Here is a 115,343-nt window from a genome sequence, read left to right as displayed (position 1 = left end):
ACCCGGCGGGGCGGGGGTTCGGCGATGGTGGTCCACCCGCACGGGAAGCCGTGAGGCGCGGCCCGGGGCTCAGAGGGCGGTGAGGATCCTCGGGCCGTCGGCGGTGATCGCGACCGTGTGCTCCACGTGCGCGGCGCGGCTGCCGTCGACGGTCCGCAGGGTCCAGCCGTCCGCATCGCACCGGTAGTCGTCCCCGCCGCCCGCGATCAGCATCGGCTCGATGGCGAGGACCATGCCGGGGCGCAGCTGCATGCCGCGCCCCGGCCGGCCCTCGTTGGGCACGCCCGGGTCCTCGTGCATGCTGCGGCCCACGCCGTGGCCGCCGAAGTCCTCCATGATCCCGTACCCGGCGGAGCGGCAGACCGTGCCGATGGCGTACGCGATGTCGCCGATCCGGTTGCCCGGCCGCGCGGCGGCGATGCCGGCCGCGAGGGCCGCCTCGGCGGTCTCGACCAGCCGCACGTCGGCCGGGCGGGGGCGGCCGACGGTGAAGCTCACCGCCGCGTCCCCGACCCAGCCGCCCAGCTTCGCCCCGCAGTCGATGCTGACCAGGTCCCCGTCGCGGAGCCGGTAGCCGTCGGGGATGCCGTGCACGATCGCGTCGTTGACCGAGGCGCAGATCACCCCGGGGAAGGGCACCGGCGCGAAGTGCGGCCGGTAGCCGAGGAACGGCGAGCTCGCGCCCGCCTCGGCCAGTACCGCCCGGGCCGCCCCGTCCAGGTCCAGCAGGGACACCCCGACCCGCGCCGCATCCCGTGCGGCGGCCAGGGCATGGGCGACGACCCGGCCGGGGGCGCGCATCGCGTTGATCGACTCTTCCGTCTTCAGTTCCACCATGCCAATAACTATACCGGTATAACTTTACCGGGATAGTTATTGGGGGAAGCGGTAGGGTGGGGGCATGGTCCGTACCCCTCTCACCCCCGAAGAGCGCGAGCGCGGCGAGCGCCTCGGTGCGTTGCTGCGCGAGGCCCGCGGCGTCCGCAGCATGGTCGAGGTCGCGGCGAGCGCCGGGCTGTCCGCCGAAACCCTCCGCAAGATCGAGACCGGCCGCGCGCCGACCCCGGCCTTCTTCACCGTGGCCGCCCTCGCCGAGGCGCTCGGGCTGTCCCTGGACGATGTGCTGCGCCGCTGCGCGTTCGTGCCGGCCTGAGGCTCGGCCGGCTGCTCGGCCGGTTGCTCGGCCGGTTGCCTGGCCGGCCGATTGGCCGGACGCTCCGCCCGGGCCGCCCGGAGTCCTGCCGGCGCCGCGGACCTGCGGTTCCTTTCGGGCGGGGCCGGCGGGCCGAACGGCCCAATCGGCGGTGGGGGCGGGCGGGAGCGGGGCAAGCGTGAAGGCGTGTCGGCCTCGAACGCTTCCCAACGACTCGGTTTCGCACTCCTCGGCGCCCTGCTGGCGGCCGGTCTGCTGCTTGCCGCGTGCCCGGCGCCGGAGGGCCGGGCGTCCGCCGGCGATCCGGGTGTGCGGACCGCCGCGCGCCGGGGGCCGTCGTAGGCTCCGGGGATGACACTCGACGAGCTGAACCAGGGCAAGTACGTCAGCCTCACCACGTTCCGCAAGGACGGAACGCCCGTCGCGACGCCGGTGTGGGCCGTGGCCGACGGGGGCGAGCTGTACGTGTGGACGCGCAGCGACTCCTGGAAGGTGAAGCGGATCCGCAACAACGGGCGGGTCACGGTCCGCGCCTGCGACGTGCGGGGACGGGTCGCGCAGGGGGCGGTCGAGCTGGAGGGCGAGGCGCGGCTGCTTGACGAGGCGGGGCTGGCGCGGGTGCGGAAGCTGATGTCACGGAAGTACACGTGGCAGTTCTGGGCCCTGGACGTGCCGGCCGCGTTGGTCCGGCGCGGGAAGCGCCCGCACACCGCGATCGCCGTCAAGCTTTGAGATTCCCGTAGCCCGCCCGTAACACCGGTGAGATCCAATGCGGGGCATGGAGACCGCGACTGCGCAGGCGATCGGTCAACTCTCGGGCTACTTACGCGGGTTGACGCAGAGACTTGATCTGGGGACGGGCTGGTACGGGGAGTTCCTGCGCCGGGATCCACAGGGCCTGCGGGACTGCCTGGACGGAGCCGCGATGCCGCCGTGGGACGTGGTGGAGTCGCTGCTCGGCGACCTCGAGGGGATCAGGGGCGCCGAGCTCGCGGCGCGGGAGCGGGAGTACGCGGCCCGGCTGCGGGCCGCTGCGGTCGGGGTGTGGGACAGGCTGCCGGGCGGCGCGGAGGAGCTCCGGACCCTGCTGGCGGCGGCCGCCGACCAGCGCTCCGTCTCGGAGGCGGCGACCCGCACCCTGACGGCCCGTCTGGGCGCGGCTCCGGACCCGGCGGAGGCGGAAACCCTGACCCGGGAACTGGCCTGGATCCAGGACGACACCGCCAGGGCCGCCTCCCGCCACGAAGACCTCATGTCCCGCCTCAGGGCCCTGGAGGCCCCGGCCGCCCTGCCGTCGTCCCACCCGGACCACTCCGCCCCGCCCGAGCCGGGGTGGTCCGCGGGCCCCGCCCCCGCCGAGGCCGGACCGCCGGCCGGGGCGTGGGCCGGGGTGGGGGAGGACGGGCCGGTGCCCGGGGTGCCGCGGCAGCGGCAGGCGGGGGAGGAGCGGACCGAGCCGCCCGTAGGACGGGCCGAGGGCCGGTGGCTGCGCGGGGCGCGGCGGGCCGGCGGGGCCCGGTACGCGGGCGCCCCGGCCGCGGCCCCGGCCCCCGCGCCCTTCACCCCGCCCCCCGGCCATCCGGCCGAGGCCGCCGCCGCACCCCGCGGAGCCCGCTTCGCCCACTCCGGGACCATCGGCCGCCCCCGCTTCGCCCCGCCCGAGCCGGAGCACTTCGCCCCGGCGGAGCCGGAGAGCCGGCCCGCCGCCCCCGGGTGGGATGCACGGGCCGGCGCCCCCGGGGCGGACGGGCCGGGACCCGGCGGGATCGCCGCGGTGATCGGGGAGTTGCTGGGGCTGCGGACCCAGGGGCGGGGCGGGGAGGCACACGCGCTGCTGTGCGAGGCCGCCGCATGGCCCGCCGCGCGGCTGCCCGGGTTCGCCGACGAGCTGGTCCGGGCCGGGCTCGGGGCGGACTGGGCCACGCTGCTCTGGGAAGCGGCCTCGCTCCCGCCCGAGCGGCTCGCCGCAGCGGCCGCCGCCCTCGGCGAAGCCGGCCGGCACGCCGACTGCGAGACCTTGCTGCGCCAGGGCGCGGCCCGCCCGGCCGCCGAGATCGCCGACGCCGCCCTGGCCCTGGCCGGGACCGGCCGGACCCGCGAGGCCGACGCCCTGCTCGGAGCCTTCGTCAAGGTCCGCACCGCCGAGGAGGCGGTCCGCCTCGCCCGCCGTGATCCGCAGTGGTTCACCCCCCGGCTGCTCCGGGCCGCCGAGGCCCTCTCCGACGCGCACCACCGTGACCTCGTACACGCCCTGCGGGTTGCGAAACCGCCCGTGCATTGAGCGGATTCGACCATCCGTTGTCATTACTTGATCGACTCACCCAACCGCGCACGGCGGTCTTGCCCCGCGGTGTGACGCGGCCTACGTTCTACTCCCTACGCACACCGTCTACGTGCGTAGAACTCGGCGTTCCCGTCGCGAGGAGCAGCTCATGGCCCAAGTCGTCCGCGCCGCACTCGTCCAGGCCACCTGGACCGGAGACACCGAGTCGATGATCGCCAAGCACGAGGAGCACGCCCGGCGGGCCGCCGCCGACGGCGCGCAGATCATCGGCTTCCAAGAGGTGTTCAACGCCCCCTACTTCTGCCAGGTCCAGGAACCCGAGCACTACCGCTGGGCCGAACCCGTCCCCGACGGCCCCACCGTCCAGCGGATGCAGGCGCTCGCCCGCGAGACCGGCATGGTCATCGTCGTACCGGTCTTCGAGCTCGAGTCCGAGGGCTTCTACTACAACACCGCCGCCGTCATCGACGCCGACGGCAGCTACCTGGGCAAGTACCGCAAGCACCACATCCCGCAGGTCAAGGGCTTCTGGGAGAAGTACTACTTCCGCCCGGGCAACCTCGGCTGGCCCGTCTTCGACACCGCCGTCGGCCGGATCGGCGTCTACATCTGCTACGACCGCCACTTCCCCGAGGGCTGGCGCGCGCTGGGCCTGGCCGGCGCCCAGCTCGTCTTCAACCCGTCCGCCACCTCCCGCAGCCTGTCGTCCTACCTGTGGCAGCTGGAGCAGCCCGCCGCGGCCGTCGCCAACGAGTACTTCATCGCCGCGATCAACCGCGTCGGCCAGGAGGAGTACGGCGACAACGACTTCTACGGCACCAGCTACTTCGTCGACCCCCGCGGCCAGCTCGTCGGCGAGGCCGCCAGCGGCAAGGAGGAGGAACTCCTCGTCCGCGACCTCGACTTCGACCTGATCAAGCAGGTCCGCGACCAGTGGGCCTTCTACCGCGACCGCCGCCCCGACGCCTACGGAGGGCTCGTTCAGCCGTGACCAACCCGATCCCCCTGCACAGCCGCCACCAGGCCGTACTGCCCGACTGGCTCGCGCTCTACTACGACCGCCCCATCGAGCTCACGCACGGCGAGGGCCGCCACGTCTGGGACGCCGACGGCAACCGCTACCTCGACTTCTTCGGCGGCATCCTCACCACGATGACCGCCCACGCCCTGCCCGAGGTCACGAAGGCCGTCTCCGAACAGGCCGGACGGCTCATCCACTCGTCCACCCTGTACCTCAACCGCCCGATGGTCGAGCTGGCCGAGCGGATCGCCGCCCTGTCCGGCATCCCCGAGGCGCGGGTCTTCTTCACCACCTCCGGCACCGAGGCCAACGACACCGCCCTGCTGCTGGCGACCGCGTACCGCCGCTCCAACCAGATCCTGGCGATGCGCAACAGCTACCACGGCCGGTCCTTCTCGACCGTCTCCATCACCGGCAACCGCGGCTGGTCCCCGACCAGCCTCTCGCCGCTCCAGACGTACTACGTCCACGGCGCCGTCCGCACCCGCGGCCCCTTCGCGCACCTCGACGACACCGCCTTCACCGCGGCCGCCGTCGCCGACCTCGAGGACGTGCTCGGCCAGGCCCGCGGCGGAGTCGCCGCCCTCATCGCCGAGCCGATCCAGGGCGTCGGCGGGTTCACCGCCCCGCCCGACGGGCTGTACGGGGCCTTCCGCGAGGTCCTCGACCGGCACGGCATCCTCTGGATCAGCGACGAGGTGCAGACCGGCTGGGGCCGCACCGGCGACAACTTCTGGGGCTGGCAGGCCCACGGCCGCAGCGGCCCGCCGGACATCCTCACCTTCGCCAAGGGCATCGGCAACGGCATGTCCATCGGCGGGGTCGTGGCCCGCGCCGAGATCATGAACTGCATCGACACCAACTCCATCTCCACCTTCGGCGGCTCCCCGGTGACCATGGCGGCCGGCGTCGCCAACCTCGCGTACCTGCTGGAGCACGACCTCCAGGGCAACGCCCGCCGCGTCGGCGGCCTGCTCCTGGAGCGGCTGCGCGCCATCGCCGCCACCGTGCCCGCCGTACGGGAGGTCCGCGGCCGGGGCCTGATGGCCGGCCTGGAGCTGACGAAGCCCGGCACCGACGAGGCCGACCCGGGCGCGGCCGCCGCCGTACTGGAGGCCGCCCGCGAAGGCGGCCTGCTGATCGGCAAGGGCGGCGGGCACGACACCAGCGTGCTGCGCATCGCGCCGCCGCTCTCCCTCACCGTCGCCGAGGCGGAAGAGGGCGCCGAGATCCTCGAACGGGCCCTGCACAGCATCGTGTGACCGGAAGGCGCCGCACATGTCCATCCGCACCCTCATCAGCGGCGGCCTCGTCATCACGGCCGCCGACGAGCTCCACGCCGACGTCCTGATCGAGGACGGCCGCGTCGCCGCCCTCGCGGCCCACGGCTCGGCCGCCGCCGAAGCCTGGACGGCCGACCGTACGATCGACGCGAGCGGGAAGTACGTCATCCCCGGCGGGGTCGACGCCCACACCCACATGGAGCTGCCCTTCGGCGGGACCGCCGCCTCGGACACCTTCGAGACCGGGACCCGGGCCGCCGCCTGGGGCGGCACCACCACCATCGTCGACTTCGCCGTGCAGAGCATGGGCCAGGCCCTGCGCCAGGGGCTCGACACCTGGTACGACAAGGCCGACGGCAAGTGCTCCGTCGACTACGCCTTCCACATGATCCTCTCGGACGTCAACGAGGGGACCCTGAAGGAGATGGACCACCTGATCGGGGAGGGCGTCACCTCCTTCAAGCTGTTCATGGCCTACCCCGGGGTCTTCTACAGCGACGACGGGCAGATCCTGCGCGCCATGCAGCGGGCCTCCGGCAACGGCGGGCTGATCATGATGCACGCCGAGAACGGCATCGCGATCGACGTGCTCGTCGAGCAGGCCCTGGCCCGGGGCGAGACCGACCCGCGCCACCACGGCGAGGTCCGCAAGGTCCTCCTCGAAGCGGAGGCCACCCACCGGGCGATCCAGCTCGCGCGCGTCGCCGGATCCCCGCTGTACGTGGTCCACGTGTCGGCCGAGGAGGCGCTGGCCGAGCTGGCCGCCGCCCGCGACAAGGGCCTGCCGGTGTTCGGCGAGACCTGCCCGCAGTACCTGTTCCTGTCCACCGACAACCTCGAAGAGCCCGATTTCCAGGGCGCCAAGTACGTCTGCTCCACCCCGCTGCGGCCGAAGGAGCACCAGGCCGCCCTCTGGCGGGGGCTGCGGACCAACGACCTCCAGGTGGTCTCCACCGACCACTGCCCGTTCTGCTTCCGCGGCCAGAAGGAGCTCGGCCGCGGCGACTTCTCCAAGATCCCGAACGGGCTGCCGGGGGTGGAGAACCGGATGGACCTCCTCCACCAGGCCGTCCTGGACGGTCACATCAGCCGCCGCCGCTGGATCGAGATCGCCTGCGCGACCCCGGCCCGGATGTTCGGCCTCTACCCGCAGAAGGGCACCATCGCGCCGGGCGCCGACGCCGACATCGTCCTCTACGATCCGCACGCCGAGCAGGTCATCTCCGCCGAGACGCACCACATGAACGTGGACTACTCGGCGTACGAGGGCAAGCGGATCACCGGACGCGTCGACACCGTGCTCTCCCGCGGCGAACTCGTCATCGACCGGCGCGAGTACACGGGCCGGGCCGGCCACGGGGTCTTCATCCCCCGCTCCACCTGCCAGTACCTCTAAGGAGCCGTGATGGACTTCGGCCTCGTCCTCCAGACCGACCCGCCCGCCTCCCGGGTCGTCAGCCTCATGAAGCGCGCCGAGCGCAACGGCTTCCGCTACGGCTGGACCTTCGACTCGGCGGTCCTGTGGCAGGAACCCTTCGTCATCTACAGCCAGATCCTCGCGAACACCCAGAAGCTGCACATCGGGCCGATGGTCACCAACCCCGGCACCCGCACCTGGGAGGTCACCGCCTCCACCTTCGCCACCCTCAACGACATGTACGGCAACCGCACGGTGTGCGGGATCGGCCGCGGAGACTCGGCGATGCGGGTCGCCGGGCGCAAACCGAACACCCTGGCCCGGCTCGGGGAGGCCATCGACGTCATCCGGGACCTCGCCGAGGGCAGGGAGGCCGAGGTCGACGGCAATCCGCTGCGGCTCCCGTGGGTCCAGGACGGGAAGCTCCCCGTCTGGATGGCCGCGTACGGGCCGAAGGCGCTGGCCCTGGCCGGCGAGAAGGCGGACGGGTTCATCCTCCAGCTCGCCGACCCCTACCTCACCGAGTGGATGGTCGGCTCCGTCCGGCAGGCCGCCGAACGGGCCGGGCGCGACCCGGACGCGCTCACCATCTGCGTCGCGGCGCCGGCGTACGTGGGCGAGGACCTGGCCCACGCCCGCGACCAGTGCCGCTGGTTCGGCGGGATGGTCGGCAACCACGTCGCCGACCTCGTCGGCCGCTACGGCGAACACTCCGGGATGGTGCCGGACGCCCTCACCGAGTACATCAAGGCCCGCGAGGGCTACGACTACAGCCACCACGGCCGCGCCGGGAACCCGTCCGCCGACTTCGTGCCCGACGAGATCGTGGACCGCTTCTGCCTGCTCGGCCCGCCCGAGGCCCACATCGAGAAGCTGCGGGTCCTGCGCGACCTGGGCGTGGACCAGTTCGCCGTGTACGACATGCACGACGCCCAGGAGGCCACCATCGACGCGTACGGGGAGCACGTCATCCCGGCGCTCCGGACCTGACCCCACAACCCCAGACCCCCGACCGCCTCCCGACCCGAAGGGGCGTGCGCACATGCCGGACCACCCGATGGGCGCCACCGGGGACCGCGTCGAGCTAGCCCCCGGCGCGGTCCCCTCCGACGGCCGCTTCGCCAACCCCGACCTGCTCCCCGTACCGGTCGCGGACCGGCGCTGGACCACGTACAACTTCATGGCCCTGTGGGTCGGCATGGCGCACAACATCCCCTCCTGGCTGCTCGCCTCCGGGCTGGTGGCCCTGGGGATGGACTGGAAACAGGCCGTCTTCACCATCGCGCTGGCCAACATCATCGTGCTGGGGCCGATGCTGCTCACCGGGCACGCCGGCCCCAAGTACGGGATCCCGTTCCCCGTGCTGGCCCGGGCCTCCTTCGGGATGCGCGGGGCCAATCTGGCCGCGATGATCCGGGCGGCCGTGGCCTGCGCCTGGTTCGGGATCCAGACCTGGATCGGCGGGTCCGGGATCTACGTCCTGCTCGGCAAGGTCTTCGGCGGCTGGGAGGGAGCCGCGGAGATCGGCGGCGAGCCGTGGCCGCTGTGGCTGTGCTTCGCCCTCTTCTGGGTCCTCGAACTCGCCATCATCTACCGGGGGATGGAGGCCCTGCGGCGGTTCGAGAACTGGGCCGCGCCGTTCGTCATCGTCGGCGCGCTGGCCCTGCTCGTGTGGATCGGGGTGAAGGCGGGCGGCTTCGGTGAACTGCTCGACCAGCCCTCCCGGCTCGGCTGGGGCGCGGAGTTCTGGACGGTGTTCTTCCCCGCCCTCATGGGGATGATCGCCTTCTGGTCCACGCTCTCGCTCAACATCCCGGACTTCACGCGCTTCGGCGCCGGGCAGCGCTCCCAGATCCTCGGACAGACGCTCGGGCTGCCGACGACGATGACCCTCTTCGCGCTGCTGTCGGTGTTCGTCACCTCCGGCTCGGAGGCGGTGTACGGGGTGCCGATCTGGGATCCGGTCGAGCTCGTAGCGAAGACCGACAGCGTGTTCGGGCTGCTCTACGCCCTGGTCACCGTACTGATCGCGACGATCTCGGTGAACATCGCGGCCAACGTCGTCTCCCCGGCGTACGACCTGTCCAACCTGGCGCCCCGCCTGATCGACTTCCGCAGGGGCGCCCTGGTCACGGGGGTCGTCGGCGTACTGATGATGCCGTGGAAGCTGACCTCCACCCCCGAGCTGTACATCTTCACCTGGCTCGGCCTGGTCGGCGGGCTGCTCGGCACGGTCGCCGGCATCCTCATCGCGGACTACTGGATCGTGCGGCGCACCCGGCTGTCGCTGCCCGACCTCTACCGGGCGGGCGGGCCGTACTGGTACACGGGCGGCTGGAACGTCCGGGCGCTGGCGGCCTTCGCGGTCGGCGGGGTGCTGGCCATCGGCGGCTCGCACTCGGCCCCCGGCAAGGGCCCCTTCCCCGAGGAGGGCCTGATCCCCCTCCTGAAGCCGCTCGCGGACTACGGCTGGGCGGTGGGCCTGGCCGCGTCCATGCTGCTCTACACGGCGCTCATGAACAGGGTGCCCCCGGGTTCACCGGGGGGCCATCCCGAGTACGACGGACCGACATGACGACCGGTGGGGTTTGTCAGCCGGGCGTGGTGTGATGGGGGCATGATCGAAGAGTTCCTGGCCCAAGACCTGTCCGCAGTGGAAGAAGCGATCCGCAAGGCGGCGGCGGTCGAGATCATGCCGAGATTCCGGCAGCTCGCCGACCACGAGGTGGACCAGAAGAGCGGTCCGCACGATCTGGTGACCGTCGCCGACCGCAAGGCCGAAGAGCACCTCACGGCCTCCCTGACGCACCTGCTGCCCGGCTCCGCCGTCGTCGGCGAGGAGGCGGTCCACGCCGACCCGACCGTGTACGGGGCGCTGCGCGCCGACGCGCCGGTCTGGATCGTCGACCCGGTGGACGGCACCCGGCAGTTCGTCGCCGGAGACCCGGCGTTCTGCACCCTGGTGGCCCTGGCCCACCGCGGCGAGATCCTCGCCTCCTGGACCTTCGCCCCGGCGCTGGAGGAGCTGGCGACCGCCGTGCGCGGGCAGGGCGCGTACGTCAACGGCGAGCGGATCCACAGCGGTTCGCCCGAGCCGGGCGCCGACCTGCGGGTCGCGATGGCCCACCCGCTGTACACCTCCGACGAGGACAAGGCGACCCTGTCCCGGCTCGACGTGCCCGGGGTCGCGGCCCGGCCCTGCGGCTCCGCGGGTCTGGAGTACCTGAAGGTGGCCCGCGGCGAGATGGACGGCCTCGCCTTCACCTGGCCCTCGGCGTGGGACCACGCGGCCGGACTGCTGCTGGTCGCCGAGGCGGGCGGCGCGCAGAGCACCGTCGCCGGGGTCCCGTTCCGGGTGGACCGGGACAACGAGCTGCCGTTCGCCGTGGGCCGCGACGAGGCCACGGCCCTGCGGATCCGCGAACTCCTGCGCGGGGCGTGAGCCGCTTCGTCCGGCCCGCGGCCGCCCGGCCGGGCGCGGACGGGCCGGACGGGGGCCCGTATGGACGGGGCGAATATCCTGGGAGCGCAGCCGCCGCCGGACGAAGGAGTCTCAAGGTGCCGTCGATTCTCGATGCGGTCGTGGTGGGGGCGGGGCCCAACGGGCTCACGGCCGCCGTCGAGCTGGCCCGGCGCGGCTTCTCGGTGGCCGTGTTCGAGGCCGCCGAGACGGTCGGCGGCGGGGCCCGCACCGAGGAGCTCACGCTCCCGGGCTTCCGGCACGACCCCTGCTCGGCCGTCCACCCGCTCGGCATCGGCTCGCCGGTGTTCTCCACCATGCCGCTGAAGCGGTACGGGCTGGAGTGGCTGCACGCCCCGCTGCCCATGGCGCATCCCTTCGACGACGGCACGGCCGCCGTGCTCTCCCGCTCCGTCTCCGAGACGGCCGCCTCCCTCGGGCCGCGCGACGCGGGCACGTACCGGCGGCTGGTGCAGCCGTTCCTCGGCAAGTGGGACACCCTGGCCCGGGACTTCATGTCCCTGCCGTCGACCGCCCTGCCCCGGGACCCGCTCACCCTGGCCCGCTTCGGGCTCGCCGGACTGCCGCCCTCCACCTGGCTGCTGAACCGCTTCCAGGACGAGCGGGCGCGGGCGCTGTTCGCCGGGCTCGTCGCGCACGTCATCGCCCCGCTGGGCGGGATCGCCACGAGCGCCGTCGGCCTGGTCTTCGCCCTGGCCGCACACGCCAACGGCTGGCCGATGCCGCGCGGCGGCTCGCAGTCGATCTCGGACGCCCTCGCCGGGTACCTGCGCGACCTCGGCGGCGCGGTCCACACCGGCTTCGAGGTCAAGCGCCTCGACGACCTGCCGCCGGCCCGGGCCTACGTCTTCGACACCTCGCCGACCGCGCTGGCCCGGATCGCCCGGCTGGGGCGCGCGTACGACGGGTACAAGTACGGCGCCGCCGCGTTCAAGCTCGACTACGCGCTCTCCGGCCCCGTGCCCTGGACCGCCGAGGCCCCGCACCGGGCCGGCACCGTCCAGATCGGCCCGCGCGCCCGGGACATCGACGCCGCACTCCAGCTGGCCACCGGCGGGCGGGCCCCCCGCAACCCCTTCCTGATCACCGCCCAGCCCAGCCTGGTGGACCCCGGCCGGGCGCCCGAGGGCAAGCACGTGTTCTGGGCGTACGGGCACGTCCCCGCGGGCTGGGGCGGCAACCTCACCGACGCCGTCGAGCGGCAGATCGAGCGCTTCGCCCCCGGCTTCCGCGACCTGGTGCTGGCCCGCGCCACCGCCGGCCCGCCGGAACTGGCCGCCCGCAACCCCAACTACGTCGGCGGCGACATCGCCTGCGGGGCGGCCTCCGGGCTCCAGCTGCTGCTGCGGCCCAAGCTGTCCGCGTTCCCGTACTCGACGGCCCACCCGGCCGTGTTCCTCTGCTCCTCCGCCACCCCGCCCGGCCCCGGAGTGCACGGCATGTCCGGGCACAACGCGGCCAAGGCGGTCTGGCGCCACCTGCGAAAGGCCTCCTGATGGTGCGCATCACCCTCGTCCGGGGCGACATCACGGCCGAGCACGCGGACGCGATCGTCAACGCCGCGAACTCCTCGCTGCTCGGCGGCGGGGGCGTGGACGGCGCCATCCACCGGCGCGGCGGCCCCGAGATCCTGGACGCCTGCCGCGCGCTGCGCGCCTCCCGGTACGGCAAGGGCCTGCCGACGGGCCGGGCCGTGGCCACGACGGCGGGCCGGCTCCCGGCCGACTGGGTGATCCACACGGTGGGCCCGGTCTGGTCCCGGGACGAGGACCGCTCGGCGCTGCTGGCCTCCTGCTACCGCGAGTCCCTGCGGGTCGCGGCCGAGCTGGGGGCCCGTACGGTCGCCTTCCCGGCGATCTCCACCGGCATCTTCGGCTGGCCGATGGACGACGGCGCCCGCATCGCCGTGGAAACGGCCCGGGCGGCCGCCGCGGCGCCCGTGGAGGAGGTCCGTTTCGTCCTCTTCGACGAGAAGGCGTACGCGGTCTTCGAGGCGGCGCTGGGGTAGCCCCCCCGGGTCGGGGGATCCGGCGGATGTGGGCGGGGGTGTCGGTGGGGGTCGATAGGCTTCTGGGATGAGCCTTGTCGACGCCCCCACCGAGACCCCCGATGCCCTTGAGGTGCTGCACCGCGTCTTCGGATACGACTCCTTCCGCGGCGAGCAGCAGCAGATCATCGAGCACGTGGCCGGCGGTGGCGATGCGCTGGTCCTGATGCCCACGGGCGGCGGCAAATCCCTCTGCTACCAGATCCCCGCGCTGGTCAGAGCCGGTACGGGCGTGGTGATCTCGCCGCTGATCGCGCTCATGCAGGACCAGGTGGACGCCCTGACCGCCCTCGGGGTGCGGGCCGGGTTCCTCAACTCGACCCAGGACCCGTACGAGCGGCAGGCCGTCGAGCAGGCCTTCCTCGCCGGTGAGCTGGACCTGCTGTACCTGGCGCCGGAGCGGCTGCGCACCGAGGGCACCCAGCGGCTGCTCGACCGGGGCACGGTGTCGCTCTTCGCGATCGACGAGGCGCACTGCGTCGCCCAGTGGGGCCACGACTTCCGGCCCGACTACCTGGCGCTGTCGATGCTGCACGAGCGCTGGCCCAAGGTGCCGCGGATCGCGCTGACGGCGACGGCCACCGAGGCCACGCACGCCGAGATCGCGGCCCGGCTGGGCCTGGCGGAGGGGGAGGCCCGGCACTTCGTCGCCAGCTTCGACCGGCCCAACATCCAGTACCGGATCGCCCCGAAGAACAACCCGACCCGGCAGCTGCTGGAGCTGATCCGCACCGAGCACGACGGGGACGCCGGAGTCGTCTACTGCCTGTCGCGGGCCTCCGTGGAGAAGACCGCCGCCTTCCTGGTGGAGCACGGCATCGACGCGGTCGCGTACCACGCGGGCATGGACTCCCGTACGCGCGCGGCGAACCAGGCGCGCTTCCTGCGGGAGGACGGGGTCGTGGTGGTGGCCACGATCGCCTTCGGCATGGGCATCGACAAGCCGGACGTGCGCTTCGTGGCCCACCTGGACCTGCCGAAGTCGGTCGAGGGCTACTACCAGGAGACCGGTCGCGCCGGGCGCGACGGGGAGCCGGCCACGGCCTGGCTCGCGTACGGGCTCCAGGACGTGGTGCAGCAGCGCAAGATGATCGAGGGCTCCGAGGGCGACGAGGCGCACCGCCGCTCCCTGGCCGCGCACCTCGACGCGATGCTCGCGCTGTGCGAGACGGTCGAGTGCCGCCGGGTGCGGCTGCTCGCGTACTTCGGGCAGGCGGCCGCCGGGCCGTGCGGCAACTGCGACACCTGCCTGACCCCGGCCGAGTCCTGGGACGGCACGGTCGCCGCGCAGAAGCTGATGTCCACGGTGTGGCGGCTGGCGAAGGAGCGGCGGCAGAAGTTCGGTGCCGGCCAGATCATCGACATCCTCCAGGGCAAGAAGACGGCCAAGGTCATCCAGTTCGACCACGACGCGCTGTCGGTGTTCGGGATCGGCACGGACCTGAGCACCGCGGAGTGGCGCGGGGTCGTACGGCAGCTGCTGGCCTCGGGGCTGCTGGCGGTCGAGGGGGACTACGGGACGCTGGTGCTCACGGACGCCAGCGGCGAGGTGCTGGGCGGGCGCCGCAGCGTGCCGATGCGCAAGGAGGCAGCGCCGGCCCCCGCGGCCCGCAAGTCCTCCGGCTCGGGCTCCGGCTCCGGGAAGGCCGGGCGGGTCCCGGTCGACCTGCCGGCGGCGGCCGTGCCGGTGTTCGAGGCCCTGCGCGCCTGGCGGGCCGCGACGGCGAAGGAGCAGGGCGTCCCCGCGTACGTGGTCTTCCACGACGCGACGCTGCGGGAGGTCGCGACCCGGCTGCCCGGCACGGTGGAGGAGCTGGGCACGATCAGCGGCGTCGGTGAGGCCAAGCTGGCCAAGTACGCCGAGGGGATCCTGGCCGCGCTGGCCGGGACGGGCGCCGCCGCGGCCGCGTCGCTCCCGGTCCCGTCGCCCCAGGCCCCGCCGCAGGCCGCGGCGCCGGAGCCCCCGGCCCCGCACGCCGACGAGGAACCGCCCTTCGACTTCGACGACACGGACCCGCCCTGGGACGACTGGGAGTAGGCCGGGCCGCGGGCCGGGAGGAGGTACGGGAGGAGGTACGGGGAGGGTCAGGCCGCGTCGGCGGCGCCGTCCTCGTCCGGATCCTCCTCCTCGGCCCCGTCGGGGTGCGCGGTGCACGGCGGGCACAGGCGGGCGTACTCCGCCATGACCTCCTCGACCGTCTCCTTCTGCTTGCGCTCGCACGCCGCCTTCCGCGTCTCCTCCTTGCACAGCAGCTCGGCGCGGGCGCCCTCCAGTACGGCGATCGCCTGCCAGCCCTTGAGCACGCACAGCAGGGCCTTGCACAGGCAGTCGACGAACTCGGAGACGCCCGCGAACCCCCGCCAGGCCTCCGCGATGCGGCGGAGCAGCACCAGCAGCCGCGCGTAGAGGCGTACGACGTCCTTGCCCAGGACCGCGTCGCACACGTCCGCCAGCAGCTGGGCCGCGTCCGTCTTGATCTTCGCCGCGCGCTCCGGCAGCGCCGTCAGCTCCCCGTCCAGGTCGGTGAAGCAGGCCGCGGCCTTCAGGGTGTCCGCCGTGTACCGGGCGATGCGCGCCGAGAGCGTGGCGACCGTGTCCTCCCTGCCGACCGTGTCGTCGAAATCGCACCCGCAGTCGTCCACGCAGCAGCCCCAGCCGCCCGCGCAGCGGCGGATCTCGTCGAAGACCTTGTCGACGGCCTGGTGCAGACAGTGGCGCTGCTCGTGGGTGACCCGGCAGCGGATCTGTTCGCGCACCTTGGCGAGCGTCGCCGCCGCCTCGTCCAGATCGGTCTTCGCGGCCAGCCGGGCCTTCGTGTACTCGGTCCGGGCGCTGTTGAACTTCGCCTGAAATTCCCGTAGTTGGGGCAGGTGCTGCTGGGTGACCTCGGCCCGGCGCTGGATGCCCGCGGCGACGCAGGCGAGTTCGTCGATCGCGCCGGGATCGCAGCCGCCCGTAGGGGTGCCGGCCGGGGGGTGGTGCGCGGTGCTGCTCATGTGGGCTCTCCTGGGTGAGGGGGCAGGCGCACCCGAGTGTGGGCCCCGCGGTGTCACCGGTTCGTCGCCCGGCCATCGCCGCCGCCGGGCCGCGCAACGCGCCCGTGACGGGAGGGGCCGCAGCATCGGCCCATGGCTGGATACCGGGCACTCGCCGCCGTGGGGCGCAGCGTCGTCGCGCTGCTCAACCGGCGCTTCGCCGAGGAGATCCCGGCGGGGCGCCGCCCGGAGGCCGTCCTCGCCGGGCCCGTCGACTTCGACAAGGTGGACACCCCGGGCTCCGTCATCCGCAATCCGGCGGTGTCCGTCTACTGCTACCGCCTGAGCATCGACCGCGAGACCCGGCCCGCGCTGGCGGCGATGGCCGCGCAGGACGGGCTGCCCCGGCTGCCGCTGCGGATGCACCTGATGATCGCCGCCTGGGACCAGTTCGTGGAGGCGGAGCTCGAATGGCTGGGGCTGGTCGCCCGGATCCTGGAGACCGAGGGCCTGCTGACCGGGCCGCTGCTGCACCCGAGCGGGGACTGGCTCGCGGGGGACTCGGTGCAGATCGTCCCCGACGAGCTGGCGATGGACTCGATGAGCGAGGCCTTCCAGGCGATGACCACCGACTACCGGCTCTGCCTGCCGTACGTGGCCCGGGTCATCCGGATCGACGGTCCAGCCGGGCCCGCCGCGGGCGAGGTCACCGTGGTCGCCGCCGGGACGTCGGCCGGGTCGTCGGCGGGGTCGTCGGCGGGGCCGCTCCGATGACGCCGGGGACCGGCGGCTCTGGCGGCCCGGACCGGCGGATCACCGTGGAGGCCGGTCCGGTCGACGTACTGCACCGGCTCGCGCTGGCCGTCCGGCCCCTCGACGCCAGGAGCCGCGCCGCCGCCGGGCCGGGGCTGCGCGTGGGCTGCGAGAGCGACCCCGTACCGGGCCGCCGCCGGCGCCGCCCCGACGGCCCGGTCCGCTCGCTCGAAGGGCACGGCGCCACCGGGTTCGTCCTGCGCCACGCCACCGCGGGCGGCCTCCCCGCCGCCGTCACCGTACGGGTCGACGACCCCGCCCGGCGCTGGATACCCCGCCGCTTCTCCGTACCGCTGTGGACCCGCGCCGAACTCTCCGGCGCCGATGAGCGGCCGCCCACCGCCCCCCATGTCCCCGCCGCCGCCCGCCTGTTGATCCCCTGGCTGCTGCCCGGCCCCGCCTACCCCGTACCGCGGGGCACGACCGGCCTGCGGCTGCGCGTCGTACGCCCGGACGCCGCCGCCACCCCCGTGCGCTGGCCGCGGGTGGACGCCTTCGGGCCGGGCGGCGTCCCGCTCGGCTGGGCCCACGGCGACGAGCACGGCCAGGTGCTGCTGCTGATCGACGGGGTCGGAGTGCTCCCGTACCCGGCCCCCTCCCGGTTCGCCGTCGCCCTGCGCACCCACGCCCCCGACCCCCGCGCGGACGCTCCCGCCGATCCGCTGGCCGACCTCGTCGCCGAGCCGATCGTCCGCAGCGCCAACCCGCCCCGCCCCCAGGACCTCGACAACGCGGTGCTGCGCGGCACCGCCCTCCCGGCCGGATACCGCACCTGCGCCGCCGACACCGTCCGCGCCCTCACCGTCGGTCAGGTGGTCCACGCCGCCGACCTGCCGCACGCCCCCGCCTGACCCGTGACCGAGGAGACCCGTACATGCCCGAGTACCTGACCCCCGGCGTCTACGTCGAGGAGACCAGCTTCCGCTCACGGTCCATCGAGGGCGTGCCGACGAGCACGTTCGCCATGGCGGGGCGCACCGAGTACGGACCGGTGCCGTACCTCCTTCCGGGCGGTCCCACCGTGCTGCCCGGACCGGCACTGGTCACCAGCTTCACCGAGTACGAACGGGCCTTCGGCGGACTGAAGATCGGTGACGAGGACTGCCAGCTCGCCCTCGCCGCCCGGGCCTTCTTCGCCAACGGCGGACGCCGGCTGTACGTCTCCCGGGTCTTCCCGTTCGTCCGCGCGAGCGCCGCCGAGGACGCGCCCCCCGCCGTCGACGCCAACTTCGCCTCCCTGGCCGTCCCGGCGACGGGCACCCCGCTGCTGTACTGGCGGGCCCGCTGGCCGGGCTCCGCGGGCGCCCGGATCGCCGTCACGGTGACCTTCCGGCGCGGCAAGAACATCCTGATCGCCGGCAGCGACGGAGCGCCCCGGCTCACAGGCGTCCAGCCGGGCGCCGCCGTGGAGCTCGTCCAGCTGACCGGCGGGAACGTGCCCTCCCTCTCCGACGACACCCCGCCGGTGCCCGCCAACGTCAGGACCGTCGTCCGCCGCGCGGACGGGGTCCTCGGCTATCTGAAGGGCCAGGACGACTTCGAGCCCGTCGCGGCCGGCACCGCCGTCTTCCACCTGACGCTGGCCGTCACCGTACGCCTGGGCGAGCGCGTCGACGTGTACAACGAACTGGAGCTCGACGACCGGCACCCGCGCTCGGTGGGCAACGTACTCCAGGCCGCCGATCCGGCCGACGAGTTCTCCCTCGTCTGGCTCGACACCGCAAGGCCCGCGGCCGGAACGCCCCCGCCCACCCCCGGCGCCCGGCTCGCCGCCCTGCTCACCCTCGGGCAGCCCGGCGCCCACCTGACCCGCGGCGGCGACGGGCTGGAACTGTCCGCGCAGGACCTGGGCGGCAAGGAGGCCAATCCCGACAGCCTCACCGACCCCGCCCGCGGGCTCGGCGCGCTGGCCGAGATCGACGACATCGCCATCGTCGCCCTCCCCGACACCGTGACCCTGGCCGCCGGAGAGCAGAAGACCGCCGTCGACCTCCTCATCGGCCACTGCGAGCGGCTGCGCTACCGGATGGCGATCGTCGACCCGCCCCGCGACAGCTCGATCTCCGAAGTGCGCCGGTTCCGCGCCCAGTTCGACACCAAGTACGCCGCGCTCTACTACCCCTGGGTCCGGATCACCGACCCGAGCCGGCGCCCCGACCCGGGCGCACCACCGCCGGTGATCGACGTGCCGCCGTCCGGGTACGTCGCCGGCGTGTACGCCCGCAGCGACGTCGAGCGCGGGGTGCACAAGGCCCCCGCCAACGAAGTCCTCCTCGGCATCAACGACTTCACCGCCAACGTCACCTACGACCGGCAGTCCGTCCTCAACCCGGAGGGCGTCAACGCCCTGCGCTTCTTCGAGGGCCGGGCCCGGCGGGTGTGGGGCGCCCGGACGATGAGCTCGGACCCGGAGTGGAAGTACGTCAACGTGCGCCGGCTCTTCATCTACCTGGAGCACTCCATCGAGAAGTCCACCCAGTGGGCGGTGTTCGAGCCGAACAACGAGCGGCTGTGGGCCTCCGTACGGCAGACCGTCGAGGACTTCCTGATCACCGTCTGGCGGACCGGGGCCCTGCTCGGCACCAAGCCGGAGGAGGCCTTCTTCGTCCGCTGCGACCGCACCACCATGACCCAGAACGACCTCGACAACGGGCGGCTGATCTGCCTGATCGGCGTGGCACCCACCTACCCCGCCGAGTTCGTCGTGTTCCGCATCGGACAGTTCACGGCCGACGCGCAGCGCAGCTGACACCCCGCAGAACGGGAGGTACCCCCATGGCCACGCGCAACAATCCCTACGGAGCCTTCAACTTCCTCGTCAAACTCGGCGACACCGGCGGCGAGGACCAGATCGCCGGCGGCTTCTCCGACTTCAGCGGAGCCGGCAACGAGGTGAAGTTCTCCGAGTACCGCAACGGCAACGACCCCGAGAACCACGTCCGCAAGATCGCCAACACCAATACGACCAACGACGTCACCCTCAAACGCGGCATCATCGGCGACCTGCGGCTCTTCAACTGGATCAAGGCCACCCGCGAGGGCGCCTACGACGCCCGCACCGTCACCGTCACCCTGCACGACGAGGGACGACAGCCGGTGTGCGCCTGGGTGCTTCGCGCCGCCCAGCCCAAGAAGTGGGTCGGCCCCACCCTCACGGGCAAGGGCGGCGGGGAGGTCGCGATGGAGGAGCTCCACCTCGTCGCCGAACGCATCGACTTCCAGTCCCTGTGAGCCCGCCCGGACTGCGGCTCGGGGCGCCCGGGGTCTACCGGGACGCCCGCCCGGCGGCGCCCTCCTTCCGGCCGGTGCGCCTGGACGTCGCGGGCTTCGTCGGCGTGGCATCCCGCGGGCCCGTCGACGAGCCGGTCGCCGTCGACCGCTGGAGCGACTACCAGCGGTACTTCGGCGGATTCGAGGGGCCCGGGCTGCTGCCGTACGCGGTACGGGCCTTCTTCGCCCAGGGCGGGGTACGGGCCCACGTACTGCGGGTGGCTCCGCTGCCGCGCGCCCCGCACCCCGCCGCCGAGGAGGCCTGCGCCCTGCACCGCACCGTGCTGGCCCGCTCGGACGCGCCCGGCGCCGACCCCGGCCGCGGCGCACCCTGCGCGATCGGGCTGCGCGCCCGGAACGAGGGGAGCTGGGGCGGGCGGCTCTCGGTGCGCTGGGAGTTCACCGCCTCCGGGCAGTTCGAGGCCGCCGCGACCGGCCCGGAGCTGGCCCTGCCCGAGGGGCGCACCCCGCCGGCCGGTTCCGTGCTGCGGGTACGAGGGCCGGGGCTGCCGGCCGCCGGGAGCTTCTTCCGCGTCCTCGCACTGGCCGAACGGCAGGAGGCGTCCGGGCTGCGCAGCCGGGTCGCGGTCCTGGACCGGCCGCCCGGCGGTGGAGGCGCGGCCGGCCGCGGCCCCCGCCCGCTGACCGTCGAGGCCGAGCTCGTCACCGCCACCGTCACCGTGGCCGACGGCGACCCGGCGTACCCCCGCGGGGAGCGGTTCGCGGAGCTCGGCCTGGGCCCCGCGCACCCCCGGTACGCCGCCTCCGTACTGGCCGCCGAATCCCTGCTGGTCGCCCCCGACGGGCCGTGGCCCGGGGCGCTGCTCCCGCCGGACGGATACCTCGGCTCCGCCCTCTCCCGCCCCGTCCGCCCCGGCGCCGACCGCTACGGGGCCATCGGCGCCGACAGCTTCCAGGGGCCGGTCCCCGCCGGACTGCTGCCCGTCGGCGGCGCCGAGAGCGCCGAGGAGTCCGGGGCCGGGCAGGTCGTCGGGATGGACCGGATGGCGCTGGTCCCCGAGGTCGCGCTGCTCTGCGTCCCCGATCTGCTCTGGCAGTACGGCGAATCGCCACCCGCCACCGAGACCCCGCCGCGGGAGGTCGGAAGCCGCTTCGCGCCCTGCCCGCCGCCGCCCGTGCCCGTGACCCTGCACCCGGCCCGGCCGCGCGCCCTGCTCCTGGACGGCGCCGCCCAACTGCCCGAGATCCTGCGGCGCCAGCAGCGGCTCGTCGCCCTCGCGGAGCGCCAGCGGCGGTTCGTGGCCCTCCTCGACGTGCCGCCGGGGCTGCCGGTGCGCGCCGTCGCCCGCTGGAGGGCCGCCTTCGACAGCACGTACGCCGCCGCGTACCACCCCTGGCTCGGGGTCGTCGCGCCCGAGGACCCGGACCGGGTGGCCGTGCACGTCCCGCCCTGCGGGTTCGCCGCCGGGATCATCGCCGAGCGCGAGCGGAGCCTCGGACTGCCCTGGGGCCCGGCCAACGCCCTGGCCGCCGGAGCCGTGACCGCCGCGCAGCGGCTCGGCGACGCCGACTGCGACGAGCTGCACCTGCTCGGCATCGACGTGTTCCGCGCCGAGCGCGACGGCTACCGGCTCGCCTCGGCCCGCACCCTCTCCCGGGACCCCGACCACCGCCAGCTCAGCGTGCGCCGGCTGATGACCATGCTCCGGCTCGTGCTCGACCGGCAGGCGCAGGGGCTGGCCTTCGAGCCGCACACCCCGCAGCTGCGGGACGCCCTGCGCACAGCCGTCGTCCAGCTGCTGCGCGGGCTGTACCGCAGCGGCGCGTTCGCGGGCGACTCCGAGGACGAGGCCTTCTTCGTACGGTGCGACGAGCGCCTCAACCCGGGCTGGTCGCAAGGGCTCGGACGGCTCGTCGCCGAGATCGGCGTGGCCCCCGCCCAGCCCCTGGAGTACCTCGTCCTGCGGATCGCGCAGGACGCCGACGGCGCCGTGGCGGTGACATGAGGTGAGCGTGCCCGAGCTCGTACAGACCTTCAGGTTCCGGGTGCGGCTCACCCGCAGCGCCGCGCCCGGACGGACCGCCGCGCCCCCGCCCGACATCCCCCGCCCGCCGTCCGAGGCCGCCGCGCCGGGACCCGCCGCGGTCGGCCCCGGTCCGGCGGGTCCCGGCGCCCCGGACGGGGCCCCCGACCGGCTCGGCGACGGGGGGTTCCAGGAGTGCGCCGGGCTGGCCCTGGAGGCCGACGTACGCGAGTACCTGCAAGGCGGCGCCAACGACGAAGTGGTGCGCCGGGCGGGGCGGGTCAGGCTCCAGCCGATCGTCCTCAAACGCGGCATGCTCATCGCCGCCGACGGCGGGAGCGCCGACACGGGACTGTGGGACTGGCTGCACGGGATGGTCGCCGGCGGCGGCCCCGTACCCCGCTACGACGGCGACGTGGAGGTGCTCGACCCGGCCGGCCGACGGGTGGTCGCGCACTGGACGTTCGTCCGCGGACTGCCGCTGAAGATCACCGGACCGACGCTCAACGCCAGGACGGGGGAGATCGCCGTGGAGGAACTGCACATCGCCCACGAGGGCCTGCGGCTGGAGCGGACCCCGTGACGGCCCTGGTCCACGCCACCCTCCAGCGGCTCACGGTGACCGCCCAGCCGGGGAAGGACCGGCCGCCGCTGGTCAAGGAGGCCGAGGGCAGCAGGCCGCTGGCCGTGCAGTTCAACCCGGCCACGCTGCGGATCAGCCGCAACAACAACGTGGACCGGGGCGGGGCGACCACGAAGAACCAGAAGGTCCAGCATCCCGCCCAGGAGGGCTCGACCCTCACCTTCGACCTGGAGTTCGACACTGCCGAACAGCGCGGCGGCGGACAGTACGTCGACGTACGCCGCTGGACCGCCCTGGTACGGCAGTTCGTCGAACCCCCCGCGAAGACCTCCGACCCGCCGCCCGCCGTCCGCTTCGTCTGGGGCACCCTGCGCTACAACGGCATCGTCACGCAGGTCACCGAGGAGCTCGACCACTTCGCCCCCGACGGGACCCCGCTGCGGGCCAAGGTCGGGGTGACCGTCGTCGAGCAGAACTTCGCCTACCAGGCGCACGACGAGGGCCCCGGCACCCGCGACGCCCGCACCGCCACCGAGGCCGGCGACCAGCGCACCGGAGCCGCGCCCGGTACGGCCGGCACCAGCCGGCCCCGGCAGGTCGTCCAGGCCCGGGACGGGGAGTCCGCCCAGCAGCTGCTGTCCCGGCTCGGGCTGGACCCGGCGGCCTGGCGCGGCGCGATGAGCGGGCTCGACAGTCCGCTGACCCTGGCGGCGGGCGCCGCCGTCCAACTGGGCGCGGAGGTCTCGGCGGGGTTCGCGGCCGCGGCCGGGATCAGCCTCTCGGCGGGCTTCGCGGGGGACGCCGCCCCGACCTCCGTCGGGGGCCTGGCCGCCGCGCTCGGCACCGGCGGCGGCACGGGGGCGGATCCCGCACTCGCCGGATTCGTCCTCGGCGCGGCGGGCGGGATCGCCGCCTCGGCGGACATCGTGGCCGCCGCCGCCGTGGACCGGGCCACCGCACGGGCCCGGCAGGGCTTCGAGGTGCCGACCGCGCCGGCCGGCCCTCCCGTACGGGAGCCGGCCCACCCCGCTGGACCGGCCGGGTACGGCCCGCCGCCGGTGCTCGACCGGCGCTCCCTCGGCTACGGCCGGGGCGTGCCGCTGCGGGCCCGCGCCGACCCGACGACCCTCGCCGAGGTCCGGGCCGGCGGCGCCCGCAGCCTCGCCGACCGGGCCCGGCGCGAGGAGATCCCGCCGCCCGACCCCGCCGCCGCCCCCTGGGAGCGGCTGCCGCCCGCCGCGCCCGGCCGGGCCGCCGCCGACTGCGAGCAACGCGGCCGTGACGCGGGCCGGACCACCCTGAGGTGGACACCGCGAGGAGGCCCGCCATGAGCGTGTACATCGGAGAGCTGCACACCGACGTCGTGCCGGCCGCGGGCGGCGCCGCACCGCCCGCCGCCGGAGCGGACCGGGCCGGCGGGCCGTGGGCGGCCGCCGAACACCACCGCGAAGCCTGCGAACGGGCCGCCTGGCTCGCCGCCCGCGTCGCGGCGGAGGGCTTCGATGACTGAGGCGGCCGTCGCGACCGTATCGCCGGTCTTCGAAGTCGCGGGCTCCCTGGTCAAGGACCTCGCACGGGACTGCGTACGCCTGGAGGTCGCCGAAGGCGTCGAAGGACTGCGCACCCTGCGCGGCCACTTCCTCGCCGTCGGCGCCGGGGCCAAGGGCCCCCAGGACCGGCTGCGGCACCTCGACGGGTCCACGGTCGGCCTCGGCAGCGCCCTCAAGGTGGCCCTCGGCCCGCCCTCCCGCCAGCGGTACGTCTTCGAAGGAGTCGTCTCCGGCCTCGAACTCGTCCTCGGCGACGGCGAACCCCCGCTCGTCCTCGTCCACGCCGAGGACGCGCTGATGCGGCTGCGCATGACCCGCCGGATGCGCACGTACCACGACACCACCGACGCGGGAGTCGCCGAGGAGCTGGCGCGCGAGCACGGGCTCGCCGCCGACGCGGACGTCCCCGGGCCCCGCTACGACGTCCTGCAACAGCTCAACCAGAGCGACCTGGCCTTCCTGCGGGAACGGGCCCGGCTGGTCCAGGCCGAACTGTGGGCGACCGGCCGCACCCTGCACTTCCGCCCCCGGGGCAGCCGCGGCACGACCCCGCAGACCCTCGTCTACGGCGGCGAGCTCATGGCGGTGCGGCTCTGCGCCGACCTCGCCCACCAGCGCGGCGAGGTCGTCGTCACCGGGTACGACGCCGACCGGCGCGAGATCGTCGACGAACGGGCCGGCCCCGAGGTCGTCGAGGCGGAGACGGCCGGCGGCCGCACCGGGGCCGCGGTCCTGGCCCGGACCCTGGGACCCGGCACCAGCCTGCGCGTGCGGGAGGCCGCCCTGACCGCCGAGGAGGCCGGGACCTGGGCGCGCGCCGAAATGCTGCGCCGCGGGCGCCGGTTCGTGACGGTCGCGGGCACCACCAACGGCAGCCCCGACCTCGTCGTCGGCGGACGCCTCGTCCTGCGCTCGGTCGGCGCCCCCTTCGAGGGGGAGGGGTACACCGTCACCCGGATCCGGCACACCTTCGACGCGGACCACGGCTTCCGCACCCGCTTCGACGCCGAACGCCCCAGCCTGAACGAGGTGGTGTGATGTCCCTGCCCGCGCCCGCGGACGGCTCCGCCCCCGGATACTTCGGCGTCTACCCGGCGTTCGTCACCGACATCGTCGACGAGAAGCGGCTCGGCCGGGTCGAGGTCCGCTTCCCCTGGCTCGGCACGGACGGGGACCGCGACGTCCGCGCCTGGGCCACGCTCTGCTCCCCGTACGCCGACGACGAGCAGGGCCTGCTGGTGCTGCCCGAGGTGGGCAGCCAGGTCGTCGTCGCCTTCGAGGCGGGCAACCCGCGGCGTCCGTACGTCCTCGGCGCGGCCTGGAACGGCCGCACCGCCCTGCCGCACGAGCCGGAGGACGCCAACAACCTGCGTGCCCTGCGGTCGAGGGCGGACAGCCGGCTGGAGTTCGACGACACCCGGGGCGCGGCCAAGGTGCGGATCACGATGGCCTCCGGCCACGAGGTGACCCTGGACGACGCCACCCAGCAGGTGACGATCCGGCACAGCGGCGGCTGCGTGGTGCGGCTGACGCCGACCGCCGTCGAGGTCCAGGCGAACGTGTCCGTCGACGTCAAGGCGCCCATGGTGGCGGTGAACGCCCCGCTGTCCACCTTCAGCGGCCTGGTGAAGTGCGGGACGCTGGTCACCGAGCAAGTGGTGATCTCCCCGGCCTACACCCCCGGCGCCGGGAACATCTGGTGACCGCGGCCGCCGCCGCGGGCGGGCACGGCTTCAAGGTGCTGGCCCCCTGGTACGCCTGCGAGCGCGGGCACTTCGACCGCTTCGACCCCTCGGCGCACGCCCCGGCGCTCCAGAAGTACGCCTCCGCCGAGTTCGTACGGGCCCTCGTGGCCGATCCGCGCGACTCGCTGCAATTCGACGCCGAGGAGGACGTGTGGTCCTACCCGGTGCCCGTCGCCCTCGCCGACCGGGGCCCCGGCCGGGCCCGGTTCGCCACCCACCAGCTGGTCCGCACCCGGCTGCGCAAGCTCTACCAGCCCAGCCACGAACGGTTCTACGCGGTCGTCGTCGAGCTCTTCTGCGACCGGCCCGGGCTGCCGCGCCCACAGTCCGCCGAAGGCCTCGAGGTCGGGTTCGTGATGCGCCGGCGCCACGTGGAGATGGACGCCCCGCCCAAGGTGCTGCGCACGCTCTCCCGCAGGCTGACGTCGGAGCTGCTCGCGGCCGGCGGGCGGGCGGGGCCGGACACGGGCCCGTACCTGTCGCAGGCCCGGGACGTGCTGTGGGCCGACCTCGCCCACCGCACGGCCTTCGAGGACGCGCACCGCGGACTCCTCGACCAGGTCGACCTGAAGAAGCAGACCCAGGCCTGGATGGCCGGGGCCGCGGGCGGCCGGTGGCGGGCGCTCGGCGAGCCCCCCGCGCCCGGCCGCCCCGAGGACCGGGAACAGGAGCTGCCGATGTGGCGGCTGCCCGCCCGCTCGGGTGACTGCGCGCACGCGGCGCCCCCGCCGGAGCGGTCGCTGTGGTTCGGGGTGGTGCCGACCGCCTCCGCCGACCACGACGAACAGGGCGCCCCCAAGCTGGACGACCGCTCCGTGTACGAACTGCGCTGCTTCGTACGCCGCGCCCCGCGGCCGGGGCACGAGCACTGCCCCGTACAGACCTCCTGGAGCAAGCCCACCGAGCCCTTCCGGCTCGCGCCGTTCTACGACCCCGAGGGCACCAAGAACCGGAAGATCTCCATCACCATGCCCGACTTCCGGGCGGTGGCCGCCCGGGCCGCCGCGCCGCCCGGCCCCGGCGGGGTCGCGATCACCAGCCCGCCCGGCTCGCAGCTGTCCTTCGACCCGGGCGGCGGCACGCCCGGCGGCGGTTCGGTGGGCGGCACCGTCCCGCGGACCTGCACCTTCGCCCTCGAACTCGTCATGATCGTGGCGTTCTTCGTGTTCAGCATGTTCCTGCCGATCGTGGTCTTCGTCTTCCAGCTGTGGTGGCTGCTCGCCCTGCGCTTCTGCCTGCCGCCCTCGCTGGACGCGGCCGCCGCGCTGAAGGCCTTCTTCGACGGGACCAAGACCCTCGCCGACATGGGGCAGGCCGAGACCGACGCCTTCGACGAGCTCCTCGGGGCCAAGGGCGCGGGCGCCCGCCTCCGGGACGCGAGCGACGCCTTCGCCCAGGAAGACCTCGACGACCTGGTGGACCTGGTCACCCCGCCCGCCACCGCCCCGGCTCCGCCGCCGCCCCGGCCGGAACCCCCTGTGAACGACCCGCTCTGCGAGGGGGGATGAGATGGCGGCTCCGGCCCCCGCGGCCCGGGAACCGGCCCGCGCGCCCGTCCCGGCCCCGGCCGTACGGGCACCAGCGCAGGCCCCCGTACCCGCGCCCCTACGGCCCGCCGCCGGAAAGCTCGCCGACGAGCTGTCCCGTACGGTCCTCGCGCCCGACGTCCCCCGGGAGGAACTCGCGCTCCAGGGCGGAACGGCCCTCGCCGTGCCCGCGCCGGTCGAGGAGTACCTGGACCGCAAGGGGGCCGCGGGCGGGCCCGTACGCGTCCGCCTCGGCCGGCTCGCGGCCGGCACCCTCCACCTCCGCAAGACCGACCAGGGGATCACCACCGGACCCGGAAGCGGCTTCCAGGCGATCCCGCTGCTGCACCCGCTCCTGCTGCCGCTGCGCACCGAGGGCATCGAGCCGGTGCTCGCCCTGCGCGTCCACGGGGGTGTACCGGAGGGGCACGCCTCGGCGCGGGTGAAGGGCGTCCTGCTCGACGAGGGCCGGGGCCTGTTCGACACCTTGCAGGGCTCCGCCCGGGCCCTGGGCTGGCACGGCGTGAGCGGCCTGCGGCTGGCCGGCGTGGAGAACGAACTGCGCGGCCCGACGCTCTTCGTGAGGGCGGCCGGGATGTCCTTCACGCTCGGCGGTTTCCTCAGCGCCTCCGGCAGCCTCGGCCTCGCCGGTGAACTGGTCACCTTCGACGCCGTCGCGAAGGGCACGGTGGCCGGTCTCGGCTCGGTGGAGGTGCCGGTGGTCCGGGGTCCGGACGGGGCGCTGTCCGGCAAGGCGGTCGTGGACGTGGCGCTGCGCGGGTTCACCGGGCAGGTGACGGCAGCGTTCGCGGCCGGGCTCGTCGACGTACGGGGAACCGTGCGCTACGCCAACGACAGGTTCGACGGCCAGGTGACGCTGCTGGCCACCGATGCCGGGACGGCGAAGGCGCTGACGGACAGCCGGCTCTCCGAGCAGGTCACGTCCGCGAAGGCGGTGACGGGTGAGGCGGTGACCGGTGAGGCGGCGGGCCCGGACGCCGCGGAGCCCGGGCCGGGCCCGCGGCCCGGGCCCCGCGTGGTGGCCGGGTGGGGCACGGTCCACGTCCGGCTGGCGGACTGGCTGAGCGGCGAGGCGCTGGTGGTCGTCGACCACCACGGCGAGGTGACGGTGGTCGGCAAGATCCTGCCGAAGATGGACAAGCCGCTCTTCGAGCCGCAGGACCACGTCAAACAGCTCGCGAAGTTCGAGGTCCGCGCGGCCTACGGGGTCCCGCTGGTCGGCAACGTCTTCCTGTTCGCCAACATCGGACTGGAGGCGGTCGCGAAGATCGGTCCGGCGACGCTCGACCGGATGGAGCTGACCGGCACCTGGTCGACCAGGCCCGAGGTGCTCAAGACCTTCGGCCTGACCGGCACCCTCAACATCTCGGCGTACGCCGGCCTGCGGCTCAAGGCCGAGGGCGGCGCGGGCGTCCAGCTCGTGGGCCACGACATCAAGGCGGGCATCGCGCTCATCGCGCTCGCCGGAGTACGCGGGTACGTCGAGGCCACGCCGGTGATCGGCTACCGGGAGGTCGCCGATCCGAAGGCGGGCAAGCACGGGGAGTTCTTCCTGGCCGGGCACATGGAGATCGCGGCCCAGCCGTTCCTCGGGCTCGGCGGGGAGCTCTTCGTCGAACTGGACAGCCCGTGGTGGTCCCCGGCGCCGGACAAGCGCTGGAACTGGCCGCTGGGGCAGCTGGAATACCCGCTGCCGGGGGAGTTCGGCATCGGCGCGGACGTGGAGCACGTGCTGGGCTCGGGGAAGGTCCCCGAGGTCAGGTTCGGCGAAGTGGCGTTCAGCCCGGACAAGTTCCTGACGGACCTGGTGAACGACCGCGTCCCGGCCAAGTCGGCCAAGGACGAACAGAAGAAGGGCGCGTGGCAGGAGCCGGGCGCGGGCGCCGCGGCGCCCCCCGCCGCGAAGTCCCCGGCGCGGGCCGCCCGCCCCCCGGCTGCCGCCCCCGCCTCCTCCCGTGCGCCGGCCCCGTCCCCGGGCAAGCCGGTCGCGCCCGAGGCCGCGCCCCCGTCCCCGGCCGTCCAGCACCGCTGGCTCGCCGGACTGCACGCCCTCGGCACGCTCGCCGAGAAATCCCACCGCGACCCGCAGGACGCGGCCGAACTGCGCGCCGCACTGGCCGGGATCAGGAAGACGTACGGCTTCACGGCGCTGGACGCCGAACTGGTCTCGGGGAAGTGGCAGGTCACGGCCGCCATGAACCCCACGACGAAGAAGATCCCCGCGATCGACGCCGATACCTCGGCCCCTGGGGACACCGGCGGCGTGGTGGGCGTCGACCGCCGCGATCCCAAGGAGCTGCCCGCGTACCACGGCGGCCGGTACAGCGATCTGAAGAACCCGAAGACCGGCCTCAACTACGCCGGTACCGAGATCAACCACATTCCGCCGCAAGGCGTCACCAAGAAGATCAAGAACCTCTCGGTCGGCCGCGGCCCCGCGATCCAGATGGACAAGCAGGACCACCGCGGACGCAAGGACTCCGAGGGCAACTGGACCGACCATCCACGGGTGTTGAGCACCGGCAAGTGGAAGGAGTCCGACGAGCACCGGGCCGGCCAGCTCGGTCTGATGCAGGCCGAGAAGTTCAAGGCCGCCGTCCAGATGGACATCAAGGACATCCGGTCCAAGTTCAACACCAAGTACGACGCCGCCATCAACGAGATGAAGCCGGCCCTGCGGGAGGAGGGCTGGTGGTAGCCGCACGAACTCCCGCGTACCCGGAGGGGAGACGGTGCGGTGACGGTCCCGGCGGAGCATGGACGCCATGGCAGCATCTGACGTCCTGACATCCGCCCCCGGCGGCCGCGGCCCGGCCGCCCCGTCCGCCGGCGAGGCCCGGCTCGGGACCGGGCTGCGGTTCCCGTTCCGGCCCGGAAACGGAACCGGGAGCGGAGACGGAGGCGGCGGTGGGCTCGGGTGGGTCGCCGGGGCCGCCGCGATCCGGCAGTCCATCGAGACCATCCTCGACACCGAGCCCGGCGAGCGGATCATGCGCCCCACCTTCGGCTGCGGACTGCGCCGCCACCTCATGGCCCCCAACACCCCCGCCACCCGCACCGCGATCGCCGCCGAGATCGGCGAGGCGCTCACCGCGTGGGAGCCCCGCATCCGGGTCACCGAGGTCGCCGTGACCCCGGGGGAGGAGCCCACCCTCGTATGGATCGACATCGCCTACGTGCACCTGCTCGACCTGCGCCCGGACAACCTCGTCTACCCCTTCTACCTGCGGTAGGGGCCGGGTGACGACGGTATGCCGCTGATCGGCCCCATCCTCGACGACCGCACCTTCGAACAGCTCCGGGACGAGCTGGTCAAGCGGATCCCGGTCTACGCCCCCGAGTGGACCGACCACAACGCCGCGGACCCCGGCATCGCCCTGCTCGAACTCTTCGCGCACCTCGGCGAGTCCCTGCTCTTCCGCTTCAACCAGATCCCCGACGCCACCAAGGTCGCCTTCCTGCGGCTGCTCGGCGTCCGCCCGCGCCCCGCGCTCACCGCCCGCGCCCTCCTCGTCCTGCAGACCGAACGCCCCGAGGGGGTCCAGGTGCTGCGCGGCGCCGAGGCCAGGGCCGGCGCGGTCTCCTTCGAGACCGACAACGAGGTCGTCGCCTGGCCCCTGGAGACCCTCGCCGTCGGCAAGACGCCCGCCCCCGAGGCCCCCGGCCGCGCCGAGAGCCGGCGCCGCCAGAACGCCGTCGAGGCCCTGCCCAAGGGCGAGCGGGGGCGGGTGGCCTCCGGGGCGCCCGTCGCCTTCTACGTCACCACCGCCGTCCCCGCCGACCCGCTGGACCCCGACCAGCCGCCCCTCGACGTCAGCACCTCCCTCGACCGCTCCCTGTGGATCGCCCTGCTCGCCAAGAACACCACCGACCCCCGCCTGCTGGCCGGCCGGACCCTCTTCGTCGGTGTCGTCCCCGACGAGCAACTCCCGCGCCCCTACGACCTGCGCGCCCGCGACACCCAGGACCCGACCCGGCTGCGGGCGGGCGACCTCGTGAGCGCCCCGCCCGGCTTCCTCTGGGAGCTGTGGAACGGCCCCGCAGCCCCCACCGCCTTCACCTCCCTCGCCGTGCTCGGCGACACCACCCGCGGACTGACCACCGCGGGCGTCGTCTCCGTCGAGCTGCCCGCCGCCTTCCCCGCCCACCCCCGGGGCGCCGCCGGCCCCGGCGGCCTGCACAGCCCGCCCCCGCTCGACGACGAGAAGGCGGCCGCCCGCGTCCTGGGCTGGCTGCGCGTCCGCCGGCCCGCCGACGAGAACGACGCCATCCACCGCATCCGCTGGGTCGGCGTCAACGCCGTCGGCGCCGTCCAGGCCCGCACCGCCGCACCCGAACTCCTCGGCACCGGCACCGCCGACGCCGGCCAGGTCCTGCGCCTCACCCGGCATCCCGTCCTCGCGGGCAGCGTCCGGCTGGAGGTCGAGGAGGCCGACGGCTGGCGGCCCTGGACCGAGGTCGAGGACTTCGCCGCCAGCGGCCCCTTCGACCGGCACTACACCCTCGACGCCGAAGCCGGACTCGTCCGCTTCGGCACCCGCTGCCGGCTGCCCCAGATCGGCGAGCGCATCCGCGTCCTCGCGTACCGGTACGGCGGCGGCTCCGCCGGGAACGTCCCCGCGGGCGCGATCGGCGCGCTCACCGGCGTCGCCGGAGTCAAGGTCGCCAACCCCCTCCCGGCGGCCGGCGGCGCCGACCCCGCCTCCCTCGCCGACGCCCTGGAGGCCCTGCCCGCCGAGGTGCACCGCCGCGACCGGGCCGTCACCTCCGACGACTTCCGCTCCCTCGCCCTCGAAGTCCCCGGCGTGCGCCGCGCCGAGACCCTGCCCCTGCTGCACCCCGACACGCCCACCCAGCCCGCCGCCGGCGTCGTCAGCGTGCTCGTCTTCCCCACCGAGGACCTGCGCGACCCCGGCGCCCCGCTGCCCGACCTCGCCCTGCTGCGCCAGGTGGCCGCGTACCTCGCCCCCCGGCGCCTGGTCACCACCGAGCTGTACGTCATCCCGCCCACCTACGTGGACATCGCCGTCTCCGCGGGCATCCGGACCCGGGACGGCTACCAGCCCGACGCGGTGCGCCGCTGGGTCGAGCTGATCCTGCGCCAGTACCTCGCCCCGCTGCCGCCGTACGGACCCGAGGGCGCGGGCTGGCCGCTGGGCCGGGCCGTGCGCCGCGCCGAACTGGAGGCCGTCGCCGTACAGGTGGAGGGGCTGGAGTACCTGGAGGACGAACTGCTGCTGGCCCGGCGCTCCGGCACGGGATGGACCCCGCTCCCGCTCGTCCCGCTGAACCCGTGGGAGGTGCCCCGGGTCGCCGCGATCACCGTCGTCACCGGCAGCCCGCTGCCCGTCGGCGCGGGATACGGCTCCCCGTCGCCGCCCCCCGGCGACCCCGTCGTCGTACCGCTCCCCCCGGAGGTGTGCTGATGCACGGCGACCGCGCCGTCGGCGTCCTGGCCGACCCGGACCAGTGGGTGCGCTGCCGCCACGAGTCCACCGCCCTCCTCGACGAGGGCGGGGTCTGCCTCGCCTGGGAACCCGAGCCGGAGACGGGGCCCGACCCCGGAACGGCCGTCCACGGACCGGCCGGACTGGCCTTCGACCGCTGGGGCCGCGCCTACCGCTCCCACCCGCGCGCCGGACGCGTGGAGGTCTTCGCGCCCGGCGCCGGCGGCGAGGGCGCGCCCCGCCACCGGCCGGGCACCCTGTGCGTTCCGCGCGGCCTCGCCGTGGACGCCGCCCAGCGGCTGTTCATCGCCGAATCCGGGGCCGGCGCCGTCCACGTCGTCGACCTGTGGGGCGAGCGGCTGCTGCGCCGGGTCCCCGTCCGCAGCGCGGCCCGGCCGCACCGCCGGCCCCTCGACGTCACCGCCCACTGCGGGGCGGTGGCCGTCCTCGTCACCCGGCCCGCCGGGATAGTGCTCCTCCAGGGCCGCCGCGGACCGCTGCGCGGGCCCGTACTGCGCCACCCGGCGGGCAGTGACGGCCTGCGCCCCACCCGGATCGCCGACCACGCCGGGCACCTCCACGTGCTGTGGACCGGCTCGGCCGGCGGGCACGCCGTCGTCGCCCGGGCCGACGGCACCCGGCCCCTCGCCGTACCCGACGCCACCGACCTCGACCTGACCGCCGACGGGGCGCTGGTGGTGGCCCGGGGCCCCGGACAGCCGTTCCGGCGGTTCCGTACGGACGGCACGGCCTGGGCGGAGATCGAGCCCCTGCGCGCCCCCGGCTACGACGGGGGCGCCATGACCGCCGACCCCGACGGCCGCATCGCGTTCACCACCGCCGACGGCCTCGCCCGCACCGCCGGGCCCGCCGCCCGCTACACGCCCGCCGGGAGCGTCATCGGCTACCGCCTCGATGCGGGCGAGTACCGCACCCGCTGGGGCCGGCTGTTCCTCGACGCCTGCGTCCCGCCCGGCACCGAGGTCCGCGTCAGCTTCCTGACCACCGACGAGGACACGGTCCCCGACCCGCTGCCCTGGTCGCCGCCCGTGCGCGGACCGCGCTCCGTGCGCCACCCCGACCAGACCCCGCCGCTGCCCTCCCGCGCCCTCTACGCCGACCGGCTGCCGCCCTCCGCGCCCCTGTTCCGGCGCCCGACCGGCCGCGAGCTGCCCTGGGCGCAGATCGACCCCGAGGACGGGTTCGAGACGTACGAGGCCCCCGTCACGGCCCCTCCCGGCCGCTACCTGTGGATCGTGCTCCGGCTCGCCGGCACCCCGCGCCTGACCCCCCGGGTCCGGGGCCTGCGGGTGGAGCGGCCCGGACACCGGCTGCCCGCCGCGCTCCCCGGGGCCTGGAGCCGGGACGAGGCCGACGCCGCCTTCCTCCAGCGCTTCCTCGCCCCCGCCGAAGGACTGCTGCACGAACTGGACTCCCGCGCCGCCCTGCGCACCCTCCTGCTCGACCCCCGGGCCACCCCGCAGGAGGCCCTCGGCTGGCTGGCCGGGCTGCTCGGCCTGGCCCTGGACCGGCGCTGGCCGCCGGCCGCCCGGCGCGAGCTGATCGCCCAGGCGTACGACCTGTTCCGCATCCGCGGCACCGTCTCCTGCCTCGAACGCATCCTGCGGCTCTACCTCCCGCTGCCCATCAGCGTCGTGGAGCACTGGCGGCTGCGCGGCCTCGGCGGAGCGGTGCTCGGCGCCGGACCCGGCGGGGCCCCCGCACCGGCCGTCGGCGGTGCGGCGGCCACGGCCGGTGCGCTGGGCCGGTTCACCGTGGGCGGCACCCGGCCCGGGGAGGACGGCTACACGGCCGCCGCGCACCGGTTCAGCGTGCTCATTCCCGCCGATCCGAGCCCGGGCCAACTCGACGTGGTCCGCGCCATCGTGGAGGCCCACAAACCGGCCCACACCCTCGTCGACATCTGCCCGCTCGGCGCCGGCATGCGGATCGGCCGCACCCTGCACCTCGGGCTCACCTCCGTCGTCGGTCCGGGCGCGGCCTGGGGCCCCGCCGTCGTCGGCCGGGTCCGGGTCGGCGAGGACGGCATCGTGGGCGTGCCCGCCGCCGGCTCCCGCGTCGGCGAGAGCACCATCACCGGGGCGGTGCGCGTCGGATGAGCGGCCCCACCGTGGTCATCGAGAGGCTGTCGGCGACCCTGCGCCACGATCCCGGCGCGCCGCCGCCCGCGGCGGACCGGCTGCGCGAACCGCTGCGCCGCGCGGTCGCCGGCCCCCTCGAAACGGCCCTGCGCGCCCTGGACCTGCCGCCCGGGCACTGGTGCCTGGCCCGGCTCGACCTGAGCCTCGGCCTCGACCTGGACCGCCCCGATCCCGCGCTCGCCCGCGACTGGTCCGAGGCGGTCGCCGCCGCGATCGAACGGACCGTACGGGAGGGCCGCGCGGGCGCACCGGACGCTCTCGTGCACTACCGGCACGACGTGGAACTGCTCGCCGACGCGGTGGCAGGGCTGGCCGCCGGGCGGAGTGAACGGCTGTGGGCCTGGCGGCAGACCGGGATCCTGCGCCCCGGCGACCCGGCCCCGCAGGCATCGCCCGGCCCGGCGCTGCTGGCCGCCCTGGAACGCCACCCCGAGCAGGCCGCGGCCGCCGTGCTCCGCGGCGCCGAGCAGTGCGGGCTCGCCGCGCTGGACCGGGCCTGGGGGCGGGACGGCTGGCGGCGCCTGGCCGCCCTCCTGGCCGGTACGGACCGCCCCGCGCCGGAGCAGCTCCCCGCCGCGGCGCCGCCCGGCCCCGAAACGCGGGCGCTCGCCCGGACCCTGCTCGCCGGATCGAGGCTGGCCCGGCTGGCCCGCGCCTCCCGGCTGCGCCCCGCCGAACCGGTGCTGGCCGCCTGGGCCGTGCTCGTCCTCGCGGAAACCGATCCGGCCGCGCTGGAGCGGCCCGCCGCCCGGCCCGGGCTGCGCGGGCTGCTGGCGCAGGGGCTGCGGGCCCTGAGCGGGGGTCCCGAGCGTCCGGAGCCCGGACCGGCACCGAAGTTGCGGGAGTTGCCGGACCGCGGAGACGGCGGAGACGGCTGGGACGCCGGGGATGCCGGGTACGCCGCGCCCGCCGGGCCGGCACCGGCCGCCGACGGCGCCGAAGCCCCGCCCGGTCGGGACGCGCCGCCACAGGGGCCTCCCGCCGCCGACCCGCCCCGCGGCGGTGCGGGCGGCTCCGGACCGGGCCCGGGCGGCCCCGCGGTCGGCGACACCGCCGCGCCGGACCCCGTACGGCCCGTACCTCCGGAGCCCACTCCCGACCAGGCGGACGGCGCCGCCACCGGCTGGGCCGGGCTGCTGTTCCTGCTCGCCACGGCTCCCGAAGCCGGGCTCCCGGAACGTGCCTTCGACGAACCCGCCCTGGCCGCCCGGCCGTTGCCCTGGGTGCTGCACGCCGCCGCCCGCGCCCTCGCCCCCGGCATCGCGCCCGGGGACCCGGCCGCCCTCGCCCTCGCCGGCCTCGCCCCCGACCGCGCCGCCGCTCTCCTGCGCGCCCCGGCCGCGGCCCCGCGCGAGCAGGACGCCGTGGACGCGCTCGCCGCCGACTGGGCGCGGGCCACCGCAGCCCGCCTCGGCGACGAGCGGTACGCGCAGGACCCGTTCGGCGCCGTCCGCGCGGTCGCCCACCGTCCCGGGCGCATCACGGCCGAGAGCGGCTGGATCGAGGCCGTCCTCGCCGTCGCCGACACCGACCTCGCGGTCCGCCGCGCCGGACTGGACCTCGACCCGGGCTGGCTGGGCTGGCTCGGCGCGGTCGTGAGGTACCGCTATGTCTGAGCGCATCAGCCGGGACCTCTCCGGCCGGGCCGCCGAAGTCGCCCTGCGGGTGGCCGAGTTGCTGGAGACCCTGTGCAGCGAGGAGGCGGGCGGCGAGTCCGTGGCGTTCCTGCGCGACTGGGCCGCGAGCGCCGCGCACCGGGCCGCCGCCGCGCCCGGCGCGCGCCCCGCGGCCGACACCCCGCTCGACCGGCTCGTGCACCGGTTCGGGCTCCGCCCCCTGGAGACCGAGCTCGTCCTGTTCGCCGGGCTCCCCGAGGAACACGAGGGCCTGGCCCGGACGTTCCGCACCATGAACCCCGGCGGGGCCCCGCACCCCAGCGTGGGCCTGGCCGGCCTCCTGACCGACTGCGCGGCCCGTACGGCGGCCCCGGGCGGCGTACGGGGGCGGGCGGCCGACCGCGTCGCCCTGCGCCGGCTGCTCCACGAGGGCCCGGCCGTACGGGCGGGCGTACTCGCCCTCACCGGCGAAGGCCCCTTCCACGAACGGTCCCTGACCCTCGCCGACGGGCTGTGGGAGGCCCTCCACGGCCACCCCGCCCGGCCCGCCGTCCTGGAGGAGGCCGACCCCGGGCCGCCGGTCGCCGGACTCGACGGCTGGCTCGAACTCCCCGAGAGCGTCCGGGCCGTCGCCGCCCTGCGCTCCCGCGAACCCCGCATCCTGCTGGTCGGCGCCCGGGACGAGACCGTGGGCCTCAGCCGCTGCGCCGCCCTCGCCCACGCCGCCGGACTCGGCCTGTTCGCCGCCCGGACCCGCCCCGAAGACCCCCGCGCCATGGGACTGCTGGGGCTGCACGCCGCCGTACGGGACGCCGTGCCGCTGCTGGTGGTGCCGGCTTCGGCGGGCGGGGCGGCGGGCCCCGTCACCCCCGCCGTCGCCCGGATCCCCGGCCCGCTGCTGGTCTGCGCGGCGCCGGGCACCGTACGCCCCGGGCCGCAGCGGCCCGTACTCACCGTGCCGGTCGGGCCGATCGGCACGGCGGACCGGCGCGCCGCCTGGCGGGCGGCGCTGCCCGAAGCGCCCGAGCACGCCCCCGAACTGGCCGCGCGCCACCCGCTCGACCCCGCGCTCACCGCCCAGGTGGCCCTCGACGTGCACAGCCGCGCCGCACTGGCCCCGGGCGCCGGGGAGGACGGCGGCGGCCCGGACGTCTCCGGCGCCATCCGCGCCCGCGCCGGAGCGCTGCTGCCCCCGGGCGTCGACCTGGTCAGCCCGCAGGCCCGCTGGCCGCGGCTGGTCCTCGGCGGGGAGGCGGACGGCCAGCTGCGGGACGCCGTGGCCCGGCTGCGCCACCAGGCGCTGGTCCTGGACGACTGGCGGCTGCGCGAGGCCGCCCGGGCCGCACGCGGTGTACGGCTGCTGCTCACCGGACCGCCCGGCACCGGGAAATCCCTGGCCGCCGAGGTACTGGCGACCGAGGCGGGCCGGGACCTGCTGGTCGTCGACGGCTCCGAGCTGGTGTCGAAGTACATCGGCGAGACGGAGAAGAACCTCGCCGCCTGCTTCGAAGTGGCCGAGCGCACACAGGCGGTGTTCCTCCTCGACGAGGCCGACGCCCTGTTCGCCACCCGTACGGAGGTCTCCGAGGCCAACGACCGGTTCGCGAACATGGAGACGGCCTATCTGCTCCAGCGCCTCGACCGGTTCGACGGGCTCGCCGTGCTGACGACCAACCTGCGGCAGAACATCGACGCCGCCTTCATCCGCCGCATGGACTTCGTCGTGGAGTTCCCGCTCCCCGACGAGGCCGGCCGGTACCGCATGTGGGAACTGCACCTGCCGCGCGCCCTGCTGCACGCCGACGTGGACCTGGCCGGGCTCGCGCAGCACTACCCGGTGCCGGGCGGCTGGATCCGCAACGCGGCGATCGGCGCGGCCTTCCGGGCCGCGGACGACGGGGGAGCGGTCCGCCAGGGCCACCTCGTCGACGCGATGCGGCGCGAATACGGCAAGGCGGGCCGCCCGTTCCCCGGGGAGCCGGCCGGGCCGGGCGGCGCGGGTGCGGACCGGCGGGCGGCGCGGGCCCTGGACTCGGCGTACGACTCCTCGGCGTACGACTTCCCCGCCCCGGTCATCGACCGGCGTACCCAGAAGGAGAGCTCATGACCGCGCTCGGCTCCGGCGGCACCCCGTGCGGCTGCGGCTGCGGGTCCGCCCCGGACCTGCCCACCGACCCCTCCTACGGAGGCGGGCCGTGCGGGCCCGGCCCCTGCGGCGGGGACGAGCTGCCCGTGAACCCCTTCCTCGCGCTGCGCGTGGCCTTCGGGATGCTGCTCGGCGAGGACGACTTCCGTGTCCTGATGGGCAATCCGCGCGGCAAGCTCATGCTGCACAACGCCTGGCTGCACGGCTCCGGGGTGCTCTGGGGGCTCGGGGTCGCCCGGGACGGCGACGAGCTCAGGGTGGATCCGGGGCTGGCCGTCGACGGGCTCGGCCGCGAGCTCACCCTCGAAGCGGCCTGGTGCGTCTCCCTGACCGCGTGGGCGAGGGAGTGGATCGAGGCGCACCCGCCGCAGGACGGGCCTGCGCCGCAGGACGGGTCTGCGCCCCAGGAGGGAGGGGCGGACGCCGAGCCCGGGGCACCCCGGCGGCGCACCGCCGAGGCCTGGGTCCTCGCGGAGTTCGCGTCCTGCCCCGACCGGCCCGTGCCCGCCCTGGCCGACCCGTGCGACGTGACGCGCCGGCACGACGACTTCTCCCGGATCGTCGAGACCGCGCGGATCACCCTCCGCTCCACCGCCCCCGCGCCCTGGCGCCCGTACCACCGCGTACGGGTCCTCCTCGGGCTCGACGAGGCCGCCCCGGGGGACACAGCCGGGCAGGAGGCGTTGCGGGAGGCCGCCGAAGTGGCCCGGGTCCCCGCGCACCGGCGGGCGCCGGCGCTGCTCGCCGCGTTCCGCCGGCTGGCCGCCGCGGACGCCACCGCGCTCGCGCCCGAGCGCGCGGAGGGCGACATGTGCCCGCCGTGGGCGCCGGTCACGGAGGACCACGCCCCCGTCGTGCTGGCCCGGCTCACGGTCGAAATCAGCGAGTACGACGGGTGCGTACGGATCGAAGAGGTGCGCGCCGACCCGTCCGTCCGGACGGCGGTGCTGCCCACCACCACCGTCCAGGAGCTGGTGTGCGGGCTGGCGCCCGGGATCATCGGCGCCGCCGCCGAGGCGGACGCCGGAGGCCCGCGCCTGATCCGCGGCTCCCTCGCCTGGAGCCGCGAACACACCGTCCTGAGCTTCGAGGTCACCGCCCCGCTCGCGCCGGGCTCCGCCGAACCGGAGGGCATCGAGATCACCTCGCTCTCCGACTCCGGCCGGGGCTGGGCCACCGACGAGGTCGCCGGGATCCGGGTGTCGGCCGACGGGCTGCGGGTGAAGGTGGACCTGGACCAGCGGCCCGCGTACGAGACGGTCCGCGTCCGCGTCCGGGGCACGGGGCCCAAGCCCCTGTACGGCGAGCACCCGCGCGCGCCCTTCGCTGGGCCCGAGGGCGGCCCGCCGGGCACCGCCGACGAGGGGAACGACGCCGTCGTCACCGTCCATCTGCCGCGCCAGGCGGCCCCCGGGAGGACCGAGGAATGACGATCAGCGAAGCCGCCCCCGGAGCCGCGAGCCCGGCCCCGCCCCCCACCCCGCCCGCCACCCCCTCCGCGACCGCCGACGGCGGGATCGACCGGCTGAACGCCTTCGACGGGCTGTTCCTGCGCGCCGAACACCTGGCCCGCATCCAGGACTACGCCCGCGAACTCGCCCTGGCCGTGGGCGCGGCGGGCGGCCCCGGCGTGGTCGAGGGCTACGAGGTCAGCGTGAAGGACGGCACCCTCCGGGTCGGCGGCGGGCTCGCCGTCTCCCCGGAGGGCCGCCCGCTGCGCTCGCAGCGCCTCGTCACGCTCCCGCTCACCGGCCTCACGCCCGGGCTCGACGGGTTCTGGTGGGTCGAAGTGGCCCCCGACTCCCGGCCGTACGGCGAAGCCCCGGTGCAGGGCAGCTACTGCGACGACCCCTGCGCCGGTACGGGCACCACCCGGCACCCGTACCTCGCCGAAGGGGTGCGGATCCAGCTGGCCGAGGGCACCGAGCGGGGGCTCGACAACCAACTCCCGGCCTCCCGGCGCAACTTCCTCACCTCGAAGATCTTCGGCGCCGAGCGCACCGAGCACTCCCCGTGGCCGTACGGGAGCGGCCGCGCGCACCTGCCGCAGTCCTGGACCCCGCCGGCCGCGAGCCCGGGCCGGGCCGGGACCGTCCGGATCGCGGTGCTCCTGCGCGACCCGGGCAGGCCCGACGGGTGGGAGGTCGACACGTGGGCGGCCCGCCGCGACCGGGCCGCGGCCCCGCCGCAGCGGTACTGGCAGTCACGGCTCGGCATGCGGCCCTGGGACGCGTACACGGCCCAGATCCTCCAGTTCCAGGACCAGTTGGCGCAGGTGCTGGGCGCCGCACCGCCGCCCGCCGCCGATCTGGGGCCGCTGCTGGAGCAGTTGGCCCTCATCGGCGAGGAGCAGTTCCTCAAGAGCCACACCAAGGACCAGCTGGGCCGGGAGGTGGCCCGGCTCATCACGGGCATCGGCGAGGGCGCCCTGATCCGGCCGGTGCAGGCCGGACCGGGCCCGTACGGCCTGCAAGAGCTGGGCATCTCGGAACTCCCGCCCGCCGGGTACCTGCCGTTCACCCCCGAGCCGGAGCCGGAGCCCGAGCCGGGGCCCGAGCCCGGGCAGAGCGCCGCCCCCGCCGGGATCCGGGAGCTCCTGGGCCGGCAGGTGGACCTGAGGTACTGCTCCTGCGCGCTCGCCGATGTGGCCCGGGCGGTGCAGGAGGCGCAGCACCGGGACCGCATCCGGCTCGACGAGCCCGTCGAGGTGGACATCCTGCTGCCCGTCGACGACCGGGGGGCGCCGGTCGGGGACTGGGTCGCGTTCGTGAGGAGGGAGCAGCGCCACTGCTACAACCCCGGATGACTGCTGCGACCCCAACCCCGGATGACTGTCACGATCCCGCATGAAATCATAGCACTCGGTGACTGATCGGTGACGGTGCGCGCATAGCATATGCGGTCGGACTTCTATGCAGGAGGACCGCCTATGAACCAGCAGTTCCTCACGTCACCGGTCCGCGTCCCCGGGCAGGGGGAGCCACCGGCCCTCCACCTCTTGGGCGGCCCGCGCGTCATCCATCAGGGGAGATGGCTCGACGTGCCCGAAGGGGGCAAGCGGCTCCTGGCGTTCGTCGCGCTCAACGGCGGCCGGGTCGAGCGCCGGCACGCCGCGGGGACGCTGTGGCCGTCCGGCGACGACCTGCGGGCGGCGGGGAACCTGCGGTCCGCGCTCTGGCGGCTCAAGGCCGCCGGCATCGACCTGCTCGACTCCGACAAGTGCTCGCTCGCGATGCGCGAGCACACGGTGGTGGACCTGTACGTCCTGTACGGCTGGGCCGGGCGGCTCATCGGCGGCACCGCCACCGCCCAGGACCTGTCGGCGCTGAAATGGCGCACCGACGCGCTCGACCTGCTGCCCGGCTGGTACGACGACTGGGTGCTGCTGGAGCGCGAACGGGTCCGCCAGCGGCTGCTGCACGCGCTGGAGGCGCTGAGCCGCGAACTGGCCCGGGTCGGCCGGCACGCCGAGGCGGTGGAGTCCGCCCTGCTCGCGGTCAGCGCCGAACCGCTGCGCGAGAGCGCCCAGCGGGCCCTGATCGAGGCCCACTTGGCGGAGGGCAACCTGATCGAGGCCATGCGCGCGTACGACACGTACCGCGACCTCGTCAAACGCGAACTCGGGGTGGAACCGGGATGCGAACTCTCCGGGCTGATACGGAACTTCTGCCGCTCCGCGACCCGCTCCCGGGAGGTGGTGGCCGCCCGGGTGCGCCGCGCCTGATCCGGGGTCAAGCTGGTGGCATGAGCGACGACCGGCCGGGTCGGCGCAGTACCGAACTGCGCCTGGCCCTCGCGATGCGCGGCGGGGTCAGCCTCGCCGTATGGATGGGCGGGGCCTGTTGCGAGACGGCGGCGCTCCGCGTGGCGGCCCAGGAGCCCGTCCAGGATGCCCGGGAGCCCGCCCCGGACGCCGGCCTCTACCCGGGGCTGCTGAACGTGTGCGGATACGAGGACGTCGACATCGACGTCCTCGTCGGGACCAGCGCCGGGGGGCTCAACGGCGTACTGCTGGCCTGCCACCTCGTCTACGGGATGCCCTTCGGGCCGGGCGTAAGGGACGTGTGGCTGCGCCTGGGCGACCTCGAAGGACTGCTGCGCCGCTCGACCCCCTTCCACGTACCCGCCTCGCTGATGCGCGGGGACGAGGTCTTCTACACGGAGCTGCGCGGCGCGCTGGGCCGGCTCATCAACGAGGCCCCGCCCAAGTGGAAGCGCCCCGCCTCGCTTCGGCTGATCCTGACGGCCACCCGGCTGCGCCCGCGCCGGGACCGGGTGCGGCCCAACCTCGGCCGGCCGCTGCCGGTCGGCCGCTCGAACGCGTACTTCCGCTTCCGCCACCGCACCTCGCTGACGGACTTCCCCGTCGACGTCACCGGCGTGGCCCGGGAGGGGGCGCTGAACCGGCTGGCCTACGCGGCCCGTACCTCGTCCTCGTTCCCGGGAGCCTTCGAACCGGCCCGGGTGTACGTCGGGAACGGCGCGCAGCCGGTCGCGGACCCGCCCCGGGTGGACATGCGCGGGGTCAGCAGCGAGAGCGGCTACCCCGACGAGAACCTGAACGGCTGCGCCGAACTCATGGACGGCGGACTGCTGGACAACATCCCCGTCGCCTGGGCCGTACGGGCCGTCGCCGGGGCCCCGGTGGCCGGCAAGGCGGACCGGTGGCTGCTGTTCCTCCAGCCCGTGCCGCCGTTCCCGCCGCCTTCCGAGCCGGGGACCAGCCGGCGCGTCACGCGGCTGGTGCGGATGGCCGCGAAGTCCCTCGCGGTGAAGACCGGCTCCGAGTCCCTGCGCGACGACGCCCTCGAACTGCGCGCCGCCGAGGCCGCGGCCCAGCAGAAGCGGGCCGCCACCGGGGTGCTGCCCCCGACCCTCGGGGAGCTCCGGGACGCGGCGACCGTCCGGCAGGACGCGTACGCCGACCGGGTCGGCGCTGCGGAGGCGCTGCGGCTCATCCGGCTGCTGGAGGACCCGGCGGACGTGACCGGCCCGGACGCGCTGCCGCTGCCCGCGGGCCCGGGGCCGCTGGAGGTGCTGGACGAGAACGCGGGGGACGGTTCGACCGCGCTCTTCGCCCGCCTGCGCACAGCGTCGTGCGACCTGGCGGTGGGGCCCGGCATGCTGCCCGGGCCGGGGTACTCGCCGCTGGCCCTGGCACGCACCCTGCGGCTGCTCATGGACTGGCTGGACGCGTACGAGTCCCGCCCCGGGCCGGTGGACGCGGAGGCGGAGCCGGCGGAGGCGCGGCTGGTGGAGGGGTACCGGAGGCGGCTGTTCGCATGCCGTTCCGCCATCGCCACGCTGACCGCCGCCCGGGACCGGCTGCTGCTCGACCGCTACCGGGCCGCCCTCTCCTCGGGGCTGCTCCCCACCGATGCCACGGCCCCGTTCCACGAGGCGACCCGGCTGCTGGGCGCCCTCATGCCGCCGGAGCTGCCGTCCGAGGCCGCCCCCGAGCGGTGGGAGACCTGGGCGGCGAACCTCGCGACGGCGGTCACCGGCGGATCCCTGCCACCGGCCCCCGCGCCCGCCCCCGCCCCCGGTCCGGACCCCGGTCCGCCGGCCGTACCGGAGGGCTTCGGGCAGCTGTGGTCGCGGGTGGCGGACCTGGGCCGGGAGATCGGCGTGGACCTGGTCCCCGACGTCACCGGCTACGAGGCGCTCCACGCGGCCGCGCGCGGCGCCGGTCCGATGACCTCTGCGCTCGCGTACGCCGAGGTACTGCTCGGCCCGCTGCGCCCGGACCCGCTGGCCGAGGCCCCCGACATCGACTTCCACACCGTCTCGGCGGCGAACACCAGCTGGGCGACCCGCAGGACGCTGCCGGAAGCGGTCCAGAACTCCCCGAAGGACATGGTCAGGGCCAAGCTCAGCGGCAACCAGCTCAACAACTTCGCCGCGTTCCTCAGCGCCCGCTGGCGGATGAGCGACTGGACCTGGGGCCGCCTCGACGGGGCCGCCTCACTCGTATCGGTCGTCGCCACCGACGAGCGCCTCGAGGACGCGTTCGGCACCACCAGCGACCTCACGGCGCTCGGCGAGGACGTCGCCGCGGCGACGGGACTCGGCCCGGCCTTCATGGAGCTCTGGGCTCGGGACGTCGCCGCCAACTCGGGCATGGGCCGCTGGGACCGGGTACGGGACGTGCTCACGGCCGTACGCCAGCACGAGATCCTCCGCGAGGAGCTGCCGTTCCTCGCCGAACTGAACCGCAAGGGCTTCCGGGGCGGCAACAAGCCCCCGGACCCCCCGCTGAATCCGCCCGCCCTGGCCTCACCGGCCGAGTTCGACGCCGCGCTGGACTCCTTCGGCAGGATCGGCAAGGAGGAGGTCGGAGAGCTCGTCCGGGCCCGGGATCCGCGCCGCGCGGTCCTGCGGACCGGGCTCCTCGCCTGGCCGGCGCTCCAGCCCTCCGGCAAGCTCGGAGCCCGCCTGGTGCAGGGCCTGCTCGGCGCGCTGAAGCCCCTGGTCTACGTCCCACCCCTGGTCGGGGTGGTGGCCCCGGTGTGGGCCCTGCTCGCGGCCGTGCTGATGTGGACGGGCATCGCCTTCTCCACCGGCCACTGGTCCTCGCTGCTCGCCGGCATCCCGGTCTGCCTGTACGCCATGGTCGCCCTGGCGGCGCTGGTCCGGCAGTGGATCCGGCCGGCCTGGCTGCGCGTCCCCGTCCTCCTGCTCGCGCTGGCCGGACCGCCGGTCGCCCTGTGGCAGCTGCGCGATACGCCGTTCCCCAAGGTCGACAACGGCTTGCGCACCCTGATCGTCGGGGCCTGCTTCGCCCTCGCCGCCGCGGCCGTGCTGTACGTCGGCACCGACCGGTGGTGGTGGCTGCCGTGGGCCGCCGCGGCCGCGGGAGTGATCGCCGCCCTGATCCAGATCGGCCAGTTCGGAGGAAGCGGACCCGACGGCTGGTGGGCCGCCCTCACCCTCTACGCCGTCCTGTTCTGGATCACCTTCGTCCTGCCCTGGCTCTACCCGAAGCCGCGGACCGGACCGACCTGACGCAGCGCCCCGTGCCGATGGCTCGGATAGGGTGAATCGGTAGGAATCGGACCCCCCGGGGTGAGGTCGGTGCGGTGGACACATACCAGTCGACGAGCGAAGTCCCGGACCAGCCGGCCGCGGCCGTCGGGTACGCGGGCGTGCTCAGCGAGCTGCTGCCGATCGCGCTGTGGCGGGAGGACGCAGACGGGATCATCGTCGAATGGTCGCTCGCCGCCCAGGACCTGCTCGGCCACCGCCCCGAGGACATCCTCGGCCTCCCCGGCACCTCCGTACTCGTCCCCGAGCCCAACCACGCGCTCGCCGACGACCTGACCCGGCGGGTCCAGGCGGGCGAGACGGTGGTCGGCACCCTCCCCGTGCGCCACCGCGACGGGCACCGGGTCACCATGGAGATGTGGATCGTCCCCGCCGCCGACCCGCAGGGCCGCACCGGGGCCATGCTGATCGCCGTGGAGACCTCCGAGGTCCTGCGCATGCGGGACTCGCTCGCCGCCCTCCAGAGCCTGTTCACCCAGTCGCCCATCGGCCTCGCCACCCTCGGCCCCGACCTGCGCTTCCTGCGCGTCAACGACGCCCTGGCCCGGATGAACGGCGTCCCGGCCGCCGAGCACGTCGGCAAACGGCTCACCGAGGTCGTCCCCGGCGTCAACGCCGCCGCGCTCGAAGCGACCATGCGCCAGGTCCTGGACCGGGGCACCGCCGTCGTCGACGTCCGCCGCACCGGCCGGACCCCGGCCGACCCCGAGCACGACCACACCTGGTCCTGCTCGTACGCCCCCCTCCTCGACGGCTCCGGCCGCCCGCTCGGCGTGATCGCCTCCCTCATCGACATCACCGAGAGCCAGCAGGCCCAGGGAGAGGCCGAGCGGGCCCGCCGCCGCTTCGCCGTCCTCGCCGAGGCCGGGACCCGGATCGGCACCACCCTCGACCTCAGCCAGACCGCCCGGGAGATCGTCGGGGTCCTCGTGCCCCAGCTGGCCGACTCGGCCGACGTACAGCTGCTGGAGACCGTCCTCGCCCCCGACGACGCGGCGGCCACCCACGAGGGCGTGCTCCGCCGCATCGCCGTCGAGTTCCCCGACCCCGAGGCCCCCACCGCCCGGCTGGCCCCGGGCCAGACCTTCCAGATCCCGCCCGACTCCGTCTACGAACGGGTCATCGCCGAGGGCCGGGCCATGAACCTGTACCGGTCCGACGTCCGCGCGCTGCTTCCCGACCCGCGCGCCGCGGAGCTGCGCGCGTACCTCACCACCCTCGGCTCCGCCCGGCTGATCCCGCTCCTCGCGCGCGGCACCGTGCTCGGCGCGGTCACCGTGACCCGGACGAGCGACCGCGAGCCCTTCGACGAGCAGGACAGCGTGCTCATCGACGAGGTGGTCGCCCGTGCGGCGCTCAACATCGACAACGCCCGGATGTACACCAACCAGCGGCGGGCCGCCCTGACCCTCCAGCGCAGCCTCAGCAACAGCGCCCTCCCCGAGGTCACCGGCCTGGAGCTGACCGGCCGCTACCTGCCCGCCAGCGACCACGACGTCGGCGGCGACTGGTACGACGTCATCCAGCTGCCCGGCGGCCGCACCGGCCTGGTCATCGGCGACGTCATGGGGCACGGCATCCACGCCGCCGCCGTCATGGGACAGCTGCGCACCGCCGTACGCACCCTCGCCCGCCAGGACGTCTCCCCGACCAGGCTGCTCCGCTCGCTCGACGAGGCCGTCGCCGACCTGGGCGAGGACGAGATGGCCACCTGCGTGTACGCCGTCCACGACCCGGCCACGGGCGGCTGCGTCATCGCCCGCGCCGGCCACCCGCCGCCGGCCGTGGTCACGGCCGGCGGGGAGGTCACCTTCCTCGACGGCCCGCCCGGCACCCCGCTGGGCACGGGCGGGCAGGAGTTCCGCACCGAGGAGGTCGCCCTGCCGCCCGGGAGCCTGCTCGTGCTGTACACCGACGGGCTCATCGAATCCCGCGACCGCGACCTCGACCAGGGCATGGCCGAGCTCGGACGGGCGCTGCGCGACGCCGGGCAGCCCCTGGAGGGGCTGTGCGACGACATCCTGGCGCGGCTGCTGCCCGGGGCCCCGCAGGACGACGTGGCGGTCCTGCTGGCCCGTACGACGGCCGCCCGGGGCCGCTGACGCCCTCGGCGAGGCCCGACGCGGAACCGGGACCGCGGCCGGCCGCGGTCCCGGGCGAATCGTTGCGCCGTCGGTCCGGTCACCAGCCCAGCTCCTCCAGGGCCTCCAGGTCCGGTTCGGGCAGGGACGGCTCCGGCCCCCCGGTCAGCGGCAGCTCGGCCCAGATGACCTTGCCGCGCTGGGTGTACCGGGTGCCCCAGCGCTCGGCGTACTGCGCGACCAGGAACAGACCGCGGCCGCCCTCGTCGGTGGTGGCCGCGTACCGCAGGTGCGGCGAGGTGCTGCTGCCGTCGGAGACCTCGCAGATGAGGCTGCGGTCGCGCAGCATCCGTACCCGGATGGGCGCGTTCCCGTACCGGATGGCGTTGGTGATGAGCTCGCTGAGGATGAGCTCGGCCGTGAACGCGATGTCCCCCAGACCCCAGGCGGCCAGCTGCACCGAGCCCGCATTGCGCACCCGGGAGACCGCCGCCGGATCGGGCGGCACCTCCCACTCGGCGATCCGGTCCGCCTCCAGCCGCCGGGTGTCGGCGATCAGCAGGGCGATGTCGTCGCTCGGCGCCGGGAACAGCAGGGCGGCCAGTACGTCGGCACAGGCCTGGTCGGGGCTGCGGCCGGGCCGCGACAGCGTCTCGGCCAGCAGGGCGAGGCCGGTGTCGAAATCCCGGTCGCGGTCCTCCAGCAGGCCGTCCGTGAACAGCACGAGCCGGCTCGACTCCGGCAGCCGCAGCTCCACGGCCTCGAAGGGCATGCCGCCCACCCCGAGCGGCAGCCCGGTGGGCAGCTGCGGGAACTCCACGGCGCCGTCCGGCCGGACCAGGGCCGGTCCGGGGTGCCCGGCGCTCGCCATCGCGCAGACCCCGGAGACCGGGTCGTACACCGCGTACAGGCAGGTGGCGCCGGTGACGCCGGCCGCCTCGCCCGCCCCCTCCGCGGGGTCCCCGGCGCCCCCGGACTCGTTCTGGTCGATCCGGTGGATCAGCTCGTCCAGGTGCCCGAGCAGTTCGTCCGGAGGCATGTCCAGGGAGGAGAAGTTGTGCACGGCGGTGCGCAGCCGGCCCATCGTGGCCGCCGCGTGCACCCCGTGCCCGACGACGTCGCCGACGACCAGCGCCACCCGGGCGCCGGCGAGCGGGATCACGTCGAACCAGTCCCCGCCCACCCCGGCCTTCGCGGGCAGGTACCGGAAGGCCACGTCCACGGCGGTCTGGTCCGGCAGCACCCGGGGCAGCAGGCTCCGCTGGAGGGCCACGGCCGTCGCGTGCTCCCGGGTGTAGCGGCGGGCGTTGTCGATGGAGACGGCCGCCCGGGCCCCCAGCTCCTCCGCGAACGACAGGTCCTCCTCGTCGAAGGCCTCCGGGGTGTCGGCGGCCCGCCAGAAGTTCGCCATGCCGAGGACCACCCCGCGGGCCTGCAGCGGCACCGAGATCAGCGAGTGCAGCCCGTACCCCAGGGCCTGGCGGGTGCCGGCCTCGTCCTGGGCCCGCCAGCCCATCGCCGCGTTCAGATCGGGCGCGAGCACCGCGTGCCCGGCGTCCAGGGCCGCCGCCATCGGAGCCGTCGGCACCACGAACCGGATGATGTCGCCGACCGGCTGGAGCGGCTGGTCCGTGCGCACCCCGCTCATCGCCGCCCGGCGCATCTCCGTGTACACGCCGGCGGCCCGCGAGGGCTCCTCGCCCTTCAGCACCGGCTCCAGCAGCTCCACCGTCACGAAGTCCGCGAACCGGGGGACGGCCACCTCCGAGAGCTCCTCGGCGGTCCGCACCACGTCCAGCGTGGTCCCGATCCGCACCCCCGCGTCGTACAGCAGCTGGAGCCGCTCCCGGGCCACCTCGGCGCGGCCGGAGAGCGCGGCGAGCTCGGTCGTGTCGCGCAGGGTCATGACGCTGCCGGACGGGTGCCCTCCGTACGGCTTGGTCGGGCGGACGTTGACGGCCAGGAGCCGGTCGCCGGCCAGGTGCACCTCGTCCGTGGCGACCCGCCCGGACACCAGCAGCGACGTGGTCCGCGGATCGAGGCCGAGTTCGCCCACGTGGCGCTGCTCGGCGTCGGGCGGCAGGTTCAGCAGCCGCCGGGCCTCGTCGTTGGCGAGCAGCAGCCGCTGGTCGTCGCCGATGATCAGGACGCCCTCGCGCACCGCGTGCAGGACGGCCTCGTGGTGTTCGTTCATCCGGGCCATGTCGGCCTCGCCGAGGCCCCGGGTCTGGCGCCGCAGCCGCCGGCTGACCAGGGCGGCGCCGCCCGTGCCGAGCAGCAGCGCGCCGGCCGCCGCGCCGAGCAGCAGCGGCAGCTGACCGGCGACCGTGTCGGAGACGGTGGCGACCTCGATGCCGGTGCCGACCAGCCCGACGACCTTGCCGCTCGCGTCCCGTACGGGGACCACGGCGCGGACCGCGTCGCTCGGCGAGCCCGTGAACACCTCGGTGAAGGAGTGCCCGGCCACGGCGCGCGAGAGGTCGCCGGTGGCCCGCTTGCCGATCAGGTCCGGCCGGGAGTCGGTGTAGCGCAGCCCGTCGGGCGTCATCACGGCGATGAAGTCGACGCCCGCGGCCCGCCGCGCGGCCTCGGCCAGGGGTTGCAGCTCGGCCGTCGGATTGGGGGATTTCAGGGCGGCGGGGAGGCCGGGGGCGTGGGCGAAGGCCTCGGCGGCCGCCAGCGAGCGGTGGCGCGCGTCGCGCTGGGTGCCGTACCGCTCCTGGAACACGAGGGCGAGCGCGGCCGCGGTGATCAGCAGGACGACGATGAACGCCATGAGCGCGAAGACCTGACCGGCGACACTGCGGGCGCTGCGGGGGCGGCGCGCGAGCAGGCCCGGGTCCCGCCCGGTCGGCTGCCGGGGCGGCGATCCCCTGGGTCGACCCCAACGTGCGGTCATGAGCCATTTCTAACACTGTCACCGGGATTTGGGCGGGGCGGCCGATGCGGCGGCCGCCGCGCTGCGGTACGCGCGGGGGCCGAGGCCCACGTACGAGGTGAAATGCTGGCGGAAGGTGACCTCGCTGGCGAAGCCCGCCCGCCGGGCCACCTCCGGCACCGGGTGGTCGGTGCGCTCCAGCAGCTTGCGGGCCGCGTCCAGGCGGTGGCCGAGGAGCCAGCGGTGCGGGGTGGTGCCGGTCGCGGCGACGAAATGGCGGGCGAAGGAGCGCGGCGACATCCCGGCCCAGCGGGCCAGCGTGGCCACGGACAGCGGCTCGTGCAGATGGCGCAGGGCCCGCTCCCGTACGGCCGCCAGGGCCTCGGCGGTCCGGTCCGCCGCCGGGGTGGGCCGGTCCAGGTACTGGGCGTGGTCGCCGGTGCGGAACGGGCCCGTCACCATGGACCGGGCGATGGCGGCGGCGGCCTCCGCGCCGTGGGCCTGCCGTACGAGGTGCAGGCAGAGGTCGATCCCGGAGGCCACCCCGGCGGAGGTCCACAGCCCGGCGTCCTCCACGTACAGCGGGGCGTCCTCGACCAGCACGGACGGGTGGCGCGCGGCGAGCCGCGGGGCCAGCGACCAGTGGGTCACGGCCCGGCGTCCCGCCAGCAGCCCCGCCTCGGCGAGGATGAACGCCCCGGCGCACAGCGCGGCCACCGGCACGCCCCGGGCGTGCGCCTCCCGCAGGGCGGCGAGGACCGGCTCGGGCGTCGGGTCGGACGGCTCGGCCAGCGCCGGTACGACGACGAGATCGGCCTCGGCGAGCCAGTCGAGCCCCCGGTCGGGGGCCAGGGTGAGCCCGCCGGGCAGCGCGATGGGGTCGGCGTCGACGGCGCACCGGCGCAGCTCGAAGCGGGGGACGCCCAGCCGGCTGCGGTCGGGGCCCCAGACCTCGGTGATGACGGCGAGGTCGAAGCTGCGGATGCCGGGCTGGACGACGATGGCGACACGATGCATGCTGCCATCCTGGCAGGATCCCATCGGTTCGGGTCGCGGTTCCCGCTGTCGGCGGGCCCGTCCCGGCGAAGACCATGAACCCATGACGAAGAACGAGATCGAACTCGCCCCGAACGCTGCGCTGCTGGTCATCGACGTACAGAAGGGCTTCGACGACGCCTCCTACTGGGGCCCGCGCAACAACCCGGCCGCCGAGGCCAACATCGCCGCCCTGATGGACGCCTGGCAGCAGTCCGGCCGCCCGGTGGTCCTGGTCCGGCACGCCTCGCTGACCGCAGGCTCGGTCCTGGCCGCAGACCGGCCCGGCCACGCCTTCAAGGACTTCGTGGCGGACCGGGCGGGGCAGGAGTCCCTGCTGATCACCAAGACGGTGAACTCCTCCTTCTACGGCACCCCCGACCTGGCCGCGTGGCTCACCGCCGAGGGCATCGGCCAGCTGGTGGTGTCCGGGATCCAGACCAACATGTGCGTCGAGACCACCGCGCGGATGGCCGGCAACCTCGGCTACGACGTCCTCGTCCCGCTCGACGCCACCCACACCTTCGACCTCGCCGGCCCGGAAGGGCTCCGGCTGACGGCCGACGAGCTGGCCACGGCCACCGCCGTCAACCTCCAGGGCGGCGGCTTCGCCCGCGTGGTGGGCACGGCTGAGCTGCTCGCCGCCTCCGGGTCGCCGGCCCAGGTCACGGCGTAGTACCGCGGCCGCTCGCCGGGGGCCGGGAGCCGTGGGGCCGAAAACGCCGAGGCCCGGCGCCCCCGCTCGGGGCGCCGGGCCTCGTACGGCCGACCGGAGGTCAGAGGACGTCGGCGGCGATGTTCTGCGCGACCCGCTCCAGCAGGGGACCGGCGTTCGGGATCGACTTGGCCGGGTCGGGCTCCAGGTCCGTCAGCGGGTACGCCTTGCGGATGCCGGCCGCCTCCAGGGCCTCCTGGCCCAGCAGCAGACGGCCGCAGACCGCCACGACCGGCTTGCCCGCCGCGCGCGCGGCGGCCGCCACACCGGCCGGGGCCTTGCCGTGCAGGGTCTGCTCGTCCAGCGAGCCCTCACCGGTGATCACCAGCGTGGCCCGCTCCAGCGCCGGCGCGAAGCCCAGCACCTCCAGCATCAGCTCGATCCCGGGCCGGAACGACGCGCCGAGCAGCAGCGCCCCGTACCCGATGCCGCCCGCGCCACCCGCACCCGGGGCGGCGGCCAGCCGGCCGGCCTTCTCGCCGATCGACTTCTCCAGCACCACCGCGAAGTGCGCCAGCGCCGCGTCCAGCGCCGCCACGTCCTCGGGCGACGCCCCCTTCTGCGGGCCGTAGACCGCGGGAGCGCCCTTCGGGCCCGTCAGCGGGTTGTCCACGTCGCTGGCGAGGACGAAGTCGACCTCCGCGAAGCGCGGGTCGACCCCGGACAGGTCGGCGGAGGCCAGCGCGGCGAGCCCGCCGCCGCCCGGACCGACCGGTTCACCGTTCGCGTCCAGGAACACCGCACCCAGCGCGGCCAGCATCCCCGCACCGCCGTCGGTGGTGGCGCTGCCGCCCACGCCGAAGACGATCGAGCGCGCGCCCGCGTCCAGCGCGGCCTTCAGCAGCTCGCCCGAGCCGTACGTGGTCGCCGTCAGCGGGGCGAACACACCCGCCGGCAGCAGCTGGAGCCCGGAGGCCTCCGCCATCTCGACCACGGCGGTGCCCCCGCGCAGTGCGAAAGCGGCCGTGACCTGCTCGCCGAGCGGTCCGGTGACCCGTACCTCCCGGCGCTCGAACCCGGCCGCCACGGCGGCCGCGACCGTACCGTCGCCGCCGTCCGCGACGGGAAGGGTCTCGATCTCCACGCCCGGTACGGCCCTGCGCAGGCCGGCCGTCACCCGCTCCGCGACCTGAACGGCCGTGAGCGAGCCCTTGAATTTGTCCGCGGCGATGAGCACGCGCGCGGTCTCAGTTACTGCTCCGTCCGTCACCTTGCTAATCCCTTGCTATCGAACAGTGCAGTCGCGCCTCCATGAGCCTATCCGGAGGATCCTCCTATGCCCATGGGTGGCCTGGGTCACATGCGGCGCGCCATCCTCATAAATAGGGATATACGCCTGCATAGTGTGGCCGCATGAGCGCGGATTCACTGGAAGACGCACGCCCGGAGGGCCCGGACCCCGAACCGGACCGTGCCGTCGTCACCATCGGGGTGATCGCCGTGCTGGCCGTCGTCGCGTGGGCGGCGCTCGGCAAGCAGTCCTTCGACACGGCGTCGAGCACCGCGCTGGCCTGGGTCCTGGCCAATTTCGCCTGGCTGTTCGTGATCGCCGCCGACGTCTTCCTCGTCATGTGCGTCGTCCTCGCCATCAGCCGCTTCGGACGGATCCGGCTCGGCGCCGACGACTCCGAGCCCGAGTTCACCAACCTCGCGTGGATCGCGATGATGTTCAGCGCCGGCATGGGCATCGGCCTGATGTTCTACGGGGTCGGCGAGCCGCTCACCCACTACCTGCACCCGCCGCCCGCCTCCGGGGCCGCCCCGGGCTCGGGCGACGCCGCCCGCGCGGCCCTCGACTACTCCTTCTTCCACTGGACGCTCACCCCCTGGGCGATCTACGGCATCGCGGGCCTCGCCCTCGCCTACGCCACCTTCCGCAAGCGCCGCGGCAACCGGCTCAGCTCCGCCTTCGTCCCGCTGATGGGGGAGGAGCGCGCGGGTGGCCGGCCCGGCAAGGCCATCGACCTGCTCGCCGTCTTCGCCACCGTCTTCGGCACGGCGACCAGCCTCGGCCTCGGAGCGCTCCAAGTGGCCGAAGGACTGCACATCACGGCCGGGATCCAGGACTCCACCGGCGTCGAGCTGATCATCATCGCCTCGCTCTCCGCGGCCTTCGTGCTCTCCGCCTTCTCCGGCCTGCACAAGGGCGTGAAATGGCTGAGCACGATCAACATCGTGCTCGCCGCCGCCCTGGTGGTCTTCGTCTTCCTCCTCGGCCCGACCGTCTACATCCTCGACGTGATCCCCGCCAGCGTCGGCAGCTACCTGCACGAGCTGCTGCCCATGGCCACCAGTACCGGCGCCTTCACCGACAGCTCCTGGCTCGGCGCGTGGACGATCTTCTACTGGGCGTGGTGGCTGTCCTGGGCGCCGTTCGTCGGCACCTTCATCGCCCGCATCTCGCACGGCCGCACCATCCGCGAGTTCCTGATCGGCGTCCTGCTCGTGCCCAGCGGCGCCACGGTGGTCTGGTTCTGCGTGATGGGCGGCACCGCGATCCGCCTCGACTCCACCGGCGCCGCCGACCTCGCCGCCAAGGTCAAGGACGGGGCCGAGGCCTCCCTCTTCGCCATGCTGGACGCGCTCCCGCTGGGCACCGTCACCTCGTACGTGGCCATGGCCCTGGTCATGACGTACTTCGTCACCAGCGCCGACTCGGCCTCCCTGGTGATGGGCTCCCTCACCAGCCGCGGCTCGCTGAACCCGCCCACCTGGCTCGTCGTCACCTGGGGCGTGCTGATGGCGGCGGTGGCGGCCGTACTCCTGGTCGCGGGCGGCCTCAAATCCCTCCAGACCGCAACCATCCTGGTCGCGCTGCCCTTCGTGATCGTCATGCTGCTGCTCTGCTGGGCCCTGGTGAAGGAGCTCCGCGAGGACCCCGGCGCCGGCCCTGCGCGCCACCACGCCCTGCACGGGTTGCGCGACGCGGTCACGGCGATGGTCGGCGACGCCCTCACCGAAGCGGGCCCGACCCGCCACCCGCGCCTGCGCCGCCTGGCCGACCCCACCCGCCGAGACCGCGAGCCCCCACCCCCGCCGGACCCCCCGGAGGCGTGAGCGCGGTGGGGCGGCTGGGTAGGGTTGGCGGCGTGACCACCACCGATGACTACGCCACGTACATCGCGAGCCTGCCCCGGGTGCTGGCCGGGGCCGCCGCGCTCTACCGGGACGCCGACGGGCGGGTGCTGCTCGTCGAGCCCAACTACCGTGAGGGCTGGGCCCTGCCGGGCGGCACCGTCGAATCGGACCTCGGCGAGTCCCCGCGGGCGGCCGCCCGCCGCGAGAGCGCCGAGGAGATCGGCCTGGACCTGCCGCTCGGCCGGCTGCTCGCCGTCGACTGGACGCTCGGCGAGGGCCGTCCGCCGCTGGTCGCGTACCTCTACGACGGCGGCGTGCTCGACGCGGCGCAGCTCGCCTCCATCGAGCTCCAGGAGGCGGAACTGCTGTCCTGGCGGCTGGTCGAGCCCGCCGAACTCACCGCGTACCTCCCCGGATCGCTCGGCCGCCGCACCCAAGAGGCCTACCGGGTCCTGGAGTCCGGCGAGGGCACCGCGGAGCTGGAGAACGGCAGCCGCCCGGTCTCCTCGTGACACCGGGCTTACTTCGAGCAGGACAGAATCATCTGATGATCACGATGTACGCCTGGCCCAGCACCGCCGACGGGCCCGACGCCCTGCCCATGGTCCACTTCACCACCGAGCAGCAGGAGGGCGGCGAGGTCACCGCCGAGGGGACGCCGGTGTGGCTGTTCGACACCGCGATACGCGAGGGCGGCTGGGCCTCGTTCACCGACTTCGAGGGCTGGTCCGCCCCGGCCGCCGGCTGGCAGGCGTTCTACCGCCGTGAGGACGACCTCCTCGCCGTCACCGGCCCCGGCGCCTGCGAGGGCTGGTACCAGGGCAACCTCGGCGCCGACGCCGACTGGGTGGCGGCGGCCACCGCCCAGCAGAGCGTGGTCCTGCTGGCCGCCCCCGTCCAGCACCCCTCCCTGTACGCCTACGCGGTGGAGGCCGGCGCCGGGTTCGCCCTGCTCGTCCCCCTCGCACTGGTCTGACCTACCGCGCCGTCCCTACAGCGTCGGCGCGCCGGCCTCGAAGGCCAGCAGCCGCACCTTGCGCTCGACGCCGCCGCCGTAGCCGGTCATGCTCCCCGAGGCACCGATCACCCGGTGGCACGGAACGATGATGCTGACCGGGTTCTTCCCGTTGGCCAGGCCCACCGCGCGCGAGGCGTTCGGCTTGCCGAGCCTGGCCGCGAGCTCCCCGTACGACCAGGTCTCGCCGTACGGGATCCGTACCAGCTGGTCCCACACGCTGCGCTGGAACGCGGTGCCCTCCAGCCGGACGGGCACGTCGAACTCGGTGAGCTCCCCCGCGAAGTACGCGGCCAGCTGCCGCACGACCTCGGGGAAGGGCTCCTCGGTCGCGGCGACCCGCTCCCCGAAGGACTCCTCGGCCGGCCGGTGCCGCTGCCCGGCCATGTACAGGCCGCCGAGGACGCCGTCCGAGGCGACCAGGGTGAGCGGGCCGTACGGGCTCTCGACGACGGTGTGCTGCTTGCTGCTCATGACGGAACGCACTCCTCAGACGGGCAGGTGGTTGATGGGGTGGGCATCGGTGGCCCACAGGTACTGCACGGCGTACGCGCGCCAGGGCCGCCAGCCGGCCGCCCGGGCGGTGAGCGCCGCGGGCGTGGACGGCAGCCCGAGCTCCTTCGCGGCCCGCCGGACCCCGAGGTCGGACGGCAGGAAGGCGTCGGGATCGCCCAGCGCCCGCATCGCGATCACCTCGGTGGTCCACGGGCCGAACCCGGGCAGCGCGTTCAGCCGCGCCCGGGCCGCCTCCCAGTCGCTGTCGATGCCGAGCGGGAGCGAGCCGTCGGCCAGTGCGCCGACGAGGGTGGTGAGGGTGGTGCGCCGGCTCGCCGGGAGGGCCAGTGACCCGGGGTCCAGGGCGGCCAGCGCCTGGGGCGAGGGGAACAGGTGGGTCAGCCCGCCCTCGGGATCGGGATCGGCCACCGGCTCCCCGTACGAGGCGACCAGCCGGGCCGCGTGCGTACGGGCCGCGGCCGTGGACACCTGCTGGCCGAGCACGGCCCGTACGGCGAACTCCGCCGCGTCGACCGTACGCGGCACCCGGCGCCCCGGGGCCTTGTCCACGAGCGGGGCCAGCAGCGGGTCGGCGCGCAGCTGCTCGTCGACCGCCTCGGGGTCGGCGTCGAGGTCGAGCATCCAGCGGCAGCGGCTGATGGCGATGGTGAGGTCGCGCAGGTCGGTGAGGGCCAGCTGGCAGCCGATGTGGTCGGGCCGCGGGCTGAGCGCGACGACCCCGGTGCCGTACGGGAGCCGCAGCGTCCGGCGGTAGGCGCCGGCCCGCCACTCCTCGACGCCGGGGACGGCGGTCGCGGCGAGGTGGCCGAAGAGGTTGTCGGGGTTGAGCGGGGCCCGGTACGGCAGGCGCAGGCTGATCGTCCCGGGCACCTTGGGGACGTGCCGGTTCGCCTTCTCGGCCCGCAGGCGCAGCTCGCCGGGGGCGAGGGCGAAGACCTCGCGGACGGTCTCGTTGAAGGTCCGGATGGAGGAGAACCCGGCGGCGAAGGCGATGTCGCCCATCGGCAGCTCGGAGGTCTCGATCAGCAGCCGGGCGGTCTGGGCGCGCTGGGCCCGGGCGAGGGCCAGGGGCCCGGCGCCGAGCTCGGCGTTCAGCTGCCGCTCCACCTGGCGCGTGGAGTACCCCAGCCGCACGGCCAGCCCGGGCACGCCCTCGCGGTCCACGACGCCGTCCTGGATGAGCCGCATGGCCCGGGCGACGGCGTCGGCGCGGGCGTTCCACTCGGGGGAGCCGGGGGAGGTGTCGGGGCGGCACCGCTTGCAGGCCCGGAACCCGGCCTGCTGGCAGGCGGCGGCGCTGGGCAGGAAGGTCATGTTCTCGACCTTGGGCGGCACCGCGGGGCAGCTGGGCCGGCAGTAGATGCCGGTGGTCCGCACGGCGGTGAAGAACCATCCGTCGAAGCGGGCGTCCTTCGACTGCACGGCCCTCACGCAGCGGTCGGTGTCGGTGTACATGGCTCCAGCATCCCGGCCCGGCCCCGGCGGGGCTGGCGGTTTTCCGACATCAAGCGTAGCCGCCGCACGTGCCGCGGCATGCGAAAGCCCCCGGTGCCTGACGGCGGCCGGGGGCCTCGTACGTACTGCGGCTGCCCCTGTTACGGGAGCTGCGACGCCGCTCGCGCCTCGCGGCGGTTGTGGCGGAAGGTGTTCGCTCGACGGGTCGTCGCGAACAGCGGGATCGTCGCCGCCAGGGCGATCTGCAGCGCGCAGCCCGCCTGGAGGAGCAGCTGACCGCCCGGGGCGTCGAACGCCCAGGCCGCCAGGAGGCCCATGGCCCCGATGATCCAGCTCAGCATCGCCACCGCGAGGACGCCCCGCGGCTTCGGGTACTCGACCCGGCTCACCATCAGCCAGGCCACCCCGATGATCGCCAGCAGCGTCGGGACGAACGGGAGCTCCAGCAGCACGATCGAGACGACCGTCAGCGCGCCGAAGGGGCTCGGCATGCCCTGGAACATGCCGTCCTTCATGGTCACGCAGCTGAATCTCGCGAGTCTGAGCACCACGGCCAGCAGCACCACGATCGCGGCCAGCGCGGACATCTTCTGCACCGCGTCGTCGGCGACCATGCCGTACACGAGCACGAAGTACGCGGGAGCCAGGCCGAAGCTGATCAGGTCGGACAGGTTGTCCAGCTCGGCGCCCATCGGCGAGCTGCGCAGCTTGCGGGCCACGATGCCGTCGAAGAGGTCGAAGACCGCGGCGAGCAGCATCAGTATCACCGCCGTCGCGGCGCTGTTGCGGGCCATGCCCGACTCGCCGCTGCCGGTGAGGTGCGGGATGAGGATCCCGGTGGTGGTGAAGTACACCGCCATGAATCCGCACGTCGCGTTGCCGAGGGTGAGGGTGTCCGCTATCGACAGCCGCAGCGAGAGCGGCATGTCGTCCTCGGCGGACTCCTCCTCCGCGGCTTCGGGCACCCAGCCGCCCGACGGCGTGGTGGGAGTCTCAGGGTCAGTCACGGTCAATTCGGGTCACCCCCGCGGTGGTGGCCTGGCCGACCTCGACCGCGACCTCGACACCCTCGGGGAGGTAGATGTCGACGCGGGAGCCGAAGCGGATCAGACCGATGCGTTCGCCCTGCTCCACCTTGGTACCGGCCGGCAGGTACGGGACGATGCGGCGTGCGACGGCGCCGGCGATCTGCACCATCTCGATGTCGCCGAGCTCGGTGTCGAAGTGCCAGACAACGCGCTCGTTGTTCTCGCTCTCCTTGTTGAACGCCGGGACGAACCCGCCCGGGATGTGCTCCACGGACGTCACCGTGCCCGCGAGGGGCGCGCGGTTGACGTGGACGTTCAGCGGGCTCATGAAGATCGCGACCCGGGTCCGCCCGTCCTTCCACGGCATGATGCTCTGCACCACACCGTCGGCGGGCGAGATGACACGGCCCTGCGTGATCTCACGCTCGGGGTCGCGGAAGAACCACAGCATGCCCGCCGCGAGAGCGGTGGTGGGCACGGCCACCGCGGCCCAGCGGCCGGACTTGCGGGCCCGGGTGAGGCTGAGCGCAGCGGTGGCGACGGTCGGCAGGAGCCACGGCGATGCTCCGCGTGCGAGACGTCCGTTCAGGAAGCCGACGCGAGGTGCAGAGGTTTGGCTGTGGGGCATGGATGACCTTCGTAGCGGGTGATTGCCGCGCCGCAAACAGGGGGACGGGACGGCGGCTTTACTGGAATGCTATCGGTTGCACGCAACAACTGGGCAAGCCAGAAGCCGAGTCGATGGCCGCCAGCCAGTGACTGCCAGTGATTCTTTTGCGACGGACCCATGGAGGATCCGCCGCAAAAGGGACTTTCAGCCCTGGAGTCGGTACTCCTCGAGCAGGCGCCGGCCGATGATCATTTTCTGGATCTCGGCCGTTCCTTCACCGATCAACAGCATCGGTGCCTCACGGTAGAGGCGCTCGATCTCGTACTCCTTCGAGAATCCGTAGCCGCCATGGATACGGAAGGCGTCCTCGACTACCTCCTTGCAGTATTCGGAGGCGAGGTACTTCGCCATCCCTGCCTCGAGGTCGTTTCGTTCCCCGGAGTCCTTTTTGCGTGCTGCATTGACCATCATCGCATGGGCGGCCTCGACCTTGGTAGCCATCTCGGCCAGCTTGAACTGAATGGCCTGGTGCTCCGCGATCGGCTTGCCGAAAGTGTGACGTTGCTGGGCATAAGAGACACCCAGCTCGAACGCACGCTGAGCGACGCCACAGCCACGCGCCGCCACGTTGACGCGGCCGACCTCGACCCCGTCCATCATTTGGTAAAACCCTCGGCCCGTCTGGCCTCCGAGGACCCGATTGGCCGGAATGCGCAGTCCGTCCATGATCAGCTCGGTGGTGTCGACGCCCTTGTAGCCCATCTTGTCGATCTTGCCCGGGATGGTCAGGCCCGGACGGACCTCACCGAAGCCCGGCTCCTTCTCGACGAGGAAGGTCGTCATCGACTTGTGCGGGGCCGTGCCCTCGGGGTGTCCTTCGTCACTGCGGACCAGAACGGCCACCAGGGTCGAGGAGCCGCCGTTCGTCAGCCACATCTTCTGGCCGTTCAGGACGTACTCCTCACCGTCCTTCACCGCCTTGGACGTGATGGCCGACACGTCGGAGCCCAGCCCCGGCTCGGACATCGAGAACGCGCCGCGCACCTCGCCCAGCGCCATGCGGGGCAGGAAGTGGTCCTTCTGCTCCTGGGTTCCGTGCTGCTTGAGCATGTACGCCACGATGAAGTGGGTGTTGATGATGCCCGAGACGGACATCCAGCCCCGCGCTATCTCCTCCACGCACAGCGCGTAGGTGAGCAGCGACTCACCCAGGCCGCCGTACTCCTCCGGAATCATCAGGCCGAAGAGGCCGAGCTCCTTGAGGCCGTCGACGATCTGCTGCGGGTACTCGTCACGGTGTTCGAGCTCGGTCGCGACCGGGATGATCTCCTTGTCGACGAACTCCCGGACGGTCTTGAGGATCTCCCGCTGGACGTCGGTCAGCCCGGCGGTCTGGGCGAGTCGGGCCATGGCTACTTCCCCTGTTCCTTCAGCTGCGGGCGGCCGGGCTGCTCGCCGCCGCGCTCCTTGATGTACGTCTCCGTCGGGACCATCACCTTGCGCCGGAAGACGCAGACGAGGGTGCCGTCCTGCTTGTAGCCCTTGGTCTCCACGTAGACGATCCCGCGGTCGTTCTTCGACTTCGACGGGGTCTTGTCGAGGACCGTGGTCTCGCCGTAGATGGTGTCGCCGTGGAAGGTCGGCGCCACGTGCCGCAGCGACTCGATCTCCAGGTTGGCGATGGCCTTCCCGGAGACGTCCGGCACGGACATGCCGAGCAGCAGCGAGTAGATGTAGTTGCCCACGACCACGTTCTTGCCGAAGTCGGTCGTGTTCTCCGCGTAATTGCTGTCCATGTGGAGCGGGTGGTGATTCATGGTCAGCAGACAGAAGAGGTGGTCGTCGTACTCCGTGACCGTCTTCCCGGGCCAGTGCTTGTAGACCGCGCCGACCTCGAACTCCTCGTACGTGCGTCCGAACTGCATGGTGCTCAGGCCTCCGGGATCTCGAACTTCGACGTGCGCTGCATGCCCGCCGCGCGGCCCTTGCCGGCGATGACCAGGGCCATCTTGCGGCTGGCCTCGTCGATCATCTCGTCGCCGAGCATCGCGGAGCCCTTCTTGCCGCCCGCCTCGGAGGTGCACCAGTCGTACGCGTCGAGGATCAGCTCGGAGTGGTCGTAGTCCTCCTGGGAGGGGGAGAAGACCTCGTTGGCCGCGTCGACCTGGCCCGGGTGCAGCACCCACTTGCCGTCGAAGCCGAGGGCGGCGGCGCGCCCGGCGACCTCGCGGTACCCGTCGACGTTCTTGATCTGGAGGTAGGGGCCGTCGATCGCCTGCAGGTTGTTCGCCCGGGCGGCCATCAGGATCTTCATCAGGATGTAGTGGTAGGCATCCGCCGGGTAGCCGGGCGGCTGCTCGCCCACGACCAGCGACTTCATGTTGATGGAGGCCATGAAGTCGGCCGGCCCGAAGATGATCGTCTCCACGCGCTGGGAGGCCTGCGCGATCGCGTTGACGTTGTTGAGGCCCTGGGCGTTCTCGATCTGCGCCTCGATGCCGATCTTGCCGACCTCGAAGCCCATCGTCTTCTCGATCTGCGTCAGCAGCAGGTCCAGCGCCACGATCTGCTGGGCATCCTGGACCTTCGGCAGCATGATGCAGTCGAGGTTCTGGCCCGCGCCCTCCACCACCGTGATGACGTCGCGGTACGTCCAGTGCGTGGTCCAGTCGTTGACGCGCACGACCCGGGTCTTGCCGGTCCAGTCGCCGTTGTTCAGCGCGTCCACGATCGTGTGGCGGGCGCCTTCCTTGGCGAGCGGCGCGCAGGCGTCCTCGAGGTCGAGGAAGACCTGGTCGGCCGGCAGGCCCTGGGCCTTCTCCAGGAAGCGCGGGTTCGAGCCCGGCACCGCGAGGCAGGAGCGGCGCGGCCGAAGGCGGTTCACGGGAGACGTGGGCGTGGTCATGCGGGGACCTCCAGAGGGTCGAGCTTGTTCGCTTTCCGGATCTCGTCGACGATACGGCCGATGATCTCCGTGATACCGAAGTCCTTGGGTGTGAAGACGGCAGCCACTCCGGCCGCCTTGAGGGCGATGGCATCGGCGTTCGGAATGATGCCGCCGAGGACGACGGGGATGTCACCCGCCCCCGCCGTACGGAGGCGTTCCAGCACGTCCGGCACGAGCGCGCTGTGCGAGCCGGACAGGATGGACAGTCCCACGCAGTGCACGTCCTCGGCCAGCGCCGCCGAGGAGATCTCCTCGGGCGTCAGCCGGATGCCCTGGTAGACCACCTCGAATCCGGCGTCGCGGGCCCGTACGGCGATCTGCTCGGCGCCGTTGGAGTGCCCGTCCAGGCCGGGCTTGCCGACCAGCAGGCGCAGCCGGCCGGAGCCCAGGTCCTCGGCGGTCCGCGCGACCTTCTCGCGGACGAGGGCCATCGGCGTGCCCTCCTCGGCGGTGACCGCCACCGGGGCCGAGGAGACCCCGGTCGGGGCGCGGAACTCGCCGAACACCTCGCGCAGGGCGTTCGCCCACTCGCCGGTGGTGACACCGGCCCGGGCGCACTCCAGGGTGGCCTCCATCAGGTTCTCGGTCCCGGCCGCGGCCTCCTTGAGCCGGTCCAGGGCCTGCATCACCGTCGGGAAGACGAACGGGTCGCCGTTGCCCTGCCGGTCCGAGGACTCCTGCCGCTCGGCCCGCCAGCGGACGATCCGCTCCACGGTCAGCGCCTCGACGGCCGGGTCGACCGTCATGATGGCGCCGTCCAGGTCGGCCGTCAGCGGGTTCTCCTCGGTCTGCTCGAAGCAGTTGACGCCGACGATCTTGTCCTCGCCGGCCTCGATCCGGGCGCGCCGCTCGGCGTGCGAGGAGACCAGCTGGGACTTCAGGTACCCGGACTCGACGGCGGCCATCGCGCCGCCCATCTCCTGGATCCGGTCGATCTCGGCCAGGCAGTCGACGACCAGGGAGTCGACTTTGGCCTCGATGACGTGGGACCCGGCGAAGATGTCCTCGTACTCCAGCAGGTCGCTCTCGTGCGCCAGGACCTGCTGGATGCGCAGCGACCACTGCTGGTCCCAGGGCCGGGGCAGACCCAGCGCCTCGTTCCAGGCCGGCAGCTGCACCGCGCGGGCGCGGGCGTCCTTGGAGAGGGTGACCGCGAGCATCTCCAGCACGATGCGCTGGACGTTGTTCTCCGGCTGCGCCTCGGTCAGGCCGAGGGAGTTGACCTGGACGCCGTAGCGGAAGCGGCGCTGCTTGGCGTTCTCGATGCCGTAGCGCTCGCGGGTGACCTGGTCCCAGATGCGGCCGAAGGCGCGCATCTTGCACATCTCCTCGATGAAGCGGACGCCCGCGTTCACGAAGAACGAGATACGGGCGACCACTTCGCCGAAACGATCCTCCGGGACCTGGCCCGAGTCGCGCACCGAGTCCAGCACGGCGATCGCCGTCGACATCGCGTACGAGATCTCCTGGACCGGGGTGGCCCCGGCCTCCTGGAGGTGGTACGAGCAGATGTTGATCGGGTTCCACTTGGGGATGTGGTTGACCGTGTACGCGATCATGTCCGTCGTCAGGCGGAGCGAGGGCCCGGGCGGGAAGACGTGCGTCCCGCGCGAGAGGTACTCCTTGACGATGTCGTTCTGGGTGGTGCCCTGGAGCTGGGCGATGTCAGCGCCCTGCTCCTCGGCGGCCACCTGGTAGAGCGCCAGCAGCCACATGGCGGTGGCGTTGATCGTCATCGAGGTGTTCATCTGCTCCAGGGGGATGTCCTGGAACAGCCGCCGCATGTCGCCCAGATGGGAGACCGGGACCCCGACCCGGCCCACCTCGCCGCGGGCGAGGATGTGGTCGGGGTCGTAGCCGGTCTGCGTCGGGAGGTCGAACGCGACCGACAGGCCGGTCTGTCCCTTGGCGAGGTTGCGGCGGTACAGCTCGTTGGACGCCTCGGCCGTGGAGTGGCCGGCGTACGTCCGCATGAGCCACGGACGGTCTTTCTGGCGCTCTGTCATCTCAGGCTGTCCCTTTGGCCCTTGAACGGTCTCGGACGGTCGGGCGGATCAGATGTTGCGGAAGCGGTTGATGGCTTCCAGGTGCGTCGCACGCATCTCGTGGTCGCGCACGCCCAGGCCCTCCTCGGGGGCCAGCGCCAGGACGCCGACCTTGCCCTGGTGGAGGTTGCGGTGGACGTCGTACGCGGCCTGGCCGGTCTCCTCCAGGGAGTAGACCTTGGACAGCGTGGGGTGGATCTTGCCCTTGGCGATCAGGCGGTTGGCCTCCCACGCCTCGCGGTAGTTCGCGAAGTGCGAGCCGATGATCCGCTTGAGCGACATCCACAGGTAGCGGTTGTCGTACTCGTGCATGTAGCCCGAGGTCGAGGCGCAGGTGGTGATGGTGCCGCCCTTGCGGGTCACGTAGACGCTCGCGCCGAAGGTCTCCCGGCCGGGGTGCTCGAAGACGATGTCGATGTCCTCGCCGCCGGTCAGCTCGCGGATGCGCTTGCCGAAGCGCTTCCACTCCTTCGGGTCCTGGGTGTGCTCGTCCTTCCAGAACTTGTAGCCCTCGGCGCTGCGGTCGATGATCGCGGTCGCGCCCATGGAGCGGCAGATGTCCGCCTTCTGCGGGCTGGAGACCACGCAGATCGGGTTGGCGCCGCCGGCCAGCGCGAACTGGGTGGCGTACGAGCCGAGTCCGCCGCTGGCGCCCCAGATCAGGACGTTGTCGCCCTGCTTCATGCCGGCGCCGTTGCGGGAGACCAGCTGGCGGTAGGCGGTGGAGTTGACCAGGCCGGGGGAGGCGGCCTCCTCCCAGCTCAGGTGGCCGGGCTTCGGCATCAGCTGGTTGGACTTGACCAGTGCGATCTCGGCGAGGCCGCCGAAGTTCGTCTCGAAGCCCCAGATGCGCTGCTCGGGGTCGAGCATCGTGTCGTTGTGGCCGTCGGAGGACTCCAGCTCGACCGAGAGGCAGTGCGCGACGACCTCGTCGCCCGGCTTCCAGGAGTTGACGCCGGGGCCGGTGCGCAGCACGACGCCCGCGAGGTCGGAGCCGATGACGTGGTACGGGAGGTCGTGGCGCTTGCTGAGGTCGCTGAGCTTGCCGTAACGCTCCAGGAAGTTGAAGGTCGACACCGGCTCGAAGATCGACGTCCAGACCGAGTTGTAGTTGACCGACGAGGCCATGACGGCCACCAGGGCCTCGCCCGGGCCGAGCTCCGGGACCGGGACCTGGTCGAGGTGCAGGGACTTGCGCGGGTCCTTCTCACGGGTGGTGAGCCCCGCGAACATCTCCGCCTCGTCCTTGTGCACGGTGATCGCGCGGTACGAGTCGGGGAGCGGCAGGGCCGCGTAGTCGGCGGCCGTAGCGGCCTGCGACTGAATCGCGTCCAGGATGTCCTTCACGGTGTTGCCTCCGGCGAAGCGCTGATGAGGGTGCGCTGAGGGATACGCAGGTGCGTGGAACGGGTGTGGTGTGGTGGTGCTGCGGTGCTGCGAATGCCGTCGGTCCGGCGGAGCTGTGGTGCGTGCGTGACGCCCGTGGTGGGGCGTGCGTGCGGCCTGGTGACGCAGGCATCCGGGGCGCGGTTCGTGCCGAGTGGGCGTGGACCGCGGGGACATCCGGACGAGATTCAACGTATGGCACCCCGTGTCACTCAGCAAGGCACCGCGTGCCAAAACTTTCTCTCATTTGCCTATTGACCTGCGCAGATGAGCGATGATCGATCAGAGTTACCGGTGAGTAGGGGCAAGTCGGACAAACAAAAGTGGCCGCCCCCGGAACGGGAGCGGCCACTGTGACGTGTGCGACTACTGCTTGTTTCTGAGTGCCTCTTCGATGGTCCGCATGACCTCGTCGAGCGGGGCGTCCGTACGGGCCACCGCCACCAGCACCTCGCCCTGCGTACGGATCTCCGCCGGCGCGGCCGGGGCCGGGGCCGGCGCGGTGCCGAGGGTGCGGCCCGCGCCGATCCCCGTGCCGAAGGTCTTCCGCACGATCGAGAAGGCGTGGTCCAGCTGCGCCTCCACGTCCCCCTGGCCCCCCGCCCGCAGCCAGCGCCGCAGCACGTGGTTGTGGGCCGTCACCACCGCCGACGCGGCCACCTCCGCCAGCAGCGGGTCGTCATTGCCGTCGTGGTGGTCGGTCTCGTCGAAATGGGCCAGCAGGTAGCGGGTGAACAGCCGCTCGTACCGGGCGACCGACGCGATCTCCCGCTCCCGCAGCGCCGGCACCTCGCGGGTCAGCCGGTAGCGCTCCACCGACACCGCCGGCGACGCGGCGTACATCTTCATGACTTCCTTGATCCCGCGGCACACCGTGTCGAGCGGGTGCTCGTGCGCCGGGGCCACGTCCAGCACCGCCTCGGCCCTGGTCAGGGTGTCGTCGTGGTCCGGGAAGATCGCCTCTTCCTTGGACCGGAAGTGCCGGAAGAAGGTCCTGCGCGCCACCCCCGCGGTCGCGGCGATCTCGTCGACCGTCGTCGCCTCGTACCCCTTGGTCGCGAACAGCTCCATGGCGGCGGCGGCGAGCTCACGGCGCATCTTGAGACGCTGGGCGGCCGCCTTGGTGCCGGCCGCGCTCTCCGTGCTGTCGGAGGCCGTGGCGGCGCGGGACGAGGTCTTGGCGGGCTGGGACATAGAGCGAAAGTACTTCATTTGCGCGGGGGAGCGCGCCTGAGGGGGGTGGGGAAGGGAGGGATGCGGGGGAGGGCCCGCACTGGGCACACAGTGCTCGTCGGGAGGGTTCGCCTGCCGTGAGGGAGCGGCAGGCCCGAGCAACCCTCCCCACGCATCCGGCTCTGGGGGCACCTGGCCAGGGCGCTGCTTACCGGCGGGCGTACTCACGGAATCCGCGGCCGGTCTTGCGGCCCAGGCAGCCCGCCGCCACCAAGTGCTCCAGCAGCGGGGACGGGGCCAGGCCGGGGTCGCGGAACTCCTTGTGGAGCACCTTCTCGATCGCCAGCGAGACGTCCAGGCCGACGACGTCGAGGAGCTCGAAGGGCCCCATCGGGTAGCCGCCGCCCAGCTTCATCGCCGCGTCGATGTCGTCGAGGCTCGCGTAGTGCTGCTCGACCATCTTCACGGCGTTGTTCAAGTACGGGAACAGCAGCGCGTTCACGATGAAGCCGGCCCGGTCCCCGCAGTCCACCGGGTGCTTGCGCACCTTGACGCAGATCTCGCGGACCGTGGCGTGCACGTCGTCGGAGGTCAGGACGGTCCGGACCACCTCGACCAGCTTCATCGCCGGAGCCGGGTTGAAGAAGTGCATGCCGATCACGTCCTGCGGACGCGAGGTCGCGCGGGCGATCGCGATCACCGGCAGCGAGGAGGTCGTGGTGGCCAGCACCGCGCCCGGCCGGCAGACCTTGTCGAGGGCGGCGAACAGCTCCTGCTTGACCGCCAGGTCCTCGGCGACGGCCTCCACGGCCAGGTCCACGTCGGCGAAGGCGTCCAGCGAGCCGGCCGGGCTGATCCGCTCCAGCGTCTGCGCCGCGTTCTCCTCGGTCAGCTTGCCCTTGGACACCGCACGGTCCAAGGACTTGCCGATCGCGGCCTTCGCGGCGGACGCCTTCTCCTGGCTGCGGGCGGCGAGCACCACCGCGAAGCCGGCCTGCGCGAAGACCTGCGCGATACCGCTCGCCATGGTGCCCGAGCCGGCCACGCCGACCTTCGTGACCGGGCGGCCCTCGCCGAGCCGGGCCCCGTCCAGCGGGGTCTGCGCGTCGCGGACGATCGTGGAGCCGCCCGGCTCCCCGTACGTGTAGAAGCCGCGCCCGGACTTCTGCCCGGTCAGGCCGGCCTCGGCGAGGTGGCCCAGGATCGGGGCGGGGGCGTGGAGCCGGTCGCCGGAGGACGCGTACATGGCCTCCAGGACGGTCCGGGCGGTGTCCACGCCGATCAGGTCGAGCAGGGCGAGGGGGCCCATGGGCAGACCGCAGCCGAGCCGCATCGCCGCGTCGATGTCCTCGCGGGAGGCGTACTTCGACTCGTACATCGCGGCGGCCTGGTTGAGGTACCCGAAGAGCAGGCCGTCCGCGACGAAGCCGGGGCGGTCGCCGACGGAGACGGGCTCCTTGCCGAGCTCGCGGGCCAGCGCGGTGACCGCCTCGACGGCCGGCGGGGCGGTGAGGACGCTCGAGACCACCTCGACCAGCTTCATCGCGGGGGCCGGGTTGAAGAAGTGCAGGCCGAGGACGCGCTCGGGGCGCTGCGACTCGGCGGCGAGCCGGGTCACCGACAGGGCGTTGGTGCCGGTGGCCAGGATGGTGTCGGGGCGGACGATCGCGTCGAGCTCGCGGAAGAGGCGCTGCTTGAGCTCGTAGCTCTCCGGGACGACCTCGATGACGAGGTCGGCGTCGGCGGCGGCGGTCAGCTCGGTGAAGGTGCGGAAGCGGGCGAGCACGCCCTCCCGCTCCTGCTCGGTGAGGCGCTCGCGGGCCACCGAGCGGGCCGTGGCGGCCGCGAGGGCGGCGGTGGCCCGGCGGGTGGCGGCTTCGCTGATGTCGATGCCGATGACCTCGCGGCCGGCCTGGGCGAGGACCTCGGCGATGCCGGTGCCCATGGTGCCGAGGCCGACGACGGCGATGGTCTGGAAGGCCGACTGGCCGGTGGACTGACTGGACGTGGACGGAAGGTCCATCGCGGGACTCCAGTGGAAGAGGGTGACGACTGAGGGGCCGCACGGCGCACGACGCGCGGCGGGAGATCCGGCCCGCGAAGAGCGCGGGGCGGAGAACGGCGGACCCTGTCCCGGGGCCACGCCGTACACGAAAGGCAGCAGGGGTAGCTGATGCACATGAGTCGTGGAGCTACCGAACCGACTGATACGGGGCGGCTGCGTCACCAGGCCGGCCTCGTACGTTGAAAGGAGCGTAACCCGCGGGTAACTGCCGCGCCAGAGCACGGAGATGTGACCTGTACCGCCCAAATGTACCGATCATCGATCATCGATCAGCCATCTGCGGAAACCCGGCGTGGCGGCGGCCGCGCCGCCCTAGGGTGGCCGGGTGAACGACGTGCTGGAGCGCCTGCGAACGGAAGCCGGGCAGTCGGGGGAGTCAGGGGGGTCCGACGCATCCGGGGAGTCCTCCCGATACGCGGAACTGCTCGCGGCCGACCCCGACGCGCTGGCCGCCTCCCTGACCTCCGCCGGCCTGCCCCTGTGGGCCCGCGAACTGGCCGCGTACCGCCTCGGCCTGGCCGGCGACCGGCGGGCCTTCGAGCCGCTGGTGCTGCTCCTCAACCACCGGGACCCGCCGCGCTGCGCGGCCGCCGCCGAGGCGCTCGCCGCCCTCGGCGACCCGCGCACCGCCCGCGCGGCGGCGGCCCTGGCCACCAACACCCTGCGCACGGCCTACGCCCTCCAGCCCGTACGGCTCCTCACGACCCTGCGCGCCCCCGAATCGGCGCCGGTCCTGATGGCCACGCTGTCGCGGCTGCTGTCCCCGCACGAGCCGTACTGGCGGGTCGCCCTGGCCTGCGTCGAGGGCCTCGGCACCCTCGCCGACCCGCGCGCCCGCGAGATCCTGACCCAGGCCCAGTCCCACCCCCGCCTCGCGGTGGCGGCGACGGCGGCCCTGCGCAAACTGCGGCGACCGCGCTGACATGATCGACCGCATGATCGACTTCACGAGCAGGCCCGACGACAGCCATGACCACCGCCATGACGACCGCCGCATCACCCGCATAGCCGCGCCGGAAGGCGTCCACCCCGGTACGGGCTACAGCCATGTCGCCTGGGGCACCGGGCGCTTCATCGCCGTCTCCGGCCAGTGCGCCTTCGACGAACAGGGCCGGATCGTCGGCGAGGGCGACGCCGCCGCGCAGGCCCGTCAGGTGTTCGAGAACCTCCGGCGCTGCCTGGCCGCGGCCGGGGCGACCTTCGGCGACGTGGTGAAGCTGACGTACTTCGTCACGGACATCGCCCACCTCCCGGCGGTCCGGGAGGCGCGCGACGCCGTCATCCCCGCCGACCGGCTGCCGGCGTCCTCGGCCGTCCAGGTCGCGGCGCTGGTCCGCCCGGAGCTCCTGCTGGAGGTTGAGGCCTTCGCGGTCCTGCCGGACCCGCCCGTCCCGTCAGTCGGAGGCTGAAGCCTTCCCGCCCGAGGAGTGGGCGGCCACGGGCTCGCGCCCCGCGGCGCCCTCTGGCTGCCGGCCCAGGACCACACCGGGCCCGCCCGCGGCGGGCGCAGCGGGCGCGGCGGACGGGCGGCGACGGTTCGCCGCCTGCTGGACCCGCTTGCCCAGGCGCTGCGCCGGCAGCTCGACCAGGCGGTACATCAGGTGGCTCGCGACCAGCAGCACGCCGAGGAAGATCGCCGTCCAGGCGATCTTCCCGAGCGTCGACTCCGGCATCGGCGGAACCCCCAGCGGCGGACCGATCGTGCGCAGCAGCGGGAAGTGCAGCAGGTACATCGAGAAGCTGATCGCGCCGAGCCAGGTCAGCGGCTTCGGGAAGCGCCGCCCCCGCAGCAGGAAGCAGAGGCCGAACAGGACCCAGGCCGCGAGGTACGAGAGCGACCAGGCCTTCCAGCCCGAGGTCCAGGTGCTCTCCTGGACCCCGTTCCGGTTGTACAGCCACCCGACGAGCACGCCCGCGGCGATCACGAACCCGCAGGTGAGCAGGGCCGGGACCCGGCCGAGCCCGCCGTGCTGCGCCCGGTACACGGCGGTGCCGGCGAACATGGTCGCGAAGATCATCAAGGTTTCGAACGCAACGGCCCGGCTGTTCAGCGTGATCAGCACCAGGCCGAGTCCGCCGAGCAGCAGTGCCCCCGCCGCGGTCGCCTTCCGGTTGCCGCTGAGCACGCCCCAGAAGCCCACGAGGACGATCGGCGTGACGATCATCAGGAGCAGCCGGACCGAGCCGAGCTCCGTCAGCAGCAGCTGGGGGGCGAGGGCCGTGCCGATCGCCAGCGCGGCGCCGGCGAAGGCCACCGCGATCGGGGCGCTGTGCCGGTGCAGGCCGCGGGTGAACAGGGCGGTGACGAAGAAGTAGAAGACCATCTCGTAGCAGAGCGTCCAGGTGACGTTCATGCCGTTGATGACGCCCAGCATGTCCTGGAGCATCAGGCCGTTCGCGACCAGCGAGGCGAGGTTGTCGCCGGTGCGCAGCAGCGCGACCGAGCCGTCCCCGGCCGGGAGCATCATGATCGCGGCGACGAAGGCGACGATGACGGCCGGGTAGATCCGGAAGAGCCGGCCGATCCAGAATCCGCGGACGTCGCCCCGGCGTTCCAGGGAGGCCGGGATGATGTAGCCGCTCACGATGAAGAAGAGCATGACCCCGAACACGCCGAGGTCGAAGTTCCGCCAGACGATCCCGCCGAACGGCAGCATCCGCAGTACGTCGAAGTGGTGCAGGACGACGACCAGGGCGGCCATGCCGCGGAGCGCGTCCAGCCAGCCGAGCCGGGAGCCGGCGGCGGAGCCCGCGGCCGAGGCGGCCTTCCGTCGGGCGAGCGGGGATATCAGCTTCTTCACCGCAGGGACCCTAGCTCATGTCCGCGCGTCCCGTCCCCGTTCACCGAGGTGCCGGGGACGGGACGGGTCGAACGCCGCAAACCGGTATATACGGCAGCGGTTTGATCGTTACCCGCGGAAGCCCAGGAGGCCGTGGAGGGCCGTGCCGCCGGCGGTCGTGGGGACCGCGCGGGTGGACGTGGTCGGCTTCGGGGCCGGCTGGGCGGGGCAGGTGGCGTCCGAGGCCTGGCCCGTCCGCAGGTACGCCGCCACCTTCTCGTCCAGGCACTTGTTGCCGCTGAGCGCGACCCCGTGGTTGCCGCCGCCCTCCTCGACCACCAGCGCCGAGCCCTTCAGCTTCCCCTTCATGCTCAGCGCCCCCTCGAACGGGGTCGCCGCGTCCTCCGTCGCCTGGAGCAGCAGGGCCGGCGGGAGCCCGGCGTTGCTCACGTCCGGCGCCGCCAGCGGCTCCGTCTGCCAGAACGCGCACGGGGCGTTGTACCAGGCGTTGTTCCAGGTCATGAACGGAGCCTTCGCGTGGGTGCGCCACATGTCCGCACGCCACTGGTTCCAGTCCTTCGGCCAGGCCGAGTCCCGGCACTGGACCGCCGTGTACACGCTGTAGCCGTTGCCCGCGGACGGCTCCACCGCCCCGAACCGCTGGTACGCCGCCACCAGCGGCTTCGGGTCCTTCGCCACCTCGTACGCCGAGAAGGCCTCGGCGAGGACCGGCCAGTAGCCGTTGTAGTAGCCGCCCGGCATGTACGTGTCCTCCAGCTCCGCCGGGCCCACCTTGCCGCCCGCCGGGGCCCCGCGCAGGGCGTCCCGCATCGCGTACCAGCGCTCCTCGACCCCCGCCGGGTCGGTGCCCAGCCCGTACTTCTCGTCGTACTGGGCCACCCAGGCCAGGAAGGACTTGTGCCGGGCGTCGAACGCCTGGTCCTGCGCGAGGTTGTCCTCGTACCAGACCCCGCCCGGGTCGACCACGGAGTCCAGGACCAGGCGGTGCACCCGGTCCGGGTGGAGTTTGGCGTACACCGCGCCCAGGTAGGTCCCGTACGAGTAGCCGAAGTAGCTGAGCTTCGCCGCGCCGAGGGCCCCGCGCAGCACCTCGATGTCGCGGGCGGCGGAGACGGTGCCGATGTACGGGAGCACGTCCGCGTGCTTGGTCTGGCAGGACTCGGCGAAGGACTTCACCCGGTCCAGGTTGGCCTGCTCGGTCTGCGCGTCGAGCGGTACGGAGTCCGGGCGTACGGGGGTGAAGTGGCCGGGCCCGCAGTCCAGGGTGGGCTCGCTCTTGCCGACGCCCCGGGGGTCGAAGCCGATCACGTCGTACTGGGCGGCCACGTCCTTCGGCAGCGCGGACGCGATGAACCCGGCCAGGGCCCGGCCGCTGCCGCCGGGCCCGCCGGGGTTGACCAGGAGCGGGCCCTGCGAGGTGGCGGCGGTGTGCGGGACCCGGGTCAGGGCCAGGGAGATCTGCCGGCCGGCCGGGTGGTCGTGGTCGAGCGGGACCTTGAGGGAGGCGCACTGCAGCGTCGGATAGCGCGGGGTCGCACAGCCGGTCCAGCGCAGCGCGGCGGGCGCGGCGAGCGGCGTGGCCGCCGCCGGCGCGGCACCCGCCGGGCTCGTGACGACGGCGGCCACGGTCGCGGTGGCGACCGACAGCAGGACGGCGGCGCGCTTCGTCAGCGCGCCGCGCTTCTTCGCAGGGTGCAGCATGGGGCCTCCCAGCCGAGGGTTCTGGGCGGAATCGTCCCGGAAACCAGGCCCGGAAGGCGGTATTGGGCCGCTGATTGGCCCGATGTGATGAGCCTTCAGCGGCCGTACGAGGTCACAGGAGGCTGAGCTGGACCGGATCGGCGGGCGCGGGCCCGGCGGGGCCTTCCGGGACGGGGATCCGGCGGGCCGCGCCCCGCCGGGAGGGCCCGATGCCGAATTCGGCGGCGAGCTCGTGGACTTGCCGGGTGATCTGCCGCTGGTACCAGGTGGGTGCGTACGAGCCGCCCGCGTACATCCGCTCGTAGCGTTCGACGAGGTGGGGGTGGTGGGCCCCCAGCCACGCCGTGAACCACTCGCGGGCGCCCGGCCGCAGATGGAGTACCAGGGGTGTCACGGAGGTCGCCCCGGACTCGGCGACGGCCCGGACGGTGGCCCGCAGCTGCTCGGGGGAGTCCCCGAGGAAGGGGATCACCGGGGCCATCAGCACCCCGCACTCGATCCCGGCGTCGGTGAGGGTCCGTACGGCTCCCAGCCGGGCGGCGGGGGAGGGCGTGCCGGGCTCGACGGTCCGCCACAGGGCGGTGTCGGTGAAGCCGACGGAGACGGAGATGCCGACGTCGGCCACCTCGGCGGCCTGCCGCAGGAGCGGGAGGTCGCGCAGGATCAGCGTCCCCTTGGTCAGGATGGAGAAGGGGTTGGCCCGGTCGCGCAGGGCCTCGATGATCCCGGGCATCAGCCGGTAGCGGCCCTCGGCGCGCTGGTAGCAGTCGACGTTGGTGCCCATGGCGATGTGCGCGCCGGCCCACCGGCTCGAAGCGAGTTCGCGGCGCAGCAGTCCGGGGGCGTTGGTCTTGACGACGATCTGCGAGTCGAATCCGATGCCGGTGTCGAGGTCGAGGTAGCTGTGGGTCTTGCGGGCGAAGCAGTACACGCAGGCGTGGCTGCACCCGCGGTACGGGTTGACCGTCCACTCGAACGGCATGCGCGAGGCGCCGGGCACCCGGTTGAGGACCGAGCGGGCGCGGACCTCGTGGAAGGTGATCCCGCGGAACTCGGGGGTGTCGAACGTCCGTGTGACGACGGAGGCGGCCCCGAAGAGCGCCCCCGCCGCGTCGGGGGCCCCGGGCCCGCCCGTCAGATTGTCCCAGCGCATGAGCGCCTCCCTCGGTGTCTCGGCCCCGAGAATAGAACAAACGTTCCCATGATCGTGCGGGCCCGGGGCCGCGCTCCCCGTCCGCGTGCGCTGCCGCGTCCGACCCGGATTTGGGCGCTTGCCCCGGAGGTGGTTGGCTTGCCGCGAAGAGCGGACACAACTGCTGGAGGAACAGCCATGGCGCAGGTCGAGGCCACCACGGAGCGGATCATCGCGGCCGACGCGGAGACGGTGTTCGACGCGCTGGCGGACTACACCGGGACCCGGGGGAAGCTGCTGCCCGAGCACTTCAGCGAGTACGAGGTGCGCGAGGGCGGCGACGGCGAGGGCACCCTCGTCCACTGGAAGCTCCAGGCCACCAGCAAGCGCGTACGCGACTGCCTGCTGGAGGTCACCGAGCCGACCGACGGCCAGCTCGTGGAGAAGGACCGCAACTCCACCATGGTCACCACCTGGGTCGTCACCCCGGCGGGCGAGGGCAGGTCCAAGGCCGTGGTCACCACCGTCTGGAACGGAGCCGGCGGCATCGGCGGCTTCTTCGAGCGCACCTTCGCCCCCAAGGGCCTCGGCCGGATCTACGACACCCTGCTGGCCAACCTGGCCGCCGAAGTCGAGGGCTGAGCAAGGCGGTTGCCCCGCTGCGACAGTGCCGCCGGCGCCGGGCGGCTCACCGGATCGGGTGGACTTACCCTCCGACGTGAGCCCCCGGCCCGGGCGTGCCCCCGGGCCGGAGCGGGCCCGCGAGGCTAGGCTGGAACCCTGCGCGGAAGCAGCGTGGAGGCCTGCCCGGACGGCTTCGCCCGTGTCGGCCGCCCAGCGGCGACGCGCCGCGCGCAGCCGACCGCCCGGGGGGCCCGATGAAGATCCTCGTCTCCGCCGACATGGAAGGCGCCACGGGCGTCACCTGGCCCGCCGACGTCCTGCCCGGCACCCCCCAGTGGGAGCGCTGCCGCACCCTGTTCACCTCCGACGTGAACGCGGCCGTCCTCGGCTTCCTCGACGGCGGCGCCGACCAGGTCCTCGTCAACGAGGCCCACTGGACCATGCGGAACCTGCTCCTCGAACAGCTCGACGACCGGGCCGAGATGCTCACCGGCCGCCACAAGTCCCTCTCCATGGTCGAGGGCGTCCAGCACGGCGACGTCGACGGCATCGCGTTCGTCGGCTACCACACCGGCGCCGGCTCCGAGGGGGTCCTCGCCCACACCTACCTCGCCAACTCCATCACCGGCGTCTGGCTGAACGGGACCCGCGCGAGCGAGGGGCTGCTCAACGCGCACGTCGTCGCCGAATACGGAGTGCCCGTCATCCTCGTCACCGGCGACGACCTGACCTGCGCCGACGCCGACGGCTACGCGCCCGACGCGCTGAAGGTCGCCGTCAAGGACCACGTCTCCCGCTACGCCGCCGTCTGCCGCACCCCGGCCCGCACCGCCGCCGACATCCGGGCCGCCGCCAAGGAGGCCGCGGCCCTCGCCGTACGCCGGGATCCCGTGCGCGGCGGCCCGTACACCGTGGAGCTGGAGTTCGACGCGGCGCACCTGGCGATGGCCGCCACCGTCGTCCCGGGCGCCGAACGCTTCGGGGAACGCAGGGTCGCGTACACCAGCGAGACGATGTACGAGGGGATCCGGACCTTCAAGGCGGTCACGACGGTCGTCTCGGCAGCCGTGGAGGAGCAGTATGGCTGACATGCCCGCAGTCACCCAGGAGTCCCCGGTCGACCAGGTCGCGCTCGACGAAGCCGTCGCGTTCACCTCCGGCCTGATCCGCATCGACACCACGAACCGGGGCGGCGGCGACTGCCGCGAGCGCCCCGCCGCCGAGTACGTCGCCGAGCGGCTCGCCGCGGCAGGCCCGGAGCCGGTCCTGCTGGAGCGCACGCCCGGCCGCACCAACGTGGTGGCCCGGATCGAGGGCAGCGACCCCGGCGCCGAGGCCCTCCTCGTCCACGGCCACCTCGACGTGGTCCCCGCCGAGGCCGCCGACTGGAGTGTGGACCCCTTCTCCGGGGAGATCCGCGACGGGGTGGTCTGGGGCCGCGGCGCCGTCGACATGAAGAACATGGACGCGATGGTGCTGGCCGTCGTACGGGCCTGGGCGCGGGCCGGCGTCACACCGCGCCGGGACATCGTGATCGCCTTCACCGCGGACGAGGAGGACAGCGCGGTCGACGGCTCGGGATTCCTCGCCGACCAGTACGCGCACCTCTTCGAGGGCTGTACGGAGGGCCTGAGCGAATCCGGCGCCTTCACCGTGCACAACGGCCCCGGCCAGGCCCTCTATCCGATCGCGGCCGGTGAACGCGGCACCGCCTGGCTGAAGTTGACCGCCCACGGAGCGGCGGGCCACGGCTCCAAGCCCAACCGGGCCAATGCCGTCAGCAGACTCGCCGGCGCCGTGGCCCGGATCGGCGAGTACCACTGGCCCGTCCGGCTCACCGGCACGGTCGCCGCCTGCATCACCCAACTCGCGGCCCTCCAGGGCCTGTCGGTCGACCCAGGCGCCCGCGGCTTCGACCTCGACGCGGTCCTCGGCAAGCTCGGCCCGGCCGGCCTCCTCGTCGATGCGACCGCGCGCAACAGCGCCAACCCGACCATGCTCAGCGCCGGTTTCAAGCTCAACGTCATCCCGGGCACGGCCACCGCGTACGTGGACGGCCGGATGCTGCCCGGCACCGAGGCGGAGTTCATCGCCACCCTCGACGAGCTCACCGGCCCCGACGTCACCTGGGAGTTCCACCACCGGGAGGTGGCCCTCGAAGCCCCCGTGGACGGGCGGACGTTCGGGATCCTGCGCGAGTCCGTGGAGCGCTTCGACCCCGAAGGGCACGTGGTGCCGTTCTGCATGGCGGGCGGCACCGACGCCAAGCAGTTCTCCCGGCTCGGGATCACCGGATACGGCTTCTCCCCGCTGAAGCTGCCGCCCGGCTTCGACTACTGGTCCCTCTTCCACGGCGTGGACGAGCGGGTCCCCGTCGACGCCCTGCACTTCGGCGTGCGCGTCCTCGACCACGCCCTGCGGACCCTGTGATGGTGACCCTGTGATGGTGAGCCGGTGATGGCGGCGGCGACCGGGCCCTACGGCAGCTGGCCCTCGCCCCTCGACGCGGCCGCCGCCGCCTCGCTCGACGGGCGGCCCGAGTACGTGGGCACCGTCGGCCCCGAGGTGTGGTGGACCGAGCCCCGCCCGGCCGAGGGCGGCCGCCGCACCCTGGTGCGCCGGCCCGCCGACGGCGGCCCCGAGGCCTCGGTGCTGCCGGCCCCGTGGAACGTCCGCAGCCGGGTCACCGAGTACGGGGGCCGGCCCTGGGCGGGCACCGAACGGCCTTCGGGTGGCCCCCTGTTGGTGTTCGTCCACTTCGCCGACCAGCGGATGTACGCGTACGAGCCCGACGCGCCCGGCGGCGGCCGCGCCCCGCGGCCCCTCACCCCCGTCTCCGTGGTCGGAGGCGGACTGCGCTGGGCGGATCCCGTCCTGCGCGCCGGCGAAGTCTGGTGCGTGCTGGAGGAGTTCATCGGGCCGGCGCCGACCGACGTACGCCGGGTGCTGGCCGCCGTACCGCTGGACGGCTCGGCCGCCGAGGACCGGTCGCTCGTGCGCGAACTCACCGACGACCGGCACCGGTTCACCACCGGGCCCCGGCTCTCCCCCGACGGGCTGCGGGCGGCCTGGCTGGTGTGGGACCACCCCCGGATGCCGTGGGACGGCACCGAGGTACGGCTCGCCGAGGTCAAGCCCGACGGGACGCTGACCGGGGCCCGCACCGTACTCGGCGGCCCCGAGGAGTCCGTGGCCCAGGTGGAGTGGACCTCCGGCGGGGCCCTCCTCGCCGTGAGCGACCGCAGCGGCTGGTGGAACCCGTACCGGGTGGATCCGGCGACCGGCGAGGCCGTCAACCTGTGCCCGCGCGAAGAGGAGTTCGGCGGGCCCCTGTGGAAGCCCGGGCTGAGCTGGCTGGCCCCGCTCCCCGGCGGGCTCCTCGCCGTCCTGCACGGCCAGGGCTCCTCCGTGCTCGGCGTCCTCGACCCGGAGAGCGGCGACCTGGTCGACGCCGCCGGACCGTGGACGGCCTGGCAGCCCACCCTCGCCGCGTACGGCAACCGCGTCTACGGGGTCGCGGCCAGCCCGCGCAGCGCCTACGAGGTCGTGGAGCTCGACGTCGAGGACGGGCACGCGCGGGTGGTCGGCGCGGCCGGGGTGGACCCGGTGGACCCCTCGTACTACCCCGAACCGCAGAGCCGGACCTTCCTCGGCCCGGGCGGGCGGGAGATCCACGCCCACGTCTACCCGCCGCACCACCCCGCACGCCGGGCCCCCGCCGACGAACTGCCCCCGTACGTGGTGTGGGCGCACGGCGGCCCCACCGACCACGTCCCGCCCGTACTCGACCTGCACATCGCCTACTTCACCTCGCGCGGCATCGGCGTGGCCGAGGTGAACTACGGCGGCTCCAGCGGCTACGGGCGCGCCTACCGGGAGCGGCTGCGCGAGCAGTGGGGCGTCGTCGACGTGGAGGACTGCGCGGCGGTGGCCCGCGCCCTGGCCGCCGAGGGCACCGCGGACCGGGCCCGGCTCGCCATCCGCGGCGGCAGCGCGGGCGGCTGGACGGCGGCGGCCTCACTGGCGGCCACCGACCTGTACGCCTGCGGGACGGTCATCTACCCCGTGCTGGACCTGCTGGGTTTCGCCGAGGAGACCCACGACCTGGAGTCCCACTACATCGACGGCCTGGCCGGACCGCCGCAGACCCTGGCCGTACGGTGCCGCGAGCGCTCGCCGCTGGCCCGGGCCGGGCGGATCACCGCCCCGTTCGTACTGCTACAGGGGCTGGAGGACCCGGTCTGCCCGCCCGCCCAGGCGGAGCGGTTCCTGGCCGCGCTGCGGGGGCGGCCGGTGCCGCACGCGTACGTCGCCTTCGAGGGCGAGGGCCATGGGTTCCGGCGGGCGGAGACCATGATCCGCGCACTGGAGGCGGAACTCTCCCTGTACGCCCAGGTGTTCGGAATCGAGCGGACGGACGTCCCGCGCCTGGTACTGGAGCCGAGCCCGGCCGCCGCCGACGGGCCCGAAGGCACCTGGCCGGTGAAGTTCCCTAGCCCGTAGGGAGGTTGAGCCCGCTGTAGATCTGGTTGAGCACGGTGGGCAGCAGGGCCTGGGCGGTGGTGCGGCCGTCCGGGGACAGGGTCAGGTTCGTCCAGATCACGAGCGTGACGTCGTTGGCCGGGTCGTAGCCGATGAAGGAGTTGAAGCCCGGGAGCTCACCGCCGTGGTAGTACATCGCGGAGTTCGGGCCGAAGCGCTGGTAGGTGATGCCGTAGCCGTATTTCTGGCCGTCGTGCACGGCCGGGTCCTCGGCCTGCGGGCTGCGGAGCCACTGCCGTTGCGATGCGGGGTCCAGGACCTTGCCCGTCACCAGGGACCGGATCCAGGTGGCCAGGTCGTCGGCGGTGGAGACGGCCCCGCCGGCGGCGGTGGCGTAGGAGGGGTTCTGCCGGGTGTAGTCGACGGGCCGGAGCTTCCCCGACCGCGCCGCCTCGCGCATCGCGGGGGAGTACGGGTCGTCGGCCAGCGCGTAGACCGAACCGCCGTACATGTAGCCGTGCGCGGAGGGCTCGGGCAGGGACCGGTCGTCGGCGGCCGGCAGCAGCGTCCCCTTCATCCCCAGCGGGGTGAACAGCCGGTCCCGGAACTGCTGGGCCAGGGGCCGGCCGCCAGCCTTCTCGGCGACCAGGCCCAGCAGGGCGTAATTGGTGTTGGAGTACTCGTAGGACGCGTCCGGCGCGAAGTTCGGCGGGTGCCGGAAGGCGATGGCCAGGACCTGCTGCGGGGTCCACGCCTTGCCGGGGTCGGTGTCCAGCGTCGCCGAGAGTTCGGGCGCGTTCGTGTAGTTGTAGAGCCCGCTGCGCATCTTCAGCAGTTCGGCCAGGGTGATGTGCGCGCCGTTCGGCACCCCCGGGACGTAGGCGGACACCGGGTCGTTCAGCCGGAGCTTGCCGTCCTGGGCGAGGAGCATGATCAGCGCTGCCGTCATGGTCTTGGTGTTGGACGCGATCCGGAAGTGGTCGTCCGTGCCCGGCGGCCTGGCCTTGCCCAGCTCCGACGTGCCGACGACGGCCCGGTACGTGCCCTGCGGGGTGCGCAGCAGCACCACCGCCCCGGGCACCATCAGCTTCTTCGCCGCGCGGTCGACGGTGGCCTGGAAGGCGGCCGGCTCGATCGGCTTCAGGGGCGGTGGGATACGGGTGGGGGCGGGGGCGGTCATCGTCGCCGCGGGAGCGGGCGTGGGCGACGGGGCGGCAGGTGTCATGGCGGTGGCCGCGCCGAGCGGAATGCCGCCCCCCGCGATCAGGAGGGCGACGCAGGGTGCCAGCAAGACCGTACGCCGGCGTGCTCGGGAGGTCCTCATGCACTCACCCCAACCCGATTTGGGCAGAATCACCCAATTTTAGCAGCGCGGCCGGTGGCGGGCCGCGCTACGCCGTGTGCAGCCAGACGCGGAGCGGGCCCAGCGGGGTGAAACCGTGGCGCAGGGCCGTGTCCAGGTCGTCCCCGGACTCGTAGCCGACGACGGGGAGGCCGGGCCAGAGGTCCGCGACCGCCGCGAGGGCGCCCGCCCAGGCCTCGTCGTCGGGGGTGCCGTCCGCCGTGAAGACGTTGGAGAGGCCGACGACCGCGCCCGTACGGTTGGCGGCGGCGCCGGCGAGGATGCGCCCGTCGGCCGCCCGGCCGGCAAGGAAGGCGATCTCGGGCGTGAGCAGGCCCGGGTGGAACAGGCCGGTGCTCTCCCCGCCGCCCCACGCCGTCTCCCAGGCGGCCAGCTCCGCGGCGTCGGCGACGCGGGTCCAGGCCAGGGCGGGGGAGGGCGGCGCGCCCGGAGCCGACGTGGCCGGAGCCGGTGCCGCCGGAGCCGATGCCGCCGGAACCGGCGCGGCCCCCGGCCGGTGGATCCACTCGGCGCCGAACAGCACCTCGAACCCCGCCGGAGCCAGGTCCAGCGCGGCGAAGCTGTCCTTGACCGAGCAGCCCGGGGACTTGGTGTCCATCCCGGCCACCAGTGCGTCCGCCGAGGCCTCCCGGGTCAGGGTCACGCCGTCGGGGTAGTACGGCGGGGTGCGGCGCGCGCTGGTCCACGCGTCGGCCGCGAACGTGCCTCCGCCGCTGACCGCCGCGCACCACTCGGCGTTGTTGTGTACCGCCGCGCGCAGCAGTTCTTCGGTGTCCAGGTCGATGATCACGCGGAGAAGCGTGCCACAGCTCATAGCCTGGGCGGATGTCATTTTCCGCGTACCTCCGCGAGGGCGAGCACGTCGGGCTGCGGCCCTTCCGGCTCGCCGACGGCCCCGAGTTCACCGCACGCGTGCACGAGAGCCGCCACCTCCACCACCCCTGGCTGGCCCCGCCGGCGACGACCGAGGAGTACGAGGCGTACGCGACCCCGCTCATCGAGGGCGCCGGCCGGGTGGGCTTCCTGGTCTGCGAGCGCGAGACCGGGGCCATCGCCGGCTTCGTCAACATCAACAACATCGTCTACGGAGCCTTCGACTGCGGTGCGCTCGGCTACGGCGCCTTCGCGCACGCCGCCGGGCGGGGCCTGTTCCGGGAGGCGCTGGGGCTCGTCGTGGCGCAGGCCTTCGCCCCCGGGGACGAGGGCGGCCTGGCGCTGCACCGGCTGGAGGCCAACATCCAGCCGGGCAACGCGGCCTCCCTCGCGCTGGTCCGCGGGGCCGGGTTCCGGCAGGAGGGGTTCTCGCCGGACTTCCTCTTCGTCGACGGGGCCTGGCGCGACCACGAACGCTGGGCGATCACCGCCGACATGCCCGGCGCGTAGCGCTCCGGCCAGGGCTTTGCGTAATCCTGACCGGTGGTGATCCGCGGAACCCCTGTGCACCGGCCGCCCCGGCGTGTTCCATTTCCTGCATGGCCACCACCGTCCGCCGCGCCGTACTGAACCTGCCCGCAGCCCCGTTGGGCCCCGAGAACCCCCTGCCGGTACTGCGCGCACCCGCCGACGCGCACACACTGGACGAACGCACGCGCGAGTGGCTGCCGCGCGACATGGCCCGGCAGATCGGGTACGAGCCGCTGCGCTCGCTGCTGCCCGTACGACTGCGGGACGGGTACCAACGGCGCAGGCAGGAAGGCGAGTTCGAAGCCGTCGTCATCGAGAACGCGCACCTGCGGGTCACCGTGCTGCCCGCACTCGGCGGCCGCGTCCACTCGCTCGTGCACGTACCCACCGGGCGTGAACTCCTCTACCGCAACCCGGTGTTCCAGCCCGCCAATTTCGCCCTCAACGGCGCCTGGTTCTCGGGCGGCATCGAGTGGAACATCGGCGCCACCGGCCACACCGCCCTCTCCTGCGCCCCGCTGCACGCCGCGCTCGTACCGGCGCCCGACGGGGGCGTGATGGTGCGGCTCTGGGAGTGGGAGCGGCTGCGCGACCTCCCGTTCCAGGTGGACCTGTGGCTACCGGAGGACTCGGAGTTCCTGTACGTCGGCGTCCGCGTCCGCAATCCGCACGAGCGGGCCGTCCCCGTGTACTGGTGGTCCAACATCGCCGTCCCGGAGGACCCCGGCACGCGCGTGCTCGCCCCCGCCGACGAGGCCTGGCACTTCGGGTACGAGCGCGCGCTGCGGCGGATCCCCGTACCGCGCTGGGAGGACGAGGACCGTACGTACCCGCTGCGCAGCGAGTACCCGGCCGACTTCTTCTACGAGGTCCCGGACGGGGCCCGGCCGTGGATCGCCTCGCTGGACGCCGGGGGGCGCGGGCTCGTCCAGACCTCCACGGCCCGGCTGCGCGGGCGCAAGCTGTTCGTCTGGGGCTCGGGGGAGGGCGGCCGGCGCTGGCAGGAGTGGCTGACCGAGCCCGGCACCGGCGGCTACGCCGAGATCCAGGCCGGCCTCGCCCGGACCCAGCTGGAGCACGTACGGCTGGAGGCCGGGGCGGAGTTCAGCTGGCTGGAGGCGTACGGACCGCTGGCCGCGGATCCGGGACCGGTGCACGGCCCCGACTGGGCGTCGGCCCGGTCCGCCGCGGAGGCGGCCCTGGCGGCCGCCCTGCCCCCGGAGCGGGTCGAGGAGGCGTACGAGGCGTGGCGCGGGGCCGCCGACACCGAACCCGGGGAGCGGCTGGCGGCGGGCTCGGGGTGGGGCGCGCTGGAGGTGCTGTGCGGCGGGCACGAGCTGCCCGGCACCCCCTTCCCGGAATCGGGGCTCGGCGAGGCCCAGGCGCCGTGGCTGGAGCTGTGGCGCACCGGTGTCTTCCCGGCCCCGCGGCGGGTGGCGCCGCCGGGGCCCAGCCTGGTCGCCCCGCACTGGCGGGACATGCTGGAGACGGCCCCGGCGGATCCGCTGACCGAGTACCACCTCGGCGTGGCCCAGTGGCACGCGGGCGATGTGGCGCAGGCGGTGCGCAGCTGGGAGCGCGGGCTGGCGCTGGCGCCCTCGCGGTGGCCGCTGCTGCGCTGCCTGGCGGTGGCGGACGCGCTGGCCGGCGACCCGGCGCGGGCGGCGCAGCGGTACGCAGAGGCCTTCGAGGACCTGGCCGAGGAGAGCCGGGGCGGCGAGACGTGGACGGCCGCGGAGTCGGCGCTGGGGCGGGAGGCGATGACGACGCTGCTGGCGGCCGGCCGGCTGCCGCCGGCGCGGGCGGTGTGGGACCGGCTGCGGCCGGCGCTGCGCGAGGAGGGCCGGTTCCGCCTGCTGGCCGCGCGGCTGCTGGCGGCGGAGGGCCATGTGGGAGCGGCCCGCCGGGTGTTCGAGGACGGCTTCGAACTCCCGGACCTGCGCGAGGGTGACGAGATCCTGTCGGAGGTCTGGTCCCGCATAACGCACCGGCCGCTCCCGGCCTCGTACAACTTCCGCATGCGCCCGCCGACGTAGGACCGGGCCGCGGGGCGGGGCGGGACGCGGGGCGGGGCGGGGTCGCGGACCCGGCCGCGGCTCAGGCCTCCGGCTCAGGCCTCCGGCTCAGGCCCGGGCCAGGATTTCGCCGTTCAGGACCGAGAACCAGGCGTCCGGGGACGCGGCCCAGCGGTGCCAGGCCCCGGCGATGGCGCCCAGGTCGTCCGGGGTGGCGTGGCCGGCGTCCGTCGCGAGGGACGCGTACACCGAGGCCGTCGTGCGGTCCGCCCACAGGGAGGACCACCACGCGGTCTCCTCCGCGGTGGCGTAGCACCAGGCCGTCGCCGACGAGGCCACCTCCGTGAACCCCGCCGCCCTCGCCCAGGACAGCAGACGGCGCCCGGCGTCCGGTTCGCCGCCGTTCGCGCGGGCCACCCGGCGGTACAGGCCCAGCCACTCGTCCAGGCCCGGCTCGGCCGGGTACCAGGTCATCGCCGCGTAGTCGGCGTCCCGGGCGGCCACGATCCCGCCCGGCCGGCACACCCGCCGCATCTCGCGCAGGGCACGGACCGGGTCGCCGACGTGCTGGAGCACCTGATGGGCGTGGACCACGTCGAAGGAGTCGTCCGGGAAGTCCAGCGCGTGGACGTCCGCGGTGGCGAAGGTGACCGCGTCGGCCAGGCCGCCGCCGCGCTGCCGCACGTACTCGGCGGCCTGCTCCAGGACGTCCCGCGCCGCGTCGACCGCCGTGACCCGGCCGCCCGGCGCGACCAGTTCCGCCAGGTCCGCCGTGATGGTCCCCGGACCGCATCCCACGTCCAGGACCGACATCCCCGGCCGCAGCTCGCCGGTCAGGTACGCCGCCGAGTTCGCGGCGGTGCGCCAGCGGTGCGAGCGCAGTACGGATTCGTGGTGGCCGTGCGTGTAGACGGCGGTTTCCTTCGTCTCTCCGGTGCCCATGAGCCGACTCCTCCTCGTCGTTGAAGCGATGTGATCACCGTAGGGGATCGGTTCGGTGGATGAGATATGTGTTTTGGAATGTGGACACCATCCTTGCGTGGCAGGGGCGGTGGGCAGGTCGGTGGCAGGGGGAGGGGTGCACGAGGACAGTGGGCTCCAGAGATCCGGTCCCCTGGCAGAGGACGGTGAGAGCCATGCCGGACACGCTGCTCGAACAGCACGCCGAGGCCCTGCGGCTCTTCGGAGAGCGGGTGCGCGCCGTCGAGGACGGCCAATGGGGCGCGCCGACCCCCTGCACGGAGTGGAACGTCCGCGACCTGGTCAACCACGTCACCGGCGAGCAGCTCTGGATCCCGCCGATGGTCACCGACGGGCGCACCGTCGAGGAGATCGGCGACGCGCTCTCCGGCGACGTGCTCGGCGAGGATCCGGCCGGCGCCTGGGAGCGGGCGTCGAGCGCCGCGCACGCCGCGTTCACCGCGCCCGGGGCACTGGACCGCACGGTCAGGCTCTCGTACGGGCCCGCGCTGGGCCGGGCGTACTGCGCGGAGCTGACCGCCGACTGCGTCGTGCACGCCTGGGACCTCTCGCGGGGCATCGGCGCCGACGACCGGCTCCCGGACGGGCTGGTCGAGTTCGCCCTCAAGGAGGTCATGCCGTACGCCGACGGGCTCGCGGCCAGCGGCTTGTTCGCGCCGCCCCTGGACGTGCCGGCGGGAGCGAACGCCCAGACCCGGCTGTTGGCCCTCGTGGGCAGGCGGGGCTAGGGCGTCCGCCGCCCGCCGCTCGCCGGGGACGACAACAGGCGTACCCCCGTGAATCGCCGTATAAAGGGCATGGCCGACCGGGTCGGCGGTAGGCGTACGGAACGGGGAAGGCAGGGCGAGGTGCCGGGGATGCAGCGCACGGTGGAGGGCCGCGGTCCGGTCCGCTACGGGCCGCCCGCGCCCCAGCCCGGCCTGCCCGTGCTCCCCGAGCTCACCGCCGTGATCGCCGCGGCCGCCGAGCGGTCCGCGCCCGAACCCCCGGGCGGCGGGGAGCCCGTACGCGAGGCCGCCTGCCGGCACTGGGGGCGGCGCGGGCTGCCCACCGCGCCGGAGAACGTGGCCGCCGGGCCCGGCGCGCCCGCCCTGCTGCTGGCACTGCTCGGCGCGTACGGGGGCGACGTGATGCTGCCCCGGCCCTGTCCCGCATGGTGGACCCCGCAGGTCCGGCTGCTGGGACGGCGGGCCTACCACGTGCCGACCCCGGCCGAGTGCGGCGGCATCCCGGACCCGTACGCCCTGCTGGAGACCGTACGGAGGGTGCGCGCCGAGGGCGGCGACCCTCGGGTGCTGCTGCTGTCGGTGGCCGACGACCCGACGGCTACCGTGCCCCCGCCCGAGATGCTGCGCGAGGCCTGCGAGGCCGCCGGGGACGCCGGGCTGTTCGTCGTCAGCGACGAGAGCTGGCGCGACACCGTCCACCGGCCGCACGACACCCTCGTCCTGAGCCCGGCCGAGATGCTGCCCGACCAGGCCGCCGTACTCCTCGACCTGTCCGGAGCGCTGCTGCCCGCCGGGTGGCCGGCGGCCGTGGTCCGCTTCCCCGGGACCCCGCGCGGCACCTGGCTGCGGGCCCGCACCCTCGACGTCCTCACCGCGACCGGGGCCATGGTCGCGGGGCCGGTCGCCGGGGCCGCGGCGTACGCGCTCGAGGAACCCGACGCCGTCGCCGGGCGCGCCTACGCCGCGGCGGCGCTGCACGGGGTGGTGGCCGCCGCGGCCCACCGGGAGCTGCTGGCCGTCGGCGCGTTCGCCCGGCCGCCGCAGGCCGGGCGCCACCTGTACGCCGACCTGACCCCGCTGCGCGCCGGGCTGGCCCGCCAGGGGGTCCGCGACGCGATGGAACTGGAGGACTACCTGGGCGGCCGCCTCGGCGCACCCACCCCGGGCGGGCAGCGCTTCGCCGACGAGCTCGGTGCGCTGAGGGTCCGCCTGTCGACGGGCCCGCTGCTCGGCGCCACTCCGGAGGAGCGGCTCGCCGCGCTCACCGCGCGCGACCCCCTCGGCCTCCCGCACGTACGGCACTCCCTGGACCTCCTCGGATCGGTCCTGGCCGCACTGAGCTCCTGACCTCACGACTCCCCGAATTCGTAACCTCCCGACTTCCTGACCTCCTGTCCTGCCCGACACTTCCGCCCGACGCGACGAGCCCGCTGCGCGGTGAACGGAGAGCTCTTGATGAGGGATCAGACGGAAACCCCCGCACCCCCCGCACCCCCCGGCCCCGCGCCCACCGGCCTCGCGGAATCCGCCCTGCCCGCTGCCGTCCGACCGGGCACCGGCCGGCGCGGAGCGACGCCGGGGCGTCCCGCCGCCCCGGCTCCCGCCTCCTGCCCCGGCTCCGGCCGCCCGGGTGCCGGGCCTGCGGCGCCGCGGCCGCTGGGGGAGGTACGGAGCTGGCCGCGCTCCTTCACCGACCGGCTGACCACGCCGCTGCCCGGGGTGCGGGCCTTTGCCCGGCTCGCGCGCGAGGGCGCGTTCCGGCCCGGCCCCGACGGGCTGCGCGGCATCCCCGACCTCCCGTACGCCCCCGCCCCGCTGCCCGCGGCCGGCCCCGGGGCGCTCTGCGCCACCTGGGCGGGCCACGCCAGCTGGGTGCTGCGGATCGGCGGGCTGACCGTACTGACCGACCCCGTCTGGTCGCGGCGCATCCTCGGCACCCCGGCGCGGATGACCCCGGTCGGCGTGCGCTGGGAGGAACTGCCGCCGGTGGACGCCGTGGTGATCAGCCACAACCACTACGACCACCTCGACGCCCCCACCCTCAAGCGGCTGCCCCGGCACACCCCGCTCTTCGTCCCGGCCGGCCTGGCCCGCTGGTGCCGGCGCCGCGGTTTCAGCCGGGTCACCGAGCTCGACTGGTGGGAGTGCGCGGAACTGGGCGGCGTACGGTTCGACTTCGTCCCGGCGCACCACTGGTCGAAGCGGTCGCTGCTCGACACGTGCCGGACGCTGTGGGGCGGATGGGTGCTGAGCGACGTGCGCTCCGCCGGGACGCCGAGGAAGGTGTACTTCGCGGGGGACACCGGGTACGGGCGCTGGTTCGGGGAGATCGGGCGGCGCCATCCGGGGATCGACCTGGCGCTGCTGCCGATCGGGGCGTACGCGCCGAGATGGTGGCTGAGGGATGTGCACGCCGATCCGGAGGAAGCCGTTCAGGCCTGCCGGGACGTGGGGGCGAGGCGGATGGCGCCGATGCACTGGGGCACGTTCGTCCTGTCGGCGGAGCCGGTGACGGAGCCGCTCGAGCGGGTCCGGACGGCATGGGCCCGGGCCGGGCTGCCCCGGGAGGACCTCTGGGACCTCCCGATCGGCGGCTCGCGAGCGCTCCGGCCGCCGTCCCGGTCCGGTGTCGCCGGGTGATGGGCTCGTCGTCCGGGGAGGGCGGCTACTTGCTGCGCAGGCTGCCGAGCGCGTCGGGGTCGTTCTCCAGGGCGGTGGCCGCCGTCTTCCAGCCGGTGTCCCCGGGGTGGAGGGCGCTGCGGAGGAAGGCCGTGGTGAGCCGCTGGATCAGGGCGACGCGCGCGGGGCTCTCGTCCGTCGTCTCGGCGACCTCGTATCCGGGGATGCCGCCGAGTGAGTGCTCGGCCCCGAAGAGGGTGAGCAGGGTCTTGTCGGCCGGGCTGTGGGTGTAGGGGTCGGTGAACCAGTCCGGTCCGCGGGTGGAGAGCGTGGAGTCGTCCTCGTCACCGGCGATGACGAGGGCCGGGGTGGTCATGGTGTCGAAGGACGGCTTCAGGAAGGGCAGGTTCTCGGCGGCGAACGGGGTGAGGGTGTCGCCCAGGCCGGTCAGGGCGAGCAGTACGCCCGCCGTGACGCGGGGGTCGGACATGTCCTCGCCGGGAACGCCGTCCGCGTCCAGGACGCGCGCCCCGAGCAGCGTGCTCGCCGTCTGGGCTCCCCAGGAGTGCCCGGCCACGGCGATGCGGCTGTGGTCGACGCGGCCGCCGAGGCCGGGTACGGCGGCTTCCAGCACGTCGAGTCCGTCCAGTACCTGCTTGAGGTCTTCGACGCGGATCCGCCAGATGTGCGGCGTGCGCGGGTCCTCGTGCGGGATGCCGAGCGTCCGGGAGTCGAGGTGGGTGGGCTGGATGACCACGAAGCCCTGGGCGGCCCAGTGGTCCGCGAGCGGGGCGTATCCGTTCATCGACCAGCCGAAGCCGTGCGAGAAGACGATGACGGGCAGATCGCTGCCGGTGGCGGGGGCGGACACGCGGACCTGGAGGTCCTCGCCGCGGCCGCTCGGGGCCGGCAGGACGACCGGCTTGGCGGATACCACCGTGGTGGGCGCGGCCGCGGACCGCGGCGCGCCGAAGGGGTTCGAGTCGGACATGGAAGTGCCTTCCGTCGGGTGTCTTCGCACTCGTGGTCCGGTGGCGATGGCGATGCCGGTGGCGGTGGTGGGCGGGCGGCCTGGAAGGCGGCACGCGGGTCTGCCATCATGGGCCGAACCGGAACCTTGCTCCGTTAACGATACGGAGCGCTGTTCCGCTTTGCAAGGCCGGTGAGGGAAGGAGTGCCGCGGTGAACGACAGCGGCCGGAACGTGGGCGGCGCAGCCGAGTCCAAGCGCAAGGACGCCCGGCGCAATCAGCAGACCCTGCTGGACGCGGCGGCGGCGGTCTTCGTCACCTCGGGCGTCGAGGCGCCCGTACGGGACATCGCGGCCAAGGCCGGCGTCGGCATGGGCACGATCTACCGGCACTTCCCCACCCGGGCGGACCTCGTCATCGCCGTCTACCGCCACCAGGTCGAGGCCTGCGCCGAGGCCGGACCGGCCCTGCTGGCGGCCGGCCCGACCCCCCACGCCGCCCTCGGGCAGTGGGTGCGGCTGTTCGTCGACTTCCTGGTCACCAAGCACGGGCTCGCGGCCGCGATGCAGGCCGACAACGCGGGCTTCGAGGCGCTGCACGCCCACTTCCTCGACCGCCTCCTGCCGGTCTGCACCGAGCTCCTCGACGCCGCCGTCGCGGCGGGCGAGATCCGCTCCGACCTCACCGCCTACCAACTCATGCGCGGCATCGGAAACCTCTGCATCGGCGCCGAGGCCGATTCCCGCTACGACGCACGCCGACTGGTCGAGCTCCTCGTCGAGGGGCTGCGCCAACGGCACTGACCCGGACGGCCCCGGGTCCGGGGTACGTCACCGGCTCCGCAGCCGGCGCCAGAGCGACGGCGCCCCGCTGATCAGCAGGGTCACGGCCACCGCCAGTGCCACGCCCTTCCACGGCTCCGGGAACAGGGAGCCGCCCAGGATCCCGATCAGGCAGTACGTCGCCGCCCAGGCGAGGCAGGCCGGGGCGTCGCCGCGGGCGAAGCGGCGCAGCGGGAGCCGGGCCAGCAGGCAGGCCAGCATCACCGGGATCCGGCCCGCCGGAACCAGCCGGGAGACCACCAGGACCAGTACCCCGTGCTCGTCCAGCTTCCGCTGCGCCTGGGCCAGCCGCTCGGGCGTCGCCCGTCCCCGCAGCGCCTCCAGCCACCGCGAGCCGCCCCGGGACCGCACCCCGCGCTGCCCCAGCCAGTACAGGGCCAGGTCCCCGGCGAAGGCGGCCACCGCCGCGACGCCGAACACGAGCAAGACCCCGAACGGCAGCGACCGCTGATGGAACGCCACCACGGCCGCCGTGCTCACCAGTGCCCCCGTCGGGATCACCGGCACCAGCGCTCCCAGCGCCACCAGCAGGAACAGCGCCGGGTACCCCACCGCCTGCCGGGTCGTCTCCGGGGGCGTCTGGCCGACCGCCGCCACCGCCACCCCGAGCCCGTGGCCGAGCCCGTGCCCGAGCCCGTGCCCCGTCACGGCAGCCGCACCCGTTCGCCGTGGCCGGGCACCCGTACCGTCACCTTCGGTGCCAGCTGCCGGGCCCGCCGTACGAACTCCTCGCCGGGCGAATGGAATTCGTGCGGCCGCACCGCGTCCAGCCCGATCGGCCAGTACGTCCCGTAGTGCACCGGCACCGCCGCCGCCGGCGCCAGTTCGGCCAGCGCCCGCGCCGCCCCGCCCGGATCCAGATGCCCCGGCCCCAGGTACGGGCCCCAGCCGCCGACCGGCAGCAGGGCCACGTCCACCGGCCCGACCTCCTCGGCCATCGCCGCGAACAGCCCGGTGTCCCCGGCGAAGTACGTCCGCGCCGAGCCCTGGACCACGTACCCGAGCGCCGGCGCGAGACGCGGCCCGAACGGCAGCCGCCGCCCGTCGTGCCGAGCGCTGACCGCCCGGACCCGTACGCCCGCCCGTACGCCGACCTCGTCGCCCGCAGCCACCTCCGTGACCGCCAGCCGCCGCGCCGCCGCGACCCGCGCGAGCCCCGGCACGGCCCGGCGCGACCCCCGGGGCACCAGCAGGCGGGTCCCGGGAGCCAGCCGGGCCAGCGACGGCAGGTGCAGATGGTCGGCATGGAGATGTGACACCAGCACCACGTCCGCCTCGGCCGCCTCCGGCGGGGGCAGCGCTCCGCGCCGCCGCCGCAGATGCGCGAGCCGCCGGGCGAACAGCGGGTCCGTCAGCAGCCGCACCCCGGAGTCCTCGACCGTGCACGTGGCATGGCCCCACCAGGTGATCTCCACCGGCACCCGGCCTCCCCGTCGCTCGTGCGTCCCCCGGCCCCTTGAAGCCTAGGGGGTGTCCTGGATCCTGCCCGGTCGATGTGCGTCGAATCGAAGCCCGCCGCCCCTCCTCCCGGGCGGCGTATCGGAGTAGGGTCGGGCGGCATGGATGAGCTGCGCGTGGCCGCTATCGCCAGCCTGGCCCCGCTCGAGGATCTGGACACCGACCCCTTCGCCGTGGACACCCGCAGCCAGCAGGCCATGTGCGCCCGCTGGGCGGCCGACCAGGGCTACGTCGTGACGAGGACGCTGCTCTTCTACGGGCTGCGCGCCAACCACTGCGGGCTCTGGTGCGACGTGGACGCCGGGCAGGTCGACTTGTTCGTCGCCCCCAACCGCCGGGTCCTGGCCCGCGCGCTGCGCTCCGTCGAGGAGTTCACCGCCGAGTGCGAGCGGCGCGGCGTACGGCTGGAGACCGCCGGGCTCGCCGAGCCGCAGTACACCTCCGCCATGAAGGCCGAGGTGCACCGCCGCCTGTCCATGCCGACCGCCGGCTACGACGGCACGTAGCGCGCGTAGGGCATCCGGGGCGCGTACGGCGCGTATGGCGCGTATGGCGCGTATGGCGCGTATGGCGCGTACGGCGCGTACGGCGCGTAGGGCACGTACGGCGCGTAGGGCACGCGGCTCCGCCCCGCGCTCCCGGCCGGCACGGTTCGTACCTCCGTGCGCCACCCCTGTCACCCGGCCCGCTCCGCCTGCCTGTGCGACGCTGGGTGGTGCGGCCGGGACCGCGGGCGGGGCGCGGATCCGGGGGAGACACGAGGCGGTACGGCGTGTGGCGAGGACGGTGGCGGACCCTGGGCAGCGCCCTGGTACGGGTGATCCTCGTCTGGGCGGTGTCCACCCTCACGATGCTCGCGCTGGCCGGCGTCCTGCCCGACTTCCGGCTCCAGTCCGGGGACGGCGACAGCGTCACCGAGATCGGGCTGACCGCCGCCTGGGGCGCCGGGGCCTTCGGCCTGCTGAGCGCGCTGGTGTGGCCGGTGCTGGTCCGGGCGCTGCTGCTGGTGCCCGCCCTGGTGCTCGGCCTGCTCGTCTTCTTCCTCAACGGCTCGCTGCTGCTGCTCGCCCTCAGCCTGATCCCGTCCGGGCGCGGCGAAGTCGCCCCGGAGACCGCCGTGGTGGTGGCCGCGGTCATGTCCGCCGTCGCCTCCGCGACCTCGACCGCGCTCGCCGTACGCGACGACGAGGCGTACCGGCGCCGGCTCTACCGGCTCGCCGACCGGCGCCGCCGGCGTACGCGGCGGGGGAGCGCGCCCGGCGCCGGCCCGGCCGCCCCCGGCCTGGTCTTCCTCCAGCTCGACGGCGTCGGGTACGAGACGCTGCGCCGCGCGGCGGGCAGCGGGCTGATGCCCACGGTGGCCGGCTGGCTGGACGGCAGCCACCGCATCACGCCCTGGCGCACCGACTGGTCCAGCCAGACCGGCGCCAGCCAGCTCGGCATCCTGCACGGGTCCACCTTCGACGTCCCCGCCTTCCGCTGGTACGAGAAGGACACCGGCGAGGTGGTGGTCTGCAACCGGCCCACCAGCGCCGCCGAACTCCAGCGCCGGGCCATCGCCCGCACCGGTGACGGCGGGCTGCTCACCCTCGACGGGGCGAGCCGGGGCAACCTGTTCAGCGGCGGCGCCGACCAACTGGCGCTCGTGCTGTCGGTCTCGGCGCGGCGGGGCCGGGCGAACCGTTCCCGCGCGGGCTACTTCGCGTACTTCTGCGACCCGGCCAACGCCGTCCGCACCGCGCTCTCCTTCGTCGCCGAGGTCGCCCGGGAGATCGGCCAGTCGCTGCGGGCCCGGCTGCGGGGAGAGCGGCCGCGGGTGGCCCGCGGCGGGCTGTACCCGCTGATCCGCGCCTTCGCCACGGTCGTCGAACGGGACGTCGTCGTGGCGGCGGTGATCGGCGACATGCTCGCGGGGCGCGCCGCGATCTACGCGGACCTGGTCGCCTACGACGAGGTCGCCCACCACTCGGGCCCGCACGGCCGGGACACCGACCGGGTGCTGGCCCGGCTCGACCGGAGCCTCGCGCTGATCGCCCGCGTCGCCGAGCACGCGCCCCGGGAGTACCGGATCGTGCTGCTCTCGGACCACGGCCAGAGCCCGGGGGAGACCTTCCTGGGCCGGTACGGGCTGACCCTGAAGGACCTGGTCCGCGCGGGCTGCGGACTGCCGGTCTCCCGCCGGGCCGGCCGTACCCGCAGTGGCGCCGAGGCCCGCGCGGCGGTGCTCGCGGCCCTGCACCGGCCGGTGGAGGAGGGGGTGGAGGCCCACCCGGAGCGGGGTCCGGACCCGGTGGTGCTGGCCTCGGGCAACCTCGGGCTGATCTCCTTCCCGGACCTGCCGGGGCGGGCCTCGCGGGAGCGGATCGAGCGGGCGCACCCGGCCCTGCTGGGGACCCTGGCCAACCATCCGGGCATCGGGTTCCTGCTGGTGGACGGGGAGGTACTGGGCCCGGGCGGGAGGGCGGCCCGCCTCGACGACCCCGGCGCGGCGGAGGAGCTGCTGGCCCGGTTCGGACCGGGCGCGGCGCGCGCGGTCCGGCGGACCGACGCCTTCCCGCACGTGGCCGACGTCATGGTGAACTCGGCGTACGACCCGCTCACGGGCTCGGTGCACGCCTTCGAGGAGCAGATCGGCTCGCACGGCGGCCTGGGCGGGGAGCAGGGGCACCCGTTCCTGATGTGGCCTACGGAGCTGTCGGATCCGGCCCCGGGGCCGGATCCTGGGCCTGGGCCGGACCCGGAGCCGGAGCTGGTGGGCGCGGAGGCGGTGCACGAGGTGCTGCGGCGCTGGCTGCGGGAGGCGGACGGCCCCCAGGTGCCGGTGGCTCCGCCGGTGGGCGGGTCCTCGGCGGACCTCGCGGGGCAGCTGGTGCAGGAACCCCTGCGTGGGGGAGGAAATGGCGGAAGCCTTCCTTCCGCAGGGGTGTCCGCGCGGGACGAAATCCGCTGATTTTGTGGCGCCTGCGCGCTGGTCAACCATGTGTTGACCCTGCCCAGCATGTGAGACATCCAGAGGCGCACCACCGATGACCAGCACCGCAACCCTGCCCGCCGAGGCCGCCGCACCCCCCGAGCAGGGCCCGGGCCCCCACGCCCGGCGCTTCGGCCTCCCGATCGCGACCTGCCTGGTCATGGGCAACATCATCGGCGGCGGGATCTTCCTGCTGCCCGCCTCGGTGGCGCCCTTCGGCACGATCAGCCTGGTCGCCTTCGGCGTGCTCACCGTCGGCGCCATCGCCCTCGCCCTGGTCTTCGGCCGGCTCTCGCAGCGGCTCCCGCAGACGGGTGGTCCGTACGTCTACGCCCGCGCCGCGTTCGGCGACTTCGCCGGGTTCCTCGCGGCCTGGAGCTACTGGATCACCGCCTGGGTGTCGAACGCGGCCCTCGCGGTGGCGGCCGTCGGCTACCTCACCGTGCTCTTCCCGGCCATCGGCGAGCACAAGGCGGCGATGTGCCTGGCCGCCCTCGCCGTGCAGTGGCTGCCGGCGCTCGCCAACCTGGCCGGCACCCGGTACGTCGGCGCCGTCCAACTGGTCGCCACCGTACTGAAGTTCGCTCCGCTGCTGCTGGTCGCCGTCGGCGGGCTGTTCTTCTTCGACCCGGCGAACCTGGGCCCCTTCCAGGCCACCGACCAGAGTCCCGTCGGCGCGGTCTCCGCCGCCGCGGCGATCCTGCTCTTCAGCTACCTCGGCGTCGAGTCCGCCGCCGTCAGCGCGGGCGAGGTCCGCGACCCCGCCCGCAACGTCGGCCGGGCCACGATCCTGGGCACCGCCGGCGCGGCCGCCGTCTACCTGCTGGGCACCCTCTCCGTCTTCGGGCTGGTCGCCCACGACAAGCTGGTTGCCTCCGAGGCCCCGTTCACCGACGCCGTCAACGCCATGTTCGGAGGTACCTGGGGCGGCACCGTCGTCGCCTGCGCAGCCGTGATCTCGATGCTCGGCGCCCTCAACGGCTGGACCCTGCTCAGCGCGCAGACCCCGTACGCCGCCGCCCGCGACGGGCTCTTCCCGAAGGTCTTCGAGACGAAGAAGCGGGGCGTCCCGGTGGCCGGCGTGATCGTCACCGTCGTGCTGGCCTCCGGCCTGACGATCTACAACTACACGGCGGGCTCGGACGGGGTCTTCGAGATCCTCGTCCTGGTGACCACCTTCACGGCGACCGTCCCGTACCTGCTCTCCACCGCCGCGCAGATCCACTTCCTGCTGTCCGGGCAGTCCGAGCGCGTCCACCGGGGCCGCCTGGTCCGCGACGGGATCCTCGCCGGCCTGGCCTTCGGCTTCTCGATGTGGCTGGTCGCCGGCTCCGGCTACGCGGCCGTCTACCAGGGCGTCCTGTTCCTCTTCGCCGGTGTCCTCGTCTACGCCGTGATGTCCGCCCGCAAGCGCCGGGCCACCGCCTGACCTGCGCGGTAGTTTGGAATGAGAGGACAAGCAGGGGGCACTAAGGGGTCGCCATGTCCGCGATCAGAGAGAGCATCGACATTTCCCGCAGTCCCGAAGACGTCTTCGACTACGTGACGGACCCCACGCACCTGCCGGAGTGGCAGGACAGCGCCGTCTCCGCCCGCCCGCTCGACGGCGGACCGCTCCACGTCGGTTCGAAGGTCGTGATCACGCGGCGCATGGGCAGGCGGGACTTCCCGATGACCATGGAGGTCACGGAGCTCGACAAGCCGCGCAGCTGGCACATCCAAGGCGTCGGCGGACCCGTCCGCGGCGACGTGCGCGGCACCATCGAGTCCCTCGACGGCGGAAGGCGCTCGCGCGTGACCCTCGACCTCGACTTCGAGGGCCACGGCATCGGCCGGGTGATCGCCCCGCTCGTCGTCAAGCCGTACGCCCGCAAGGAGATGCCGCGCAACGAGGAGAAGCTGAAGCACCTCCTGGAGAACTGAGGTGCTCCGGGGTACGCGGTGCGCCCGCACCGGGCGCGCCGCGTACCCCGTCGACCGACCTGACGGTTTAGTCGAGGTAGTCGCGCAGCACCTGCGAACGCGACGGGTGGCGCAGCTTCGACATGGTCTTGGACTCGATCTGGCGGATGCGCTCACGGGTGACCCCGTACACGCGGCCGATCTCGTCCAGGGTCTTCGGCTGGCCGTCGTTCAGGCCGTAGCGCATCGAGACGACGCCCGCCTCGCGCTCCGAGAGCGTGCCCAGGATCGACTGGAGCTGCTCCTGGAGGAACGTGAACGACACCGCGTCGGCCGGCACGACCGCCTCGGAGTCCTCGATGAGGTCACCGAACTCGCTGTCGCCCTCCTCACCCAGCGGGGTGTGCAGGGAGATCGGCTCGCGGCCGTACTTCTGGACCTCGATGACCTTCTCGGGGGTCATGTCGAGTTCCTTGCCCAGCTCCTCCGGAGTGGGCTCCCGGCCGAGGTCCTGGAGCATCTGGCGCTGGACGCGCGCCAGCTTGTTGATGATCTCGACCATGTGGACGGGGATGCGGATGGTGCGCGACTGGTCGGCCATGGCGCGCGTGATCGCCTGCCGGATCCACCAGGTCGCGTACGTGGAGAACTTGAAGCCCTTGGTGTAGTCGAACTTCTCCACGGCGCGGATCAGACCGACGTTGCCCTCCTGGATCAGGTCCAGGAAGAGCATGCCGCGGCCGGTGTAGCGCTTGGCCAGCGAGACCACGAGGCGGAGGTTGGCCTCCAGCAGGTGGTTCTTGGCGCGGCGGCCGTCCTCGACGAGGATCTCCAGCTCGCGCTTGAACGCTGGCTTGTGGTCCTCCTCCTCTTCGAGCTTGTACTCGGAGAAGAGACCCGCCTCGATGCGCTTGGCGAGCTCGACCTCCTGCTCGGCGTTGAGGAGCGGCACCTTGCCGATCAGCTTCAGGTAGTCCTTGACGGGGTCGGCGGTGGCGCCGGCCACCATGACCGTCTGCGCCGGGGCGTCATCCTCGTCGTCGTCGGACAGGACGAAGCCCTGGGTGCCGCCGGCCTTGGGGGCCTCCTCCTCGACCTCGTCGACGAGGTCCTCCGCGGCCCAGTCCTCGCCCTCGACGGCCGGGGTCTCGCCCTCGTCGGCGTCCTTGGCGCTGGTCTTCTTGGCCGCGGCGGCGGTCTTCTTCACCGCGGTCTTCTTGGCGGCGGTCTTCTTGACCGTCCGCTTCTTCGGCTCGGCGACGGCATCGGCCGTCACCTCGTCCTCGGTGGCCGCGGCCGGCGAAGCGGATATCGCCGCCGCGGTGGCGGTGGCCGCGCTGGTGGCCGAGGCCTTGCGCGCGCCGATGGGGCGCGGCGCGGCGGCCGCCTTCTTGGTCACGGTGCGGGCAGGCGCGGCGGCCGCCTTGCGGGGCTTCTTCGCGGCGGCCTTCGTGGCGGGGGCGGCGCTGACGTGCAGTGCGACACCCTCCTCGTCCAGGACCTGGTTCAGGCTGCGCAGGACCCGCTTCCACTGGTCCACCGGGATGCGGCCGGCCTCGAAGGCCTGGCGCACGTCGTCACCGTTGATGTGACCCTGCTCGCGGCCGCGCTCGACGAGCGCGACGAGGGCCTCCGATTCGGCGATCTCCGGAGGGAACGTACGGGACGGGCTGAGCGACACAAGGAGCCTCTCGTTGCGAACAGATAGGGAGTGGGCGGGACATCATCGCGCGGACTCGGGAAACAGACCCGAGGGGGGTCTGTATTCCGGGGCCGCGCGAGGACACCTGTCGGTTCATCGCATGCCCGAGTCGATTCGTTACGCGCTGAATTGAGTGACCTGCGCCACGCTGTGGGCGCGCAACCATTCGGCCGTGGATCCGTCCGCGCCCGCGCCGCCCTTCCCGTCAGCCCGTTTTGCGGGCCTCGATGAGGAAACGGGCGGTGTGGGCCACGAACGGGCCGTCACGTTCGATCCGTTCGTGGAGCTCGCGCAACCGGTCCCGGTACTGCCCGACCGTGAAGCCGGGCACCATCCAGATCACCTTCCGGAGAAAGTAGATCACGGCTCCGATGTCGTGGAACTCCGTACGCAGCCGCTCGGAGCGGAGATCCACCACTTCGAGGCCGGCCTTGGCGGCGTCGGCGACCGCGTCGTCGGGGTGCCGGCCGCGGCGGACCTCCTCCGGCTGGGGCCCCAGGAAGTACTCGACGAGCTCGAAGACGCTCGCCGGCCCGACCTGCTGCGAGAGGTACGTACCGCCCGGGCGCAGGACCCGAGCGATCTCCTCCCACCAGATGGTCATCGGATGCCGGCTCGCGACCAGCTCGAAGGCCTCGTCGCCGAACGGCAGCGGCGGCTCGTCGGCGTCCGCGACCACGACCGCGCCCAGCGGGTGCAGGAGCCGGGTCGCCTTGTCGATGTTCGGCGGCCAGGACTCGGTGGCCGCCGTCAGCGGGGGCAGCGGCCCGGCTCCGGCCAGCACCTCTCCGCCGCCGGTCTGGATGTCGAGGGCGGAGCGGACCCGGGCGAGGTGCTCGCCGAGCAGCCGCTGGTAGCCCCAGGAGGGGCGCTGCTCGGTGGCCCGGCCGTCGAGCCAGGAGAAGTCCCAGCCGTCGACCGAAACGGACTCGGCTTCCGCGACGAGGTGGTCGAAAGTGCGCGTCATGTCTCGATCGTCCCAGGCGCGGCGCCGGTGATCCACCGGTTTGACCGGATCCCTCACGCCGAGGGCCGCCGCGGACCACCGCGGACGCGGGCGGGGTCCATTAGAGTGGAGGCGGGCCGTGACTGGCGTTCGGGTGGATCACCACCGGGGAGCGGCCCGGCGTACGTCCGCACGTACGTCTCCTGCCGCGCGCCTGGGCGAACCGCGAACCCGCGAACCGCGATCCGCAGCGACGCCCAGGAGATCCCTTGACGACTGCCCAGACTGCCACCGCCTCTGCCCGGCTGATGGACGGCACCGCCGTCGCCCGCCGCATCTCGGAGCAGACCGCCGCCCTCGCGGCGAAGATCACCGAGCGCACCGGCACCGCCCCCTGCCTCGCGACCGTGCTGGTCGGCGAGGACCCGGCGTCCGTGACGTACGTGAAGATGAAGCAGAACCGTTGCGCCAAGGCCGGGATCACCTCCCGCCACGTGGAGCTGCCGGCCGAGACCACCACCGAGGAGCTCGTCGCCGCCCTCACCGCCCTCTCCGAGGACCCGGAGATCAGCGGCATCCTGCTCCAGCACCCGGTCCCGCACCACATCGACGAGCGCGCCGCCTTCGAGGCCATCGCCCCGGGCAAGGACGTCGACGGCGTCACCATGCACTCCTTCGCCGCCATGGGCTTCGGGCTGCCGGGCTTCGTGTCCTGCACCCCCGGCGGCATCATGCGGCTCCTCGCCGCGTACGACGTGGACCTGACCGGCAAGCACGCCGTGGTCGTCGGGCGCAGCGCGATCCTGGGCAAGCCGGCCGGCATGCTGCTGCTGGAGCAGAACGCCACCGTCACCTACTGCCACTCCCGCACCGTGGACCTGCCCTCGATCGTGCGCCAGGCCGACGTGCTGGTCGCCGCCGTGGGCAAGGCCGAGTTCATCCGCGGCGAGGACATCAAGCCGGGCGCCGTGGTCCTGGACGCCGGCTACAACGAGGGCAACGTCGGCGACGTCCACTTCGAGTCGGCCGCCGCCCGTGCCTCGCTGATCACCCCGGTCCCCGGCGGCGTCGGCCCGATGACCATCGCCGTGCTGCTGGAGCAGACCGTCCAGGCGGCCGCCGCCCAGGCCGGGCTGGAGCTCGCGGACCTCTGACCTCAGCGTTGTACCCCCGCGTACGGGAACGCCCCCGTACGGGAGACGCCCCGGGCCCTTTCGGCCCGGGGCGTTCCGCGTTCCGGGGGTGTCCGGAATCTTGTGGCCGAAGCCTGCCGGGCGCCGGGGAGCGGCGGTATCTTTTGCGCCGGGGCGCGCGATGACACGTGCAACACGTTTCCTGGGGAGACCGCTGATGGACCTGTTCACGCCACTGGAGCTGCCCAACGGCACCACCCTGCCGAACCGCCTGGCGAAGGCCGCCATGGAGGAGAGCCTCGCCGGGTCCGGCCAGCTGCCGGACGAGCGCATCGCGAGGCTCTACCGCCGCTGGGCGCGGGGCGGCGCCGGACTCCTGATCACCGGGAACGTGATGGTCGACCGCCGGGCGCTGACCGCCCCGGGCACCATCGTCCTCGACGCCCGCTCCCCGCTCGCCCCCTTCCGCCGCTGGGCCGAGGCCGCGTCCGGTGGCGGCGGCCGGGTCTGGATGCAGATCAACCACCCGGGCCGGCAGGTCGGCTCCGAGATGCCCGGCACGGCCTGGGCGCCCTCCGACATAGGGGTGAGCCTCGGCAAGCACACCAAGCGCTTCGCCCGCCCCACCGCGATGACCGAGGCCGACATCGAGGCCACCGTCGCCCGGTTCGCGGTCACGGCCCGGCGGGCCGAGGAGGCCGGCTTCGACGGGGTGCAGATCCACGCCGCCCACGGCTACCTGCTCAGCCAGTTCCTCTCCCCGCTGGTCAACCGGCGCACCGACCGCTGGGGCGGCAGCCTGGAGAACCGGGTCCGGCTGCTCACCGAGGTCGTCCGGGCGGTCCGCGCGCAGGTCGGCCCCGGCTTCGCGGTCGGCGTCAAGCTCAACACCGCCGACTTCCAGCGCGGCGGTTTCGACACCGAGGACGCGGCGCAGGTGCTCTCGGCCCTCGGCGGCCTCGGCGTCGACCTGGTCGAGCTGTCCGGCGGCAGCGTCGAGAGCCCCGCGACCCTGGGCCGTACCGCCGATCTGCGGACCCTCGAGCGGGAGGCGTACTTCCTCTCCTTCGCGGAGCAGTTCCTGGAGGCGGCCACGATGCCGCTGATGCTGACCGGCGGGATAGGCCGGCAGGAGACCGCGCGGAGGGTCCTGGCGCGCGGGGTGTCCGTCGTCGGGCTCGCCTCGGCGCTGGCGTTCCGCCCCGACCTGCCGGCCCGCTGGCGCGCCGGGGAGGACGTACGGGTGATGGTGGAGCGGCTGCGGTGGAAGGACCGGGACCTGGCCGGCGCCGCGCTGCTGGCCTTCGTACGGTTCCAGATGCACCGGCTGGCGCGCGGGCTGGAGCCGCGCCCGGAGGCCTCCCCGCGGGCCACGTTCGCCCTCGACCAGCTCCAGCACTGGCGCCGGGTGCGGGCGTACGGGGCCTGGCTGGCCCGCAATCCCGAGCCCGAGGACGCCCTCGTCGGCTGAGGCCGGGCGTTCCCGGCGCCGGTGCCCCGCAGCCGGTGCCCGCCGCCCACGCAGGCGGCCGGTGCCCGCCGCCCCGGCAGGCCGCCCGCGCAAGCCGCCCGCGCAGGCCGCCCGCGCAGGCCGCCAGCGCAGGCCGCCCGCGCGTTCAGAGGGCGGCCGGGTCCCGCCGTACGGCCGCCACGATGGGGGAGGTGCGGAACTCCCGGGCCAAGGCGGCCAGCGGCCGGGAGTCCAGCCGGTACGGCTCGGGCAGCCCCTGGTCGGCCTCGGCCTCGGCCGCCCGGTCGGCGGCTTCCGCGGCTTCCGCGGCCGCGCTCGCCGCGGCCGCCTCCCGGCGCCGGCAGGCCGCGGCGAGCATGGCCGCGTCGGCCACGACCGAAGCCTTCGTCTCGCACATGCCCTGGCCGAGGGCGGCCTCGTACGCGGCGCCCCGCACGGCCGGGTCGAACCAGCGGGCCAGGGCCAGGATCCCGTCGTCGATCACCGATTCGCGGTGGATCAGCCGGATCCCGATCGGCGACCACCAGGTCAGCGGCACCGTCGTCACGCTCGACGCGGCGAAGCCGCGCAGCGCCTTCCACAGCGGGTGCAGCCGCCGGTACCGGCTGAAGTCCCGCCAGGCCGCCGAACCGCCGACCAGCGGGACGATGAACCCCGAGCCCACCATCAGGGCGGCGGCGGAGGCGAACGGCGGGGCCACGTACGTGGACAGGCCGTCCCAGTCGCGGCCCGCCCAGCGGGCGCCCACGGCCGCCCACTTCGTGACCAGGTAGCCCAGGTCCAGCACCCCGCCGAGCACGATCAAGGCCAGTCCGGTGCGCAGCGGGCGCAGCGAGGGGCGTACGCGCAGCAGCCACTTCCAGCACAGCAGGGTCAGCGTCGAACTGCCCACGGTGTGCGCGAGCAGGTAGCAGACGATCATCTCGCGCAGCCAGGGCGTGTTGGCGTAGTACGTGTCCAGGTCGCGCAGGCGCTCCACGGGCGCGTCGCCGATCGTGAACAGGACGACGATGAGCAGCGTGACGGCGCTGAACACGGCCACCGTCAGCCGGGTGGCCCGGCGTACGACGGCGGGCGGGCCGCCGCCCCACTGCAGGACCAGGACGATGCACGACCCCGAGAACGCGGTCAGCGCGCTGTACACCAGCGGGGCCGAGAAGTTGACGATGCCGGTGAGCCGGTTGACCGCGGAGATCGTCGGCGGCGCCGCCAGGAACATGACGAGGCAGCCGACGACGAGCAGGGTGCACACGGCCCGCATGAGCGGCTGGTCCCAGCCCCGGCGCAGGGTCGGCGCCTTGATCAGCAGCGCCAGGATCATCACCGACCCGGGAACGTAGAGGATGAGACCGTCGTTCATCGCGCCTGACCGACGGGACCCACGGGATCGACCGGTCCGGACCCCTGGTCGAGCCCCGCGACGGCCCGCTCCGCCGCGGTCAGCGGCGGCGCCTTCAGCGCACCCCGGTCCGAGGCGCGCAGCACCCGCCAGACCACCGAGGGGCGCAGCCAGTACGCGGGCGTGCTGCTCATGGTGATCACTTGGAGGAACGCGGCGGTCAGCGCCTCCCGCGTGGTGGCCCCGGTCATCAGCCGGTTGACGTACGCGTTGAGCAGCCCGACACCGGCCCGCGGCTTCATGCCGGTGGCTCCCGGGTACAGGATGTCCTGCGAGGTGGCGAGCTCCCAGGCGGTGGACACCTGCGGGACGAGCGCGCGCTGTGCCTCGCGGCCGAAGGAGGGGTGGGCGAGGCCCTGGGCGCGCAGCAGGTCCCGTACGGCCAGCAACCCCTGTGCGGCGACGGTCATGCCCTGCCCGTACAGCGGGTTGAAGGTGGCGACGGAGTCGCCGACGGCGAAGAACCCGTCGGGCAGGTCCGCCTTCTCGAAGTAGACCCGGCGGTTGGCGGTGCCCTGGGTGACGGCTATGTCGGTCAGCGCCTTCCTGCCGTCGAGGAGCTCGCCGACGATCGGATCGCGCAGGCCCTTGGCGAACGGGATGAACTGCTCGGGGTCGCCGGTGGGCTGGCCGCCGCGGGTGCCGGACAGGGTGGCCTGCCACTGGCCGTTCTCGATGGGGACGATCGTCGCGGTCTGGCCGGGTACGTACACCCGCGGATCGGACTGCACGTTGACGATCGGGAAGCCCATCTCGTGGGCTCCGGCCGGGGCTTCGAAGATCCGGGTCGCGTACACCAGGCCGGAGTCGACCTGGGCCTGTCTGATCCCGCCGACCCCCAGCTCCTGGAGCCAGGCCCGGGCCCGGGAGCCGCGCCCGCTCGCGTCGACCACGAGGTCGGCGGTGACCAGCCGGTTCTGCTCCCCGGGGGTGTCGACGCGGACGCCGGTGACGCGGGCCGCCGTGCCCTCCAAAGCCCGTACGCGGCTCCGCTGGAGCGTGGTGACACCGCGCAGGCCGGTCACCCGGGCGCGGACCACCGCGTCGAGGAGGTCGCGGCTGCACGAGATGTTGAACTGCTTCTCCCCGCAGCGCGGGATCCAGCCCTGGGCGGTCATGGTGACCAGGTCGGTGGGCAGGCTGCGGCGGATCGCGCCGGCCGCCGTCCACGCCTCGGTGATGCCCGGGAGTATCTTCTCGATGGCGCGCGCCCCGCCCGACCACATGACGTGGACGTGCCGGGCCTGCGGGAGCCCGCGCCGCGGCGCCGGGCTGTCGGGCAGCGTGTCGGCGTCGATGATCGTGACCGTCGCGTGCTCGGCGAGCACGGCCGCCGCGAGCAGGCCGGCCATGCTGCCGCCGATGACGATGGCGTGGCGGGGCGGGGAGGACTGGGTCATCGTGGTGCTCTCTGTCGGGGCCGTGCGGGGGCAGCGGCGCGCGTGAGGTGCGTCGGGAGGGGGGAGTCGCCGGTCACCGGGGCGTCATCGGTACGCCGCGGGGGCGTGCACTCAACGGCCCCAGCCGAGCGAGGTCTTGATGCGCTCGATCGCCTCGGGGAACCGCTCCTCGCGGGGCCCCGGCAGGTACGCCTTGAGGACTTGGCCGAGGTACAGGCCGAAGGTCTCGGCCCGGATCTCCGCCGGATCCTCCCGGTCGGCGCGAGCGGCCGCCTGCCGGACCACGCTGCCCAGTCCGGTCTCCGAGTGCAGCAGCTCCGCGAGGTCGCCCCGGTCTCCGGTGAGCCGGGCCGCCACGGCCATGCCCGGGCCGTGGCTGTCGCAGGTGCCCTCCTCCAGGTGCCATAACTCGTGGCAGGCGATCACGAGTTGGTGCTCGGGCCGGGTGCGCTCCTCGATGACGAGCAGGTCGCGCTCTTCCATCTCCAGCCACAGCCCGCTGGCCGTGTCGGGCGGGAACCCGGCGAACCGGAACTCCACCGGCCGGCCGCCGCGCCTGCGGCCGTACGCGGCGCACAGGCTCCCGATGATCTCGGCGGCATCGGCCGGCCGCGCCAGGCGCGCTTCCGCCAGCAGATCACCGCCGAGTTTCCGCATGGTCCGTGTGGTCCTCATGGAGCTCCCCCCTCGGCGGCCTTCCGGCCGTCCGGCACCGCCGTGCGGCCCGCGCTCTCGCGTGTCAGCTGTCCCTCGCGTGCCAGCAGGTCGTCGAGGTGGTCGGCCAGCGACTTCCAGCCCGCCGGGGAGAGCCGCCCGGCACGCGTGACGATGCTCCGTACGTCGTGTGCCCGCAGGACGGCCAGCATCGGGTTCTCCGTGCTGCGTTCGGCGGTTTCCAGCTCGTGCTCGATCCCGGCGAGGGCGGTGGCGAGCGCCTCGGTGTCGTCGGCCAGCAGGAAGCCGCCGTCGACCCCGTAGAAGCGCTGGATCCCGGCGGCCGCCGCGAGGTTGGGCAGGCCGTCGCCGCGCGCGAGGCGGGTCAGCGACTGCCCCGACGCGTAGAAGGAGTGGGCGATGGCGGCGAGGGAGTGGGCCTGGCCGTCCGCGCGCGGCCGGGTGCGCCGCAGGTGCTCGAACCGCTGGCGGACCTGCTCCTTCAGCGGCAGCCGGGGCGGTGCGCCGTCGAGGGTGAGCCGGATGTCCTGCGGGGGCATGCCCGTCAGGTACGAGAGGTGCCCGAGGTCCGCCGAGACGCCGGCGCCGGTGGTGGCGAGGGCGTGCTCGACGGCGCACTGGCTGTCCGCGAGGAGGAAGCCGGCATAGACCCCGAAGAACCGCTGCACGCCCGCCGCGTGGCCCAGCCGGGGCAGTCCGGTGCCCGCGTTGAGGGGGCCGAGGGAGGCGCCGGGCGCCTGGAAGTCCTCCGCGATGGCGGCCAGCGACCACTCCCGGCCGTGCTTGTCGCGGCGGGTGGCCCGCAGCCGCAGGAAGCGCCGGTGCACCCGCAGGCACAGGGGCACTTCGGGTGCGGTCCCGGCCACGACCTGCGCAATGAGCGCGGGTTCGACCCCGCACAGCCGGCTCAGCCGCTCCGGGCACAGCACCTCGCCCGGATCCCGGCCGCTCCGCTCGGCCAATGCCGCGACGCGGGCCCAGGCGGAGGCCAGATCGGGTCGGTCGGCGGCTGGCACCGTGAGGTTCTCCGTATGTCGAGAGGACGTTCGAGAGCTTCGGCTGGGTGCAGCGTAGCCCTCCGCCCGTCGCCGAAACAGGAGAATCCCAACGTTTCTTGCGATGTGAGTCAAAGAAGGTTGGCACGCCGCGCACCGCTTCCTCGCTCTCGACGGCGTGGCCACCGCCGCGAACGGCCCCGCGTACGCCGCCTTCTCCTGCGTCCAGTGGTCGGCGCTGCGGGCGGGGGCTCAGGGTCCCAGTGAGCGCAGGTACTTCGCCGTCGCCGCGTCGGCCGGGAGCAGTGTCTCGATGGCCAGCTCGGCGACGGTCACGTCCATCGGCGTGTTGAACGTCGCGATCGAGGACACGAAGGAGAGCAGGTGCCCGTCGTGCTCGATCAGCAGCGGCAGCGCGATGTACGCGGCGCCCTCGCCGGACGCGGGCTCGGACTCGGCGTCCTGCTGCCCGGCTTCGGCCGGGTATCCGGACACCTCCTCGTACAGCGCGCGCAGCGGCGCCGAGCGGGACAGCGCGATCTGCCGCTCCATCTGGGCCAGCAGGTGCCCGCGCCACTCCCGGAGGTTGCGGATCCGCGGGGCCAGGCCCTGCGGGTGCAGGGTGATCCGCATGGCGTTCAGCGGCGGGACCAGGAGGTGCTCGGGCAGGGAGTCGAGCAGCATCGCGATGCCGCGGTTGGCCGCGACGACGTCGTACGTGGCGTCCACGACCATCGCCGGATACGGCTCGTAGCCGGTCAGCAGCCGCTCCAGGCCCTCGCGCAGCGTCCCCATCGACGGGTCGTCCAGCGGGGTCTGCGCGTAGTGCGGGGCGTAACCCGCCGCGAGCAGCAGCGCGTTGCGCTCGCGGACCGGCACGTCGAGGTGGTCCGCGAGCCGCAGGACCATCTCCTTGCTCGGCCGGGACCGGCCGGTCTCGATGAAGCTGATGTGCCGGGACGAGGAGTCGGCGCGGCCCGCCAGCTCCAGCTGGCTGATGCCGCGCCGCTCCCGCCAGGTGCGCAGCAGGGCTCCGACGGACGGGGCGGTCGAGGTCATGCGCACGACGTTAGCCGAGCGGGCGCAGGCGGCGGCTCAGCCCAGGTCGAAGACGTTGCGCAGGCCGAGCCGGTACCGCCACAGGTCGTGGCGCTTGAAGGACTCCACCTCCGGGGCCCGGTACATCGGCAGGACCGCGCACCGCTGCGCCGTCGAACCGTCCCGCTCCAGCAGGGCGTTGACGGCGGCCCGGGCCGAGGCGTTGGCGCCCTCCATCGTCGCGAGGTCGATGTCGACGGCCACGTAGTCCCCGCTGAGGAAGAAGTTGGGGATGCGGGTGTCCGCGCTCGGCCGGTTGTGGAAGGTGCCGGTGGGGTGGATCAGCAGCTGGTCCTGGTTGGTCGGGTTCGGGGTGCCGAGCCCGTCCACCCCCGGGTCCAGGAACCACGAGTGCAGGGTGCGGTCCGTCAGCAGGGTCTTCCCGGTGTCGTTGAGGGAGGCCTTCAGCTGCGCCCACACCTCGCGGGCGACCTCGTCGCGGGTGCACTGCTTGGCCGTCTTCCCGTACAGGATCCCCGGCTTGTCCCAGTCGGAGACGTCCACCGACAGGCAGTCCACCGCCACCCCGTCCCCGTAGTCGGCCGGGAAGTCGCGGGCCGGCCAGTGCTCGGCCTGCTGGATCGCCGTCAACGACCAGGGCGAGTCGATGCAGTTGAGGTGCCCGTGGACGAGGGGCGCGCGCTCGGTGAGGTAGAACTGGATGCCGGTCATCCAGTCGGTCTCCAGCCGGTCGCAGCGGCCCAGCATCGGGTCCGCGGCCCGCAGCCCGGGACTCCAGGTGCGCCGGGCGTGCTCGACCGGCAGGGCGCTGACGTAGTGGTCGGCGGTGACGGTCCGCCGGACCCCGGCCGGGTCCAGGACCCCGACGCCGCTCACCCGGCCGTTCCCGTACTGCACCTCCTGCACCGTCCAGCCGATCCTGAACTCCACGCCGAGCGTGCGCAGATGGGCTTCCCAGGGGTCGATCCAGGCCTCGTTCGTCGGCAGGTTGAGGATCCGGTCCGGCGGCCCGTCCGCGCCGCGTCCCAGCGCGTTGAAGACGAAGGCCTCGCCGAGGGTGCCGACGGTGCGGGTGGAGGCCTCTTCGGCCTTGGTCGCGACGATGTTGCGGGTGATGCCGACGGCGAGGATGCGCTGGTACTCGTTCGACATCTGCGCGGCCCGTACGAACTCCCACCAGGGGGTGTTCTCCCAGACCTCGTCGCGGCGCTCGTCGCAGCTGGTGAGGAAGACCAGCACGCGGTCGACGAAGTACGCGCTCTCGTGCGGCGGCAGCCGGACCAGCGACTGGAGGATGCCGGTCAGGGCGCGTCGGATCTCGTCGGGCGTCAGCGAGGCGGGGGAGTGGCCGGGCCAGGGGATGGGGGCGCGCAGGTCCTCGCGGCCGGCGGCCCGGGCGAACATCATCTCGGGCGGGGCGACGAGGTTGTCCCACACGCCGTGGGCGTTGCCGGGGAACGGGATGCGGCGCATGGTGTCGGGCAGGTTGTGGTAGATGCCCGGGATGAAGCGGAAGCCGTGCTCGGCGGGCAGCGGCCGGCGGCCGCCGCGGGCGCTGCCGGGGACGTCCATGCTGCGGGCCTTGCCGCCGAGCGCGCGGCGCTCGTACACGGTGACGGCGTAGCCGCGCTCGGCGAGCTCGTGGGCGGCGGTGAGCCCGGCGACCCCGCCGCCGAGGACGGCGACCCGGCGGCCGGCGCTCTCCGGGGACCGGGCCTGGGCGGGGGCCTGGGCGTGGGCGGGGGTGGCCAGGGCCCCGGTGGCTCCCAGCGCCCCGGCGGTGGCCGCCGCTCCCGCGCCCGCGATGAACGTACGTCTCGAACTGCCCGTGCGCGTCATGAGGAAGCCCCTTCGTCCGGGACGTGTGCGTCCAGCTACGCGTTACCGGCGGTAACGGTCACGTCCGGCGCAGGAGCATAGGGGCGCCACCCCCGACCCGGAAGGCGCGGAAGTACCCGCACGCACTATGGCGCGAAACCTTCCCTCCGCCGTGAGCTGTGGGAACCTTGACTCCACGTCAGAAGTCGGGTCCGAACGGTGAAGGAGCATGCCGATGGCAGACGAGCCGCTTTCGCAGAAGGAGATCGAGGACCGGTTGCGGGAGCTCCCCGGCTGGGCCTTCGAGGACGACCGGATCATCCGCACGTACCGGCTGGGCACCCACTTCGCGGCGAGCGCCCTCGTCACCCACATCGCCGCGGTCCAGGACGAGTTGAACCACCACTCCGACCTGACCCTCGGCTACAACACGGTCCGGGTGTCCGTGAACACGCACAGCGCGGGCGACGCCGTGACCGGCGCCGACTTCACCCTCGCCGAACGCGTAGAGGCCCTGGCGCCCACCCACGGCGCGAGCTGACCCGTCCGGCGGAGCCCCTGCCCGACCACGAAGCCGAGGCCGCCGCGTACGACGCCACCCGCGGCGGCATCCCGTGCGCCGGAGCCGCCGTCGCCGCGGCCCCCGGCCCGCTCGCGCCCGAAGCCCCGTACGCAGGCCCGCTGTCAGTGGCTGCGCCTACGGTGCGCCCATGAACGACAGTCCGCAGACGCGGAAGCCGAAGGCGATCGCGCTCTACCACGACATGCGGGTCGAAGAGGACTTCGCCAAGTGCGCCACCCGCCTCTTCGCGATCCTCAAGAAGGCCGCGGAGACGAGCCCCGGCGCCCCGCGCCACCTCTACCTCGACATCCAGGGGCACCGCGACGCCGCAGGCGACTACGACGCCGACGCCCGGGAGATCGTCCGCGAGTTCCTCCTGGGATTCCTCGGCCCGTATCTCACGGAGATCAGCACGCCGCTCTACCAGGTGAAGAACCCCGAGCCGCAACGCGAGGACGTCCCCGACGTCCTGAACATACGGGACCCCGACGAAGAACACGCCTACGACCACCGCCGGCTGCCCGTACGCAACCGCGAGAGCCGGCCCGACGGCCGCCGGTCCAGACCCCCGGTACGGGCCATCGCCGACTACCTCGGCCTCGATGAGCCGATCTGCCTGATCTGCTGGCAGGCGCCGGTGGAGAGGGCCCACGTGGTCCCGGAGTCGCTCGGCGGTTCCAACGACGTGCGCAACTTCGCCCTCCTCTGCCCGCGCCACCACCGTGAGGCGCCGGACGTCGCGGACGCCGAGGCCTTCTGGTCCTGGGTCGACTACGCCTGCGAACGCGACGGCCACATGAAGTGGGAGGGCGTGGAGCCGGAGATGCTGGCGAAGGCCGAGAACCTCGGCCTCCGCATCGAGACGTCCGGTCCGGTGCGGGGGAGCCTGCGCCATTTCGGCCGGGTCCGCGACGAACTCGTGCGCCACTACGGCTGGACCCCGGAGGACTTCACCGGCGGCTACCACTGGGGAGCGCTGATGGAGGAGTTCCACACGGTGATGGAAGCGGCGACCAGCACCCACTTCAACGTCGCCAAGAAGGCGTCCACCGAGGCGTGGGCCCTCGAAGTGGCGCGCCGGCGCCTGAGAGACGGGGCCGCGGTGCACGAGGCGGCCGACGACCTGCCGACCGTGTCAAGCCGTCCGTCGGCTGAACTGGCGGAGCGGACGGTGCGCAAGTCGCCTGGCAGCGGTGGCGCGCAGAGCCTCGCCGATGCGGCACGGCGCGCCGACATCGCGATGGAGGCGGCGGCGCTCGTGCGCGACCTCATCGGTTCGGCGGGGGTGTCCAGTGCCGAGGAGGTGTTGCGGGGGATCAAAGAGGAGGTGGCGGACCGCACCGCACAATTCGAGCGACTGGCCGACGAGTTGATGGGACACACGCTCTGCCGGCACTGCGGCCACGCCATCGCCCGGATCGGGGACGCCGCCTGGCGCCACAGCGCCGCGGCGCCCATGTCCCGCGGCTGCCGGGCCGCCAGCTTCGACCGGGACGGCACGTGGGACGACTCCCTCGACCGGGCGTGGAAGGCGAGTCCGCCGAAGACGTACCGCTGAGACTCCTCAGGCGGGGTCCAGCCGCCACCACTGGGCGGGGGAGTCGGTGTCCTCGCACTGGCGGGCCCGGCCCTCCTCGTCCGCCTCCAGCGGCAGGCCGCTGATACAGGCGATCAGGGACACCACCCCTGGATCGTCGAGATGCTCCTCGACGATCCACTCCTGCGCCCCGAACGCGTTCGCCCGCCACACCTGGACCCGGGTGCCGCTCTCCGTCGACGCGTTCGCGACGTCCAGCCGCTTGTCGTTGTGCACGCTGACGATGTGCACGATCCCGCCGCCGCTGTGGACCGGCGAGATCCGCCACTGCCGGGCCGCCGGCGGCGCGGGCGGGCCGTCCGGGCCCACCCCCACCCGGGTACTGCCCTCCAGCTGGAGCAGCAGGCCGCTGGCGACGTTCCGGATCCGGTAGACCCCGTCGGGCAGGCTCATCCGCGGCTCAGATGTCGAAGACGGCCGGGTCCGGCCCGATCCGCCCGGCCGCGGAACCCCGGCCCAGCGCGTCCAGCGCCGCGAGGTCGGCGGCCTCCAGCTCGAAGCCGAACACGTCCAGGTTCTCCCGGATCCGCGCCGGGGTCACCGACTTCGGGATGACGACGTTCCCGAGCTGGAGGTGCCAGCGCAGCACCACCTGGGCGGGGGAGCGCCCGTACCGGGCGGCGGTCTCGACGACGGCCGGGAGCGTCAGCAGCTCCTTGCCCTGGCCGAGCGGGGACCAGGCCTCGGTGGCGATGCCGAGCGTCGCGTGCACGGCGCGCAGCTCGGCCTGCGGGAAGAGGGGGTGCAGCTCGACCTGGTTCACGGCCGGGACCAGCGGGCTCTCGGCGCCGAGCCGCTCCAGGTCGGCCGGGCGGAAGTTCGACACGCCGACGGAGCGGGCGCGGCCGCTCTCCGCGATCTCCTCGAACGTCTTCCAGATGGTGAGGAAGTCGTCGCGCATCGGGCGCGGCCAGTGGATGAGGTACAGGTCGAGGTGGTCGAGGCCCAGCTTGGCGAGGGAGGCGTCGAGCGCGCGCAGCACGTCGTCCCGCTGCCAGGTCCGGGAGCGGTCGTTCCACAGCTTGGTGGTGACGAACAGCTCCTCGCGCGGCACCCCGGACGCGGCGATCGCCTGGCCGGTGCCCGTCTCATTGCGGTAGGCGGCCGCCGTGTCGATGCTCCGGTACCCCGCCTCCAGCGCGGCCCCGACCGCCTGCGCGGCCTCGGAGTCCGGGACCTGGAAGACGCCGTACCCGAGCTGGGGCATGAGCGTGCCGTTGTTGAGCCGGATGGCGGGGACGTCGTTCACGTCTGGCTGTTCCCTCGGTTCGACGGGCTGGGCGGCGCGTACGGACGTACAGGTGCGGACGTCCAGGCGTACGGGCGTACGAGGGGCGACAACCGGCCGCCCCGGCGAGCGTATTCCCGCCACGGCGGCGCACACGGACCGGACACACCGTCAGGACGCCCCCAGATAGGCCTCCCGGACCAGCGGATCGGCCCGGATCCCGGCGGGCGAGCCCTCGGCGAGGACGCTGCCGAGGTCCAGGACCACCACCCGCGTACACAGCTCCATGACGAAGGCCACGTCGTGCTCCACCAGCAGCACCGCGCACCCCTCCTCCTCGGCCAGCCGGCGCACGACCCCCGCGAGCTGCTCGCGCTCGGGCGCCGACAACCCGGACGCGGGCTCGTCCAGCAGCAGCACCCGCGGCGGATCGGCCACCGCGCGGGCCAGCTCGACCATGCGGGCCTGACCGACCGGCAGCCCGCCCGCGTACGCCGCCCCCAGCGCGCCGATCCCGCAGGACGCCAGCACCCGCTCGCCGCGCTCCCGGCGCTCCCGCTCCCGACGGCGGCGCCCCGGCGCCCCGAGGAGGTCGGCGGCGAGCCCGCCCCCGCCACCGCGCCACTCCTGCGCGACCAGCAGGTTCTCGGCCACGCTGAGCTGCCCGAACAGCTGCTGGCGCTGGAAGGTCCGGCGCATCCCGTGCCGGGCCCGCCACACCGGGGAGCGGCGGGTGATGTCCGCCCCGTCGAGCAGCATCCGCCCCCGGTCGGGCCGCCGGATCCCGGACAGGACGTCGAACAGGGTGGTCTTCCCGGCCCCGTTGGGTCCGATCAGCCCGCACACCTCCCCGGCCCGGACCCCGACGTCCACCCCGGTCAGCGCCTTCACGCCACCGAACCGGACGCTGATGCCGGAGCCCTCCAGTACGTACGGCTGCGCCGTCATGTCGTCCTCCCCAGGTAGGCCGCGGTGAGCCGGTCGGCCTCCACCTCGGCGCGCGGCCCGCACCAGGTGACCCGGCCCCGGGAGAGGTACGCGACGGTGTCGGCGACCCCGAGGATCCCGGCGGCCTTCTCCTCGACCAGCAGCAGGGCGGTCCCGGCGTCCCGGAGCTCGGTGAGCAGGGCGTACACCTCCTCCACCACCCTCGGGGCCAGCCCCATCGACGGCTCGTCGGCGATCAGCACCTCGGGCGGCCGCTGCAGCAGCGGAGCGAGGGCCAGCATCTGCTGCTCCCCACCGGACAAGGCTCCGGCGGCCACCCCCCGCCGCTCGGCGAGCCGGGGGAAGCGGTCGTGGACGGCGGCCCGCGCGTCCGCTTCGCGGAGGTACAGCGTGAGGTTCTCCTCGACGGTCAGCGCCGGGAAGATCCCCCGCCCCTCGGGAGCCAGCAGCACCCCGCTGCGGGCCCGCCGCACCGGCCCGTCACGGGTCGCGTCCCGCCCCCGTACGAGGACCGCCCCGCTCTCGGCGGGCAGGAGTCCGGCGGCGACCCGGCAGGCGGTGCTCTTCCCGGCCCCGTTCGGCCCGAGCACGACGAGGATCTCCCCGCTCCGGACGGCGAGATCGACCCCGTGCAGTACGAGCCCGCCGTCGTACCCGGCGGTGACCCCGCGCAGCTCCAGGGCGGGCCGGGCGGAGCCGTGCCCGGCGTCCGCGGCACGGGGGCCCGGCCCACCCGGCCCGGCCGGCGTTCGAGGCCCGGGGGTACGGGGGCGGAGCCCCGGCCCGGCAGCCCCCGCACCCCCGCCGGCAGCCCCCGCAC

The 115,343-nt window shown here is 74.0% G+C and carries 96 protein-coding genes and 1 riboswitch (1 of these 97 running past the window's edge); of the genes, 59 read left to right on the top strand and 37 right to left on the bottom strand.

Features of this window, described 5'->3' with window-relative positions:
- Positions 1-54, top strand: the 3' portion of a protein-coding gene (gene ggt, locus IF02_RS0109365) for a gamma-glutamyltransferase (protein ID WP_030155229.1). Its footprint begins 1,752 nt before the window's first position; the window shows 54 of its 1,806 coding nt (coding positions 1,753-1,806); the start codon falls outside the window, past its left edge; the stop codon is at positions 52-54.
- A gap of 15 nt (positions 55-69) precedes the next feature.
- Here ggt and map read toward each other — a convergent pair whose 3' ends face one another.
- On the bottom strand, positions 70-837 hold the full coding sequence (gene map / locus IF02_RS0109360) for a type I methionyl aminopeptidase (RefSeq protein WP_030155227.1): 768 nt from the start codon (positions 835-837) through the stop codon (positions 70-72).
- Positions 838-901: 64 nt separating this feature from the next.
- Here map and IF02_RS0109355 point away from each other — a divergent pair, with 64 nt between their 5' ends.
- The 12 genes from IF02_RS0109355 to recQ all read left to right on the top strand — a co-directional run bounded on the left by IF02_RS0109355 (position 902) and on the right by recQ (position 14,724).
- Positions 902-1,153, top strand: coding sequence for a helix-turn-helix domain-containing protein (locus IF02_RS0109355; protein WP_030155225.1), 252 nt, complete (start codon positions 902-904; stop codon positions 1,151-1,153).
- Positions 1,154-1,504: 351 nt separating this feature from the next.
- A complete protein-coding gene (locus tag IF02_RS0109350) occupies positions 1,505-1,885 on the top strand; it encodes a PPOX class F420-dependent oxidoreductase (protein ID WP_030155222.1) in 381 nt (126 codons plus the stop codon).
- 46 nt (positions 1,886-1,931) lie between these two features.
- Positions 1,932-3,434: a hypothetical protein gene (locus IF02_RS35905; RefSeq protein ID WP_030155220.1), complete on the top strand. Its 1,503-nt coding sequence runs from the start codon at positions 1,932-1,934 to the stop codon at positions 3,432-3,434.
- Positions 3,435-3,585: 151 nt separating this feature from the next.
- A complete protein-coding gene (locus IF02_RS0109340) occupies positions 3,586-4,428 on the top strand; it encodes a nitrilase-related carbon-nitrogen hydrolase (RefSeq protein WP_030155218.1) in 843 nt (280 codons plus the stop codon).
- Positions 4,425-5,720 carry an aspartate aminotransferase family protein gene (locus tag IF02_RS0109335; RefSeq protein ID WP_234318141.1) on the top strand — a complete coding sequence of 432 codons (1,296 nt, stop codon included), beginning with the start codon at positions 4,425-4,427 and terminating at the stop codon, positions 5,718-5,720. The genes IF02_RS0109340 and IF02_RS0109335 overlap by 4 nt, the downstream gene beginning before the upstream one ends.
- A 16-nt stretch (positions 5,721-5,736) precedes the next feature.
- Positions 5,737-7,137, top strand: coding sequence for a dihydropyrimidinase (gene hydA / locus IF02_RS0109330; RefSeq protein ID WP_030155214.1), 1,401 nt, complete (start codon positions 5,737-5,739; stop codon positions 7,135-7,137).
- 9 nt (positions 7,138-7,146) lie between these two features.
- Positions 7,147-8,148, top strand: a complete 1,002-nt coding sequence (locus IF02_RS0109325; protein ID WP_030155212.1) for a TIGR03842 family LLM class F420-dependent oxidoreductase — start codon at positions 7,147-7,149, stop codon at positions 8,146-8,148.
- Between the two features lie 52 nt (positions 8,149-8,200).
- The gene (locus IF02_RS0109320; RefSeq protein WP_051696042.1) at positions 8,201-9,733 is read left to right on the top strand and encodes an NCS1 family nucleobase:cation symporter-1; all 1,533 of its coding nucleotides are present in this window, start codon (positions 8,201-8,203) and stop codon (positions 9,731-9,733) included.
- A gap of 42 nt (positions 9,734-9,775) precedes the next feature.
- Positions 9,776-10,600 carry an inositol monophosphatase family protein gene (locus tag IF02_RS0109315; RefSeq protein ID WP_030155207.1) on the top strand — a complete coding sequence of 275 codons (825 nt, stop codon included), beginning with the start codon at positions 9,776-9,778 and terminating at the stop codon, positions 10,598-10,600.
- Positions 10,601-10,716: 116 nt separating this feature from the next.
- On the top strand, positions 10,717-12,135 hold the full coding sequence (locus IF02_RS0109310; protein ID WP_030155205.1) for a phytoene desaturase family protein: 1,419 nt from the start codon (positions 10,717-10,719) through the stop codon (positions 12,133-12,135).
- Positions 12,135-12,647, top strand: a complete 513-nt coding sequence (locus IF02_RS0109305) for an O-acetyl-ADP-ribose deacetylase (RefSeq protein WP_030155203.1) — start codon at positions 12,135-12,137, stop codon at positions 12,645-12,647. The genes IF02_RS0109310 and IF02_RS0109305 overlap by 1 nt, the downstream gene beginning before the upstream one ends.
- 67 nt (positions 12,648-12,714) lie before the next feature.
- Entirely contained in the window at positions 12,715-14,724 is a 2,010-nt protein-coding gene (gene recQ, locus IF02_RS0109300) for a DNA helicase RecQ (RefSeq protein WP_030155201.1), read from the top strand.
- Positions 14,725-14,771: 47 nt separating this feature from the next.
- Here recQ and IF02_RS0109295 read toward each other — a convergent pair whose 3' ends face one another.
- Positions 14,772-15,683: a hypothetical protein gene (locus IF02_RS0109295; RefSeq protein ID WP_030155199.1), complete on the bottom strand. Its 912-nt coding sequence runs from the start codon at positions 15,681-15,683 to the stop codon at positions 14,772-14,774.
- 132 nt (positions 15,684-15,815) lie between these two features.
- On the opposite strand from IF02_RS0109295, the gene IF02_RS0109290 reads away from it, so the two are divergent.
- From IF02_RS0109290 to IF02_RS0109185, 22 genes are all read left to right on the top strand, one after another.
- A complete protein-coding gene (locus tag IF02_RS0109290) occupies positions 15,816-16,436 on the top strand; it encodes a DUF4255 domain-containing protein (RefSeq protein ID WP_078621978.1) in 621 nt (206 codons plus the stop codon).
- The gene (locus IF02_RS0109285; protein ID WP_030155195.1) at positions 16,433-17,326 is read left to right on the top strand and encodes a hypothetical protein; all 894 of its coding nucleotides are present in this window, start codon (positions 16,433-16,435) and stop codon (positions 17,324-17,326) included. Before IF02_RS0109290 ends, IF02_RS0109285 begins: the two co-directional genes overlap by 4 nt.
- Before the next feature lie 23 nt (positions 17,327-17,349).
- Positions 17,350-19,224 (top strand): phage tail sheath family protein, encoded by a 1,875-nt coding sequence (locus tag IF02_RS35415; protein ID WP_030155193.1) that lies wholly within the window; start codon positions 17,350-17,352, stop codon positions 19,222-19,224.
- A 26-nt stretch (positions 19,225-19,250) separates the two neighbouring features.
- The gene (locus tag IF02_RS0109275; protein WP_030155191.1) at positions 19,251-19,706 is read left to right on the top strand and encodes a phage tail protein; all 456 of its coding nucleotides are present in this window, start codon (positions 19,251-19,253) and stop codon (positions 19,704-19,706) included.
- The gene (locus IF02_RS33055; protein WP_051696041.1) at positions 19,703-21,712 is read left to right on the top strand and encodes a phage tail sheath subtilisin-like domain-containing protein; all 2,010 of its coding nucleotides are present in this window, start codon (positions 19,703-19,705) and stop codon (positions 21,710-21,712) included. Before IF02_RS0109275 ends, IF02_RS33055 begins: the two co-directional genes overlap by 4 nt.
- Positions 21,713-21,719: 7 nt before the next feature.
- The gene (locus IF02_RS0109265) at positions 21,720-22,313 is read left to right on the top strand and encodes a phage tail protein (RefSeq protein WP_199809197.1); all 594 of its coding nucleotides are present in this window, start codon (positions 21,720-21,722) and stop codon (positions 22,311-22,313) included.
- Positions 22,310-23,644, top strand: a complete 1,335-nt coding sequence (locus IF02_RS0109260) for a hypothetical protein (RefSeq protein ID WP_030155185.1) — start codon at positions 22,310-22,312, stop codon at positions 23,642-23,644. The genes IF02_RS0109265 and IF02_RS0109260 overlap by 4 nt, the downstream gene beginning before the upstream one ends.
- The gene (locus tag IF02_RS0109255) at positions 23,641-23,823 is read left to right on the top strand and encodes a hypothetical protein (protein WP_030155182.1); all 183 of its coding nucleotides are present in this window, start codon (positions 23,641-23,643) and stop codon (positions 23,821-23,823) included. The genes IF02_RS0109260 and IF02_RS0109255 overlap by 4 nt, the downstream gene beginning before the upstream one ends.
- Positions 23,816-24,901, top strand: coding sequence for a phage late control D family protein (locus tag IF02_RS0109250; RefSeq protein WP_030155179.1), 1,086 nt, complete (start codon positions 23,816-23,818; stop codon positions 24,899-24,901). The genes IF02_RS0109255 and IF02_RS0109250 overlap by 8 nt, the downstream gene beginning before the upstream one ends.
- On the top strand, positions 24,901-25,566 hold the full coding sequence (locus IF02_RS0109245) for a phage baseplate assembly protein V (protein ID WP_030155177.1): 666 nt from the start codon (positions 24,901-24,903) through the stop codon (positions 25,564-25,566). Before IF02_RS0109250 ends, IF02_RS0109245 begins: the two co-directional genes overlap by 1 nt.
- Entirely contained in the window at positions 25,563-27,116 is a 1,554-nt protein-coding gene (locus tag IF02_RS32290) for a hypothetical protein (RefSeq protein ID WP_037835880.1), read from the top strand. Before IF02_RS0109245 ends, IF02_RS32290 begins: the two co-directional genes overlap by 4 nt.
- Position 27,117: 1 nt before the next feature.
- Positions 27,118-29,853, top strand: a complete 2,736-nt coding sequence (locus IF02_RS33050) for a hypothetical protein (protein ID WP_030155175.1) — start codon at positions 27,118-27,120, stop codon at positions 29,851-29,853.
- 67 nt (positions 29,854-29,920) lie between these two features.
- Positions 29,921-30,388: a GPW/gp25 family protein gene (locus IF02_RS32280; RefSeq protein WP_078621987.1), complete on the top strand. Its 468-nt coding sequence runs from the start codon at positions 29,921-29,923 to the stop codon at positions 30,386-30,388.
- 18 nt (positions 30,389-30,406) lie between these two features.
- On the top strand, positions 30,407-32,581 hold the full coding sequence (locus IF02_RS32275; protein WP_037835879.1) for a putative baseplate assembly protein: 2,175 nt from the start codon (positions 30,407-30,409) through the stop codon (positions 32,579-32,581).
- On the top strand, positions 32,581-34,722 hold the full coding sequence (locus IF02_RS0109220; RefSeq protein ID WP_030155171.1) for a phage tail protein: 2,142 nt from the start codon (positions 32,581-32,583) through the stop codon (positions 34,720-34,722). Before IF02_RS32275 ends, IF02_RS0109220 begins: the two co-directional genes overlap by 1 nt.
- Complete coding sequence (locus IF02_RS32270; protein WP_158708472.1) at positions 34,719-36,380, top strand: hypothetical protein; 1,662 nt, start codon at positions 34,719-34,721, stop codon at positions 36,378-36,380. Before IF02_RS0109220 ends, IF02_RS32270 begins: the two co-directional genes overlap by 4 nt.
- Positions 36,373-38,487 (top strand): ATP-binding protein, encoded by a 2,115-nt coding sequence (locus IF02_RS33045; RefSeq protein ID WP_051696038.1) that lies wholly within the window; start codon positions 36,373-36,375, stop codon positions 38,485-38,487. Before IF02_RS32270 ends, IF02_RS33045 begins: the two co-directional genes overlap by 8 nt.
- Entirely contained in the window at positions 38,484-39,956 is a 1,473-nt protein-coding gene (locus tag IF02_RS34275; protein ID WP_030155167.1) for a hypothetical protein, read from the top strand. Before IF02_RS33045 ends, IF02_RS34275 begins: the two co-directional genes overlap by 4 nt.
- Positions 39,953-41,332 (top strand): hypothetical protein, encoded by a 1,380-nt coding sequence (locus IF02_RS34730; RefSeq protein ID WP_030155164.1) that lies wholly within the window; start codon positions 39,953-39,955, stop codon positions 41,330-41,332. The genes IF02_RS34275 and IF02_RS34730 overlap by 4 nt, the downstream gene beginning before the upstream one ends.
- 123 nt (positions 41,333-41,455) lie before the next feature.
- Positions 41,456-42,250 (top strand): AfsR/SARP family transcriptional regulator, encoded by a 795-nt coding sequence (locus IF02_RS0109195; protein ID WP_051696036.1) that lies wholly within the window; start codon positions 41,456-41,458, stop codon positions 42,248-42,250.
- Between the two features lie 20 nt (positions 42,251-42,270).
- Positions 42,271-45,531: a DUF3376 domain-containing protein gene (locus IF02_RS0109190; RefSeq protein ID WP_030155160.1), complete on the top strand. Its 3,261-nt coding sequence runs from the start codon at positions 42,271-42,273 to the stop codon at positions 45,529-45,531.
- A 74-nt stretch (positions 45,532-45,605) separates the two neighbouring features.
- Positions 45,606-47,672, top strand: coding sequence for a SpoIIE family protein phosphatase (locus tag IF02_RS0109185; RefSeq protein ID WP_051696034.1), 2,067 nt, complete (start codon positions 45,606-45,608; stop codon positions 47,670-47,672).
- A 79-nt stretch (positions 47,673-47,751) separates the two neighbouring features.
- Here the strand turns inward: IF02_RS0109185 and IF02_RS0109180 are convergent, their stop codons facing one another.
- Both IF02_RS0109180 and IF02_RS0109175 read right to left on the bottom strand, forming a co-directional pair.
- Positions 47,752-50,550 carry a SpoIIE family protein phosphatase gene (locus IF02_RS0109180; protein ID WP_030155156.1) on the bottom strand — a complete coding sequence of 933 codons (2,799 nt, stop codon included), beginning with the start codon at positions 50,548-50,550 and terminating at the stop codon, positions 47,752-47,754.
- Between the two features lie 18 nt (positions 50,551-50,568).
- Positions 50,569-51,546 (bottom strand): GlxA family transcriptional regulator, encoded by a 978-nt coding sequence (locus IF02_RS0109175; protein WP_234318140.1) that lies wholly within the window; start codon positions 51,544-51,546, stop codon positions 50,569-50,571.
- An 82-nt stretch (positions 51,547-51,628) separates the two neighbouring features.
- Between IF02_RS0109175 and IF02_RS0109170 the strand changes: the two genes are divergently transcribed.
- A complete protein-coding gene (locus IF02_RS0109170; protein ID WP_106977251.1) occupies positions 51,629-52,240 on the top strand; it encodes a cysteine hydrolase family protein in 612 nt (203 codons plus the stop codon).
- A 100-nt stretch (positions 52,241-52,340) separates the two neighbouring features.
- Here IF02_RS0109170 and IF02_RS0109165 read toward each other — a convergent pair whose 3' ends face one another.
- Positions 52,341-53,489: a glycerate kinase gene (locus IF02_RS0109165; RefSeq protein WP_030155150.1), complete on the bottom strand. Its 1,149-nt coding sequence runs from the start codon at positions 53,487-53,489 to the stop codon at positions 52,341-52,343.
- Between the two features lie 143 nt (positions 53,490-53,632).
- Here IF02_RS0109165 and IF02_RS0109160 point away from each other — a divergent pair, with 143 nt between their 5' ends.
- The 3 genes from IF02_RS0109160 to IF02_RS0109150 are packed head-to-tail and all read left to right on the top strand — an operon-like array spanning position 53,633 to position 56,333.
- Positions 53,633-55,336, top strand: a complete 1,704-nt coding sequence (locus IF02_RS0109160; RefSeq protein ID WP_051696032.1) for a BCCT family transporter — start codon at positions 53,633-53,635, stop codon at positions 55,334-55,336.
- Positions 55,337-55,368: 32 nt separating this feature from the next.
- Positions 55,369-55,869 (top strand): NUDIX domain-containing protein, encoded by a 501-nt coding sequence (locus IF02_RS0109155; RefSeq protein ID WP_030155146.1) that lies wholly within the window; start codon positions 55,369-55,371, stop codon positions 55,867-55,869.
- A gap of 35 nt (positions 55,870-55,904) precedes the next feature.
- The gene (locus IF02_RS0109150) at positions 55,905-56,333 is read left to right on the top strand and encodes a hypothetical protein (RefSeq protein WP_030155144.1); all 429 of its coding nucleotides are present in this window, start codon (positions 55,905-55,907) and stop codon (positions 56,331-56,333) included.
- A 15-nt stretch (positions 56,334-56,348) separates the two neighbouring features.
- Here IF02_RS0109150 and IF02_RS0109145 read toward each other — a convergent pair whose 3' ends face one another.
- From IF02_RS0109145 to IF02_RS0109095, 11 genes are all read right to left on the bottom strand, one after another.
- Positions 56,349-56,846, bottom strand: coding sequence for a methylated-DNA--[protein]-cysteine S-methyltransferase (locus IF02_RS0109145; protein WP_030155143.1), 498 nt, complete (start codon positions 56,844-56,846; stop codon positions 56,349-56,351).
- Between the two features lie 15 nt (positions 56,847-56,861).
- Positions 56,862-58,343, bottom strand: coding sequence for an AlkA N-terminal domain-containing protein (locus IF02_RS0109140; RefSeq protein WP_030155142.1), 1,482 nt, complete (start codon positions 58,341-58,343; stop codon positions 56,862-56,864).
- Between the two features lie 140 nt (positions 58,344-58,483).
- Positions 58,484-59,308 carry a CDP-diacylglycerol--serine O-phosphatidyltransferase gene (gene pssA, locus IF02_RS0109135; protein ID WP_030155141.1) on the bottom strand — a complete coding sequence of 275 codons (825 nt, stop codon included), beginning with the start codon at positions 59,306-59,308 and terminating at the stop codon, positions 58,484-58,486.
- Positions 59,309-59,342: 34 nt separating this feature from the next.
- Positions 59,343-59,999: a phosphatidylserine decarboxylase gene (locus IF02_RS0109130; protein WP_030155138.1), complete on the bottom strand. Its 657-nt coding sequence runs from the start codon at positions 59,997-59,999 to the stop codon at positions 59,343-59,345.
- A gap of 186 nt (positions 60,000-60,185) precedes the next feature.
- Positions 60,186-61,391, bottom strand: a complete 1,206-nt coding sequence (locus tag IF02_RS0109125; RefSeq protein WP_030155136.1) for an acyl-CoA dehydrogenase family protein — start codon at positions 61,389-61,391, stop codon at positions 60,186-60,188.
- A gap of 2 nt (positions 61,392-61,393) precedes the next feature.
- Positions 61,394-61,906, bottom strand: coding sequence for a MaoC family dehydratase (locus tag IF02_RS0109120; RefSeq protein WP_030155134.1), 513 nt, complete (start codon positions 61,904-61,906; stop codon positions 61,394-61,396).
- A gap of 5 nt (positions 61,907-61,911) precedes the next feature.
- The gene (locus IF02_RS0109115; protein WP_030155132.1) at positions 61,912-62,886 is read right to left on the bottom strand and encodes an HpcH/HpaI aldolase/citrate lyase family protein; all 975 of its coding nucleotides are present in this window, start codon (positions 62,884-62,886) and stop codon (positions 61,912-61,914) included.
- Complete coding sequence (locus tag IF02_RS0109110) at positions 62,883-64,934, bottom strand: protein meaA (RefSeq protein ID WP_030155130.1); 2,052 nt, start codon at positions 64,932-64,934, stop codon at positions 62,883-62,885. The genes IF02_RS0109115 and IF02_RS0109110 overlap by 4 nt, the downstream gene beginning before the upstream one ends.
- A gap of 48 nt (positions 64,935-64,982) precedes the next feature.
- The gene (gene ccrA / locus IF02_RS0109105; RefSeq protein ID WP_030155128.1) at positions 64,983-66,320 is read right to left on the bottom strand and encodes a crotonyl-CoA carboxylase/reductase; all 1,338 of its coding nucleotides are present in this window, start codon (positions 66,318-66,320) and stop codon (positions 64,983-64,985) included.
- 405 nt (positions 66,321-66,725) lie between these two features.
- Positions 66,726-67,553 carry a TetR family transcriptional regulator gene (locus IF02_RS0109100; protein WP_030155126.1) on the bottom strand — a complete coding sequence of 276 codons (828 nt, stop codon included), beginning with the start codon at positions 67,551-67,553 and terminating at the stop codon, positions 66,726-66,728.
- A gap of 187 nt (positions 67,554-67,740) precedes the next feature.
- Positions 67,741-69,555, bottom strand: a complete 1,815-nt coding sequence (locus IF02_RS0109095; protein WP_051696029.1) for a 3-hydroxyacyl-CoA dehydrogenase family protein — start codon at positions 69,553-69,555, stop codon at positions 67,741-67,743.
- A gap of 367 nt (positions 69,556-69,922) precedes the next feature.
- Between IF02_RS0109095 and IF02_RS0109090 the strand changes: the two genes are divergently transcribed.
- Positions 69,923-70,519 (top strand): adenylosuccinate lyase, encoded by a 597-nt coding sequence (locus IF02_RS0109090; protein ID WP_030155122.1) that lies wholly within the window; start codon positions 69,923-69,925, stop codon positions 70,517-70,519.
- A 13-nt stretch (positions 70,520-70,532) separates the two neighbouring features.
- Positions 70,533-71,006, top strand: coding sequence for a RidA family protein (locus IF02_RS0109085; RefSeq protein WP_078621986.1), 474 nt, complete (start codon positions 70,533-70,535; stop codon positions 71,004-71,006).
- Here IF02_RS0109085 and IF02_RS0109080 read toward each other — a convergent pair.
- The 3 genes from IF02_RS0109080 to IF02_RS0109070 form a co-directional block, all read right to left on the bottom strand.
- Positions 70,992-72,398: an acyltransferase family protein gene (locus IF02_RS0109080; protein WP_051696027.1), complete on the bottom strand. Its 1,407-nt coding sequence runs from the start codon at positions 72,396-72,398 to the stop codon at positions 70,992-70,994. The two genes, IF02_RS0109085 and IF02_RS0109080, sit on opposite strands and share 15 nt — an antisense overlap.
- Before the next feature lie 108 nt (positions 72,399-72,506).
- On the bottom strand, positions 72,507-74,099 hold the full coding sequence (locus IF02_RS0109075) for an alpha/beta hydrolase (protein ID WP_030155118.1): 1,593 nt from the start codon (positions 74,097-74,099) through the stop codon (positions 72,507-72,509).
- Positions 74,100-74,211: 112 nt separating this feature from the next.
- Positions 74,212-75,252 carry an Rv2578c family radical SAM protein gene (locus IF02_RS0109070; protein ID WP_030155116.1) on the bottom strand — a complete coding sequence of 347 codons (1,041 nt, stop codon included), beginning with the start codon at positions 75,250-75,252 and terminating at the stop codon, positions 74,212-74,214.
- A 177-nt stretch (positions 75,253-75,429) separates the two neighbouring features.
- Here IF02_RS0109070 and IF02_RS0109065 point away from each other — a divergent pair, with 177 nt between their 5' ends.
- From IF02_RS0109065 to IF02_RS0109050, 4 genes are all read left to right on the top strand, one after another.
- Positions 75,430-75,873, top strand: coding sequence for an SRPBCC family protein (locus IF02_RS0109065; RefSeq protein ID WP_030155115.1), 444 nt, complete (start codon positions 75,430-75,432; stop codon positions 75,871-75,873).
- Positions 75,874-76,109: 236 nt separating this feature from the next.
- Positions 76,110-76,943 (top strand): M55 family metallopeptidase, encoded by an 834-nt coding sequence (locus IF02_RS0109060; protein WP_030155113.1) that lies wholly within the window; start codon positions 76,110-76,112, stop codon positions 76,941-76,943.
- Complete coding sequence (locus IF02_RS0109055; RefSeq protein WP_030155112.1) at positions 76,936-78,285, top strand: M20/M25/M40 family metallo-hydrolase; 1,350 nt, start codon at positions 76,936-76,938, stop codon at positions 78,283-78,285. Before IF02_RS0109060 ends, IF02_RS0109055 begins: the two co-directional genes overlap by 8 nt.
- A gap of 27 nt (positions 78,286-78,312) precedes the next feature.
- Positions 78,313-80,358 carry a prolyl oligopeptidase family serine peptidase gene (locus IF02_RS0109050; RefSeq protein WP_078621973.1) on the top strand — a complete coding sequence of 682 codons (2,046 nt, stop codon included), beginning with the start codon at positions 78,313-78,315 and terminating at the stop codon, positions 80,356-80,358.
- On the opposite strand, the gene IF02_RS0109045 is transcribed toward IF02_RS0109050, so the two are convergent.
- A complete protein-coding gene (locus IF02_RS0109045) occupies positions 80,348-81,661 on the bottom strand; it encodes a serine hydrolase domain-containing protein (RefSeq protein ID WP_078621972.1) in 1,314 nt (437 codons plus the stop codon). The genes IF02_RS0109050 and IF02_RS0109045 overlap by 11 nt on opposite strands.
- Positions 81,662-81,728: 67 nt before the next feature.
- Complete coding sequence (locus IF02_RS0109040; protein ID WP_051696025.1) at positions 81,729-82,514, bottom strand: hypothetical protein; 786 nt, start codon at positions 82,512-82,514, stop codon at positions 81,729-81,731.
- Positions 82,515-82,525: 11 nt separating this feature from the next.
- Here IF02_RS0109040 and IF02_RS0109035 point away from each other — a divergent pair, with 11 nt between their 5' ends.
- Together IF02_RS0109035 and IF02_RS0109030 are read left to right on the top strand one after the other, a co-directional pair.
- The gene (locus IF02_RS0109035; RefSeq protein ID WP_030155105.1) at positions 82,526-83,083 is read left to right on the top strand and encodes a GNAT family N-acetyltransferase; all 558 of its coding nucleotides are present in this window, start codon (positions 82,526-82,528) and stop codon (positions 83,081-83,083) included.
- Between the two features lie 89 nt (positions 83,084-83,172).
- Complete coding sequence (locus tag IF02_RS0109030) at positions 83,173-85,140, top strand: DUF5107 domain-containing protein (RefSeq protein WP_030155103.1); 1,968 nt, start codon at positions 83,173-83,175, stop codon at positions 85,138-85,140.
- Between the two features lie 87 nt (positions 85,141-85,227).
- Here IF02_RS0109030 and IF02_RS0109025 read toward each other — a convergent pair whose 3' ends face one another.
- A complete protein-coding gene (locus tag IF02_RS0109025; RefSeq protein WP_030155102.1) occupies positions 85,228-86,061 on the bottom strand; it encodes a methyltransferase domain-containing protein in 834 nt (277 codons plus the stop codon).
- 194 nt (positions 86,062-86,255) lie between these two features.
- Between IF02_RS0109025 and IF02_RS0109020 the strand changes: the two genes are divergently transcribed.
- From IF02_RS0109020 to IF02_RS0109010, 3 genes are all read left to right on the top strand, one after another.
- A complete protein-coding gene (locus IF02_RS0109020) occupies positions 86,256-86,828 on the top strand; it encodes a TIGR03086 family metal-binding protein (RefSeq protein WP_030155100.1) in 573 nt (190 codons plus the stop codon).
- A gap of 129 nt (positions 86,829-86,957) precedes the next feature.
- On the top strand, positions 86,958-88,175 hold the full coding sequence (locus IF02_RS0109015; protein WP_030155099.1) for an aminotransferase class I/II-fold pyridoxal phosphate-dependent enzyme: 1,218 nt from the start codon (positions 86,958-86,960) through the stop codon (positions 88,173-88,175).
- A 108-nt stretch (positions 88,176-88,283) separates the two neighbouring features.
- Positions 88,284-89,468: an MBL fold metallo-hydrolase gene (locus IF02_RS0109010; protein WP_234318139.1), complete on the top strand. Its 1,185-nt coding sequence runs from the start codon at positions 88,284-88,286 to the stop codon at positions 89,466-89,468.
- A 25-nt stretch (positions 89,469-89,493) separates the two neighbouring features.
- On the opposite strand, the gene IF02_RS0109005 is transcribed toward IF02_RS0109010, so the two are convergent.
- Positions 89,494-90,438, bottom strand: a complete 945-nt coding sequence (locus tag IF02_RS0109005) for an alpha/beta hydrolase family protein (protein WP_030155095.1) — start codon at positions 90,436-90,438, stop codon at positions 89,494-89,496.
- A gap of 191 nt (positions 90,439-90,629) precedes the next feature.
- Between IF02_RS0109005 and IF02_RS0109000 the strand changes: the two genes are divergently transcribed.
- Positions 90,630-91,220: a TetR/AcrR family transcriptional regulator gene (locus IF02_RS0109000; RefSeq protein WP_030155094.1), complete on the top strand. Its 591-nt coding sequence runs from the start codon at positions 90,630-90,632 to the stop codon at positions 91,218-91,220.
- A 27-nt stretch (positions 91,221-91,247) separates the two neighbouring features.
- Here the strand turns inward: IF02_RS0109000 and IF02_RS0108995 are convergent, their stop codons facing one another.
- Together IF02_RS0108995 and IF02_RS0108990 are read right to left on the bottom strand one after the other, a co-directional pair.
- Positions 91,248-91,862: a DedA family protein gene (locus IF02_RS0108995; protein WP_030155092.1), complete on the bottom strand. Its 615-nt coding sequence runs from the start codon at positions 91,860-91,862 to the stop codon at positions 91,248-91,250.
- A gap of 41 nt (positions 91,863-91,903) precedes the next feature.
- Complete coding sequence (locus tag IF02_RS0108990) at positions 91,904-92,680, bottom strand: MBL fold metallo-hydrolase (RefSeq protein ID WP_030155090.1); 777 nt, start codon at positions 92,678-92,680, stop codon at positions 91,904-91,906.
- A 138-nt stretch (positions 92,681-92,818) separates the two neighbouring features.
- On the opposite strand from IF02_RS0108990, the gene IF02_RS0108985 reads away from it, so the two are divergent.
- From IF02_RS0108985 to IF02_RS0108970, 4 genes are all read left to right on the top strand, one after another.
- A complete protein-coding gene (locus IF02_RS0108985; RefSeq protein ID WP_030155088.1) occupies positions 92,819-93,223 on the top strand; it encodes a hypothetical protein in 405 nt (134 codons plus the stop codon).
- A 266-nt stretch (positions 93,224-93,489) separates the two neighbouring features.
- Entirely contained in the window at positions 93,490-95,667 is a 2,178-nt protein-coding gene (locus IF02_RS0108980; RefSeq protein WP_078621971.1) for a phage holin family protein, read from the top strand.
- 76 nt (positions 95,668-95,743) lie between these two features.
- On the top strand, positions 95,744-97,117 hold the full coding sequence (locus IF02_RS0108975; protein ID WP_030155085.1) for an amino acid permease: 1,374 nt from the start codon (positions 95,744-95,746) through the stop codon (positions 97,115-97,117).
- A gap of 53 nt (positions 97,118-97,170) precedes the next feature.
- The gene (locus IF02_RS0108970) at positions 97,171-97,611 is read left to right on the top strand and encodes an SRPBCC family protein (RefSeq protein WP_030155083.1); all 441 of its coding nucleotides are present in this window, start codon (positions 97,171-97,173) and stop codon (positions 97,609-97,611) included.
- Between the two features lie 67 nt (positions 97,612-97,678).
- On the opposite strand, the gene IF02_RS0108965 is transcribed toward IF02_RS0108970, so the two are convergent.
- Complete coding sequence (locus tag IF02_RS0108965; protein ID WP_030155081.1) at positions 97,679-99,271, bottom strand: RNA polymerase sigma factor; 1,593 nt, start codon at positions 99,269-99,271, stop codon at positions 97,679-97,681.
- Between the two features lie 226 nt (positions 99,272-99,497).
- Positions 99,498-100,259 (bottom strand): class I SAM-dependent methyltransferase, encoded by a 762-nt coding sequence (locus tag IF02_RS0108960; RefSeq protein WP_030155080.1) that lies wholly within the window; start codon positions 100,257-100,259, stop codon positions 99,498-99,500.
- Between the two features lie 108 nt (positions 100,260-100,367).
- A riboswitch (ZMP/ZTP riboswitch) is annotated at positions 100,368-100,465 on the top strand.
- 81 nt (positions 100,466-100,546) lie between these two features.
- On the opposite strand from IF02_RS0108960, the gene IF02_RS0108955 reads away from it, so the two are divergent.
- Both IF02_RS0108955 and IF02_RS0108950 read left to right on the top strand, forming a co-directional pair.
- On the top strand, positions 100,547-101,392 hold the full coding sequence (locus tag IF02_RS0108955; protein ID WP_030155078.1) for a bifunctional 5,10-methylenetetrahydrofolate dehydrogenase/5,10-methenyltetrahydrofolate cyclohydrolase: 846 nt from the start codon (positions 100,547-100,549) through the stop codon (positions 101,390-101,392).
- A gap of 196 nt (positions 101,393-101,588) precedes the next feature.
- Positions 101,589-102,842, top strand: a complete 1,254-nt coding sequence (locus tag IF02_RS0108950) for an NADH:flavin oxidoreductase/NADH oxidase family protein (RefSeq protein ID WP_030155076.1) — start codon at positions 101,589-101,591, stop codon at positions 102,840-102,842.
- A gap of 145 nt (positions 102,843-102,987) precedes the next feature.
- Here IF02_RS0108950 and IF02_RS0108945 read toward each other — a convergent pair whose 3' ends face one another.
- The 6 genes from IF02_RS0108945 to IF02_RS0108920 all read right to left on the bottom strand — a co-directional run bounded on the left by IF02_RS0108945 (position 102,988) and on the right by IF02_RS0108920 (position 110,209).
- On the bottom strand, positions 102,988-104,202 hold the full coding sequence (locus IF02_RS0108945) for an MAB_1171c family putative transporter (RefSeq protein WP_030155075.1): 1,215 nt from the start codon (positions 104,200-104,202) through the stop codon (positions 102,988-102,990).
- Positions 104,199-105,641: an NAD(P)/FAD-dependent oxidoreductase gene (locus tag IF02_RS0108940; RefSeq protein ID WP_051696021.1), complete on the bottom strand. Its 1,443-nt coding sequence runs from the start codon at positions 105,639-105,641 to the stop codon at positions 104,199-104,201. The genes IF02_RS0108945 and IF02_RS0108940 overlap by 4 nt, the downstream gene beginning before the upstream one ends.
- 111 nt (positions 105,642-105,752) lie before the next feature.
- Positions 105,753-106,316, bottom strand: coding sequence for a toxin-antitoxin system, toxin component (locus IF02_RS0108935; RefSeq protein ID WP_234318138.1), 564 nt, complete (start codon positions 106,314-106,316; stop codon positions 105,753-105,755).
- A complete protein-coding gene (locus tag IF02_RS0108930; RefSeq protein WP_030155069.1) occupies positions 106,313-107,332 on the bottom strand; it encodes a hypothetical protein in 1,020 nt (339 codons plus the stop codon). The genes IF02_RS0108935 and IF02_RS0108930 overlap by 4 nt, the downstream gene beginning before the upstream one ends.
- A 231-nt stretch (positions 107,333-107,563) precedes the next feature.
- A complete protein-coding gene (locus IF02_RS0108925; protein ID WP_030155068.1) occupies positions 107,564-108,370 on the bottom strand; it encodes a helix-turn-helix domain-containing protein in 807 nt (268 codons plus the stop codon).
- 36 nt (positions 108,371-108,406) lie between these two features.
- Complete coding sequence (locus IF02_RS0108920) at positions 108,407-110,209, bottom strand: hydroxysqualene dehydroxylase (RefSeq protein WP_030155066.1); 1,803 nt, start codon at positions 110,207-110,209, stop codon at positions 108,407-108,409.
- Positions 110,210-110,423: 214 nt separating this feature from the next.
- On the opposite strand from IF02_RS0108920, the gene IF02_RS0108915 reads away from it, so the two are divergent.
- Both IF02_RS0108915 and IF02_RS35115 read left to right on the top strand, forming a co-directional pair.
- The gene (locus tag IF02_RS0108915; RefSeq protein WP_030155064.1) at positions 110,424-110,729 is read left to right on the top strand and encodes a 4a-hydroxytetrahydrobiopterin dehydratase; all 306 of its coding nucleotides are present in this window, start codon (positions 110,424-110,426) and stop codon (positions 110,727-110,729) included.
- A 169-nt stretch (positions 110,730-110,898) separates the two neighbouring features.
- The gene (locus IF02_RS35115; protein ID WP_199809196.1) at positions 110,899-112,308 is read left to right on the top strand and encodes an HNH endonuclease; all 1,410 of its coding nucleotides are present in this window, start codon (positions 110,899-110,901) and stop codon (positions 112,306-112,308) included.
- A gap of 6 nt (positions 112,309-112,314) precedes the next feature.
- On the opposite strand, the gene IF02_RS0108900 is transcribed toward IF02_RS35115, so the two are convergent.
- The 4 genes from IF02_RS0108900 to IF02_RS0108885 all read right to left on the bottom strand — a co-directional run.
- The gene (locus IF02_RS0108900) at positions 112,315-112,740 is read right to left on the bottom strand and encodes an RICIN domain-containing protein (RefSeq protein WP_030155062.1); all 426 of its coding nucleotides are present in this window, start codon (positions 112,738-112,740) and stop codon (positions 112,315-112,317) included.
- Between the two features lie 7 nt (positions 112,741-112,747).
- Entirely contained in the window at positions 112,748-113,596 is an 849-nt protein-coding gene (locus IF02_RS0108895) for an aldo/keto reductase (protein WP_030155060.1), read from the bottom strand.
- Between the two features lie 150 nt (positions 113,597-113,746).
- Positions 113,747-114,523: an ABC transporter ATP-binding protein gene (locus tag IF02_RS0108890; RefSeq protein WP_030155058.1), complete on the bottom strand. Its 777-nt coding sequence runs from the start codon at positions 114,521-114,523 to the stop codon at positions 113,747-113,749.
- On the bottom strand, positions 114,520-115,343 hold an 824-nt coding region (locus IF02_RS0108885), incomplete at its 5' end, for an ABC transporter ATP-binding protein (protein WP_234318137.1). The genes IF02_RS0108885 and IF02_RS0108890, both read right to left, overlap by 4 nt.

Origin of the sequence: Streptomyces sp. NRRL S-244 (assembly GCF_000717915.1) — a bacterium.
Taxonomy (GTDB): Bacteria; Actinomycetota; Actinomycetes; order Streptomycetales; family Streptomycetaceae; genus Streptomyces.
Note: the sequence above shows the minus strand (reverse complement) of the source record. Positions and strands in the feature narration are given on the sequence as shown.

Coding starts and splice junctions, on each gene's coding strand:
- map (WP_030155227.1), bottom strand. CDS start 837: ATGGTGGAACTGAAGACGGAAGAGTCGATCAACGCGATGCGCGCCCCC.
- IF02_RS0109355 (WP_030155225.1), top strand. CDS start 902: ATGGTCCGTACCCCTCTCACCCCCGAAGAGCGCGAGCGCGGCGAGCGC.
- IF02_RS0109350 (WP_030155222.1), top strand. CDS start 1,505: ATGACACTCGACGAGCTGAACCAGGGCAAGTACGTCAGCCTCACCACG.
- IF02_RS35905 (WP_030155220.1), top strand. CDS start 1,932: ATGGAGACCGCGACTGCGCAGGCGATCGGTCAACTCTCGGGCTACTTA.
- IF02_RS0109340 (WP_030155218.1), top strand. CDS start 3,586: ATGGCCCAAGTCGTCCGCGCCGCACTCGTCCAGGCCACCTGGACCGGA.
- hydA (WP_030155214.1), top strand. CDS start 5,737: ATGTCCATCCGCACCCTCATCAGCGGCGGCCTCGTCATCACGGCCGCC.
- IF02_RS0109325 (WP_030155212.1), top strand. CDS start 7,147: ATGGACTTCGGCCTCGTCCTCCAGACCGACCCGCCCGCCTCCCGGGTC.
- IF02_RS0109320 (WP_051696042.1), top strand. CDS start 8,201: ATGCCGGACCACCCGATGGGCGCCACCGGGGACCGCGTCGAGCTAGCC.
- IF02_RS0109315 (WP_030155207.1), top strand. CDS start 9,776: ATGATCGAAGAGTTCCTGGCCCAAGACCTGTCCGCAGTGGAAGAAGCG.
- IF02_RS0109305 (WP_030155203.1), top strand. CDS start 12,135: ATGGTGCGCATCACCCTCGTCCGGGGCGACATCACGGCCGAGCACGCG.
- recQ (WP_030155201.1), top strand. CDS start 12,715: ATGAGCCTTGTCGACGCCCCCACCGAGACCCCCGATGCCCTTGAGGTG.
- IF02_RS0109295 (WP_030155199.1), bottom strand. CDS start 15,683: ATGAGCAGCACCGCGCACCACCCCCCGGCCGGCACCCCTACGGGCGGC.
- IF02_RS0109290 (WP_078621978.1), top strand. CDS start 15,816: ATGGCTGGATACCGGGCACTCGCCGCCGTGGGGCGCAGCGTCGTCGCG.
- IF02_RS0109285 (WP_030155195.1), top strand. CDS start 16,433: ATGACGCCGGGGACCGGCGGCTCTGGCGGCCCGGACCGGCGGATCACC.
- IF02_RS35415 (WP_030155193.1), top strand. CDS start 17,350: ATGCCCGAGTACCTGACCCCCGGCGTCTACGTCGAGGAGACCAGCTTC.
- IF02_RS0109275 (WP_030155191.1), top strand. CDS start 19,251: ATGGCCACGCGCAACAATCCCTACGGAGCCTTCAACTTCCTCGTCAAA.
- IF02_RS0109255 (WP_030155182.1), top strand. CDS start 23,641: ATGAGCGTGTACATCGGAGAGCTGCACACCGACGTCGTGCCGGCCGCG.
- IF02_RS0109250 (WP_030155179.1), top strand. CDS start 23,816: ATGACTGAGGCGGCCGTCGCGACCGTATCGCCGGTCTTCGAAGTCGCG.
- IF02_RS0109245 (WP_030155177.1), top strand. CDS start 24,901: ATGTCCCTGCCCGCGCCCGCGGACGGCTCCGCCCCCGGATACTTCGGC.
- IF02_RS33050 (WP_030155175.1), top strand. CDS start 27,118: ATGGCGGCTCCGGCCCCCGCGGCCCGGGAACCGGCCCGCGCGCCCGTC.
- IF02_RS32280 (WP_078621987.1), top strand. CDS start 29,921: ATGGCAGCATCTGACGTCCTGACATCCGCCCCCGGCGGCCGCGGCCCG.
- IF02_RS32275 (WP_037835879.1), top strand. CDS start 30,407: ATGCCGCTGATCGGCCCCATCCTCGACGACCGCACCTTCGAACAGCTC.
- IF02_RS0109220 (WP_030155171.1), top strand. CDS start 32,581: ATGCACGGCGACCGCGCCGTCGGCGTCCTGGCCGACCCGGACCAGTGG.
- IF02_RS32270 (WP_158708472.1), top strand. CDS start 34,719: ATGAGCGGCCCCACCGTGGTCATCGAGAGGCTGTCGGCGACCCTGCGC.
- IF02_RS33045 (WP_051696038.1), top strand. CDS start 36,373: ATGTCTGAGCGCATCAGCCGGGACCTCTCCGGCCGGGCCGCCGAAGTC.
- IF02_RS34275 (WP_030155167.1), top strand. CDS start 38,484: ATGACCGCGCTCGGCTCCGGCGGCACCCCGTGCGGCTGCGGCTGCGGG.
- IF02_RS34730 (WP_030155164.1), top strand. CDS start 39,953: ATGACGATCAGCGAAGCCGCCCCCGGAGCCGCGAGCCCGGCCCCGCCC.
- IF02_RS0109195 (WP_051696036.1), top strand. CDS start 41,456: ATGAACCAGCAGTTCCTCACGTCACCGGTCCGCGTCCCCGGGCAGGGG.
- IF02_RS0109190 (WP_030155160.1), top strand. CDS start 42,271: ATGAGCGACGACCGGCCGGGTCGGCGCAGTACCGAACTGCGCCTGGCC.
- IF02_RS0109180 (WP_030155156.1), bottom strand. CDS start 50,550: ATGACCGCACGTTGGGGTCGACCCAGGGGATCGCCGCCCCGGCAGCCG.
- IF02_RS0109175 (WP_234318140.1), bottom strand. CDS start 51,546: ATGCATCGTGTCGCCATCGTCGTCCAGCCCGGCATCCGCAGCTTCGAC.
- IF02_RS0109170 (WP_106977251.1), top strand. CDS start 51,629: ATGACGAAGAACGAGATCGAACTCGCCCCGAACGCTGCGCTGCTGGTC.
- IF02_RS0109160 (WP_051696032.1), top strand. CDS start 53,633: ATGAGCGCGGATTCACTGGAAGACGCACGCCCGGAGGGCCCGGACCCC.
- IF02_RS0109150 (WP_030155144.1), top strand. CDS start 55,905: ATGATCACGATGTACGCCTGGCCCAGCACCGCCGACGGGCCCGACGCC.
- IF02_RS0109145 (WP_030155143.1), bottom strand. CDS start 56,846: ATGAGCAGCAAGCAGCACACCGTCGTCGAGAGCCCGTACGGCCCGCTC.
- IF02_RS0109140 (WP_030155142.1), bottom strand. CDS start 58,343: ATGTACACCGACACCGACCGCTGCGTGAGGGCCGTGCAGTCGAAGGAC.
- IF02_RS0109130 (WP_030155138.1), bottom strand. CDS start 59,999: ATGCCCCACAGCCAAACCTCTGCACCTCGCGTCGGCTTCCTGAACGGA.
- IF02_RS0109125 (WP_030155136.1), bottom strand. CDS start 61,391: ATGGCCCGACTCGCCCAGACCGCCGGGCTGACCGACGTCCAGCGGGAG.
- IF02_RS0109120 (WP_030155134.1), bottom strand. CDS start 61,906: ATGCAGTTCGGACGCACGTACGAGGAGTTCGAGGTCGGCGCGGTCTAC.
- IF02_RS0109115 (WP_030155132.1), bottom strand. CDS start 62,886: ATGACCACGCCCACGTCTCCCGTGAACCGCCTTCGGCCGCGCCGCTCC.
- IF02_RS0109110 (WP_030155130.1), bottom strand. CDS start 64,934: ATGACAGAGCGCCAGAAAGACCGTCCGTGGCTCATGCGGACGTACGCC.
- IF02_RS0109100 (WP_030155126.1), bottom strand. CDS start 67,553: ATGTCCCAGCCCGCCAAGACCTCGTCCCGCGCCGCCACGGCCTCCGAC.
- IF02_RS0109095 (WP_051696029.1), bottom strand. CDS start 69,555: ATGGACCTTCCGTCCACGTCCAGTCAGTCCACCGGCCAGTCGGCCTTC.
- IF02_RS0109085 (WP_078621986.1), top strand. CDS start 70,533: ATGATCGACTTCACGAGCAGGCCCGACGACAGCCATGACCACCGCCAT.
- IF02_RS0109075 (WP_030155118.1), bottom strand. CDS start 74,099: ATGCTGCACCCTGCGAAGAAGCGCGGCGCGCTGACGAAGCGCGCCGCC.
- IF02_RS0109070 (WP_030155116.1), bottom strand. CDS start 75,252: ATGCGCTGGGACAATCTGACGGGCGGGCCCGGGGCCCCCGACGCGGCG.
- IF02_RS0109065 (WP_030155115.1), top strand. CDS start 75,430: ATGGCGCAGGTCGAGGCCACCACGGAGCGGATCATCGCGGCCGACGCG.
- IF02_RS0109060 (WP_030155113.1), top strand. CDS start 76,110: ATGAAGATCCTCGTCTCCGCCGACATGGAAGGCGCCACGGGCGTCACC.
- IF02_RS0109055 (WP_030155112.1), top strand. CDS start 76,936: ATGGCTGACATGCCCGCAGTCACCCAGGAGTCCCCGGTCGACCAGGTC.
- IF02_RS0109050 (WP_078621973.1), top strand. CDS start 78,313: ATGGCGGCGGCGACCGGGCCCTACGGCAGCTGGCCCTCGCCCCTCGAC.
- IF02_RS0109045 (WP_078621972.1), bottom strand. CDS start 81,661: ATGAGGACCTCCCGAGCACGCCGGCGTACGGTCTTGCTGGCACCCTGC.
- IF02_RS0109040 (WP_051696025.1), bottom strand. CDS start 82,514: ATGAGCTGTGGCACGCTTCTCCGCGTGATCATCGACCTGGACACCGAA.
- IF02_RS0109035 (WP_030155105.1), top strand. CDS start 82,526: ATGTCATTTTCCGCGTACCTCCGCGAGGGCGAGCACGTCGGGCTGCGG.
- IF02_RS0109030 (WP_030155103.1), top strand. CDS start 83,173: ATGGCCACCACCGTCCGCCGCGCCGTACTGAACCTGCCCGCAGCCCCG.
- IF02_RS0109025 (WP_030155102.1), bottom strand. CDS start 86,061: ATGGGCACCGGAGAGACGAAGGAAACCGCCGTCTACACGCACGGCCAC.
- IF02_RS0109020 (WP_030155100.1), top strand. CDS start 86,256: ATGCCGGACACGCTGCTCGAACAGCACGCCGAGGCCCTGCGGCTCTTC.
- IF02_RS0109015 (WP_030155099.1), top strand. CDS start 86,958: ATGCAGCGCACGGTGGAGGGCCGCGGTCCGGTCCGCTACGGGCCGCCC.
- IF02_RS0109010 (WP_234318139.1), top strand. CDS start 88,284: ATGAGGGATCAGACGGAAACCCCCGCACCCCCCGCACCCCCCGGCCCC.
- IF02_RS0109005 (WP_030155095.1), bottom strand. CDS start 90,438: ATGTCCGACTCGAACCCCTTCGGCGCGCCGCGGTCCGCGGCCGCGCCC.
- IF02_RS0108985 (WP_030155088.1), top strand. CDS start 92,819: ATGGATGAGCTGCGCGTGGCCGCTATCGCCAGCCTGGCCCCGCTCGAG.
- IF02_RS0108975 (WP_030155085.1), top strand. CDS start 95,744: ATGACCAGCACCGCAACCCTGCCCGCCGAGGCCGCCGCACCCCCCGAG.
- IF02_RS0108970 (WP_030155083.1), top strand. CDS start 97,171: ATGTCCGCGATCAGAGAGAGCATCGACATTTCCCGCAGTCCCGAAGAC.
- IF02_RS0108960 (WP_030155080.1), bottom strand. CDS start 100,259: ATGACGCGCACTTTCGACCACCTCGTCGCGGAAGCCGAGTCCGTTTCG.
- IF02_RS0108955 (WP_030155078.1), top strand. CDS start 100,547: ATGGACGGCACCGCCGTCGCCCGCCGCATCTCGGAGCAGACCGCCGCC.
- IF02_RS0108950 (WP_030155076.1), top strand. CDS start 101,589: ATGGACCTGTTCACGCCACTGGAGCTGCCCAACGGCACCACCCTGCCG.
- IF02_RS0108945 (WP_030155075.1), bottom strand. CDS start 104,202: ATGAACGACGGTCTCATCCTCTACGTTCCCGGGTCGGTGATGATCCTG.
- IF02_RS0108940 (WP_051696021.1), bottom strand. CDS start 105,641: ATGACCCAGTCCTCCCCGCCCCGCCACGCCATCGTCATCGGCGGCAGC.
- IF02_RS0108935 (WP_234318138.1), bottom strand. CDS start 106,316: ATGAGGACCACACGGACCATGCGGAAACTCGGCGGTGATCTGCTGGCG.
- IF02_RS0108925 (WP_030155068.1), bottom strand. CDS start 108,370: ATGACCTCGACCGCCCCGTCCGTCGGAGCCCTGCTGCGCACCTGGCGG.
- IF02_RS0108920 (WP_030155066.1), bottom strand. CDS start 110,209: ATGACGCGCACGGGCAGTTCGAGACGTACGTTCATCGCGGGCGCGGGA.
- IF02_RS0108915 (WP_030155064.1), top strand. CDS start 110,424: ATGGCAGACGAGCCGCTTTCGCAGAAGGAGATCGAGGACCGGTTGCGG.
- IF02_RS35115 (WP_199809196.1), top strand. CDS start 110,899: ATGAACGACAGTCCGCAGACGCGGAAGCCGAAGGCGATCGCGCTCTAC.
- IF02_RS0108900 (WP_030155062.1), bottom strand. CDS start 112,740: ATGAGCCTGCCCGACGGGGTCTACCGGATCCGGAACGTCGCCAGCGGC.
- IF02_RS0108890 (WP_030155058.1), bottom strand. CDS start 114,523: ATGACGGCGCAGCCGTACGTACTGGAGGGCTCCGGCATCAGCGTCCGG.